This window comes from Pseudomonas sp. P4_D7 (genome assembly GCF_056401755.1).
Window position 1 is genome coordinate 301456 of sequence record NZ_JBFUIR010000002.1, and the last position, 101939, is coordinate 403394.

The 101939-nt window shown below is 59.6% G+C and carries 85 protein-coding genes and 2 tRNA genes (1 of these 87 running past the window's edge); 44 read left to right on the forward strand and 43 right to left on the reverse strand.

What is annotated here, in order from left to right:
• From AC1DVF_RS02680 to AC1DVF_RS02735, 12 genes are all read left to right on the forward strand, one after another.
• Window positions 1–99, forward strand: the end of a protein-coding gene (locus tag AC1DVF_RS02680) for an NAD(P)H-hydrate dehydratase (RefSeq protein ID WP_460089664.1). 1401 nt of this gene lie to the left of the window's left edge; the window shows 99 of its 1500 coding nt (coding positions 1402–1500); its start codon lies off the left edge, out of view; its stop codon occupies window positions 97–99.
• On the forward strand, window positions 87–557 hold the full coding sequence (gene tsaE, locus AC1DVF_RS02685) for a tRNA (adenosine(37)-N6)-threonylcarbamoyltransferase complex ATPase subunit type 1 TsaE (RefSeq protein WP_016985707.1): 471 nt from the start codon (window positions 87–89) through the stop codon (window positions 555–557). Before AC1DVF_RS02680 ends, tsaE begins: the two co-directional genes overlap by 13 nt.
• Window positions 558–614: 57 nt before the next feature.
• Window positions 615–1988, forward strand: a complete 1374-nt coding sequence (locus AC1DVF_RS02690; protein WP_371748301.1) for an N-acetylmuramoyl-L-alanine amidase — start codon at window positions 615–617, stop codon at window positions 1986–1988.
• Between the two features lie 8 nt (window positions 1989–1996).
• The gene (gene mutL / locus AC1DVF_RS02695) at window positions 1997–3898 is read left to right on the forward strand and encodes a DNA mismatch repair endonuclease MutL (protein WP_175559558.1); all 1902 of its coding nucleotides are present in this window, start codon (window positions 1997–1999) and stop codon (window positions 3896–3898) included.
• Window positions 3898–4869 carry a tRNA (adenosine(37)-N6)-dimethylallyltransferase MiaA gene (miaA, locus tag AC1DVF_RS02700; protein WP_477781956.1) on the forward strand — a complete coding sequence of 324 codons (972 nt, stop codon included), beginning with the start codon at window positions 3898–3900 and terminating at the stop codon, window positions 4867–4869. Before mutL ends, miaA begins: the two co-directional genes overlap by 1 nt.
• A gap of 95 nt (window positions 4870–4964) precedes the next feature.
• Window positions 4965–5225 (forward strand): RNA chaperone Hfq, encoded by a 261-nt coding sequence (gene hfq / locus AC1DVF_RS02705; RefSeq protein ID WP_007902656.1) that lies wholly within the window; start codon window positions 4965–4967, stop codon window positions 5223–5225.
• Window positions 5226–5237: 12 nt separating this feature from the next.
• Window positions 5238–6539 carry a ribosome rescue GTPase HflX gene (gene hflX / locus AC1DVF_RS02710; RefSeq protein WP_093430181.1) on the forward strand — a complete coding sequence of 434 codons (1302 nt, stop codon included), beginning with the start codon at window positions 5238–5240 and terminating at the stop codon, window positions 6537–6539.
• A gap of 96 nt (window positions 6540–6635) precedes the next feature.
• Complete coding sequence (gene hflK, locus AC1DVF_RS02715; protein WP_016984785.1) at window positions 6636–7811, forward strand: FtsH protease activity modulator HflK; 1176 nt, start codon at window positions 6636–6638, stop codon at window positions 7809–7811.
• Entirely contained in the window at window positions 7811–8680 is an 870-nt protein-coding gene (gene hflC / locus AC1DVF_RS02720; protein WP_016984784.1) for a protease modulator HflC, read from the forward strand. Before hflK ends, hflC begins: the two co-directional genes overlap by 1 nt.
• 313 nt (window positions 8681–8993) lie before the next feature.
• Window positions 8994–10181, forward strand: a complete 1188-nt coding sequence (locus AC1DVF_RS02725; RefSeq protein ID WP_038360371.1) for an ATP phosphoribosyltransferase regulatory subunit — start codon at window positions 8994–8996, stop codon at window positions 10179–10181.
• A 54-nt stretch (window positions 10182–10235) separates the two neighbouring features.
• On the forward strand, window positions 10236–11525 hold the full coding sequence (locus AC1DVF_RS02730; RefSeq protein ID WP_007915835.1) for an adenylosuccinate synthase: 1290 nt from the start codon (window positions 10236–10238) through the stop codon (window positions 11523–11525).
• Between the two features lie 140 nt (window positions 11526–11665).
• Window positions 11666–13600, forward strand: a complete 1935-nt coding sequence (locus AC1DVF_RS02735) for a methyl-accepting chemotaxis protein (protein ID WP_477781957.1) — start codon at window positions 11666–11668, stop codon at window positions 13598–13600.
• A gap of 109 nt (window positions 13601–13709) precedes the next feature.
• Here AC1DVF_RS02735 and AC1DVF_RS02740 read toward each other — a convergent pair whose 3' ends face one another.
• The 4 genes from AC1DVF_RS02740 to AC1DVF_RS02755 all read right to left on the reverse strand — a co-directional run bounded on the left by AC1DVF_RS02740 (window position 13710) and on the right by AC1DVF_RS02755 (window position 16831).
• On the reverse strand, window positions 13710–15275 hold the full coding sequence (locus tag AC1DVF_RS02740) for an ABC transporter permease (RefSeq protein ID WP_093430182.1): 1566 nt from the start codon (window positions 15273–15275) through the stop codon (window positions 13710–13712).
• Window positions 15275–16285 carry an iron ABC transporter substrate-binding protein gene (locus AC1DVF_RS02745; RefSeq protein ID WP_477781958.1) on the reverse strand — a complete coding sequence of 337 codons (1011 nt, stop codon included), beginning with the start codon at window positions 16283–16285 and terminating at the stop codon, window positions 15275–15277. The genes AC1DVF_RS02740 and AC1DVF_RS02745 overlap by 1 nt, the downstream gene beginning before the upstream one ends.
• A gap of 192 nt (window positions 16286–16477) precedes the next feature.
• Window positions 16478–16564, reverse strand: a tRNA-Leu gene (locus AC1DVF_RS02750).
• Between the two features lie 180 nt (window positions 16565–16744).
• A tRNA-Leu gene (locus AC1DVF_RS02755) sits at window positions 16745–16831 on the reverse strand.
• A 226-nt stretch (window positions 16832–17057) separates the two neighbouring features.
• On the opposite strand from AC1DVF_RS02755, the gene rnr reads away from it, so the two are divergent.
• The 7 genes from rnr to dnaB all read left to right on the forward strand — a co-directional run bounded on the left by rnr (window position 17058) and on the right by dnaB (window position 24356).
• Window positions 17058–19688, forward strand: coding sequence for a ribonuclease R (gene rnr, locus AC1DVF_RS02760; RefSeq protein WP_093430184.1), 2631 nt, complete (start codon window positions 17058–17060; stop codon window positions 19686–19688).
• On the forward strand, window positions 19685–20452 hold the full coding sequence (gene rlmB / locus AC1DVF_RS02765; RefSeq protein ID WP_095047304.1) for a 23S rRNA (guanosine(2251)-2'-O)-methyltransferase RlmB: 768 nt from the start codon (window positions 19685–19687) through the stop codon (window positions 20450–20452). Before rnr ends, rlmB begins: the two co-directional genes overlap by 4 nt.
• 307 nt (window positions 20453–20759) lie before the next feature.
• Window positions 20760–21182, forward strand: a complete 423-nt coding sequence (rpsF, locus tag AC1DVF_RS02770; protein ID WP_016771938.1) for a 30S ribosomal protein S6 — start codon at window positions 20760–20762, stop codon at window positions 21180–21182.
• 29 nt (window positions 21183–21211) lie between these two features.
• Window positions 21212–21442: a 30S ribosomal protein S18 gene (gene rpsR / locus AC1DVF_RS02775; RefSeq protein ID WP_002551829.1), complete on the forward strand. Its 231-nt coding sequence runs from the start codon at window positions 21212–21214 to the stop codon at window positions 21440–21442.
• A 36-nt stretch (window positions 21443–21478) separates the two neighbouring features.
• Window positions 21479–22372, forward strand: a complete 894-nt coding sequence (locus AC1DVF_RS02780; protein WP_477781959.1) for a hypothetical protein — start codon at window positions 21479–21481, stop codon at window positions 22370–22372.
• 19 nt (window positions 22373–22391) lie between these two features.
• Window positions 22392–22838: a 50S ribosomal protein L9 gene (rplI, locus tag AC1DVF_RS02785; RefSeq protein WP_003186385.1), complete on the forward strand. Its 447-nt coding sequence runs from the start codon at window positions 22392–22394 to the stop codon at window positions 22836–22838.
• A 120-nt stretch (window positions 22839–22958) separates the two neighbouring features.
• Window positions 22959–24356 (forward strand): replicative DNA helicase, encoded by a 1398-nt coding sequence (gene dnaB / locus AC1DVF_RS02790; RefSeq protein WP_007915846.1) that lies wholly within the window; start codon window positions 22959–22961, stop codon window positions 24354–24356.
• 42 nt (window positions 24357–24398) lie between these two features.
• Here the strand turns inward: dnaB and AC1DVF_RS02795 are convergent, their stop codons facing one another.
• A complete protein-coding gene (locus AC1DVF_RS02795) occupies window positions 24399–28994 on the reverse strand; it encodes an NEL-type E3 ubiquitin ligase domain-containing protein (RefSeq protein ID WP_477781960.1) in 4596 nt (1531 codons plus the stop codon).
• Window positions 28995–29165: 171 nt separating this feature from the next.
• Window positions 29166–31763, reverse strand: coding sequence for a hypothetical protein (locus tag AC1DVF_RS02800; RefSeq protein ID WP_477781961.1), 2598 nt, complete (start codon window positions 31761–31763; stop codon window positions 29166–29168).
• A 209-nt stretch (window positions 31764–31972) separates the two neighbouring features.
• On the opposite strand from AC1DVF_RS02800, the gene AC1DVF_RS02805 reads away from it, so the two are divergent.
• The 4 genes from AC1DVF_RS02805 (at window position 31973) to AC1DVF_RS02820 (ending at window position 41450) form a co-directional block, all read left to right on the forward strand.
• Window positions 31973–34285 (forward strand): YgiQ family radical SAM protein, encoded by a 2313-nt coding sequence (locus tag AC1DVF_RS02805; protein WP_093430185.1) that lies wholly within the window; start codon window positions 31973–31975, stop codon window positions 34283–34285.
• A 424-nt stretch (window positions 34286–34709) separates the two neighbouring features.
• Window positions 34710–37985 (forward strand): transglutaminase family protein, encoded by a 3276-nt coding sequence (locus tag AC1DVF_RS02810; RefSeq protein ID WP_477781962.1) that lies wholly within the window; start codon window positions 34710–34712, stop codon window positions 37983–37985.
• Between the two features lie 88 nt (window positions 37986–38073).
• Window positions 38074–40560 carry a circularly permuted type 2 ATP-grasp protein gene (locus AC1DVF_RS02815; protein WP_477781963.1) on the forward strand — a complete coding sequence of 829 codons (2487 nt, stop codon included), beginning with the start codon at window positions 38074–38076 and terminating at the stop codon, window positions 40558–40560.
• Entirely contained in the window at window positions 40560–41450 is an 891-nt protein-coding gene (locus AC1DVF_RS02820; RefSeq protein ID WP_099757850.1) for a transglutaminase family protein, read from the forward strand. Before AC1DVF_RS02815 ends, AC1DVF_RS02820 begins: the two co-directional genes overlap by 1 nt.
• A 210-nt stretch (window positions 41451–41660) precedes the next feature.
• On the opposite strand, the gene AC1DVF_RS02825 is transcribed toward AC1DVF_RS02820, so the two are convergent.
• On the reverse strand, window positions 41661–41858 hold the full coding sequence (locus tag AC1DVF_RS02825; RefSeq protein ID WP_095047310.1) for a hypothetical protein: 198 nt from the start codon (window positions 41856–41858) through the stop codon (window positions 41661–41663).
• 68 nt (window positions 41859–41926) lie between these two features.
• Window positions 41927–42514 carry an LOG family protein gene (locus AC1DVF_RS02830; protein WP_093430190.1) on the reverse strand — a complete coding sequence of 196 codons (588 nt, stop codon included), beginning with the start codon at window positions 42512–42514 and terminating at the stop codon, window positions 41927–41929.
• 340 nt (window positions 42515–42854) lie between these two features.
• On the opposite strand from AC1DVF_RS02830, the gene azu reads away from it, so the two are divergent.
• A complete protein-coding gene (azu, locus tag AC1DVF_RS02835; RefSeq protein WP_008078296.1) occupies window positions 42855–43298 on the forward strand; it encodes an azurin in 444 nt (147 codons plus the stop codon).
• Between the two features lie 200 nt (window positions 43299–43498).
• Here the strand turns inward: azu and nadE are convergent, their stop codons facing one another.
• From nadE to AC1DVF_RS02860, 5 genes are all read right to left on the reverse strand, one after another.
• Entirely contained in the window at window positions 43499–44326 is an 828-nt protein-coding gene (gene nadE / locus AC1DVF_RS02840) for an ammonia-dependent NAD(+) synthetase (protein ID WP_093430191.1), read from the reverse strand.
• Between the two features lie 4 nt (window positions 44327–44330).
• Complete coding sequence (gene pncB, locus AC1DVF_RS02845; RefSeq protein ID WP_093430192.1) at window positions 44331–45554, reverse strand: nicotinate phosphoribosyltransferase; 1224 nt, start codon at window positions 45552–45554, stop codon at window positions 44331–44333.
• Window positions 45555–45604: 50 nt separating this feature from the next.
• Window positions 45605–45859, reverse strand: coding sequence for a hypothetical protein (locus AC1DVF_RS02850; RefSeq protein ID WP_476335067.1), 255 nt, complete (start codon window positions 45857–45859; stop codon window positions 45605–45607).
• Entirely contained in the window at window positions 45852–46121 is a 270-nt protein-coding gene (locus tag AC1DVF_RS02855) for a hypothetical protein (RefSeq protein WP_320413829.1), read from the reverse strand. Before AC1DVF_RS02855 ends, AC1DVF_RS02850 begins: the two co-directional genes overlap by 8 nt.
• A 133-nt stretch (window positions 46122–46254) precedes the next feature.
• On the reverse strand, window positions 46255–47721 hold the full coding sequence (locus AC1DVF_RS02860) for an amino acid carrier protein (RefSeq protein ID WP_476335069.1): 1467 nt from the start codon (window positions 47719–47721) through the stop codon (window positions 46255–46257).
• Between the two features lie 173 nt (window positions 47722–47894).
• Between AC1DVF_RS02860 and AC1DVF_RS02865 the strand changes: the two genes are divergently transcribed.
• Window positions 47895–48704, forward strand: a complete 810-nt coding sequence (locus tag AC1DVF_RS02865; protein WP_476335070.1) for a helix-turn-helix domain-containing protein — start codon at window positions 47895–47897, stop codon at window positions 48702–48704.
• Between the two features lie 116 nt (window positions 48705–48820).
• Here the strand turns inward: AC1DVF_RS02865 and AC1DVF_RS02870 are convergent, their stop codons facing one another.
• Complete coding sequence (locus AC1DVF_RS02870; RefSeq protein WP_194935489.1) at window positions 48821–49717, reverse strand: LysR family transcriptional regulator; 897 nt, start codon at window positions 49715–49717, stop codon at window positions 48821–48823.
• A gap of 163 nt (window positions 49718–49880) precedes the next feature.
• Here AC1DVF_RS02870 and amaB point away from each other — a divergent pair, with 163 nt between their 5' ends.
• The 9 genes from amaB to AC1DVF_RS02915 all read left to right on the forward strand — a co-directional run bounded on the left by amaB (window position 49881) and on the right by AC1DVF_RS02915 (window position 61047).
• Window positions 49881–51371 (forward strand): L-piperidine-6-carboxylate dehydrogenase, encoded by a 1491-nt coding sequence (amaB, locus tag AC1DVF_RS02875; RefSeq protein ID WP_477781964.1) that lies wholly within the window; start codon window positions 49881–49883, stop codon window positions 51369–51371.
• 164 nt (window positions 51372–51535) lie between these two features.
• The gene (amaA, locus tag AC1DVF_RS02880) at window positions 51536–52819 is read left to right on the forward strand and encodes an L-pipecolate oxidase (protein ID WP_460089684.1); all 1284 of its coding nucleotides are present in this window, start codon (window positions 51536–51538) and stop codon (window positions 52817–52819) included.
• 368 nt (window positions 52820–53187) lie between these two features.
• Window positions 53188–54321 carry an ABC transporter substrate-binding protein gene (locus AC1DVF_RS02885; RefSeq protein ID WP_007915892.1) on the forward strand — a complete coding sequence of 378 codons (1134 nt, stop codon included), beginning with the start codon at window positions 53188–53190 and terminating at the stop codon, window positions 54319–54321.
• 239 nt (window positions 54322–54560) lie between these two features.
• Window positions 54561–55475: an ABC transporter permease subunit gene (locus tag AC1DVF_RS02890; protein WP_477781965.1), complete on the forward strand. Its 915-nt coding sequence runs from the start codon at window positions 54561–54563 to the stop codon at window positions 55473–55475.
• 3 nt (window positions 55476–55478) lie between these two features.
• Window positions 55479–56780, forward strand: coding sequence for a high-affinity branched-chain amino acid ABC transporter permease LivM (livM, locus tag AC1DVF_RS02895; RefSeq protein ID WP_477781966.1), 1302 nt, complete (start codon window positions 55479–55481; stop codon window positions 56778–56780).
• The gene (locus AC1DVF_RS02900; protein WP_016985385.1) at window positions 56777–57649 is read left to right on the forward strand and encodes an ABC transporter ATP-binding protein; all 873 of its coding nucleotides are present in this window, start codon (window positions 56777–56779) and stop codon (window positions 57647–57649) included. Before livM ends, AC1DVF_RS02900 begins: the two co-directional genes overlap by 4 nt.
• On the forward strand, window positions 57646–58362 hold the full coding sequence (locus AC1DVF_RS02905) for an ABC transporter ATP-binding protein (RefSeq protein ID WP_007915900.1): 717 nt from the start codon (window positions 57646–57648) through the stop codon (window positions 58360–58362). Before AC1DVF_RS02900 ends, AC1DVF_RS02905 begins: the two co-directional genes overlap by 4 nt.
• A gap of 839 nt (window positions 58363–59201) precedes the next feature.
• Window positions 59202–59966, forward strand: a complete 765-nt coding sequence (locus tag AC1DVF_RS02910; protein WP_093430198.1) for an SDR family oxidoreductase — start codon at window positions 59202–59204, stop codon at window positions 59964–59966.
• Window positions 59967–60141: 175 nt separating this feature from the next.
• Window positions 60142–61047: a cation diffusion facilitator family transporter gene (locus tag AC1DVF_RS02915; RefSeq protein WP_460130675.1), complete on the forward strand. Its 906-nt coding sequence runs from the start codon at window positions 60142–60144 to the stop codon at window positions 61045–61047.
• Window positions 61048–61184: 137 nt separating this feature from the next.
• Here the strand turns inward: AC1DVF_RS02915 and AC1DVF_RS02920 are convergent, their stop codons facing one another.
• The 7 genes from AC1DVF_RS02920 to AC1DVF_RS02950 form a co-directional block, all read right to left on the reverse strand.
• Window positions 61185–62318, reverse strand: coding sequence for an AGE family epimerase/isomerase (locus tag AC1DVF_RS02920; protein WP_477781967.1), 1134 nt, complete (start codon window positions 62316–62318; stop codon window positions 61185–61187).
• Between the two features lie 181 nt (window positions 62319–62499).
• Window positions 62500–63072 carry a HupE/UreJ family protein gene (locus AC1DVF_RS02925; protein ID WP_477781968.1) on the reverse strand — a complete coding sequence of 191 codons (573 nt, stop codon included), beginning with the start codon at window positions 63070–63072 and terminating at the stop codon, window positions 62500–62502.
• Window positions 63073–63099: 27 nt separating this feature from the next.
• On the reverse strand, window positions 63100–63714 hold the full coding sequence (gene ureG / locus AC1DVF_RS02930; protein WP_077570691.1) for an urease accessory protein UreG: 615 nt from the start codon (window positions 63712–63714) through the stop codon (window positions 63100–63102).
• Window positions 63715–63725: 11 nt separating this feature from the next.
• A complete protein-coding gene (locus AC1DVF_RS02935) occupies window positions 63726–64400 on the reverse strand; it encodes an urease accessory protein UreF (protein WP_093430202.1) in 675 nt (224 codons plus the stop codon).
• Window positions 64397–64897: an urease accessory protein UreE gene (gene ureE, locus AC1DVF_RS02940; protein WP_008087160.1), complete on the reverse strand. Its 501-nt coding sequence runs from the start codon at window positions 64895–64897 to the stop codon at window positions 64397–64399. Before ureE ends, AC1DVF_RS02935 begins: the two co-directional genes overlap by 4 nt.
• 301 nt (window positions 64898–65198) lie before the next feature.
• Window positions 65199–65831, reverse strand: a complete 633-nt coding sequence (locus tag AC1DVF_RS02945) for a TetR family transcriptional regulator (RefSeq protein WP_007915913.1) — start codon at window positions 65829–65831, stop codon at window positions 65199–65201.
• 154 nt (window positions 65832–65985) lie between these two features.
• Window positions 65986–66453: a hypothetical protein gene (locus AC1DVF_RS02950; RefSeq protein WP_093430203.1), complete on the reverse strand. Its 468-nt coding sequence runs from the start codon at window positions 66451–66453 to the stop codon at window positions 65986–65988.
• A gap of 385 nt (window positions 66454–66838) precedes the next feature.
• Between AC1DVF_RS02950 and AC1DVF_RS02955 the strand changes: the two genes are divergently transcribed.
• Window positions 66839–68914 carry an AsmA family protein gene (locus AC1DVF_RS02955; protein ID WP_093430204.1) on the forward strand — a complete coding sequence of 692 codons (2076 nt, stop codon included), beginning with the start codon at window positions 66839–66841 and terminating at the stop codon, window positions 68912–68914.
• 101 nt (window positions 68915–69015) lie between these two features.
• On the opposite strand, the gene AC1DVF_RS02960 is transcribed toward AC1DVF_RS02955, so the two are convergent.
• Window positions 69016–69549, reverse strand: coding sequence for a ferritin-like domain-containing protein (locus AC1DVF_RS02960; RefSeq protein WP_093430205.1), 534 nt, complete (start codon window positions 69547–69549; stop codon window positions 69016–69018).
• A 98-nt stretch (window positions 69550–69647) separates the two neighbouring features.
• A complete protein-coding gene (locus AC1DVF_RS02965) occupies window positions 69648–70583 on the reverse strand; it encodes a LysR substrate-binding domain-containing protein (protein ID WP_093430206.1) in 936 nt (311 codons plus the stop codon).
• A 121-nt stretch (window positions 70584–70704) separates the two neighbouring features.
• On the opposite strand from AC1DVF_RS02965, the gene AC1DVF_RS02970 reads away from it, so the two are divergent.
• The 3 genes from AC1DVF_RS02970 to AC1DVF_RS02980 all read left to right on the forward strand — a co-directional run bounded on the left by AC1DVF_RS02970 (window position 70705) and on the right by AC1DVF_RS02980 (window position 72619).
• A complete protein-coding gene (locus AC1DVF_RS02970; RefSeq protein WP_460130680.1) occupies window positions 70705–71343 on the forward strand; it encodes an FMN-dependent NADH-azoreductase in 639 nt (212 codons plus the stop codon).
• Window positions 71344–71649, forward strand: a complete 306-nt coding sequence (locus tag AC1DVF_RS02975; RefSeq protein WP_093430208.1) for a DMT family transporter — start codon at window positions 71344–71346, stop codon at window positions 71647–71649. It begins immediately after the preceding gene.
• Window positions 71650–71740: 91 nt separating this feature from the next.
• Window positions 71741–72619 (forward strand): esterase/lipase family protein, encoded by an 879-nt coding sequence (locus tag AC1DVF_RS02980; protein ID WP_093430209.1) that lies wholly within the window; start codon window positions 71741–71743, stop codon window positions 72617–72619.
• Window positions 72620–72714: 95 nt separating this feature from the next.
• Here AC1DVF_RS02980 and AC1DVF_RS02985 read toward each other — a convergent pair whose 3' ends face one another.
• On the reverse strand, window positions 72715–73602 hold the full coding sequence (locus AC1DVF_RS02985) for a DMT family transporter (protein ID WP_477781969.1): 888 nt from the start codon (window positions 73600–73602) through the stop codon (window positions 72715–72717).
• A gap of 96 nt (window positions 73603–73698) precedes the next feature.
• Here AC1DVF_RS02985 and AC1DVF_RS02990 point away from each other — a divergent pair, with 96 nt between their 5' ends.
• The 3 genes from AC1DVF_RS02990 to AC1DVF_RS03000 all read left to right on the forward strand — a co-directional run bounded on the left by AC1DVF_RS02990 (window position 73699) and on the right by AC1DVF_RS03000 (window position 76184).
• A complete protein-coding gene (locus AC1DVF_RS02990; RefSeq protein ID WP_477781970.1) occupies window positions 73699–74493 on the forward strand; it encodes an AraC family transcriptional regulator in 795 nt (264 codons plus the stop codon).
• 63 nt (window positions 74494–74556) lie between these two features.
• Window positions 74557–74862, forward strand: a complete 306-nt coding sequence (locus tag AC1DVF_RS02995; protein ID WP_007950613.1) for a PsiF family protein — start codon at window positions 74557–74559, stop codon at window positions 74860–74862.
• Window positions 74863–75170: 308 nt separating this feature from the next.
• Entirely contained in the window at window positions 75171–76184 is a 1014-nt protein-coding gene (locus AC1DVF_RS03000) for an AI-2E family transporter (RefSeq protein ID WP_093430211.1), read from the forward strand.
• Between the two features lie 135 nt (window positions 76185–76319).
• Here the strand turns inward: AC1DVF_RS03000 and AC1DVF_RS03005 are convergent, their stop codons facing one another.
• Window positions 76320–77594: an Hsp70 family protein gene (locus tag AC1DVF_RS03005; RefSeq protein WP_099757864.1), complete on the reverse strand. Its 1275-nt coding sequence runs from the start codon at window positions 77592–77594 to the stop codon at window positions 76320–76322.
• 292 nt (window positions 77595–77886) lie between these two features.
• Between AC1DVF_RS03005 and AC1DVF_RS03010 the strand changes: the two genes are divergently transcribed.
• Both AC1DVF_RS03010 and AC1DVF_RS03015 read left to right on the forward strand, forming a co-directional pair.
• Window positions 77887–78837: a DnaJ C-terminal domain-containing protein gene (locus tag AC1DVF_RS03010; protein ID WP_093430213.1), complete on the forward strand. Its 951-nt coding sequence runs from the start codon at window positions 77887–77889 to the stop codon at window positions 78835–78837.
• A 22-nt stretch (window positions 78838–78859) separates the two neighbouring features.
• Window positions 78860–79165: a chaperone modulator CbpM gene (locus AC1DVF_RS03015; protein ID WP_277760401.1), complete on the forward strand. Its 306-nt coding sequence runs from the start codon at window positions 78860–78862 to the stop codon at window positions 79163–79165.
• A gap of 123 nt (window positions 79166–79288) precedes the next feature.
• Here AC1DVF_RS03015 and AC1DVF_RS03020 read toward each other — a convergent pair whose 3' ends face one another.
• The 12 genes from AC1DVF_RS03020 to urtA form a co-directional block, all read right to left on the reverse strand.
• On the reverse strand, window positions 79289–80416 hold the full coding sequence (locus AC1DVF_RS03020; protein WP_477781971.1) for a sensor histidine kinase: 1128 nt from the start codon (window positions 80414–80416) through the stop codon (window positions 79289–79291).
• A gap of 157 nt (window positions 80417–80573) precedes the next feature.
• Window positions 80574–82274 (reverse strand): urease subunit alpha, encoded by a 1701-nt coding sequence (gene ureC, locus AC1DVF_RS03025; RefSeq protein WP_093430216.1) that lies wholly within the window; start codon window positions 82272–82274, stop codon window positions 80574–80576.
• A 152-nt stretch (window positions 82275–82426) separates the two neighbouring features.
• Entirely contained in the window at window positions 82427–82732 is a 306-nt protein-coding gene (locus AC1DVF_RS03030; protein WP_093430217.1) for an urease subunit beta, read from the reverse strand.
• Window positions 82732–83265 (reverse strand): GNAT family N-acetyltransferase, encoded by a 534-nt coding sequence (locus AC1DVF_RS03035; protein ID WP_093430218.1) that lies wholly within the window; start codon window positions 83263–83265, stop codon window positions 82732–82734. The genes AC1DVF_RS03030 and AC1DVF_RS03035 overlap by 1 nt, the downstream gene beginning before the upstream one ends.
• A gap of 5 nt (window positions 83266–83270) precedes the next feature.
• The gene (locus AC1DVF_RS03040; RefSeq protein ID WP_093430219.1) at window positions 83271–83804 is read right to left on the reverse strand and encodes a GNAT family N-acetyltransferase; all 534 of its coding nucleotides are present in this window, start codon (window positions 83802–83804) and stop codon (window positions 83271–83273) included.
• 9 nt (window positions 83805–83813) lie between these two features.
• On the reverse strand, window positions 83814–84116 hold the full coding sequence (gene ureA / locus AC1DVF_RS03045; RefSeq protein WP_007915951.1) for an urease subunit gamma: 303 nt from the start codon (window positions 84114–84116) through the stop codon (window positions 83814–83816).
• A gap of 331 nt (window positions 84117–84447) precedes the next feature.
• Window positions 84448–85287 carry an urease accessory protein UreD gene (locus AC1DVF_RS03050; protein ID WP_477781972.1) on the reverse strand — a complete coding sequence of 280 codons (840 nt, stop codon included), beginning with the start codon at window positions 85285–85287 and terminating at the stop codon, window positions 84448–84450.
• Window positions 85288–85330: 43 nt separating this feature from the next.
• Complete coding sequence (urtE, locus tag AC1DVF_RS03055; protein ID WP_095047335.1) at window positions 85331–86029, reverse strand: urea ABC transporter ATP-binding subunit UrtE; 699 nt, start codon at window positions 86027–86029, stop codon at window positions 85331–85333.
• A 140-nt stretch (window positions 86030–86169) separates the two neighbouring features.
• Window positions 86170–87039, reverse strand: a complete 870-nt coding sequence (gene urtD, locus AC1DVF_RS03060; RefSeq protein WP_093430222.1) for an urea ABC transporter ATP-binding protein UrtD — start codon at window positions 87037–87039, stop codon at window positions 86170–86172.
• Window positions 87036–88115 carry an urea ABC transporter permease subunit UrtC gene (urtC, locus tag AC1DVF_RS03065; RefSeq protein ID WP_093430223.1) on the reverse strand — a complete coding sequence of 360 codons (1080 nt, stop codon included), beginning with the start codon at window positions 88113–88115 and terminating at the stop codon, window positions 87036–87038. The genes urtD and urtC overlap by 4 nt, the downstream gene beginning before the upstream one ends.
• On the reverse strand, window positions 88115–89617 hold the full coding sequence (gene urtB, locus AC1DVF_RS03070; RefSeq protein ID WP_116255812.1) for an urea ABC transporter permease subunit UrtB: 1503 nt from the start codon (window positions 89615–89617) through the stop codon (window positions 88115–88117). The genes urtC and urtB overlap by 1 nt, the downstream gene beginning before the upstream one ends.
• Before the next feature lie 216 nt (window positions 89618–89833).
• Window positions 89834–91099 carry an urea ABC transporter substrate-binding protein gene (urtA, locus tag AC1DVF_RS03075; protein ID WP_095047339.1) on the reverse strand — a complete coding sequence of 422 codons (1266 nt, stop codon included), beginning with the start codon at window positions 91097–91099 and terminating at the stop codon, window positions 89834–89836.
• Window positions 91100–91408: 309 nt separating this feature from the next.
• On the opposite strand from urtA, the gene AC1DVF_RS03080 reads away from it, so the two are divergent.
• A complete protein-coding gene (locus AC1DVF_RS03080) occupies window positions 91409–96220 on the forward strand; it encodes a DUF4329 domain-containing protein (protein ID WP_477781973.1) in 4812 nt (1603 codons plus the stop codon).
• Window positions 96221–96287: 67 nt separating this feature from the next.
• Here AC1DVF_RS03080 and AC1DVF_RS03085 read toward each other — a convergent pair whose 3' ends face one another.
• From AC1DVF_RS03085 to AC1DVF_RS03110, 6 genes are all read right to left on the reverse strand, one after another.
• Window positions 96288–97661: a PepSY-associated TM helix domain-containing protein gene (locus AC1DVF_RS03085; protein WP_477781974.1), complete on the reverse strand. Its 1374-nt coding sequence runs from the start codon at window positions 97659–97661 to the stop codon at window positions 96288–96290.
• 110 nt (window positions 97662–97771) lie between these two features.
• A complete protein-coding gene (locus AC1DVF_RS03090; protein ID WP_477781975.1) occupies window positions 97772–99892 on the reverse strand; it encodes a TonB-dependent copper receptor in 2121 nt (706 codons plus the stop codon).
• An 85-nt stretch (window positions 99893–99977) separates the two neighbouring features.
• Window positions 99978–100412 (reverse strand): DUF2946 domain-containing protein, encoded by a 435-nt coding sequence (locus AC1DVF_RS03095; protein ID WP_477781976.1) that lies wholly within the window; start codon window positions 100410–100412, stop codon window positions 99978–99980.
• 21 nt (window positions 100413–100433) lie between these two features.
• Complete coding sequence (locus AC1DVF_RS03100; protein ID WP_477781977.1) at window positions 100434–100913, reverse strand: copper chaperone PCu(A)C; 480 nt, start codon at window positions 100911–100913, stop codon at window positions 100434–100436.
• A 48-nt stretch (window positions 100914–100961) separates the two neighbouring features.
• Window positions 100962–101360 carry a DUF2946 domain-containing protein gene (locus AC1DVF_RS03105; RefSeq protein WP_460097780.1) on the reverse strand — a complete coding sequence of 133 codons (399 nt, stop codon included), beginning with the start codon at window positions 101358–101360 and terminating at the stop codon, window positions 100962–100964.
• A gap of 97 nt (window positions 101361–101457) precedes the next feature.
• Window positions 101458–101748 (reverse strand): addiction module antidote protein, encoded by a 291-nt coding sequence (locus AC1DVF_RS03110; RefSeq protein WP_186620962.1) that lies wholly within the window; start codon window positions 101746–101748, stop codon window positions 101458–101460.
• Between the last annotated feature and the right edge of the window lie 191 nt (window positions 101749–101939).

A 101939-nucleotide genomic window follows, 5' to 3' on the forward strand; every position in this document is an offset into this window, starting at 1 on the left:
GGTCAGCAACAAGGAAAATTCGGCCGTGGGCTGGCGGCCAGTGATCTGATTCCAGCCATTCGTCAGTTGTTGGAGGAGCAAGCACCGTGTCTGAAGTAACCCTGTACCTGGCCGATGAACAGGCCATGAGCGACTTTGGCGCACGGATCGCCCGCGTGACCCAGGGCCATGGCCTGATTTTTCTCGAAGGCAACCTGGGCATGGGCAAAACCACCCTGTCGCGGGGCATCATTCGCGGCTTGGGCCATGTCGGCGCGGTAAAAAGTCCGACCTTCACCTTGGTCGAACCCTACGAGATCGGTGACATCCGCGCCTTCCACTTTGACCTGTATCGCCTGGTCGATCCGGAAGAGCTGGAGTTTCTCGGCATCCGCGACTACTTCGAAGACGATGCCCTGTGCCTGATCGAATGGCCCGATAAAGGTGCAGGCTTTTTGCCAAAGCCTGACCTGACCATTACCATTAGCCCGCAAGACAGCGGGCGTTCGCTGAAAATTTTATCCCAGGGCTCGCGTGGCGAGGCCTGGTGTGCCGCTTTGGCGTTGGAATCCAATTAAATGATGGGGTTAGGTATGCGCTTTCGCGCGTTGGTGGCTGCCGCTGGACTGTTGTTGATGGCAGTGACTGTCAACGCCGTGGCCGATTCAAAGGTCAATAGCGTGCGCCTGTGGCGGGCGCCGGATAACACGCGACTGGTCTTCGACCTGAGCGGCCCGGTGCAGCACAGCGTGTTTACCCTGACCGCGCCGGATCGTCTGGTGATCGACATCAACGGTGCCACCCTCGGTGCACCGCTGAATGTGCAGACCGCAAACACGCCGATCACCGCAATGCGCTCGGCCCAGCGTACGCCGACTGATCTGCGCGTGGTCATCGACCTGAAAAAAGCCGTCACCCCGAAAAGCTTCTCGCTGGCGCCGAACGCGCAGTACGGCAACCGCCTGGTGGTCGACCTGTTCGATAACCCGGCCGACGCCGCACCGCCGCCTGCGCCGACGCCGCAGGTCGCGACTGTGCCAGCGGTGCCGGTAACCCCGACCGAACCGGCAATCAAGTTGCCGCCAGCCCCGGCCGGCAAGCGCGACATTATTGTGGTGATCGACGCCGGCCACGGTGGCGAGGACCCGGGCGCATCCGGTTCGCGCGGTCAGCGTGAGAAAGACGTAGTGCTGCAGATCGCTCGCGAACTGCAGCGTCAGGTCAACGGCATGAAAGGCTTCCGTGCCGAATTGACCCGTACCGGCGACTACTTCATCCCGTTGCGCGGCCGTACCGAAATCGCTCGCAAGAAAGGCGCCGACCTGTTCGTCTCGATTCATGCTGACGCCGCGCCGTCTGCGGCCGCCTTCGGCGCGTCGGTGTTTGCCCTGTCTGATCGCGGCGCAACTTCCGAGACCGCGCGTTGGCTGGCCGACAGCGAAAACCGTTCCGACTTGATCGGTGGTGCCGGCAACGTCAGCCTCGACGACAAGGACCGCATGCTCGCCGGCGTATTGCTCGACCTGTCGATGACCGCCTCGCTGACTTCCAGCCTCAACGTCGGCCAGAAAGTCCTGACCAACATCGGCCGCGTCACGCCGCTGCACAAACAGCGTGTGGAACAGGCCGGGTTCATGGTGTTGAAGTCGCCGGACATCCCGTCGATCCTGGTCGAAACCGGGTTTATCTCCAACGCCAACGAAGCGAACAAACTCTCGGCATCGAGCCACCAGCAAGCGTTGGCCCGCTCGATCAGTAGCGGCGTGCGCCAGTTCTTCCAGCAGAACCCGCCACCGGGCACTTACATCGCCTGGCTGCGTGATTCCGGCAAGATCGCTCAAGGCCCGCGCGATCATCGCGTCGGTCCGGGTGAAACGCTGGCGATGATCGGCGTGCGCTACCAGGTGTCGCCGGCCACGCTGCGCGCTGCCAACAATCTGAAAAGCGATGAGTTGAAAGTCGGTCAGCACTTGACCATTCCTGGCACCGAACTGGCGTCCAAAGAATGAACGAAGTGCTGAACGCTGCTGCCCGTATCGAACTGCTCAGCCCACGGCTGGCGAACCAGATCGCCGCCGGTGAGGTGGTTGAACGTCCGGCCTCGGTGATCAAGGAACTGCTGGAAAACAGCCTCGATTCCGGCGCCAAGCGTATTGATGTCGATGTCGAGCAGGGCGGGGTCAAGTTGCTGCGGGTGCGTGACGATGGCAGCGGCATCTCTGCCGATGACCTGCCGCTGGCCCTGGCCCGTCACGCCACCAGCAAGATTCGCAACCTGGAAGACCTTGAGCAGGTGATGAGCCTCGGTTTCCGGGGTGAGGCGCTGGCCTCGATCAGCTCCGTGGCGCGCCTGACGCTGACCTCGCGTACTCGCGATGCCGATCAAGCGTGGCAAGTCGAAACCGAAGGCCGCGACATGGCGCCTCGGGTGCAACCGGCAGCGCATCCGGTCGGCACTTCCGTGGAAGTTCGCGACCTGTTCTTCAACACCCCGGCGCGACGCAAATTCCTCAAGACCGAAAAAACCGAGTTCGATCACCTGCAAGAAGTGATCAAGCGTCTGGCGCTGGCGCGTTTCGACGTGGCTTTCCATCTGCGGCATAACGGCAAGACCATTCTCAGCCTGCACGAAGCCCACGATGACGCGGCCCGCGCCCGGCGTGTGGCGGCGATCTGCGGTTCGGGTTTCCTCGAGCAGGCGCTGCCGATCGAGATCGAGCGCAACGGCTTGCACCTGTGGGGCTGGGTTGGTTTGCCGACCTTCAACCGCAGTCAGGCGGATCTGCAGTATTTCTTTGTGAATGGCCGGGCGGTGCGCGACAAACTTGTGGCTCACGCCGTGCGTCAGGCCTATCGCGACGTGCTGTTCAACGGCCGTCACCCGACGTTTGCGCTGTTTTTTGAAGTCGATCCGGCGGCGGTCGACGTCAACGTGCACCCGACCAAACACGAAGTGCGCTTCCGTGACGGGCGCATGGTGCATGACTTCCTTTATGGCACGTTGCACCGTGCTTTGGGCGACGTGCGTCCGGAAGATCAGCTTGCCGGTTCCGTGACCACAGCTGTTGTGCGGCCAACGGGCCTCGATGCCGGTGAGTTCGGCCCGCAGGGTGAAATGCGTCTGGCGGCCAATGCGCTGCTGGAGCAACCGCAGGCACAACCGGCGTTCAATACCTCGTCCGGCGCCAGCGCTGGCGGGGCTTACCAGTATCAATACACGCCACGCCCACAATCAGCGGTACCGCCGGCTGCCGAGGCTCAGGCTGCGTATCGCGAGTTTTTCGCGCCGCTGCCTGAGGCTAATGCCAACGCGCTGCCGGCCGGGCAGGAAGATATTCCTCCGCTGGGTTATGCCTTGGCGCAGTTGAAAGGTATCTACATTCTTTCCGAAAACGCCCAAGGGCTGGTGCTGGTGGACATGCACGCTGCTCACGAGCGGATCATGTACGAACGCCTGAAAATCGCCATGGCCAGCGAGGGCCTCAGTGGGCAGCCATTGTTGGTGCCTGAATCCCTGGCCGTTAGCCAGCGCGAGGCCGATTGCGCTGAAGAGCACGCGGCATGGTTCCAGCGTCTGGGGTTCGAGCTGCAGCGTCTGGGCCCGGAAACCCTGGCGATCCGCCAAATCCCGGCGTTGTTGAAACAGGCCGAAGCCAACCGTCTGGTCGGCGATGTCCTGTCGGACTTGATGGAGTACGGCACCAGCGACCGGATTCAGGCACACCTCAACGAGTTGCTCGGCACCATGGCCTGCCACGGCGCGATCCGCGCCAACCGGCGTTTGGCCCTGCCGGAAATGAACGGCCTGCTACGCGACATGGAAAACACCGAGCGCAGCGGTCAATGCAACCATGGCCGACCGACCTGGACCCAATTGGGCCTGGACGATCTGGACAAACTGTTTCTGCGCGGTCGTTGATGAGCCAGCTTCCTCCAGCGATTTTCCTGATGGGCCCGACCGCTGCGGGCAAGACCGATCTGGCCATTGAGCTGACCAAGGTGCTGCCGTGCGAGTTGATCAGTGTCGATTCAGCGCTGGTCTATCGCGGCATGGACATCGGCACCGCCAAGCCTTCGAAAGAACTGCTGGCCGAATATCCGCACCGCTTGATCGATATTCTCGACCCGGCTGAGGCTTATTCGGCTGCGGATTTCCGGCGCGATGCCCTGCAAGCCATGGCCGAGATCACCGCGCGCGGAAAAATTCCGCTGTTGGTCGGCGGTACGATGCTCTATTACAAGGCTTTGGTCGAAGGTCTGGCGGATATGCCAGCGGCCGATGCCGATGTTCGCGCGCAGATCGAAGAAGAGGCTGCACGCCTCGGTTGGCAAGCCTTGCACGATCAATTGGCGAGCATTGACCCGGTGTCAGCGGCGCGCATTCACCCGAACGATCCGCAGCGCTTGAGTCGCGCGCTGGAAGTTTATCGAGTCAGCGGTCAGAGCATGACCGAGCTGCGTCAGCAACAATCTGCGCAAAGTACTGAAGCAGCCGCTTCGGGACTGCAACAATTGCCCTATACTGTCGCGAACTTGGCCATTGCCCCGGCGAATCGTCAGGTATTGCACGAGCGCATTAAACAAAGATTCACAAATATGTTGGAACAGGGGTTCCTCGACGAGGTCGTAGCCCTGCGTAAAAGAAGTGACCTGCATTCGGGGTTGCCGTCTATACGTGCGGTAGGCTACCGCCAAGTCTGGGACTACCTGGATGGCAAGCTGACGTTGGCCGAAATGCATGAGCGCGGCATTATCGCCACGCGCCAATTGGCCAAACGCCAGTTCACCTGGCTGCGCAGCTGGGAAGATATACACTGGCTGGACAGTCTTGATTGCGACAATCTGCCACGCGCCTTGAAATACCTTGGGACCATCTCCATATTGAGCTGAGTCCTTGCAATTGCCGTCTATCCTTGGGGGTGTGGCGGCCAAAGCCATCTGAATTACCTATTTTTTATTATTGAATCCTTAAAGGAGTGCGGCACATGTCAAAAGGGCATTCGCTACAAGACCCTTACTTGAATACTTTACGTAAAGAGAAAGTTGGGGTTTCCATCTACCTGGTCAACGGTATCAAACTGCAAGGCACGATCGAGTCGTTCGACCAATTCGTGATCCTGCTGAAAAACACCGTAAGCCAGATGGTTTACAAACACGCTATCTCGACAGTAGTGCCGGTTCGTCCAATTCGTCTGCCTAGCGCAACCGAATCCGAAGCAGGTGACGCTGAGCCAGGTAACGCCTGATAGGAGTCTCCTTTGTTCTTTGAGCGCCACGGTGGTGGTGAACGAGTGATCCTCGTTCACTTGGATGGACAGGACCCTGAGGCGCGCGAAGATCCGCAGGAGTTTCAGGAATTGGCTAATTCGGCCGGCGCCGAGACCGTTGCGTTTTTTAACGTGCCGCGTCATCGGCCAACCGCCAAATTTCTGATCGGCAGCGGCAAGGTCGAGGAACTGCGCGACCTGGTCAAGGCTGAAGAAGCCGATCTGGTGATTTTCAATCACATCCTCACGCCCAGTCAGGAACGTAACCTCGAACGTGTTTTCGAGTGTCGCGTGATCGACCGTACCGGTCTGATTCTCGATATTTTCGCCCAACGCGCCCGTACCCATGAAGGCAAGCTCCAGGTCGAACTGGCCCAGCTTGACCACATGAGCACGCGGCTGGTTCGCGGCTGGACTCACCTTGAGCGTCAGGGTGGCGGCATCGGCATGCGCGGCCCGGGTGAGACCCAACTGGAAACCGACCGCCGTTTGCTGCGGGTCCGCCTGCGCCAGATCAAGGGGCGGCTGGAGAAGGTGCGCAGCCAGCGCGAGCAATCGCGACGTGGCCGCTCCCGTGCGGATATCCCTACCGTGTCTTTGGTGGGATATACCAACGCCGGCAAATCGACACTCTTCAACAATGTGACGAAATCCGATGTTTACGCGGCCGACCAGTTGTTCGCCACACTGGACCCGACGCTGCGCCGTCTGGATCTGGACGACCTGGGGCCGATTGTTCTGGCGGATACGGTAGGCTTCATTCGTCACCTGCCGCACAAGCTGGTCGAAGCATTTCGGTCTACCCTCGAAGAGTCGGCCAACTCCGACCTGTTGTTGCACGTGATCGATGCGGCCGAACCGGATCGCATGTTGCAGATCGAGCAGGTGATGGTGGTGCTGGGCGAGATTGGTGCCCAGGACTTGCCGATACTCGAGGTCTATAACAAACTCGATTTGCTTGAAGGCGTTGAGCCACAAATCCAGCGCGACGAAAACGGCAAGCCCCAGCGGGTCTGGCTTTCGGCGCGTGATGGCAGTGGTCTGGAATTGCTTGAACAAGCCATTGCCGAATTGCTCGGCAGTGATTTGTTCATCGGTACATTGCGCTTGCCGCAACGATTCGCCCGACTGCGTGCGCAGTTTTTCGAACTCGGTGCGGTGCAGAAAGAAGAGCATGACGAAGAAGGCATCAGCCTGCTGGCCGTTCGTTTGCCCCGGGTCGAGCTGAATCGACTGGTAAGCCGCGAAGGATTGCAGCCGATGGAGTTCATCGAGCAACACACTTTGCAATAAAAGCCTGAAGAAGCGGTTGTGCCGTAACGGCAGGCATTCTGTAGCATTGGTCGGCGCGCCGTGGGTGCGTCTTTGCTTTATCAGATGGAGAGCGCTATGGCTTGGAATGAGCCGGGTGGCAACTCGAATAATCAGGATCCTTGGGGTGGCAAACGCCGCAATAACGGCGACCGCAAGGGGCCACCGGATCTCGACGAGGCCTTCCGAAAGCTGCAGGAAAGCCTGAACGGGTTGTTCGGTGGTGGTAAGAAACGCGGTGGTGATGACGGCGGTGGTTCGGGCAGGAGCGGTGGCGGCTTCGGCGGTCTGCTCGGCATCGGCCTCGTCGTGCTGGCGGCTGTCTGGCTGTACAGCGCGGTCTATGTGGTGGACGAGCAGGAGCAGGCCGTGGTGCTGCGCTTTGGCAAGTACTACGAGACCGTTGGCCCGGGCCTGAATATCTACTTCCCGCCGATCGATAAAAAGTACATGGAAAACGTCACGCGTGAGCGTGCGTACACCAAGCAGGGCCAGATGCTGACCGAAGACGAGAACATCGTCGAAGTGCCGCTGACCGTGCAGTACAAGATCAGCAACCTGCAGGACTTCGTGCTGAACGTCGATCAGCCGGAAATCAGTCTGCAGCATGCGACTGACAGTGCCTTGCGCCACGTGGTGGGTTCCACCGCCATGGACCAGGTGCTGACCGAAGGTCGTGAATTGATGGCCAGCGAAATCAAGGAGCGTCTGCAACGCTTCCTCGATACCTATCGCACCGGTATCACCGTCACTCAGGTCAACGTACAGAGCGCAGCGGCACCGCGTGAAGTGCAGGAAGCCTTCGATGACGTGATCCGCGCCCGTGAAGACGAGCAGCGTTCGCGCAACCAGGCTGAAACCTACGCCAACGGCGTCGTGCCGGAAGCCCGTGGTCAGGCCCAGCGCATCCTCGAGGATGCCAACGGTTATCGCGACGAAACGGTCTCGCGCGCCAAGGGTGAGGCCGATCGCTTTACCAAGCTGGTCGCCGAGTACCGCAAGGCACCTGAGGTTACCCGCCAGCGTCTGTACCTGGACACCATGCAGGAAGTCTTCAGCAATACCAGCAAGGTACTCGTGACCGGCAACAAGAACGGCCAGAGCAACCTGCTTTACCTGCCGTTGGACAAAATGATTCAGAACAGTTCGGGCAGCAATGCACCGGTCACCGGTTCGGCTGCCGCCAGCAACAACACGGACGTCACGCCGCATGTCACTGACCTGCCGCAGTCGCGCACAAGGGAGACCCGCTGATGAGCAATAAATCGCTGATCGCCCTGATCGTTGGCGTTGTTGTGGTACTGGTGGGCTGGAACTGCTTCTACATCGTGGCTCAGACCGAGCGTGCGGTGCTGCTGCAATTCGGTCGCGTGGTTCAGGCCGATGTTCAGCCAGGCCTGCATGTGAAAGTGCCTTACGTTAACCAGGTGCGTAAATTCGACGCACGTCTGATGACGCTGGATGCACCGACACAGCGCTTCCTGACCCTGGAAAAGAAAGCCGTGATGGTCGATGCCTATGCCAAGTGGCGCGTGAAGGATGCCGAGCGCTTCTACACCGCAACTTCCGGCCTCAAGCAAATCGCCGACGAGCGCCTGTCCCGTCGTCTGGAATCCGGTCTGCGTGACCAGTTCGGTAAGCGCACCCTGCACGAGGTGGTGTCGGGTGAGCGTGACGCACTGATGGCTGACATCACTGCTTCGCTGAACAAAATGGCGGAAAAAGAGCTGGGTATCGAAGTTGTCGATGTCCGGGTCAAGGCCATCGATCTGCCGAAAGAAGTAAACCGCAGTGTGTTCGAACGTATGAGCACCGAGCGTGAGCGTGAAGCTCGCGAGCACCGCGCCAAGGGTAACGAGCTGGCTGAAGGCATCCGTGCCGACGCCGATCGTCAACGCCGCGTGCTCCTGGCTGAAGCCTATCGTGAGTCCGAAGAGGTTCGCGGTGATGGTGATGCCCAGGCCGCTGCGATCTACTCCAAGGCCTACGGTCAGGATCAGGAGTTCTACAGTTTCTATCGTAGCCTGCGCGCCTACCGTGAAAGTTTCGCGAACAAATCCGACGTATTGGTCCTCGACCCAAGCAGCGACTTTTTCCACTACCTGGAAAAGGCCAAGCCTTGATACGCCGTTGACCTGAATCATTCCGCCCGGCGGCTAAAACCTCGGGCGGGGTGATCCTTTGGGAAAACGTGTGTATGATGCGGCAGCCGGGAAATTCCCGGCTTTTTTGCGTCTGCACGTTTGATTGCTGTTTTTTGTTGCAGGCATCGGGTTGAATGGCCCGAGAGTATTTCGAGGAAAGTGATGGGCGAAGCCGGTAACAGGCCTTTCGCCGCGTCGTTCATGCGCGTGCGTTTTGAACGGTTCGGTCATTTTCTGCTTCACTCAAGGCTCGCCCGCAGGCTGGCCGCCCGGATCAAAGGGGAATGGCGTAATGGCAACGGTAGACCGCTGGCTGCTGCCAGATGGCATCGAAGAAGTACTGCCACCGGAAGCGGCGCGCATTGAAGTCGCGCGTCGTCAGGTGTTGGATCTGTTCCAGAGCTGGGGTTACGAGTTTGTCGTGACTCCCCATATCGAGTACCTGGAATCCCTGCTGACCGGCGCGGGCCAGGATCTGGATCTGCGTACCTTCAAGGTCATCGACCCGCAATCGGGCCGGCAGATGGGTTTCCGTGCCGACATCACGCCGCAAGTGGCGCGTATCGATGCGCACACCCTGCGTCGCGAAGGTCCGAGCCGTCTGTGCTACGCCGGCAGTGTGCTGCATGCCCAGCCACGTGCACTGTCGTCCTCGCGAAGCCCGATCCAGTTGGGCGCCGAGTTGTACGGCGACGCCAGCCCGAGCAGCGACGTTGAAGTGATCAGCCTGATGCTGGCCATGCTGCAACTGGCCGATGTGCCGGATGTGCACATGGACCTTGGTCATGTCGGCATCTATCGTGGTCTGGCGCGTGCCGCCGGTCTGTCCGGTGAAGTCGAACAGCAGTTGTTCGATGCGCTGCAACGCAAAGCCATCGACGAGGTCATTACCTTGACCGAAGGCTTGCCGGCCGACTTGTCCGGCATGCTGCGTGCGCTGGTTGATCTGTGTGGCGGGCGTGAAGTGTTGAGCGCTGCCCGCGAACGACTGGCCAATGCGCCGGCGCCGGTTCTGGCAGCACTGGAAGATTTGCTGGCGATCGCCGAGCGCCTCTCGGCGCGTTTCCCGGACCTGCCGTTGTACTTCGACCTGGGCGAGCTGCGTGGCTACCACTACCACACCGGTGTGGTGTTCGCGGTGTTCGTGCCGGGCGTTGGCCAGTCCATCGCTCAGGGCGGTCGCTACGACGACATCGGCGCGGATTTTGGCCGCGCCCGTCCAGCGACAGGCTTCTCCACCGATTTGAAAACCCTGGTGACCCTGGGGCGTGCTGAGATCGAGCTACCGTCTGGCGGTATCTGGATGCCTGACAGTACGGATGCGGCACTCTGGCAGCAGGTTTGCCAGTTGCGCAGTGAGGGTCAGCGTGTCGTTCAGGCTTTGCCTGGGCAACCTTTGGCCGCCGCCCGTGATGCGGACTGCGACCGGCAATTGATTCAGCAGAACGGGCTTTGGCAAGTATCGCCACTGGCTTCTTGAGTTTTCCTGCCGGCCATCGCCGGCACCAAGTTTGCGCGAATGAGGACAAGTGTTATGGGTAAGAATGTCGTAGTCCTGGGCACCCAATGGGGTGATGAGGGCAAAGGCAAGATCGTTGATCTGCTGACCGAACATGCTGCCGCCGTAGTGCGCTACCAAGGTGGCCACAACGCTGGCCACACACTGGTGATCGACGGCGAGAAAACCGTCCTGCACCTGATCCCGTCGGGCGTGCTGCGCGAAGGCGTGCAGTGCCTGATCGGCAACGGCGTGGTGGTTGCACCTGACGCCCTGCTGCGCGAGATCACCAAGCTGGAAGAGAAAGGCGTACCGGTGCGTGAGCGTCTGCGTATCAGCCCGTCCTGCCCGCTGATCCTGTCCTTCCATGTGGCGCTGGACCAGGCCCGTGAAAAGGCCCGTGGCGAGCTGAAGATCGGTACCACCGGTCGCGGCATCGGCCCGGCTTACGAAGACAAGGTTGCTCGTCGTGGCCTGCGTGTTGGCGACCTGCTGAACATGCCGCGCTTCGAAGACAAGCTGCGTGAACTGGTGGATTACCACAACTTCATGCTGGTCGGTTACTACAAAGAGCCAGCCATCGAGTTCGAGAAAACCCTGGCCGAGTGCAAGGAGTACGCTGAGCTTCTGAAGCCGCTGATGCTCGACGTCACTGCCGAGTTGCACGACCTGCGTCGCGCCGGCAAAGACATCATGTTCGAAGGCGCTCAGGGTTCGTTGCTCGACATCGACCACGGTACCTACCCGTACGTGACCAGTTCCAACACCACTGCCGGTGGCGTAGCGACTGGTTCCGGCGTTGGCCCGATGTTCCTCGACTACATCCTGGGCATCACCAAGGCTTACACCACTCGTGTCGGTTCGGGTCCATTCCCGACTGAGCTGTTCGACGACGTCGGCGCTCACCTGGCCAAGCAAGGTCACGAGTTCGGTGCGACCACCGGCCGTGCCCGTCGTTGTGGCTGGTTCGACGCCGTTATCCTGCGTCGCGCTATCGATGTGAACAGCATTTCGGGTATCTGCCTGACCAAGCTGGACGTACTCGACGGTCTGGAAACCATCAACATCTGCGTTGGCTATAAAGACGCCGAAGGCAATGCCGTTGCTCCGACCGACGCTGACAGCTACGTAGGCCTGCAGCCTGTGTACGAAGAAGTGCCGGGCTGGACCGAATCGACCGTGGGCGCCAAGACCCTGGAAGAGCTGCCAGCTAACGCTCGCGCCTACATCAAACGCGTTGAAGAGTTGATCGGCGCGCCGATCGACATTATTTCGACGGGCCCGGACCGCAACGAAACCATCGTTCTGCGTCATCCGTTTGCTTGATAAGTCGTTGATGTAAAAACACAAAGGCCCCTTCATCGGGGCCTTTGTCGTTTATGCCTGTTGGACGGCATGACCTTTGCTGTGAATCTGTCTACAAGAGTGCCATCAAATTAATGGCGTCAGAAGTAGAGGTATTCACAGTGTCGGCCGTTCTCTCACTGTTACAAAGCCGTTTGTTGCGCCCCGTGTTCGTTACCCTTGGTATCGCCCTTTTGGTGCAAGTGTTGGTGGCCGTTGCCCTGACGCGGAGCACCGTCACGGCGCTGGAAGCTGACTTGGCGGTGCGCCTCGGCGCCGACAGCCAGAAGCTCTCCGGTGAACTGGAGCAGGCCGGGCGTGAAGTCACCTCGAGCCTCGATGCCTTGTCCGCCAGTACTCGTCAGCGGCTTACCGCCGGCCTGTCTTCGCGCCTGAAAGAAGAGCAGGCGCAACTGCGTGCGACGCTGGAAAAGGATCTGAAAGATTCGGCCAATGACATGGCGCAGTTACTGGCCTCTGTAGCCCCGCGTGCCATGTGGGACAGCGACGTACCGACCCTGTCCGAGTTCGCCCGCCGTGCCCAGCGCAATCCCAATGTGTTGTTCGTGGTCTACGACGACGCCACCGGCCAGCACCTGACCCGCTATCTCAATCGCGAAAACCCGATCAACAAGGCCTTGCTGGAAAAGGGCCAGGGCGAGCGTGCACTGGATAAAGTGCTGGATGCGGCGAAAAACGATCCATCGGTTTACTACCTTGAAGCCTCGATCAATCCCAATGGCGTGGAAATCGGCAAGGTGCTGATGGGCGTTTCCACGGCGTCGGTGGAAACCGATCTGGCGGCACTGGACAAGCGCTTCTCAGCGCTGATCGCGAGCAGTGATCAACTGGTCGGCGACAGCCTCAAGGGCGCTGCAGCGGACAGTGCCAATGCCATGCAGGCGCGCCTGCAATCGGCGCAGTCAACCGCTGTCGAGATGAAAGCCAATACCGCCAATACTGTTCAAGAAGCGGCAGCCACCCTGCGTTGGCGGATCGGCATGGGCCTGGCGTTGGTCGGTTTTGGCGTGCTGCTGTTACTGGCCGTGGTGCTCGGCCATCGCGTGGTCAATCGCCTGAAAATGCTCAACGCTGCGATGGATGACCTGGCGGCGGGCGAGGGCGACCTGACCAAGCGTGTGCAGATCAACAGCAAAGACGAAATCGGCGACATGGCCTCGGCGGTCAACCGCTTTGTGGATAAGTTGCAGCCAATCGTGCGCGAAGCGGGCGATGTCGCGCAGCGTACCGGCGTCGAAATCGGCGCAATGACGCTGCGCAATGCCGGTGCCGATGCGGCGGCGGGCATGCAGCGTGATGAAGTGGCGGAGAGTCTGCGCGCGCTGTCGCAAATGGCTGATGAGGCGCAGTCGGAAAGCTATGCGATGCAAGCGGCTTTGAAACAGGTTGTGGATATTCGCCAGGCCACCGACGAAAACACCCGGACGTCCGCCAAGGTCGGCAGCCTGATCGAGGCGCTGGCGGGGCAAGTCGATACCGGCGCGAAAGTCATCGAGCGGCTGGCTCAGCAGAGTGAGCAGATTGAGGTGGTGCTGACGGTGATTCACGGGATTGCCGAGCAGACCAATCTGCTGGCTCTCAACGCGGCGATTGAAGCGGCACGTGCTGGCGAGACCGGGCGTGGATTCGCCGTTGTTGCCGACGAGGTGCGTGCGTTGGCGAGCAAGACGCAAAGCTCCACCGGCGATATTCAGGCGCACATCGTGGCATTGCAGCAGGGCGCTCGTGAGGCGGTCGAAGCGATCGGCCAGGCCGGGCGTCAGGCCAGCGAAGGTTTACTGGTGTTGCGTGACAGTGCGCGCTTGCAGCAGTCGGTACAGGTCTCGGTCGAGCAGGTGCATGCGGCGATTGGCTTGGCAACGCAGGCTGCTGCGCATCAGGCGCAGGGTGCGCAGGCTGTGCGTGGGCGCGTCGAGACAATTCATGCGCAGGCCGAGAAAGCGGCGCAGGCGGTGGTGGAGACCACTGCGAGTGGCAAGGTGCTGGATGGTTTGGCAGCGCAGCTCAAGGCTAGTCTGGGGCAGTTCAGGGCTTGAGGTTGTCTGGGCGGGCCTCTTCGCGAGCAGGCTCGCTCCCACATTAGATCGCGTTCCTCTGATGGAACTCGGTCAACATGTGGGAGCGAGTCTGCTCGCGAAAGCAGTATCAGCGGCTCAGATACATCCGGGTCGTCAGTAAATAAACCGGCAGCCCCGACACCAAAATCAACAACGCCGCATAAGGCGCCGCCGCCGCAAATTCGACATTTGCAGTATGCGCCCACACTTCCGTTGCCAGCGTATTGAGCCCGGTCGGACTCAGTAGCAACGTCGCCGTCAATTCCTTCATCGCATCCAGAAACACCAGCGCAAACGCCGCGCCCAATGCCGGGAAGATGATCGGCAACGTCACTCGGCAAAACGCCGTGAACGACGAGGCGCCCAGCGTTCGCGCAGCCTCTTCCAGTTGCGGTGCCGCCTTGTTCAGTGCCGTGCGAATCGGCGCCTGCGCCAATGGCAGAAACAGCAGCGCATAAGCGATCAGCAGCAACCCCGAAGTCTGGTACAGCGCCGGCACGTAGTGCAGGGCGAAATACACCAGCGTCAGCGCAATCACCAGGCCCGGCAGCGCATGCAGCAGATACGGCAAGCGCTCGGCCCAGATCGCCAGTTGACCTTTGTAACGCACCACCAACAAGCCGACCGGCACGGCCAGCACCAGACACAGCGCAGCTCCGCCAAGAGAAAGTGCCAGAGAAGAAAGCAGGGCTTCAGTGATCGCTGCTACCGGGAATGCTGCGGATGAACCGACCGCCAGCCAATACGCCAACATCCCCAGCGGAATCCCGCTGCCGACAATTGCCAGCATCAGGCAATACAGCTGACCGACCGTAGCCCATGGTCCTAGCCGAACCTGTTCAGCTTGGCGCGCGGCACCTTGTCCGGTGCGCACATGCCGAGCTTTGCCGCGTACGCGCAGCTCCAGCCACAACAACACCAGGCACAGCGCCAGCAGCACGGCGGAAAGCATCGCCGCGTTGGCGTTACTGAACTCCAGTTCGAATTGCTGATAGATCGCCGTGGTGAAGGTTTGCAGGCCGATGATCGACAGTGCGCCGAACTCCACCAGCATGTGCAAGGCAATCAATAGCGAGCCGGCCAATAGCGAAGGCCAGAGCAGCGGCAGGGTCACGCGGAAAAATACGCCCCAGCGATTCTGCCCAAGGGTGCGCGCCGACTCTTCAAGGGAGGGGTCGAGATTGCGCAGAGTTGCCGCCACCGGCAGGAAGATCAACGGATACTTCGACAGGCTCATCACCAGAATCGCCCCGCCAAGCCCTTCGAACTGCGCGCTCAGCGAAACCCAGGTGAAGCTGCTGACAAACGCCGGCACCGCGAACGGCAGGCACAGGATCACGCCCCATAGGCGACGCCCTGGCAAATTGCTGCGTTCCAGCAGCCAGGCCAGCGACAGACCAATCACGCCGCAGGAGAGGGTTACGCCAACCATCAACGCCAACGTGTTGCGCAACAGGCCGAACACATACGGGCGCCACAACAAGTGCAACGCCTCGGCCCAGCCGGCCTGCCAGGCCTTGAGCCCGACATAGGCCAGCGGCAACAGGCTCAGCACTACCAGTAACAACACCGGCAGCACCAGCCAGATTGATGGCCGCTTGCGCTTTGGTACGTAACCCCCGCGCGCGGCGGGGGCGGATAACGATGCGGTCATCAGTTCAAGCCAACTTCGCGTTCCAGCTCCAGCGCTTCTTCGGCATTGCCCAGATCGGCCGGGGTCACGTTCGGCGCTTCCAGTTCGCTGAACGGCTTGAGCCCGCGATCCGATTCCATACCTTTGTGCAGCGGGTATTCGGCGGTGGTCTGGGTGATCACGCGCTGACCTTCTTCGCTGGCCATATAGGCGAGGAATTGCTGGGCTTCTTTTGGATGTTTGCTGGATTTCAACACGGCAGCGCTCGACACGGTGATCAAGCCACCGACGTCGCCACCGGTGAAGTAATGCAGTTTCGAGTCGAGTTTGCCTTTCTCGCGCTGCAGGGCGAACCAGTAGTAGTTGTTCACCAGCACGGTGGCGACTTCACCGTTTTCCACGGCTTTGAGCGCAACCATGTTGTTGCTGTAGGTCTTGCCGAAGGCGCGCAGGCCGGTCAGCCACTCTTCGGCGGCCTCGCGACCGTGCATTTTGATGATGGCCACGGCTTGTTCCTGAAACGCGCCGCTGGTTGGCACGAAGCCGACTTTGCCTTGCCACTGTGGATCGGCAAAATCCAGGACTGATTTTGGCAGGTCTTTTTCGTCGACCAGTTTCGGGTTGTAAGCGACCACGCGAACGCGTGCCGTCACGCCAATCCAGGTGCCGTTAGCTGCGACGTATTTTTCCGGCAGCACGGCCAAAGTGGCGTCATCGGTCTTGGCCAGCAGGCCTTGTTCGCCGAGATTGTTCAACGGTGGCGATTCTTCGGTGTAGATCACGTCGGCAGGGGAGCGGTCGCCTTCTTCGATGATCTGGCTGGCGAGCTGATTGCTGCTGCCTTTGCGCACGTTGACGTGAATGCCGGTCTTGGCTTCGAAGGCTTTGGCGATCGCGTCGCCGACTTCCTTGTGCTGGCCGTTATAGAGAGTCAGGGAAACCGCATCGGCAGCCTGGGTGAGGGGAGTGGCGAGCGCCAGGCCGAGGAAGGTGAAGGTCAGGCCTCGGCGCAGGGTATTTCGAAACTTCATTCGCGGGGTTCCTCACTGTCGCATTGCAAAAACTTGCAACAATGATAAACGATATTGTTTCTCAAGTGCGCCTTGCGGTGGGGCTGGCGTTTTGATAGGTGCGATGGTGATGGGGTTTCGGGAAGCCAGAAACGCAAAAACCCGCTTTCGCGGGTTTTTGTGAAATCCAAGGTCGTAACCTTGAATTTGAATTGGTGCCCAGAAGAAGACTCGAACTTCCACGACCGTAAGGTCACCAGCACCTGAAGCTGGCGTGTCTACCAATTTCACCATCTGGGCAATCATCGCTAGCGTTGCCGCTGTTGATGTGGCGCACTATACGGAGCGCGTTTTGATCTGTAAACCCCTGATTTAATTTTAATAAATCAGTTTTAAGAAAAGCCGGGCTTAGAATGCAAAAAACCCGCTTTCGCGGGTTTTGTGTGAGCCTTGAAACTGATCTAGTCTCAAACTCGAAATTGGTGCCCAGAAGAAGACTCGAACTTCCACGACCGTAAGGTCACCAGCACCTGAAGCTGGCGTGTCTACCAATTTCACCATCTGGGCAGTATCGTTAACGCTTGTGCGTCGTCGATGGCGCGCACTATACGGAGCGTCTTTTTAACTGTAAACCCCTGTCAGCAAAAAATATGATTTTTTTTACCGGCGGTGTTCAAAACGGCTTTCAAGCGACGATACAGACCCTCATAAGGGCCTTATATAGTCGGAAATTTCCCGTTTCATGGCGCCTATGCCAAACTAACCCGCATATAGACAAGGTGAAAACTCTCTAATGGCCGATTGGCAGTCCCTCGATCCCGAGGCCGCTCGTGAAGCGGAAAAATATGAAAACCCTATTCCTAGCCGCGAACTGATCCTGGCGCATCTCGCCGATCGGGGCTCGCCGGCTGCCCGCGAGCAACTGGTGGAAGAGTTTGGTCTGACCACAGAAGACCAGATCGAAGCCCTGCGCCGCCGCCTTCGCGCCATGGAGCGCGACGCCCAACTGATCTACACCCGCCGCGGCACTTATGCGCCGGTCGACAAACTCGACCTGATCCTCGGTCGCATCAGCGGTCACCGTGACGGTTTCGGCTTCCTGGTGCCGGACGACGGCAGCGACGACCTGTTCATGAGCCCCGCGCAAATGCGTCTGGTGTTCGATGGCGACCGTGCGCTGGCGCGTGTGTCCGGTCTCGACCGTCGCGGTCGCCGCGAAGGCGTGATCGTTGAAGTGGTCTCGCGTGCTCACGAAACCATCGTCGGTCGCTACTTTGAAGAAGGCGGCATCGGCTTCGTCGTCGCGGACAACCCGAAGATCCAGCAGGAAGTGCTGGTCACCCCGGGTCGCAACGCCAACGCGCAGATCGGTCAGTTCGTCGAGGTGAAAATCACCCACTGGCCGACGCCGCGCTTCCAGCCGCAAGGCGACGTGGTTGAAGTGGTCGGCAACTATATGGCGCCGGGCATGGAAATCGATGTCGCTCTGCGCACCTACGACATTCCGCACGTCTGGCCCGAAGCCGTTCTGAAAGAAGCGGCCAAGCTCAAGCCGGAAGTCGAAGAAAAAGACAAAGAGAAGCGCGTCGACCTGCGCCATTTGCCGTTCGTCACCATTGACGGTGAAGATGCCCGCGACTTCGACGATGCTGTTTATTGCGAAGCCAAGCCGGGCAAGCTGCGCCTGTTCTCCGGCGGCTGGAAGTTGTACGTGGCGATTGCTGACGTTTCCAGCTACGTGAAGATCGGCTCGGCCCTGGACAACGAAGCGCAGGTGCGCGGCAACTCGGTGTACTTCCCTGAGCGCGTGGTGCCAATGCTGCCTGAGCAGCTGTCCAACGGCCTGTGCTCGCTGAATCCGCACGTCGATCGTCTGGCCATGGTCTGCGAGATGACCATCTCCAAGTCCGGCGAAATGACCGACTACTGCTTCTATGAAGCGGTGATTCATTCCCACGCGCGTCTGACCTACAACAAAGTCAGCGCGATGCTGGAAACGCCGAAAGTGGCCGAAGCACGCAAACTGCGTGGTGAGTACACCGACGTCGTGCCGCACCTCAAGCAGCTTTATTCGCTGTACAAAGTGTTGCTGGCTGCCCGTCACGTGCGCGGCGCGATCGATTTCGAGACCCAGGAAACCCGGATCATCTTCGGTTCCGAGCGCAAGATTGCCGAAATCCGTCCGACCACCCGTAACGACGCGCACAAGCTGATCGAGGAATGCATGCTGGCGGCCAACGTGGCCACCGCCGAATTCCTCAAGAAGCACGAAATCCCTGCGTTGTACCGTGTCCACGACGGCCCGCCACCGGAGCGTCTGGAAAAACTGCGTGCCTTCCTTGGCGAGCTCGGCCTGTCCCTGCACAAAGGCAAGGACGGCCCGTCGCCGAAGGACTATCAGGCGCTGCTGGCGAGCATCAAGGATCGTCCGGATTTCCATCTGATCCAGACGGTGATGCTGCGTTCGCTGAGTCAAGCGGTGTACAGCGCTGACAACCAGGGCCACTTCGGCCTGAATTATGAAGCCTATACCCACTTCACTTCGCCGATCCGTCGTTACCCGGACCTGCTGACGCACCGCGCGATCCGCAGCGTGATCCATTCGAAGCAGGACACTCCGCACGTTCGCCGTGCCGGGGCAATGACCATTCCGAAGGCGCGCATCTATCCGTACGACGAGGCGGCGCTGGAGCAGCTCGGCGAGCAGTGCTCGATGAGCGAACGCCGTGCCGACGAAGCGACCCGCGACGTGGTCAACTGGCTCAAGTGCGAGTTCATGAAGGATCGCGTGGGCGAGTCGTTCCCGGGTGTGATCACAGCGGTAACCGGTTTTGGCCTGTTCGTTGAGCTGACCGATATCTACGTCGAAGGTCTGGTCCACGTCACGGCGCTGCCGGGCGATTACTACCACTTCGATCCTGTGCATCACCGCCTGGCGGGCGAGCGCACCGGTCGCAGCTTCCGTCTTGGCGATACCGTTGAAGTGCGCGTCATGCGCGTTGACCTCGACGAGCGCAAGATCGACTTCGAGATGGCCGAAAAAACCATCAGCGCACCGATCGGTCGCAAAAAACGTGGCGCTGAAACCGCTGCTCCGGCGGCCAAGGTTGCGGAAGAAAAGGCTCCGGCTAAATCCGCCAGCCGTCGTCCGGCCAAGGAAAAAGCGGCAGAAGCCTATCGCCCAAGCGACGCCGTGGCGAAAAACGCCGAGCTGCGCAAAAGCCGTGAAATGAAGAAGGCTCTGCTTTCCGACGCTAAAAACGGTGGTAAAGCGGCGTCCGGGGGAAAGACCGGACGGTCGGCGCCTGAAAAGGCCTCCGGCGGCAAGCCAGCGAAACCGAGCAAACACCGTAAGGGGCCGCCAAAAGCGGGCTCCGCTCCAGCCAAAAGTGGCGGGGCACGTAAACCGAAGGCGAAGTCATGAGTCAGTTGGAAAAAATCTACGGCGTTCACGCGGTAGAAGCGTTGCTGCGTCACCACCCGAAACGCGTCAAGCAGATCTGGCTGGCGGAAAGCCGCAACGATCCGCGCGTGCAGACCCTGGTTGAGTTGGCCAACGAAAACCGTGTTCAGGTCGGCCAGGCCGAGCGTCGCGAAATGGACGCCTGGGTTGAAGGCGTGCACCAGGGCGTGGTCGCGGAAGTAAGCCCGAGTCAGGTCTGGGGCGAAGCCATGCTCGACGAGCTGCTCGATCGCACTGAAGGTGCGCCGCTGTTGCTGGTGCTTGACGGTGTGACCGACCCGCACAACCTCGGCGCCTGCCTGCGTTCGGCGGATGCGGCCGGTGCGCTGGCGGTGATCGTGCCGAAAGACAAGTCGGCGACCCTGACGCCGGTCGTGCGTAAAGTCGCTTGCGGCGCGGCGGAAGTGATTCCATTGGTTGCCGTGACTAACCTCGCTCGCACCCTGGAAAAACTTCAGCAGCGCGGTCTGTGGATTGTCGGTACTGCGGGGGAGGCTGAGGTCAGCATCTACGACCAGGATCTGACTGGCCCGACCATCCTGATCATGGGCGCTGAAGGCAAAGGCATGCGTCGCCTGACCCGCGAGCACTGCGACTATCTGGTGAAGCTGCCGATGGCCGGTAGCGTCAGCAGCCTCAACGTCTCGGTTGCGACGGGCGTGTGCCTGTTCGAAGCGCAGCGTCAGCGCGGTGCAAAAGCCAAGGCTACTGCCAAGAAATCCTGAGTCGTACACGATTCAAATGTGGGAGCGAGCTTGCTCGCGAAGAGGGCGTGTCAGTCGACGTAAATGTTGCCTGACAAACCGCATTCGCGAGCAAGCTCGCTCCCACAGTGTTTTGTGGTGTGGCATAACTGAGTGATTGTTCAAATAATCACCAATTGCCTTGCGCCTCCTCTGTCCCTTCTCTACAATTGCGCCCCTTGCTGTGACGGCAGGCACGCATGTGCCCCGCGCCAGCAAGTCCATAAGTGTCATTCACTCCTTGTCTGACCGTTTTTGAGCGGCAGGCTACAACCCGTAAGGAGCATTCATGCGTCATTACGAAATCATCTTTTTGGTCCACCCGGATCAAAGCGAGCAAGTCGGCGGCATGGTTGAGCGTTACACCAAGCTGATCGAAGAAGACGGCGGCAAAATCCACCGTCTGGAAGATTGGGGCCGTCGTCAACTGGCCTACGCAATCAACAATGTTCACAAGGCTCACTACGTGATGCTGAACGTTGAGTGCACTGGCAAGGCCCTGGCCGAGCTGGAAGACAACTTCCGCTACAACGATGCAGTGATCCGTAACCTGGTCATCCGTCGCGACGAAGCCGTAACTGGCCAGTCCGAGATGCTCAAGGCTGAAGAAAACCGCAGTGAGCGCCGTGAGCGTCGCGACCGTCCTGAGCACGAAGGCGCCGAAGGCACCGATAGTGATGACAGCGACAACAGCGATAACGCTGACGAGTAATCCACGGACCTTATTAAGGAGCCTATCAAATGGCACGTTTCTTCCGTCGTCGTAAATTCTGCCGCTTCACCGCTGAAGACGTGAAAGAGATCGACTACAAAGATCTCAACACTCTGAAAGCCTACGTATCCGAGACCGGCAAAATCGTTCCAAGCCGCATCACTGGTACCAAAGCTCGTTATCAGCGTCAGCTGGCCACCGCTATCAAGCGCGCCCGCTTCCTGGCCCTGCTGGCCTACACCGACAGCCACGGCCGCTGAGACCGGGCAGTCGACAAGTAGCAAAGGATTGAATGCATGCGTGCCTTAGCTGAGTTCATCATGCGAGGCCGTATGCAGGCCACTCTCGTGGTGGCCGGATGTGCAACATTGCCGTTGTTGTATTGGTTGGGTGCTGCCGCGGGGAGCCTTGTGCTGCTGCGGCGCGGACTGACGGACGCCCTGGGTGTTCTGTCTCTGGGGCTGCTGCCGGCGTTGATCTGGTGGCTGTATGCCGATGACCCACGGGCACTTCTGGTGCTGCTGGGGTCTTCGGGGCTTGCGTTGGTTTTGCGCGCAAGTGAATCCTGGGTCCGCACGCTGCTGGTCAGCGTAGTGATTGGAGTGGTGTTTTCAGTGGTGCTCGGGGCGGCGTTTGCGGCCCAGATCGAAATGCTCGCGCAGGCCTTGATAAAGGTCATGCCGGCGCTTCTCGGTGAAACCTACAAGCAATTGTCGGTCGATGAGCAAGCGCGTTTCGCGTCCCTGATTGCACCGGTCCTGACCGGACTGATTGCGGCGCTGTTGCAGATCGTCAGCGTGCTGAGCCTGATTGTCGGGCGGCATTGGCAGGCGTTGTTGTACAACCCGGGTGGTTTTGGTCGCGAGTTTCGCGCCATCCGGATCCCGCAGGGGCCGGCGATGTTGCTGCTGGCGTTGATGCTTCTGGGCCCGAATCTCGGTGCACAGATGGCCATGTTGACGCCGTTGTGCAGTGTACCGCTGGTGTTCGCCGGACTTGCCCTGATTCACGGGCTGGTCGGGCAGAAGCGACTGGCCGGTTTCTGGCTGGTGGGGTTGTACGTCACGCTGTTGTTGTTCATGCAGCTGATCTATCCGTTGCTCGTGGTCCTGGCCATTGTCGACAGCCTGATTGATTTTCGCGGTCGTCACGTGTCGAAAGACACCGATAACGCGAACGGTGAAGGTTAAAAGTTAAGAGGATTTCCACATGCAACTGATCCTTCTGGAAAAAATCGCCAACCTGGGCAACCTGGGCGACAAAGTAAACGTTAAGGCCGGTTACGGCCGTAACTACCTGCTGCCTTTCGGCAAAGCTACCGCTGCAACTGCTGCCAACCTGGCTGCGTTTGAAGAGCGTCGTGCTGAGCTGGAAAAAGCTGCCGCAGACCGTAAAGCATCGGCTGAAAGCCGTGCTGCCCAACTGGCCGAGCTGGAAGTGACCATCACTGCCACCGCTGGCGACGAAGGCAAGCTGTTCGGTTCGATCGGTACTCACGACATCGCTGACGCACTGACCGCCTCCGGCGTTGAAGTTGCGAAAAGCGAAGTTCGTCTGCCGAACGGCACCATCCGCAACGTGGGTGAATTCGACGTGGCTGTGCACCTGCACGCCGAAGTTGAAGCCACCGTACGCGTTGTCGTGGTAGCAGCTTAAGTAACACCTGATCGGCTGGCGGCTTGTCCGTCAGACGGTTAACATCGGGCACGATCCTGTTTTCAGGTCGTGCCCTTTGTCTTTCTGAACTCCCTGTTTTTCCAAATTACACAAGTGGCCATGAACGATATCTCCGCTCCCGAGCAATACGATCTGCAAACCGCTGCCCTGAAGGTGCCGCCGCATTCCATCGAGGCCGAACAGGCTGTACTCGGTGGTCTGATGTTGGACAACAACGCCTGGGAACGCGTGCTCGATCAAGTCTCCGACGGCGATTTCTATCGACATGACCACCGTCTGATCTTCCGTGCGATCGCCAAACTGGCCGATCAGAACATGCCGATCGACGTGGTGACCCTGTCTGAACAACTGGACAAGGAAGGCCAGACCTCGCAGGTCGGTGGCCTCGGTTACCTCGGTGAACTGGCGAAAAACACGCCGTCCGTCGCCAACATCAAGGCCTATGCGCAGATCGTTCGTGAGCGAGCGACGTTGCGCCAGTTGATTGGCATCAGCACCGAAATCGCCGACAGCGCCTTCAACCCGGAAGGCCGCACCGCCGCCGAGATTCTCGACGAAGCCGAACGCCAGATCTTCCAGATTGCCGAGGCCCGGCCAAAAACCGGCGGCCCGGTAGGTGTGAATGACTTGCTGACCAAGGCCATTGATCGCATCGACACTCTGTTCAACACCGACAACGCCATTACCGGCCTGTCCACCGGCTACACCGACCTCGACGAGAAGACCAGCGGCCTGCAGCCGTCCGACTTGATCATCGTCGCCGGCCGTCCGTCGATGGGTAAAACCACCTTCGCAATGAACCTGGTGGAAAACGCCGTGTTGCGCAGCGAGAAGGCGGTTCTGGTGTACTCCCTCGAGATGCCAGGCGAATCGCTGATCATGCGTATGCTCTCCTCGCTGGGCCGCATCGACCAGACCAAGGTGCGTTCTGGCCAACTGGAAGACGATGACTGGCCGCGCCTGACTTCGGCGGTCAACCTGCTCAACGACCGCAAGCTGTTCATCGATGACACTGCCGGCATCAGTCCGTCGGAAATGCGTGCGCGGACCCGACGTCTGGTGCGTGAACACGGTGACGTCGGCCTGATCATGATCGACTACCTGCAATTGATGCAGATCCCCGGTTCCAGCGGTGACAACCGCACCAACGAAATTTCCGAAATCTCGCGATCCCTGAAAGCGCTGGCCAAGGAATTCAACTGCCCGGTGGTGGCGCTGTCGCAGCTCAACCGTTCCCTCGAACAGCGTCCCAACAAGCGCCCGGTGAACTCCGACTTGCGCGAATCCGGAGCGATCGAGCAGGACGCCGACGTGATCATGTTCGTGTACCGCGACGAGGTCTATCACCCGGAAACCGAGCACAAAGGCATCGCCGAAATCATCATCGGCAAGCAGCGTAACGGCCCGATCGGTTTTATCCGTCTGGCCTTTATTGGCAAATACACGCGCTTCGAAAACCTCGCGCCGGGCAGTTACAACTTCGACGACGACGAGTGACAGCAGGCCGAAGTTCATCGGCCTGCTGCGACGCTGTATCGATTACAACGTCGCGCCACTCGATCCCGGAGTTTCCTGCGCAGGCGTGACGTTGGCAGGAGGCGCCTCGATTGTTGTTCGAGGCTGCAATTCCTGCCGCGTCAGCGTCTGGATCAATGTCGCTTCGACAATCGCCAATTGCGCCGTTACGTCATCGGTTTGCGATTTATATTGAGCTTCGCTCAGCAGTCTTTGTGATGACTGGCTGTCGAGAATTTCCTGGCGATCCTGGAACGGCTGGCGACTCGCATCGAATTGCGCCTGGTATTTGTGAATGATGAAGTCCTGCCAGAAATTCATCGACACCAATGCCTGAAACTCTTCAGGCGAACCATTCAGCGTCGAGACTTTGCGATATGCCGCATCCAGCATTGCCGGGGTAACGCCGGCCATGCCGATAAACGAGAGTGTCTGTGGCTGAAACGGCAATTGCAGCCGATCCCTGAGACCAAAGCGGTAGGCCATGGTCATTTCATGGGGATCGCGTATGCGCAGGTTGTGGCTGTTTCGCAGCTCCCGGGAGGTTGCCGGATCGTCAATGATTGCCCTGCTTGAAGCGATCTCTGCCGCCGCGATGTCGTCGACCTGTTTTAGCCGGAACAATCCTTTGGACAGCGCCACCAAGGGGGCGCCGTTCATATCCAGCCTGGCCTGTATGCGCGCCTTGTGAGTCATGGCCAGGACCTGCAGATCGGTGAAGGTGGCTGCGGCAAGGTCAGTGCAGCCGGCTTCGCACGCGCGATCGAACAGTTCTCGACGCAAGGTTCGCGACTGTGGATTGTCCTGGCTGATGACATCGATCACGTCCCAGACCTGGCGCCGGAAGTCGGCATGGTGCGCACGGCTCGCGAGGATGTTGAAGAAGCCGTCCGAGCCTTGCTGCTCGCGCAACGTGCGCCATTGAGTGTTTCTGGCGATCGCTTGATCAGCGGGTAGTCCGGTGGTCCAGATCGGGGCAGGGTCCGCGGCTGCCCTTGCACTGGGGCGTTGTGCCAAGGGGAATGACGTTGTGAACAGGTTGGATCTGTTGTGAAGCCCGGTTTGGGCTTCGTCCAGTTGCCTGCGATAGACGCCCATTTGTATCCGCGTCTCATCGGTAATCGGATTATTCGTCAGTAACGTGCCACTGTTCACCTGGACCGAATGCGCCAAGCGCTCCGGGGGCGGAGCAGTGACAAAGTCAGGAATCGTGGTGATCTGATTGTTGCTCAGATCGATCCGGGTCAGCAGGGGTTGATCAAACAGCCCGGTTGGCCACTGCGTGATGCCGGTGTTCGCCAAGGTGACCTCGCGCATATCGGTGATCAGGCTGAAATCCGGGATCACACCGAGCTGGGGATTGTTGTCGATCCAGAGTGCTCTGAGCGTTGTGCGTCCGGCCAGTATCCGCGCCGTTTCTGCATTGAGTTCAAGTTGGTTGTGCTGCAGGAACAGGCGCGTCATCCCGTGCATTTCTCCTACTGCCGGGGGCAAGTCCCTGAGGCGATTGTTCGACATGTCCAGCCAGCGCACATGACGAAAACGGGTGAGGAAGCCTTCCGGTGACTCCGTCAGGTTCATGCCGCTCAATCTGAGTGAACCCACATGGCTGAAGTCGATGCTCAGATCCGGCAGGGTCGGCAAGGTCAGGCCGCTCAAGTCCAGTTCCAGACCGATCGGTGTGCCGTCGAAAGCATGTTTTTGCGCCGTCTCGCGGCGCCAGCAACTGATGATCCGATCCCGCGCTGCAGTGCGGTCATTACGGGTGGTGGCGTTGATTTGCAGCTGATTGGCACGCACGTAACGCAGGCGGTTGCCGCCCCCGGAAAAGACCCAGTCGTCGAGCTGGGTTTTCAGAAGATCGAATTCTTGTTCCAGTGCGAGCAAGCGTGGTGCCACGGTGCCTTTGTCATGATTCCAGATGAACTCCCTGCACTCCTTGATGGTTTTGCTCGGGAACAGGTTTCGATAACGCTGCGCCCTGGAGTCTTCGCTATCGAATACGGCGGGATGGGCCGGCTCCATCAGCTCGGGGTGAGACTGTTTAAGGCGTCGCCAGTAGCCGTCGAATTTTCGCCAGTACGCGGAGGGGAAGTCGTTGCCTTCAAGGCGCGTGACATTGTTGATCCGCGCGACGACAGCCAGCGTCTCGGGTGTCGGGTTGAGGTTGGCCTGGGGAACCTCGCTCAAGCGATTGTCGCGCAGGTCCAGGTGGTTCAAAGCGGTTTTGTCGACCAGCCCGGCAGGCCACTGACTGAGGCCCGTGTTTTTCAGGTTCAATGCCTGCAACCCGGACATGGCGCTGAAGTCGGGCACTGCTCGCAGTTGATTGTTGGACAGATCGATCTGTTTCAACTGGTGCAATGCACCGAGTGCCAAAGCGCTTTGTTCATCCAGTTTTATCTGGTTTGAACTCAGATCCAGATAGTTGAGTTTGTCCATCTCGGCGATTTTTTGCGGCAGTTTATCGATGCCGGAGTTAACGATGGTCAGGCTTTCCAGATTGGGGCAATTGGACAGAAGCGTATTGGCGGTGTCCGACCAGATTACCGAGTCGAGACTGAGGGATTTGATGTGACTGAAATCCACGGTCAGCAGGGGTAATGGACCGTACAGCGCTGGCAGTTTCAGTTCGCCGTCCGAATCGCCCAGCCAGCAGCCTCTGATGATTCTTGCCAGGCGGGTAGCGTTGACTCTTTCAGGGCCCACGGCGTGGGCCGGTCCGGGTTGACTGTCGGCGATGTAGGCCTGCAGTTGCGTTTCCAGTAGCTCGAAGCCGGCAATGCGTCGCGCGATCTGTTCTTCGGCACCATCCCCCAGGACGAGCAAATATTCCCTGGCGGCTTGCGGATTCTTGTCTGGATACATACGCCGCACCATCGCCACTTCGGGAATGTCGCCATCCAGTCTGAACGCGTCTGCGCGGGAGCCCGTGCGCATCGCCGGATAGTCGGCCACTACGCGGCGCCAATAAACCTCAAGCGTTCGCCAGTAACCGGTCGGGAAGGGGTTGCCTTCAATCAGGGTGACCGAGTTGATACGGGCAATCGCCAGCAGTTCATTGTTTGACGGGTCAAGGATCGGCTGTGGAATTTCGCGCAGTTGGTTATGGCGCAAGTCGACCACGTCCAGTGCCACCTGATCGCGTAAACCGCTGGGCCAGTGATCCAGTCCGGTGTTGCTCAGGTTCAATGACCGAAGTTGCGACATGCCGCGAAAGTCCGGGATTCTGCCAAGCGGGTTGCTCGACAGGTCGAGGTGTTCAAGCTGCTTGAGTGCGCCCAGTTTTACTGCTGCCTGCTCATTGAGCTGGATTCGGTTCGAGCTCAGCTCCAGAGCCTTGAGAACGGTCATCGGCGCGATATCGGGCGGCAACTTATCCAGGGTGGAGTGAGTCACCGACAGTTTCTCGAGGTTGGGAAAACTGCCAAGGAAGGTATCGGCGGTGTCCGACCAGGCGACCGCTTTCAGCTCCAGAGTTCTTACATGGCTGAAATCAGCCGTCAGCGGCGCAAGGATTGCCTCTCCCAAATCAAGTTTCAGCGTCGTTCCCGTCTGCCGTTTCCAGCAACGTTTTATTTCTTCGACAGCACGCTCCACTGCGGGATGCGCAGCTTCGTTGGGGACCTGCGAGGATGTCTTCCTGATCCAGGAAGCGAGATCCGCCTTGAGCGCCCTGTAACTGGCCTCGCGTTGGGTCAGATAGCCGCGGACGTCATCCCCGTGCGAATGCAGAAGCCGGGTGATCTCCTCGCTGTCGAGGGCCGGGAAGAGCTTTCGAGCGCGGGACTCTGGCGTGCGCAAATGATTGATCGCGCTGGCAAACCGTTGCAGCAGGCCAGGATGCGCGGGGCTGCCTGGCTCGTTGCGGAGCATCCCGCCGACACCGCCGACCGCCGTTCCCAGCCAGCCTTCGCGAGCATCGTAAATGATCGGCTCCGAGCGCCCGGGGCGTGTAGCGATGTACGTATTGGTGCTGTCGCTGGCCACCGGATCTTGCGCACGGACGATACGCATCACCGTTGTCGACGGGGTCGAGGCGTCGGTGTCGTGCAGAACCTGATAACTGTGGTTGTCGATCACCGCATAGAGTTTACCGTTGAGCCGGTGAAGGCCATCGCTGCCCCTTTGAATGCCGCTGAAATCCAGTGGCGTGCGGAAAGCTTCCAGGCGGCTGCTCGACAATGGCACACCGATCGGCTCGAAGTGTTCCAGCTCATGCCAGAGTCCCGCGCTGGAATCACGCAGCAACACGGGTCCCGAGGGACTGGATTCGCTGGGCAGTCTGGCCCGATACAGTCCTGTTTGCGCATCTTTGCCGACCAGCACGATGCCGCCAGGTACATCGGCATATTGGCGGCCTTTGTGGGTTCTCAAACCGTCAGCGTTGCGATCCGACAAACCGCTGGCCGCAGGCACCCAGTAATGTTCCAGGGACTGGCTAGCCGCACGCGGATTTTCAATCGGCAACGCGGGTCGATGAATGGTGATGCTCGGAGCCGGCTCGATCGCGTCGATATCGGCTGGCGTTGGTAAGCGGCCCGGTCGTGGTGGTTGCCCACCGGGTATCGAGACCTCTAAATGTGTGCGCGGTGGCAGGTCGAGGCGCGGGGTGTCCACGTCTGGCACAGTGTTTTGGCGAACCGGGGGATTGCCGGAATTGTTGCCTCTGGGGGGCGATTTAACGGGCATGTCTTTCTATCCTTGCGGGTTTGCGCATCAGTTCGCCTGAACGGGAGCTGATGGCAGGGGCGGCGTCATTGCCTGATTGATCGTATGGCCCTGAGTCCTTTACTCAGGCCTGGAAGGCACGCCAGCCTCGCTGGCCAGTGCAAAAATCTTGCTCGCGGTCTTGCCATCGAAGGTCTGGCGCCAGATGGCCACGTGCGGCAAGCCAGCCTGTTCATCGCGGCGCTGAGACTCGATACCGCGTCGGCTCTGTTCGAGGGTTTTGAGGTGGCCGCCTCTTGTGGTGAAACTCAGTGGCGCGGCGTTGTGCTGGTCATAGTGGAAGTGTGCCTCCCATAACGGTGCGTCATCGGCGCGATCAGTGATCGAATAAACGTCGAGAAACGACTTGCCCTTGCCTTTGCCCGATGGCTTGCGATCAACGGTTTTGCTCACGCTGACTTCGTCGGCATCCATCAGATAGTTCAAGCGCATGATGTCGAGCACCTCCCTGTTCTTGTACATGCGCACCAGAACACTTTGGCCATGCGCGTCCAGTGACCCGCCAGCGCTTCGCAAACGCGCAGCCAGGTCGAGGATTTCGGTGTCCGCGTCTTCATGGCTTTCCAGGCGCCTTGCCTGCTCGTTCAGTCGTTCAGTCTCTTTACTCAGGTCTTCGACAATATCGGTCGGATTGGTTTTTCTCGCCTCGTCCACCCTGGCCTTGGCAACGTGTTGTTCGACGTCGGCCAGTAACCGGTTAGCCTCGGCGACCAGCTGTGGTCTGGGTGTACTGGTGATGGGCGGGCGCACTGGCAGCCATTCACCTTGTCTTTTTTCGTAGCGGGATGGCGAATCGGGACGCAACGGGTCCTGGACCTTGACGATGATGTTGCCATCCTGGGTCGTTTCCATGTCCCCGACCATTACCCGATAAGTTCCGTGTTGACGGATCCGGAAAATTTTTCTGGGCGGCACGGGGCGTGCATTTTCGGAGGTGTCTGGTTGCGGCGGAAGGAAATCGAAATCGATATCGTGGTCAATGTTTGGCAGTTCGCGGTCGCGACCAATCGATTCCAGAATGTCGCTCAGTCTGTTTTCGATTCGCTGTTCGAGTGGGTCGATCAAGGTGAGGGCTTCCCTCAGGTACTCGGCCCTGGCAGTGTCGATATCAGTGGTCAGTAGCGCTTCAAATCGAGACTTGTCCGACCTTATCTGATCAAGGCTCAAGAGCAGTGCCATCGGCTGGTGGTGCTGCGGAATCTTGTTCAGGTCGCTGGTGACCAGATCAACCGAGGAAAGCGAGGGCATCGTGGCGTTGGGCGAATGGTCGGGCGCGCCCGCAAACAGGTGTATATAGAGCGTCAGTTTGTTGAAGTCGATACGCTCGGCCGACGGCACTTGCTGTCTGATTTTTTCAAGTATCGGTTCCGCTCCTGGATCGGCTTTTTTGATTTCTGCCAACACCACTTCCCGCTCTTGGATAAACCTCAGCTTCTTGTTCAGGTGGGGGATCATCTTCCTGCAACTGTCGGCGTCGACTTTGGCGCTCGTAGGCTTGAACCTCAGATCCATGGTCGCCATGAGTCGATTCAGAAACTCCGCACGTTCTATCCGGAAGGTGCGCAATTCTTGTTTGAACAGCCCTTTTGCTTTTGCGCGGATCAGCCAGTTCTTGTTGAGAAGAAGTGACTCCACGAAATCTGCTTGCTTGTGAACATGCTTGAGCAGATTCACCTCAAGGTTGAGCAGTTTCAGGTTTTTCTCTGCACTGCCCTCCGGCAATTTTTTGATATCAGCCCAGAGCTCGTTATGAAGCGCAGTCGAGTTCTCCAACTCTGCGTGTGCCTTCTGAAAAGGCAGATACATCAGCCTCAAAGTGTCGATGCTTAACCCGGCCGCCTCTGCATCCGTGATGCCGCTCTTCAGCTCTGGCAAATGATAAACCCAGCGATTGCCCTCATCGCGCCGCACAGTCCGCGTTTCGCCGCTGCGGCTGGCGCGGTAGATATTGGCGATATCGGTTGCCACGGGGTCTTTCGGGTTGACGATACGCCACGCTTTTTGTGTCGCCGTGGAGGCACTCACATCGTGCATGACCTGATAAACGTGGGTGTGCAGGGACAGGTACAATCGGCCCTCGTGGCGCAATAACCCGTCGCTGTCGGCCTTGGCGCGTGTGATTTCGAGATCCGTGCGCAACGTCTGCAGGTGAGTGTCAATCAAGGTCACGGCGTCACCGTCCTTGAGCGAATGCCACAGACCACTGTCGGCGTCGCGCAGCAGTAGCGGACCACTGGCAACCCGCTCGGCTGCGAGTTGGGCGCGGTAGAGGCCGGTCTGCGGATCGACCCCGACCATCACGATGCTGCCGTGCGCGACATCGACGTATTCGCGGCCCTTGTACAGCCTCAAGCCCTCGGTATTGGCCTGGGGCAAACGGTCAGGTGCGGGGATACGGTAACTCTCCAGCGATTTTGCTCCCGTTGCGCCCGTTTTCACCGAGGCGGTTGCTGTGTGCGTGATGACGACGGGAGACGGTCTTGTTACCTCAGGGCTGGCAGTGCCGTGAGTGCCGCCCGGACGCGTTGCAGAGGGGCCAGGCAGGGACGGTTCAGGCCCCGTCCGTGGCGCTCGCCCGGTATTGCCTTGCTGCGGCGCATCCGGGCTGGTGGGGGGCTTGACTTTGATGCTGCCCTTGGCGGGCTGTTTGGGTGACATTGCTTCATCCTTGAAGGGTTGCCACATCAGTCGGCGCAGGCACCGGACTGATGAACGTTAAGTTTGAACGATGATTTTTTTGCCTGTTACGGGGTATCGGGCAGGCTCGACGCGGGTTGTAAGAGAAACCGACCATTGCCGTCGGAATTGGTTATTTTTTGTGCTATATTCCGCGCCCGCGAATTTTCACTTCAACACCGGTCGTCGACATGCAAGCAGCCAAGCCGTTATTTGACTATCCAAAATATTGGGCCGAATGTTTCGGGCCAGCGCCATTCCTGCCGATGAGCAGGGAGGAGATGGATCAGCTTGGCTGGGATTCGTGCGACATCATCATTGTTACCGGTGATGCCTACGTCGATCACCCGTCGTTTGGCATGGCGATCATTGGCCGGCTGCTGGAGTCCCAGGGCTTCCGTGTCGGGATCATTGCCCAGCCGAACTGGCAGTCCAAAGACGACTTCATGAAGCTCGGCGAGCCGAACCTGTTCTTCGGGGTTGCGGCGGGCAACATGGACTCGATGATCAATCGCTACACCGCGGACAAGAAAATCCGTTCCGACGACGCCTATACGCCCGGCGGCATGGCCGGCAAGCGTCCGGACCGCGCGAGCCTGGTCTACAGCCAGCGCTGCAAAGAAGCCTACAAGCACGTGCCGATCGTGCTCGGCGGCATCGAAGCGTCCCTGCGCCGCATTGCCCACTACGACTACTGGCAGGATCGCGTGCGTAACTCGATCCTGATCGACGCCAGCGCCGACATTCTGCTGTACGGCAACGCCGAGCGCGCGATCGTCGAAGTCGCCCAGCGCCTGTCCTACGGGCACAAGATCGAAGACATCACTGACGTGCGCGGCACCGCGTTCATCCGTCGCGATACGCCGAAAGACTGGTACGAAGTCGACTCGACGCGTATCGACCGTCCGGGCAAGGTCGACAAGATCATCAACCCGTACGTGAACACCCAGGACACCCAAGCCTGCGCCATCGAGCAGGAAAAAGGTCCGGTCGACGATCCGCAGGAAGCCAAGGTCGTACAGATCCTGGCCAGCCCGCGCATGACCCGTGACAAGACCGTGATTCGCCTGCCATCGGTAGAAAAGGTGCGCGGCGACGCCGTTCTGTATGCCCACGCCAACCGCGTGCTGCACCTCGAAACCAACCCGGGCAACGCCCGTGCGCTGGTGCAGAAGCACGGTGAAGTCGACGTCTGGTTCAACCCGCCGCCGATTCCGATGACCACTGAAGAAATGGACTACGTGTTCGGCATGCCTTACGCCCGTGTCCCGCACCCGGCGTACGGCAAGGAGAAGATCCCGGCCTACGACATGATCCGTTTCTCGGTGAACATCATGCGTGGCTGCTTCGGTGGCTGCACCTTCTGCTCGATCACCGAACACGAAGGCCGGATCATCCAGAACCGTTCCGAAGAGTCGATCATTCGCGAAATCGAAGAAATCCGCGACAAGGTGCCAGGTTTCACCGGGGTCATTTCCGACCTCGGCGGCCCGACCGCGAACATGTACCGCATCGCCTGCAAGACACCGGAAATCGAATCCGCGTGCCGCAAGCCGTCCTGCGTGTTCCCGGGCATCTGCCCGAACCTGAATACCGACCACTCGTCGCTGATTCAGCTGTACCGCAGCGCTCGTGCCTTGCCGGGTGTGAAGAAAATCCTGATCGCCTCCGGCCTGCGCTACGACCTCGCGGTCGAGTCACCGGAGTACGTCAAAGAGCTGGTGACCCACCACGTCGGTGGTTACCTGAAGATCGCCCCGGAACACACCGAGGAAGGTCCGCTCAACCAGATGATGAAACCGGGCATCGGCAGCTATGACAAGTTCAAGCGCATGTTCGAGAAGTACACCAAGGAAGCGGGCAAAGAGCAGTACCTGATTCCGTACTTCATCGCCGCCCACCCGGGCACCACCGACGAAGACATGATGAACCTGGCTCTGTGGCTCAAGGGCAACGGCTTCCGCGCCGACCAGGTGCAGGCGTTCTACCCGTCGCCGATGGCCACCGCCACCGCGATGTACCACTCGGGCAAGAACCCGCTGCGCAAGGTCACCTACAAGAGCGACGGCGTGACCATCGTCAAGAGCGAAGAGCAACGTCGTCTGCACAAGGCGTTCTTGCGTTATCACGACCCGAAAGGCTGGCCGATGCTGCGTGAAGCGCTGATCCGCATGGGCCGCGCTGATCTGATCGGTTCGGGCAAGGATCAGTTGATCCCGACTCATCAACCGGCGACCGACAGCTACCAGAGCGCCCGTCGCAAGAACTCGACACCGGCCGGCAGCCATAAAGTGGCGAAGGACGGTAAAGAGAAGACCACCAAGATTCTCACCCAGCACACTGGCTTGCCGCCGCGTGCCAGTGATGGTGGTAACCCTTGGGACAAGCGGGAGCAGGCCAAGGCGGCGGCGTTTGCCCGTAACCAGCAGGCTGCGAAAGAGCGCAAAGACGCCGCGAAAGGCAAAGGGCCGAAGCCGACCCGCAAGCCGGTCGTACCGCGCTAAACATCACTTGAGCTGAACAGAACGCCAACCGTCGGGTTGGCGTTCTGCATTTCCGGGGATGGATATTGGGTTGTCCGGGAGATCCATCCCCCTCACCCCAGCCCTCTCTCCCATGAGGGGCGAGGGGGAAGGGAGCAGATCTCCATGCTTTTCAAGATTTGAGTTCGACTCAAGACCTTCAGGTCGGTGTAGCTCGCTTAGTCAACTCGGTCAGTCCCCTCTCCCTACGGGCGGTCCGACGTTTCGGGAGGGTTAGGGTGAGGGGCTCTTCGCAACATTTACGTGCAATCAGCCCAAACCATTTCCCCGCATCGCCCGATTTTGGTGCTGTACTGCCCTAAGCATTCCGGGAAAGCGCCCAAGCCTCTGCATGGCATAAGTCTTGCGCGCTTTCGAATACGCTTAGGCTCGCAGGAGGCACGCCGTGTCGATTCATGTCGCATTGCATCACGTCACGCATTACCGCTATGACCGCGCTGTCGAACTCGGCCCGCAGATCGTACGTCTGCGCCCGGCTGCCCACAGCCGCACGCGGATTCTGTCGTATGCCCTGAAAGTCTCGCCCGAGCAGCATTTCATCAACTGGCAGCAAGACCCGCAGGGCAACTACCTCGCGCGATTGGTGTTTCCCGAGAAAACCAATGAGTTGCGCATCGAGGTCGATCTGCTCGCCGAAATGGCGGTGTTCAACCCGTTCGACTTCTTCCTCGAACCCTACGCCGAGAAAATCCCTTTCTCCTACGCCGCCGATGAGCGCAAGGAACTGGCGCCGTACCTCGAAACCCTGCCGCTGACGCCGAAATTCAAAGCCTATCTGGACGCCATCGACCGCACGCCGCTGCCGGCGGTGGACTTCCTTGTGGCGCTCAACCAGCGCTTGAGCGAAGACATCGGCTACCTGATTCGCATGGAACCGGGCGTGCAGACCCCGGAACACACCCTTGAGCACGCCTGCGGTTCATGCCGCGATTCGGCGTGGTTGCTGGTGCAACTGCTGCGCAACCTCGGGTTGGCCGCGCGGTTTGTCTCCGGTTATCTGATTCAACTGACCGCCGACGTGAAAAGCCTCGATGGCCCGTCCGGCACTGAAGTCGATTTCACTGACCTGCACGCCTGGTGCGAGGTGTATTTGCCTGGCGCTGGCTGGATCGGCCTGGACGCCACTTCCGGGCTGTTCGCCGGCGAAGGGCATATCCCGTTGGCGTGTAGTCCCGATCCGTCCTCGGCGGCACCGATCAGTGGCTTGGTCGAGCCATGCGAATGTGAGTTCAGCCATGAAATGTCAGTGGAACGGATCTGGGAGGCGCCGCGCGTCACCAAGCCCTACACCGACGAGCAGTGGCTGGCGATTCAGGCGCTGGGCCGGCAGATCGATGCCGATCTGCTGGCGGATGACGTGCGCCTGACCATGGGCGGCGAGCCGACCTTCGTTTCCATCGATGACCCGGATGGCGCCGAGTGGAACACCGCCGCGCTGGGGCCGGCCAAGCGGCGACTTTCCGCTGAACTGTTCCAGCGCATGCGCACGCATTACGCGCCGCAAGGTCTGGTGCATTTCGGCCAGGGCAAGTGGTATCCCGGCGAGCAACTGCCGCGCTGGTCGCTCAATTGCTATTGGCGTCGCGACGGTGTGCCGATCTGGCACAACAACGCACTGATTGCCGATGAGCAGCAGGACTACGGAGCGGATGGCGAGCTGGCCGGACGCTTCCTCGCCAGTGTCGCCGAGCGCCTGAAATTGCCTACACGTTTTGTCTTCCCGGCCTACGAAGACAATTTCTACTACCTCTGGCGCGAGGGCACGTTGCCGAGCAATGTCAGCGCCGAAGACTCACGTCTTGAGGAACCGCTGGAGCGCGCACGCCTGCGCAAGGTCTTCAGTCAGGGCCTGAACAAGGTAATCGGTCAGGTGTTGCCGCTGGCGCGCACCGCCAAAGGCGATCAATGGCAGAGCGGGCGCTGGTATCTGCGTGACGAACATTGCCGACTGGTGCCGGGGGATTCGCCGCTGGGCTATCGCCTGCCGTTGGGGGCGCAGCCGTGGGTGAAGGCCGCCGAGTATCCGTTCATTCATCCTCAGGATCCGAATCAGGACTTCCCTGAGCTGCCGGAAACCGCGCAGCTCAACAGTCATGGCGAACCTGCCGCGACTGACGAACGCGTGCCAAAAATCGACGAATCTGCCGACTGGCTGACCCGCACTGCATTCTGCGCCGAAGCCCGCGAGGGGCGTTTGTACCTGTTCATGCCGCCGCTGGAGCGGGTTGAGGATTATCTGGAACTGGTGGCCGCCATCGAAGCCACCGCCGAAGAGCTGCATTGCCCGGTGCTGCTGGAAGGCTATGAGCCGCCGAGCGATCCGCGTCTGAGCAATTTCCGCATCACCCCGGACCCGGGTGTGATCGAGGTCAATGTGCAGCCGTCGGCGACTTGGGACGAGTTGGTCGAACGCACCGAATTTCTCTATGAAGAGGCGCGCCAGACCCGCCTGACCACCGAGAAATTCATGATCGACGGTCGTCACACCGGCACCGGCGGCGGCAACCATTTCGTTCTCGGTGGGGCGACGCCGGCGGATTCACCGTTTCTGCGCCGCCCGGATCTGCTGCGCAGCCTGATCAGTTACTGGCACAACCATCCATCGTTGTCGTATCTGTTTTCCGGCTTGTTCATTGGCCCGACATCGCAGGCGCCGCGTGTCGATGAGGCGCGTAATGATGCCTTATATGAACTGGAAATCGCTTTTGCGCAGATGCCCGAGCCGGGCGAGGAATGCGCGCCGTGGCTGGTTGATCGACTGCTGCGCAACCTGCTGATCGACGTCACCGGCAACACGCACCGTGCCGAGTTCTGCATCGACAAACTGTATTCACCGGACGGCGCCACCGGGCGTCTCGGCTTGCTTGAGCTGCGTGCTTTTGAAATGCCGCCCCATGCGCGCATGAGCCTGGCCCAGCAGTTGTTGCTGCGGGCACTGGTCGCGCGTTTCTGGCGCGAACCTTATGCGCCGCCGAAACTGGCGCGCTGGGGCACTGAACTGCACGACCGCTTCCTGCTGCCGCACTTTATCGAACAGGATTTCGCCGATGTCATCGTCGAACTGAATAACGCCGGTTATCCGCTGCGCGCGGAATGGTTTGCCGCTCACCTGGAGTTTCGTTTTCCCAAGGTCGGCGATTACGCCGTCAACGGCATCGAACTGGAGCTGCGTCAGGCGCTGGAACCGTGGCATGTCCTGGGCGAGGAGGGCGCGGCTGGCGGCACGGTGCGTTACGTCGACTCATCGCTGGAGCGTTTGCAGGTCAAGCTCAAAGGCCTGCCGCCGCAGCGCTATCTGCTGACCTGTAACGGCATCGCCGTGCCGTTGCATCCGACCGGACGGGTTGGCGAGTTTGTCGCGGGTGTGCGTTACCGTGCGTGGCAACCGGCCAACTGTCTGCAACCGACAATACCCGTGCACGCACCGCTGGTATTCGACCTGCTCGATACCTGGATGGGGCGTTCGCTGGGCGGTTGCCAGTACCACGTCGCGCATCCGGGCGGGCGTAATTACGAGACGTTGCCGGTCAATGCCAACGAAGCGGAGAGCCGGCGCATGGCGCGATTCTTCCGCGTCGGACACACGCCGGGGAAACTTCCTATACCCAACGTGGAAATCAGTGACGAGCTACCGATGACAATCGATTTGCGACGTTTCTAGATCGCACGCGACATGCGGATTTTTCGTATATCCGCATGTCATGTGCCTGCGTTAGTCTGACCGTTCCTTGCTGTCTGCCGAGCTTTCCATGCCTGACCTGCTAGACCGCTACCCGCTGACGGCGGGCACTTATCACGAACTGCTCGACGGCAGTGGCGCGGTGCGCCCGCACTGGCGGCGGTTGTTCGATCAGTTGCAGCGCAGCACGCCGGCGCAACTGGTGCAGCGTCAGGCACTGCTGGCGCGGCAGATTCAGGAAAACGGCGTCACTTATAACGTCTATGCCGACCCGAAAGGCGCGGATCGGCCATGGGAGCTGGATCTGTTGCCGCATGTGATTGCGGCGGATGAATGGCAGCAATTGTCGGCAGGCATCGCTCAGCGCGCGCGACTGCTCAACGCTGTGTTGGCAGATTTGTACGGGCCGCAGCGGTTGATCAGTGAAGGTTTGCTGCCGGCAGAGCTGGTCTTTGGTCACAACAACTTTCTCTGGCCGTGTCAGCATATCGCGCCGCCGGAAGAGATATTTCTGCACCTGTACGCCGTGGATCTGGCACGTACGCCGGACGGGCGCTGGTGGGTGACTGCCGATCGCACACAAGCGCCATCGGGCGCAGGGTATGCCCTGGAAAACCGCACCATCGTGTCGCGGGCCTTTCCCGAGTTGTACCGGGATCTGAAGGTGCAGCATCTGGCGGGATTCTTCCGCACATTGCAGGAAACCCTCGCGCGACAGGCGCCCAGTGACGATGACGCACCGCTGGTGGTACTGCTCACGCCGGGGCGCTTCAATGAAAGCTATTTCGAACATTTGTATCTGGCTCGTCAGCTCGGTTACCCACTGGTCGAGGGCGGTGACCTGACGGTGCGCGACGCCACGGTCTACCTGAAAACCCTCAGTGGTTTGCGTCGGGTGCATGCGATCATGCGCCGGCTCGATGATGATTTCTGCGATCCGCTGGAGTTGCGCACGGACTCGGCACTCGGCGTTCCCGGGTTGCTTGAGGCAGTACGCCAAGGGCGAGTTCTGGTCGCCAATGCGCTGGGTAGCGGCGTGCTGGAGTCGCCGGGATTGCTGGGCTTTCTGCCGAAGATCAACCAATACCTGTTTGGCGAAGAACTGATTTTGCCGTCGATCGCGACGTGGTGGTGCGGTGAGGCGCCGGTGTTGGCCCAAGCCCTGGAAAAACTGCCCGAACTGCTGATCAAACCAGCATTTCCTTCGCAGAGCTTCGCGCCGGTCTTTGGCCGTGATCTGAGTGAAAAACAGCGTCAGGCGCTTGCCGAACGCATGCAGGCGCGTCCTTATGCCTATGTGGCGCAAGAATTGGCTCAACTGTCCCAGGCACCGATCTGGCAGGCGGAAAATGGTCAACTGCAACCACGGGCGATCGGCATGCGCATGTACGCCGTGGCGGGTGCTGACGGTTATCGCGTGCTGCCCGGTGGTCTGACCCGGGTGGCCGCCGAGGCTGATGCCGAAGTAGTGTCGATGCAGCGCGGTGGGGCGAGCAAAGACACTTGGATACTCGGTGATCGTCCGCCCAGTGGCGAGCAGTGGAAGAGTCAGCGCAGCGTTGGGGTCCATGATCTGGTACGACGCGACCCGTATCTGCCCTCACGGGTGGTGGAGAACCTGTTCTGGTTCGGCCGATACTGCGAGCGCTGTGATGACAGTGCGCGGTTGCTGCGCATCATGCTCGCGCGGTATGTCGACGGCGACGACCCGCAAGCGTTGCAGGCGGCGGTCGAACTCGGTGAACGGCTGACGCTGTTGCCGGACGAAGGCGAGTTGCCGGAGCGCTTGCTCGCTGCATTGCTCGGTGAAGACTGGTCGTTCAGCCTGCGCGCCAACCTGCAGCGTTTGCAGTGGGCGGCCTCGCAGGTGCGTGGCAAGCTTTCGCGGGAGAACTGGCAGGCGCTGGTGGAGTTGCAGCGCGAAGCGATGGAACTGGATACCGACGAACCCGACTTTGGCGAACTGCTGGACTTCCTCAACCGGCTGGTGATGTCGCTGGCGGCGCTGTCCGGGTTTGCCCTCGACGACATGACCCGCGACGAAGGCTGGCGCTTTCTGATGATTGGCCGGCGCATCGAGCGACTGCAGTTTCTCAGCAGCAGCCTTGCGGCGTTTCTGCGTGGCGCCGGTGCTTTCGATCAGGCAGGCCTGGAGTGGTTGCTGGAGTTGGGCAACAGCAGCATCACCTACCGCTCACGTTATCTGGCCGTGGCGCAATTGATTCCGGTGCTCGACCTGTTGCTGCTCGACGAGCAGAACCCGCACGCGGTGTTGTTCCAGTTGAAACTGGTGACCCGCACCTTGAAACGTTTGAACGATGATTTCGCGGCGCCACGGGAGGCGGGATTGCCGCAACTGGTCGAGCGTCTGGCGCGGTTTGATCTGGGATGTCTGGAGAATCCGCTGTTCGGGGAATCCAGCGTACGAGCCGCTCTGAATGGTCTGGCGGATCTGCTGCAGGACATTGCCGAGGCCAGCGGGCAGGTGTCGGATCGTCTGGCCCTGCGCCATTTCGCCCATGTCGATGATGTCAGCCAGCGCACGGTGTCCGTTTGATGAATGCTCGCTACCAGATCCTCCACGACACCTGTTACCACTACGACAGCCCGGTTTCCCTGGCGCAGCAACTGGCGCACTTGTGGCCGCGAAAATGCGATTGGCAGCGTTGCACCGAACAGCAATTGCTGATCAGTCCGGACCCGACAGCACGGCGCGATGAGCTGGATGTGTTTGGTAATCCGTTGACCCGACTGGCCTTCGAACGCCCGCATGACGAGTTGCAGGTCAATGCGCAACTCACGGTGGAAGTGCTGGCGCGGCCTGTGCTGGATTTCAATCAGTCGCCCGCCTGGGAGCTGACCCGCGATGCGCTGACCTACAGCAGCCAGCCGTTGTCCGCTGAGTTGCTCGAAGCTTGTCGCTACCGCTTCCAGTCACCGTACGTACATTTGAAGCGCAGTTTCGTCGAGTTTTCACAAAGCTGTTTTCCGCCGGGGCAGCCATTGCTTCTCGGTGTTCAGGACTTGATGCAGAAGATCTTCAGCGAATTCACCTTCGACGCCGAGGCGACCCAAGTGGCGACGCCCTTGGTGGAAGTACTGGAGCGACGACGCGGGGTCTGTCAGGACTTCGCTCACCTGATGCTGGCGTGCGTGCGCTCGCGAGGGCTGGCAGCGCGTTATATCAGCGGCTATCTGCTGACCCAGCCACCGCCGGGGCAACCACGCCTGATCGGCGCTGATGCGTCGCATGCCTGGGTGTCGGTGTTTTGTCCGGTGCTGGGCTGGGTGGATTTCGATCCGACCAACAATGTGCAGCCGGCGCTGGAGCACATCACGCTGGCGTGGGGGCGGGATTTTTCCGATGTGTCACCGTTGCGCGGGGTGATTCTGGGCGGCGGCAATCATGACCCGGAAGTGCGCGTCACCGTAATGCCCCTGGATTAACGCCGATCAAACTGTAGGAGTGAGCCTGCTCGCGATAGCGGTGTGTCAGCAGCAAATATTTACACTGATACACCGCTTTCGCGAGCAGGCTCGCTCCCACAGGGGATTTTGGTGTATTGGGGAGGGGAAGGGCTGTGAGGGCCGGCAGTGGAACCGCCAGCCCCGTCACAAATCCGCAGGGTCTGATTCGATGATCAAACCCGGTGGGGTTCAGGCGTCGGGCGCCTGATCTTTCGGTGTTTCAGTCGCTTCGGTTGCATCAACATCATCTTGCGTCGCCACTTCACCGTCAGGGTTCAGTGCCGCTTCCTCAGCGGTTTGTTTCTTGCGCTGAAGCTTTTCCTCTTTCTTCTGTTCCTTTGCCAGGTCTCGTTGACGTTTGGCGAAGGAGTAATTGGGTTTGGCCATGGGCGATCCTCTTGGGTCGAAGGTGAGGTTGAGCGGCGCATATTCTGCCTTGTATCGGTGCCTCGTGGTTAGCCGGGTTTTTGGTCGACCCATTTTGGCGTGACGGTCGGCTTCCAGTTATCCAGGGCATCGAGCAGGGTTTGCGCTGATTCGCTCACTTGCAGCATGTCACGGTGTGGCGCGCGAACGAAGCCTTCGCCGACGATATGGTCAAGAAATGCGGTGAGTTTGCTGTAGAAACCGTTCACTTCCAGCAAACCCAACGGCTTGCCGTGGTAGCCGAGCTGGCCCCAGGTCCAGACTTCGAACAGCTCTTCCAGCGTGCCGAGGCCGCCGGGCAGGGCGATGAAGGCGTCGCTCAGCTCGGCCATGCGTGCCTTGCGCGCGTGCATGCCATCGACCACTTCCAGGCGCGTCAGGCTTTTGTGGCCGATTTCCTTGTCCATCAGGCTTTGCGGGATGATCCCGATGACTTCGCCGCCGGCAGCCAGCGCCGCGTCAGCAACAATGCCCATCAAACCCACGGCGCCACCGCCGTAGACCAGGGTCAATTTACGTTCGGCCAAGGCCCGGCCAAGGGCGACGGCGGCTTCGGTGTAGGCCGGAACAGTGCCGGCGTTGGCACCGCAAAATACACACACAGATTTCAGAGACATGCCTTCCTCCTGGGTCAATCCGTCACAGGGTAATGGCTGGCAAGCCTCGATCCAAGGCCTAAACTTCGCGTTCAGGCGATTCAAAGGTACCGCTGGCGCCACAGGCGTAGGCGGCGAGCAAACTGCACAACAGACCGTTAAAGAACATGACAGGCACTCCGTCTCAGTAGATGCGCCGATCATAGGGCGGGCCGGGAATTCTGGCCGTTAGATTGTTTCGATGAATGTCATAGCCTGAAAGTTGTATACAATTTTTGACTCAAGTCATAGGAACTTGCGAAGATTTCAGGCAGTCTTTCCATCATTCGTGTTTTTGTTAACCCTGCCTTGGAGATTCACCATGTTTTCCAAAGTTGTTGCGGTATCCCTGCTGGCGCTGGCCAGCAGCCAATTGATGGCTGCCGAGTGCAAAACCACCGTTGACTCCACCGATCAGATGTCCTTCAACACAAAGGAAATCGTGATCGACAAGAGCTGCAAGACCTTCACCGTCGAACTGACCCACTCCGGCAGCCTGCCGAAGAACGTCATGGGCCATAACCTGGTGATCAGCAAAGAAGCTGACATGCAGCCGATCGCTACCGCTGGCCTGGCCGCCGGTATCGACAAGAACTACCTGCCGGAAGGTGATGCACGCATCATCGCTCATACCAAGATCATCGGCGCCAAGGAAACCGATTCGCTGACCTTTGACGTAGCGAAGATTGCTGATGGCGGCTACGGCTTCTTCTGCTCGTTCCCTGGCCACATCTCGATGATGAAAGGCACGATTACTGTCAAGTAATCAGGACCACCGCGTCATCGTTCTTCGCGAGCAGGCTCGCTCCCACAGGGTTCTGTGTCGGTCACACATTTTGTGAACAACAGATAAACCTGTGGGAGCGAGCTTGCTCGCGAAGGGGCCATCCGCATCAATGAATGTAATGGCCAAAGAAAAGCCCGCTGAGGATCACTCCTCAGCGGGCTTTTTCATTTCATCAGCGTTTACGGCGCAAACGGCATCACACGCTTGTGATGGGTCTTGTTGTAGGTCGCAACGATGATGTCGAACGCTTCCTGACGCACCGGTTCACCGTGCAGGAACGCATCGATCTCGGCATACGTCACGCCATGCGAAGCCTCATCAGGTTTGCCCGGCGACAAATCCTCAAGGTCCGCCGTGGGCACTTTCTCGACCAGCGACTCCGGCGCGCCAAAGCTGCGCGCAATCGCCCGCACCTGATTCTTCACCAAGCCACTGAGCGGTGCCAGATCACAAGCGCCGTCACCGAACTTGGTGAAGAAACCCATCACCGCTTCCGCCGCGTGATCGGTGCCGATCACCAGACCGTGCGCCGCGCCGGCGATGGTGTACTGCGCCACCATGCGCATCCGCGCCTTGGTGTTGCCCAGTACGAAGTCCACCGACACCGCGTGCTTGCCTTCAAACGCCGCGACTTCACTGGCCAGCGACTTCACCGCCGGGCCGATATTTACGGTATGGCGCTCGTCCGGCGCGATGAAATCCACCGAGGCCTGGGCGTCGTGTTCGTCAAACTGGGTTTCGTAAGGCAGACGCACGGCGATGAATTTGTAGCTGTTGTCGCCGGTCTGGTCACGCAACTCGCGCATCGCCCGCTGGGCCAGCAGGCCGGCGGTCAGTGAGTCGACGCCGCCACTGATGCCCAGCACCAGCGTCTTGAGCCCGGAATTGACCAGGCAATCCTGAATAAAGGTGATGCGCCGGGCGACTTCGGCCTGCAGGGCCTTGTGGTCGGCGAACGGCGGTTGCACCTTGAGCTGTTCAGCAATCTCACGCTGTACGGCTTGCATGAATTCACTCCTTGCTAGATAGACTGGAATCGGCAGGAACCTGGAAAACGTGCCGCAAATAGGCGACAAAATTCGGGTCTTTACAGTGGGTCTTGCCTGGCTCGTCGGAGATCTTCGCCACCGGTTGGCCGTTGCAGGCGGTCATTTTAAGCACGATGCTCATCGGTTCGACACCCGGAATGTCACAGGTGAGGTTGGTACCGATGCCGAAGCTGACGTTGATCCGCCCGTGCAGCGCACGGAAGATCTCCAGCGACTTGGGCAGGGTCAGGCTGTCGGAGAACACCAGGGTCTTGCTCATCGGATCGATGCCGAGTTTGTGATAGTGCGCGATGCATTTTTCGCCCCACGCCACAGGATCGCCGGAGTCATGGCGCAGGCCGTCAAACAGTTTGGCGAAGAACAGGTCGAAGTCGCCGAGGAACGCATCGGTGGTGATGCAATCGGTGAGCGCGATCCCGAGCAGGCCACGGTATTCGCGAACCCAGCAATCAAGCGCGGCGATCTGGCTGTCGATCAGCCGTGGACCGAGTTGCTGGTGCGCCATGATCCACTCGTGGGCCATGGTGCCCAGCGGTTTCATGTCCAGCTCGCGGGACAGGTGCACGTTGCTGGTGCCGACGAAACGCCCGGGGAAGTCGTGTTTGAGTACATTCACCACTTCAGCCTGTACGCCATACGAAAAGCGGCGGCGGGTGCCGAAATCGGCGACCTGCAGTTGCGACAACTCGTCGGCCGAGGCGTTGGCGGTCAGCCAGTCGAACTTGCGATAGAGCTGTTCGCGCGCTTGTTCCAGCACGGTTTCGCGGTAGCGATAGCGGTTGCGCACTTCGCTGACGATCGCCAGCAGCGGTACTTCGTAGAGAATCACATGCAGCCACGGCCCGCGCAGACGGATGAACAATTCGCCGTTCTCGATGCCGGTGTGCAGATAGCGCAGGTTAAAGCGGAACAGCCCGAGAAAGCGCAGGAAGTCCGGCTTGAGGAAGCTGATGCGCTCGAGAAAGCTCAGTTGATCGGCGCTCAGGCTCAGTTCGGCCAGACGCTCGATCTGAAAACGGATCTCGGCCAGATACGGGCGCAGATCCTCGCTATTACGGCAACGGAACTCCCATTCGACTTCGACGTTGGGGTAGTTGTGCAGCACCGCCTGCATCATCGTCAATTTGTAGAAGTCGGTGTCGAGCAGGTTCTGCACGATGCGATCGGCAAACACGCTCTCGCTCATAACGGGGTCTCCAAGTGCGCCGCGCCTGTGCGCGGTCTCAATCGATGGCGCTAGTGGCGCATATCAGCGGTGGGGATTGCCAGTGCTTTTTTACTTTCAGGTGAAAGATCCGCTGAGGCCATACACCTTAGCCCGCAAAAATTGTTCATTTTCGGTTGTACCTCAAGTGCGGCGTGAATCACTTGCTCAAGACAGTCCCAGCTCTTTAAATACTCGGCGAGCAGTGAGTGTCTTGGTATTAGCCTGGTTTCAACTGCTTTAATCATGGCTGCTCTTATCATTTCGTTGGTTGCAATTTTATACATGGATGAAATTTCCTTTGAAGGAGATCTGTTCCAGCGTATCAACACCATCCTGAAGTAATACGTAAGCAGGCAGTATTAGTCGATAGAAGTCAGAGTCATTGGTGCCTTTAATAGTGACTGATGTGAAAGTCTCCAAGAGACTGGCGGCGGCGCGGATTCTGAAGCAGGCGTCTTCAAATAACTGATCAGGTGCGGCGTGCGAGTCTATAAAAAAGGTGGGGATATTGGTTGCGTTAGCTTTGAGGGGGTAAAATCGTTGCATGGTGTAAAATCCTTCAGGTCGTTTTAGGCGCGACAGATCGAAGAGCCTATTGCTCTTTTAGTTTGCTAGTAAGGTTATTGGTTGGCTTTCTGCAGAGCCATCGCTTGCTTTAATGACTCTGCATTTATTTTATCTATGCCGGAGTTGTCTGTTTGTCGACTTCCAGAGGTCGAGCGGGCTCGCTACGATTCGTTGTGCATGAGTGGCCAGCCAGCGGCGGCCACGCCCCAGGATCAAGGTCCAGATCAAGAAACAACTTTGAATCGAAAAGAGGTGTCTTGATCCCGGCGCGACGTTGTTCTTCATAGTCGCGCAAGATGCGCATGCATATTTTGAAAAGCAAAGCCATCGCTATTAGGTTGACGAGTGCCAGTAACGTCATGGTGATATCTGCAAAGGCCAGAACAGTGGAGAGATCTTCGATGGATCCCCAGAACACTAAAATCAACACTAACGCACGATAGAGAATTAGCATTTTACGAGGTTCGTCAAACATGAACCGCAAACTGTTTTCTCCTAGGTAATAGTTGTATAGCATCGCCGTGAATACAAACAACGCAAGCACCACGCTTATAAACATCCTCCCCCAGTCTCCGACAACGGCGGCTAGAGAATTTTGTGCCAGAGCAATCCCGTCACCTTCGAGGCCCTGAGTGTAGAACCCGGATAGCAAAATCATGAGTGCAGTGCATGTGCAGAGCACGAACGTATCGATGAAAACACTCAGTGCTTGTACGACTCCCTGCGCAACCGGATGACCGACCTTCGCTACTGACGCAACGTTGGGAGCACTACCCAGTCCTGCTTCGTTGGAAAATACTCCGCGTCTGACTCCCATAATGATTGCGCTGCCAACCAGACCGCCAAACGCCTGATCCAGACCGAATGCGCTTTTGATAATGGTCACCAGCACTATCGGAACTTGATCGATCTGCAGAATCAACACGTAGCCCGTCACGCCGATGTAGGCGAGAACCTTAAGGGGAACCAAAAGGTCAGCGACTGCTGCTATGCGCTTTATCCCGCCGACGAGGACGACTCCCAGAATCAAGGAAAGTGCTAGTCCTGACCACATGGGCGGCAGACTAAACGCGTCCTTTAACGAGTGCGATACTGCATGGGACTCGAGGCCATTGATTGCAAATCCGAAGGTCACCAGCATTAATACAGCCGCTATTATCCCGAGCCAGCGTTTGCCCAGACCGTGTTGGATGTACCAACACGGGCCCCCTCGATAGAGACCGTTTTCGTCGCTGCGCTTATAGAGTTGACCGAGCATACATTCGAAGAAGCTACTCGACATGCCCAACAGAGCGGTCATCCACATCCAGAATACTGCGCCGGGCCCACCCATACTCACCGCAATACCGACCCCAACGATATTGCCGGTGCCGACACGACCCGCAAGGCTGAGTGTCAACGCCTGAAATGAACTCAATTGATGGCTGCCGGTGTGCCAACTGCCGCGTAAAACACCGAACATGTGGGGGAAGTATCTAATTTGGACAAAATTCGACCGGATTGTGAAGTAGCTTCCCAATCCAAGAACCAAAGGTATTAATACCTTGCCCGACAGAAAATCGTTGATAACGTCTAGCATTCAAAGCTCCTTGCTATTTAGAGTGCTGGCAAATTGATGGTGTGGTCAGTCCTGACGACTTTCAGGGGCGTAATATCCAGCCATATTTCATTCGATGCAATTTCGCAAGTTGCTTAAAAGTGATGCGAGTTGCTGCTATGGTTGCGCCTTCTTTATTTATGTTGAGTCATTGTATGTGTGAGTTTCTTCCGGCGAATTTGAGGCTGCTGTGTAGTCATTACAGATCTGTCGCGGAGGTTTGTAGGAAAGTTCGTATTAATCGTGGGCAATTCAATAAGTACCTTTGTGGGAAAAGTGTTCCTACACCTTTTAATCTCAAGCGGATCTGCGATTTTTTTGGTGTGGAAGAGTTTGAGATAGGACTGCCGGCGGAGCAATTCATAGCCCTGATTAGCATTAAGGACAGTAAAAGTCCGGCTCCGAGAAAAACGACTGCACCACAGATAATGCATGAACATCTTCGCCAGAATTCTTCGGCGGAACTGAAAGCCCATATCGGTTATTACTACGAGTATTATCATGCAATGACTGACCCCGGCTCTATTCTGTGTTCGCTTGTGCAAGTGCGGGAGGAGGGCGATGACATCATCTACGAGCGAAACGAGCGCTTACAAATAGCCGGTGCGGGGGAGGGCTTTGAAAGGTATCAATATTTGGGTGTTGCTTATTACCTGCGGGATCGTTTGTTTTTCATCGATTATGAATCGCTTACCTCCAACGAAATAAGTCAGACTATTCTCATCCCCAGTTTTAAAAGCTGTATTACACGGCTCAATGGTTTGAAGATGGGGGTGTCTGCTGCGGACTGTCGTGCCCCCGCGTGCTCGAGGGTTGTCTGGGAGTATCTGGGGCAGGAAATCGATCGGGTAGATGCCTATCGACGTGTTCGGTTGTACAAGACTGATGATTGCGCTATCGACGATGATCTGCGCGCGCGTCTAGCTCAGGCTCAAGTTGTTGAGGGCCTATTTGTTATCGCCTGAAAAATTCCCGTATTAGCAGCTGTCGAGGGAGTCGATGTGCGATCTTTTGATGTTGGTTTTTTAAGATCAAAAGATCGCAGCCTCGTTACACTCGACAGCTCGTATAGGGTGATCGGTCAGGGATTGTCGATCTGCTCCAGCATCCACTTCACGAAATCCCGTACCTTCGGCACTTCCGCCGCATGCTCCGGGTATGCCAGGTAATAGGCATCGGTGCTGGGCATGGCATGCTCAAAAGGAATGACCAGTTTGCCGTCGGCCAATTCCTCTTCCACCAGAAATCGCGGCAACAACGCCACACCGCAGCCAACCTGCGCGGCACGGATGCACATATAAAAGGTTTCGAAACGCGGCCCGTGATAGCTGTGCTCGGTCTGATAACCCTGACTGTCGAACCAGTCGTGCCAGGCCTGCGGGCGCGAGGCATTTTGCAGCAGGACCAGATCGGTGAGTTGCGTCGGATCAGTAAACGGCTTATCAGGCAGGCTGCCCGGCGCGCACACCGGCACCAACTCTTCGCCGAACAACTTCAGGCATTCAGTGCCGGGCCGTGAACCCTGGCCGAAATAAAACGCCAGATCGCTGCGCCCTTGCAGCAGATCATCCGCTTCCTGCTCGTTGCACAAGTCCAGATGAATCGACGGATGGCGCAGCCGCCAGCCTTTCAGGCGCGGCACCAGCCAGCGCGCACCGAAGGTCGAGGGCGTCGAGACGCGCAGGACTTCGGTCTCGCCGCCGTAGGAACGCAGGTAATGCGTCGACATCTCCACTTGTGTGAGGATTTTTCGTACTTCAACCAGGTACAAATCCCCTGCCGGGGTCATCTGCAAACGTCGACGCACGCGGCGAAACAATAAATGCTGCAACAGCTCTTCAAGCTGCGCGACCTGTTTGCTCACCGCACTCTGGGTCAGATTCAGTTCCTCGGCGGCGCGCGTGAAACTGAGGTGCCGGGTCACGGCCTCGAAACACTGCAGGGCGGTGATCGAGGGCAAGTGGCGTTTGTTGAGCATGGCCGATCCTTTTCTTGTCTTTCTGTGCGCAGCATGAATAAACGGAATGATATCTCGCGTAAAGGTCGTTTGTTGCCTCGCCATTGTGACGCTACAACTAAAGGCCTGCCCGGTCGCGAAAAAGCGTCCGCACACATTCAGTTTTTTGCTTGAGGAGTGACCCATGGTTGCCGCATTGCTTGATCGTCTTGGTGTGAACCCGGCCCTTTATCAGAACGGCAAAGTGCCGGTGCATTCGCCGATCGACGGCAGCCGCATCGCCGCCGTGAACTGGGAAGGCCCGGCCGAAGTCGAGCAGCACATCAGTCGCGCAGATCATGCGTTCGAGCAGTGGCGCAAGGTGCCGGCTCCGCGTCGTGGCGAGCTGGTGCGTCAATTCGGTGAAGTACTGCGCGAATACAAGGCTGATCTCGGCGAACTGGTTTCCTGGGAGGCGGGCAAGATCACTCAGGAAGGCTTGGGTGAAGTGCAGGAAATGATCGACATCTGCGATTTTGCCGTCGGCCTGTCCCGCCAGCTGTACGGTTTGACCATTGCCTCCGAGCGTCCGGGCCACCATATGCGTGAAACCTGGCATCCGCTGGGCGTGGTCGGGGTGATCAGCGCGTTCAACTTCCCGGTTGCGGTGTGGGCATGGAACACCACGCTGGCGCTGGTTTGCGGCAACCCGGTGGTGTGGAAACCGTCAGAGAAAACCCCGTTGACCGCGTTGGCCTGCCAAGCGCTGTTTGATCGCGTGGTGAAGAATTTCAGCGATGCGCCGGCGAACCTGTGCCAGGTGATCATCGGCGGTCGCGATGCCGGCGAAGCGCTGGTCGATGATCCGCGTGTCGCACTGATAAGCGCCACCGGTAGCACGCGCATGGGCCGCGAAGTGGCGCCGAAAGTCGCCGCGCGTTTCGCTCGCAGCATTCTGGAACTGGGCGGTAACAACGCGATGATCCTCGGCCCGAGCGCCGATCTGGACATGGCGGTACGGGCGATTCTGTTCAGCGCCGTCGGTACTGCCGGGCAGCGTTGCACCACCCTGCGTCGATTGATTGCCCACGAGTCGGTGAAAGAAGAAATCGTCACTCGTCTCAAGGCTGCTTACTCGAAAGTGCGCATCGGCAACCCGCTGGAAGGCAGTCTGGTTGGCCCGCTGATCGACAAGCACAGCTTCGAAAACATGCAGGACGCCTTGGAGCAGGCATTGAGCGAAGGCGGTCGAGTGTTCGGCGGCAAGCGTCAGCTCGAAGATCAATTCCCCAACGCCTATTACGTTTCGCCGGCCATCGTTGAAATGCCCGAGCAGAGCGACGTGGTCTGCAGCGAAACCTTCGCGCCGATTCTCTACGTGGTCGGTTACAGCGATTTCCAGGAAGCGCTGCGCCTGAACAACGCCGTGCCACAAGGTTTGTCGTCGTGCATCTTCACCACCGATGTGCGCGAGGCCGAGCAGTTCATGTCGGCAGTCGGCAGCGACTGCGGCATCGCCAACGTCAACATCGGCCCGAGCGGTGCCGAAATTGGCGGCGCGTTTGGTGGCGAGAAAGAGACCGGTGGCGGGCGTGAGTCCGGCTCGGACGCGTGGCGCGCCTATATGCGCCGGCAGACCAACACCGTGAACTACTCGCTGGAGTTGCCGCTGGCGCAGGGCATCACATTCGACTGACAGGTGGAGATCCCTCCTTGTGGGAGCGAGCCTGCTCGCGAATACGGTGGGTCAGTCGACATTGATGTTGGCTGATACGCCCCTTTCGTCGGAACGCCGCCCGGAGCAAGCTCGCTCCCACAGGATCAGCACTGTGTTTGGCAGGTTTCTGTTGGAGTCTGGCAATGCCGTTACGCGAAGAATGTCTGTGGGAAAAGCTCACGCCGCAAAGGCCGGATAACACCGCGCTGCGGGGCGAAGTAAAGGTCGATGTCTGCGTGATCGGCGCCGGGTTCACCGGATTGTCGGCGGCGCTGCATCTGTTGGAAAAAGGCAAAAGCGTCTGCGTGCTGGAAGCGCATCGCGCCGGTCATGGCGGTTCCGGGCGCAACGTCGGGCTGGTCAACGCCGGCCTGTGGATACCGCCGGACGAGATCGAGGCCGGGTTTGGCGAAGCGGTCGGCAGCCAGCTCAACCGCATGCTCGGAGCGGCGCCGGCGCTGGTGTTCAGCCTTGTGGATAAGTACAACATCGATTGCCAGTTGCGCCGCGAAGGCACCCTGCACATGGCGCACAACGCCAAGGGCGAGGCGGATCTGCGCAGTCGCGAGCAGCAATGGAAGCGCCGTGGTGCGCCAGTCGAACTGCTGACCGGCAAGGCCTGCGAGCAAGCCACCGGCACGCAAAAAATCGCTGCTGCGTTGCTCGATCGTCGCGCCGGTACGCTCAACCCAATGGCTTATGTCACCGGGTTGGCCAACGCAGTGAGCGGACTCGGCGGGCAAATGTTCGATCATTCCCCAGTCTCTCGCCTTGAGCGTCAGGGCGCGAAATGGTCGGTGCAGACCGAACACGGTTCGGTATTGGCCGAGCAAGTGGTCATCGCTTCCAACGCCTACACCGAAGGCGACTGGACCGAACTCAAACGCAACTTCTTCCCCGGTTATTACTACCAGGTCGCCTCGGTACCGCTGAGCGAAGACGCCGCGCAGGAAATTCTCCCGGGCGGGCAGGGCTCGTGGGATACGCGTCAGGTGTTGAGCAGCATCCGCCGTGACAAAGAAGGGCGGTTATTGCTCGGCAGCCTGGGCAACGGCAATCAAAAACCGACCTGGTTTCTCAAGGCCTGGGCCGATCGCGTGCAGCAGCACTATTTCCCCAATCTGAAACCGGTCGAGTGGGAATGCACCTGGACCGGGCGTATAGCTTTTACGCCCGATCACCTCATGCGCCTGTTCGAGCCAGCGCCGGGGCTGGTGGCCGTCACCGGTTACAACGGCCGTGGCGTCACCACCGGCACCGTGGTCGGCAAGGCTTTCGCTGATTACCTGTGTGACGGAAATCCTCAAGCCCTGCCGATTCCCTTCGCACCGATGCAGCCCCTGACCGGTGTGGGCTTGCGCAGTTGCCTGTACGAGGCCGGGTTCTCGCTGTATCACGCGGGCCAGTGCCTGCGCATTGTGATTTGAGTGTTGAAATATGTTGCCGGACGCGGCGCTTTTTCACGTAGCGACTAGCCTGTAATGGTGCGGGTTGTAGCAGTCCCGCACCAGCAGTGTGCAGTTCGGTGACGCGGGCTGTTACAGGCTGGTTGCACGTCGTTTGGCGCCGCGGTTGCAATGATGGCGCGTGCGGGTTGCGCCTGACAAAATAAATGGTTTCACCTTCCGCGGTTTAGACGGTTGCACGCCCAATGAAAATGGGAACGAAACAGTCGAAATAACAAGAAAGCAGCGACTTTTTGAAGAATAAAAAACCGATGGCACGGCCCTTGCTCAGAGCAATCAGTGAAGTGAAGTCGCAGTGCCAACTAAAAAAAACCTTGGAGCACCACCTCATGTCCCAGACGTTTTACAAGAAAGGCTTTCTGGCCCTCGCAGTGGCTACTGCGTTGGGTGTTTCTGCGTTTGCTCAAGCTGATGTGAAAATCGGTGTAGCGGGTCCAATGACGGGCGCCAACGCGGCATTTGGCGAGCAGTACATGAAGGGTGCACAGGCAGCGGCGGACGCGGTCAACGCGGCAGGCGGCGTCAACGGGGAAAAAATCGTACTGGTCAAAGGCGATGACGCCTGCGAACCGAAGCAGGCCGTGACGGTCGCCAAGGACCTCACCAACCAGAAAGTCGCCGGCGTGGTCGGTCATTTCTGCTCCTCTTCGACCATTCCAGCGTCGGAAATCTACGACGAAGCCGGGATCATCGCGATCACCCCGGGTTCGACCAACCCACAAGTCACCGAGCGTGGCCTCAGCGCCATGTTCCGTATGTGCGGGCGTGACGACCAGCAAGGCATTGTGGCCGGCGACTACATCGTCGACGTGCTCAAGGGCAAGAAAGTCGTCGTTCTGCACGACAAAGACACCTACGGCCAAGGCCTGGCGGATGCCACCAAAGCCCAACTGGTCAAGCGCGGCGTGACGCCTGTGTTGTACGAAGGCCTGACCCGTGGCGAAAAAGACTTCAGCACCATCGTTACCAAGATCCGTGGCGCTGGCGCCGACGTCGTCTACTTCGGCGGTCTGCACCCGGAAGCCGGCCCGCTGGTTCGCCAACTGCGTGAACAAGGCCTGAAAGACGTCAAGTTCATGTCCGATGACGGCATCGTGACTGACGAACTGGTGACCACCGCCGGTGGCCCGCAATTCGTCGACGGCGTGCTGATGACCTTCGGCGCCGACCCACGCCTGCTGCCAGACAGCAAGACCGTGGTAGATGCTTTCCGCAAGGCCGGTACCGAGCCTGAAGGCTACACCTTGTACGCCTACGCTTCGGTGCAAACCCTGGCTGCCGCGTTCAACGGCGCGAAGTCCAACAAGGGCGAAGAGGCTGCGGCCTGGCTGAAGAAAAACCCGGTTAAAACCGTCATGGGTGAAAAAACCTGGGACTCTAAGGGCGACCTGAAAGTCTCCGACTACGTGGTTTACCAGTGGGACAAGGACGGCAAATATCACCAGCTGGAAAAACAGAAGTAAGGGCTGACGCGATCAGCTGATCCCACCAATCCAATGTGGGAGCGAGCCTGCTCGCGAAGACGGAATGACTGCCAACACATGTGTTGAATGATCGACCGCTTTCGCGAGCAGGCTCACTCCCACAGGGACGGTGTGGGATGGGTTGATCGTGGCTGACATTGCTCCGACGTAAATCTGTATTTTTCCTAGAAGAACCGCACATCACTGGTGTGCAGGTTCTCACTGCGTGAGATTGCGTTATGGATGGTATTTTCCTGCAGCAACTGGTCAACGGCCTGACCCTCGGGTCGGTCTATGGCCTGATCGCCATCGGCTACACAATGGTCTACGGCATCATCGGCATGATCAACTTCGCCCACGGCGAGGTTTACATGATTTCTGCTTACCTGGCGGCAATCAGTCTGGCTCTGCTGGCTTACTTCGGTATTGAATCCTTCCCGCTGCTGATGCTCGGCACCCTGATTTTCACCATCGTGATCACGGCGGTGTATGGCTGGGTCATCGAGCGTGTCGCTTACAAACCCCTGCGCAACTCCACCCGACTGRCACCGTTGATCAGCGCCATCGGTATCTCGCTGATCCTGCAAAACTACGCACAGATCGCCCAGGGCGCCAAACAACAGGGCGTACCTACCCTGCTGACCGGGGCGTGGCGTGTTGAAGTCGGTACCGGCTTCGTGCAACTGACCTACACCAAAGTCTTCATTCTGGTGGCCGCATTCGTCGGCATGGGCCTGCTGACCTACGTCATCAAGTACACCAAGCTCGGACGCATGTGTCGTGCGACCCAGCAAGACCGCAAGATGGCTTCGATCCTCGGCATCAATACCGATCGGGTCATTTCCTATGTGTTCATCATCGGTGCAGCCATGGCGGCGCTGGCCGGCGTGCTGATCACCATGAACTACGGCACCTTCGACTTCTATGCCGGCTTCATTATCGGCATCAAGGCGTTTACCGCAGCGGTACTCGGCGGGATCGGTTCATTGCCCGGGGCAATGCTCGGCGGGATCATCCTCGGCATCTCCGAGTCGCTGTTCTCCGGCCTGGTCAACTCCGACTACAAAGACGTGTTCAGCTTCTCGCTGCTCGTACTTGTTCTGGTCTTCCGGCCGCAGGGCCTGTTGGGCCGTCCTCTTGTGTCGAAGGTGTAAGCGATGTCTTCAACCACTCAAAAATCCATCGATATCAAAAAAAGCCTGGTTGAGGCGATTCTTGCCGGCCTGATTGCCCTGATCGTTTTCGGCCCGATTGTCGGCGTCGTGCTCGAGGGTTACAGCTTTAACCTCGAACCGACCCGCGTGGCCTGGATCATCGGCATTGTCATGCTTGGCCGCTTTGCCCTCAGCCTGTTCCTGCAAACGCCCAAGGGCCTGAAAATTCTCGACGGATTCGAGAGCACCGGCTCTGGTGTGCACGTGCTGCCTGCCGATCACAAATCCTCGCTGCGCTGGATCATTCCGTTGCTGATTGTGCTGGCGGTCATCGTGCCGTTTGTCTCCAACTCCTATCTGCTCGGCGTGGTCATCCTCGGGCTGATTTACGTGCTGCTGGGGCTGGGGTTGAACATCGTGGTCGGTCTGGCCGGTCTGCTCGATCTGGGTTACGTGGCGTTCTACGCCATCGGTGCCTACGGTCTGGCCTTGGGTTATCAATACCTGGGGCTGGGGTTCTGGACGGTGTTGCCGCTGGCGGCGATCACTGCCGGGCTGGCCGGTTGCATCCTCGGTTTCCCGGTGCTGCGTCTGCATGGCGACTACCTGGCGATCGTGACCCTGGGCTTCGGTGAAATCATTCGTCTGATCCTCAACAACTGGTTGTCGCTGACTGGCGGCCCGAACGGCATGCCGGCGCCATTGCCGACGTTCTTCGGTCTGGAGTTCGRCAAGCGGGCGAAGGATGGCGGGGTGCCGTTTCATGAGTTCTTCGGCATCGCCTACAACCCGGATGTGAAGTACTACTTCATCTACGCAGTGTTGTTTCTCGTGGTGTTGGCCGTGCTGTACATCAAGCATCGTCTGGTGAAAATGCCGGTCGGCCGCGCCTGGGAAGCCTTGCGTGAAGATGAAATCGCCTGCCGCTCGATGGGCCTCAATCACGTGCTGGTCAAGCTCTCGGCGTTCACCATCGGTGCATCGACCGCCGGTCTTGCCGGGGTGTTCTTCGCCACCTACCAAGGCTTCGTCAACCCGACCTCGTTCACCTTCTTTGAATCGGCGTTGATCCTCGCCATCGTCGTGCTCGGCGGTATGGGCTCGACCATCGGCGTGGTGATTGCGGCATTCGTACTCACCGTCGCTCCGGAATTGCTGCGCGGCTTCGCCGAATATCGCGTGCTGCTGTTCGGCATCCTGATGGTGTTGATGATGATCTGGCGACCACGCGGGCTGATTCGCATCAGCCGGACCGGGGTCACTCCACGCAAAGGTGCCATTCACTATGAGAGGACTGCGCCATGAGTGAAGTCGTACTCTCTGTTGAAAAACTGATGATGCATTTCGGTGGCATCAAGGCTTTGAGCGATGTCAGCCTGAAGGTCAAACGCAACTCGATCTTCGCCCTGATCGGCCCCAACGGTGCAGGCAAGACCACGGTGTTCAACTGCCTGACCGGGTTCTACAAGGCCTCGGGCGGCAAGATCGAACTCAATGTGCGCGGCCAGCAGACCAACGTCATCCAGTTGCTCGGCGAGTCGTTCAAACCGACCGACTTTGTTTCGCCGAAATCTTTCCTCAGCCGCATGTACTACAAAATGTTCGGCGGTACGCACTTGGTGAACCGGGCAGGCCTGGCGCGGACGTTCCAGAACATTCGCCTGTTCAAGGAAATGTCGGTGCTGGAAAACCTGTTGGTGGCCCAGCACATGTGGGTCAACCGCAACATGCTTGCCGGCATCCTCAACACCAAGGGCTACCGCAAGGCCGAAAGTGATGCGCTGGATTGCGCGTTCTACTGGCTGGAGGTGGTCGATCTGGTGGACTGCGCCAACCGGCTCGCCGGTGAGCTTTCCTACGGCCAACAGCGTCGTCTGGAAATTGCCCGGGCCATGTGCACGCGGCCACAGATCATCTGCCTCGACGAACCGGCCGCCGGCCTCAACCCTCAGGAAACCGAAGCGCTCAGCGCGATGATCCGGCTGCTGCGCGACGAGCACGATCTGACCGTGGTGCTGATCGAACACGACATGGGCATGGTTATGAGCATTTCCGACCACATCGTGGTGCTGGACCACGGCATCGTCATCGCCGAAGGCGGGCCTGAAGCGATCCGCAACGATCCGAAAGTGATCGCAGCCTATCTGGGCGCCGACGAAGAGGAGCTGGTATGACGCAACCGATCCTCGAACTCAAAGACCTCGACGTCTTCTATGGTCCGATCCAGGCCCTCAAAGGTGTTTCGCTGCAGATCAACGAAGGGGAAACCGTCAGCCTGATCGGCTCCAACGGTGCCGGCAAATCGACGTTGCTGATGTCGATCTTCGGCCAGCCACGGGCGGCAGGCGGACAGATTCTTTATCAAGGCGTCGACATCACCCACAAGTCCTCGCACTACATCGCTTCCAACGGCATTGCGCAGTCGCCGGAAGGGCGGCGAGTGTTCCCCGACATGACCGTCGAGGAAAACCTGCTGATGGGCACCATCCCGATTGGCGACAAGTACGCCAAAGAGGACATGCAGCGCATGTTTACGCTGTTCCCACGGCTTGAAGAGCGACGTAACCAGCGGGCGATGACCATGTCTGGCGGTGAACAGCAAATGCTCGCCATTGCCCGCGCCTTGATGAGCCGACCAAAGTTGTTGCTGCTCGATGAGCCTAGCCTGGGCCTGGCGCCGATTGTGGTGAAGCAGATTTTCGCGACCCTGCGGGAATTGGCGAAAACCGGCATGACCATTTTCCTCGTCGAGCAGAACGCTAACCATGCGCTGAAGCTGTCGGACCGCGCGTATGTGATGGTTAACGGCGAGATTCGTCTGACGGGCACGGGTAAAGAGTTGCTGGTGAATGAGGAGGTGCGTAACGCCTATCTGGGCGGGCACTGATTCTTCGACGTTATGCACAACCCCGGCGACGAAAGTCCCGGGGTTTTTTCATTCCGCAAATCCACCGCAACCCCCTGTAGGAGTAAGCCTGCTCGCGATCGCGGTTTCCCATTCGCCATCACCGGTGGCTGATACACCGCTATCGCGAGCAGGCTCACTCCTACAGTTGATCTGCGCCAGAATCCAGAATTGTGGAAAACAAATTCCCCAAGCTGCCAAAGCGCGACATATAGACGCTGCAAATGGCTGTTTTTCCACAGTTTTGACTTGTCCCCGTTTGCTGTGGAGCTGGCTGTGAATAACGTGGGTGTATCTGGCTGCGCGCCATGTAAACCGTGGCCTGCAAGTGTGTGGTTGTTTTTTGATCAGGCGTTTTTGCGGGGCTTGAAGTCTTTGTTGTCAACCTTTTTATAGTGTCGCGGATAGCAGCGATTCCGGGTGAACAAGCCTGTGGATAAGTCTGTGATTAAACTCTGGAAAGACTGCGCTGAGGGCCGTAATTACTGGCCTCGCGCAATCACTGCGCTGACTGCTCGGTCGTGCAAAATGCCATCTCCCGCACATCTGCCGCTTCAGGGTCAAGCAAAAAACTTTCTATTTCGCCCGCAAAGCCTTGTGTGGCGCGGCTTTGCGCGTTTCCAGTTGCCCCCGGAAACTGTGGAAGGGACTGTGGATAACATGCGTGCACATGGCTACAGGCCACGGTCGCTATGGCGTTGGCATGTCTGGTTGTTTTTTGTACAGCTTGTGGGTGTTGCCCGTGAATGCGCGGGCGGGCATGCTGCCTGCTGATTTTCTATTCCAAGGGCTGCCCCGGCGGCCGAAGCAAGGAGAACACGATGTCCAACACCCTGTTTATCACCGGCGCGACGTCCGGATTTGGTGAAGCCTGCGCCCGCCGTTTTGCCGAGGCTGGCTGGAAACTGGTGCTGACCGGCCGTCGTGAAGAACGCCTCAATGCGTTGTGCGCCGAATTGTCGAAACAGACCGAAGTGCACGGTCTGGTGCTTGATGTGCGCGATCGCAAGGCGATGGAAGCGGCGATTGCCAACCTGCCGCCGTCGTTCGCCAAGCTGCGTGGCCTGATTAACAACGCCGGTCTGGCATTGGGCGTGGACCCGGCGCCGAAGTGCGATCTGGACGATTGGGACACCATGGTCGACACCAACGTCAAAGGCCTGATGTACGCAACCCGCCTGCTGCTGCCGCGCCTGATCGCCCATGGTCGTGGCGCTGGCATCGTCAACCTTGGTTCCATCGCTGGCAACTATCCGTATCCGGGCAGTCATGTGTACGGCGCGACCAAGGCGTTCGTTAAACAGTTCTCGCTGAACCTGCGCTGCGACTTGCAGGGCACCGGCGTGCGCGTCAGCAACATTGAGCCGGGGCTGTGCGAGAGCGAGTTTTCGCTGGTGCGTTTTGCCGGCGATCAGGAACGCTACAACGCGACCTACGCTGGTGCCGAGCCGATCCAGCCGCAGGACATTGCCGAGACGATTTTCTGGGTGATGAACGCGCCGGCGCACATCAACATCAACAGTCTGGAATTGATGCCGGTGAGCCAGACCTGGGCGGGTTTTGCCATCGAGCGGAATAAGGCCTAAGACCGCGTTGAAGCCCTTCGCGAGCAAGCTCGCTCCCACATTTGATCGCGGTCTCATGTGGGAGCGAGCTTGCTCGCGAAGGGGCCGTCACAGGCAATAAATCCCGATAAGGTAAACTCCCTTCGCAACAACCCAACCGCACCCCGCGGTTTTCAGGGTTTTTCGAGGAGTCAAAGTGAGTAACCGAGGTGAGCAGGCACTGCTCAAACAATCGACCATTCTGATGTTGGCGGTGGCGATTGCCGGGATCGTCACCGGTTTTGTTTCAGGTTCGCAATCCATCCTGTTCGATGGTTTTTTCTCGCTGATCGCAACCTTCATCAAAGTCCTGATGCTGATCACTGCCAAGCTGATCGCCAAGCAAAGCAACCACCGTTTCCAGTTCGGGTTCTGGCATCTGGAGCCGATGGTGCTGCTGATCGAAGGCAGTTTCCTGATGTTGATCGCGATCTATGCGTTTCTCAACGGCGTGTTCGGCATCATCAACGGTGGCCGCGACATCGAGTTGGGGCTGGTGATCATTTATGCCGCGGTGTTTACCGTGGTCGAATTCGCCTACTTCTTCTACGTACGGCAGCGCAATCGCAAGCTCAAATCCAGCCTGATCCAGTTCGACAACATCAGTTGGCTGGTGGACGCGATGCTGTCCGTGGGCCTGTTGGTGAGCTTCCTTGCGGCGCTGCTGCTCAAGTCGCAGGGCTATGGGCAGTGGGCGGTGTATGTCGACCCGCTGATCCTGATCGTGCTGGCCCTGACCATGTTGCCGCCGGCGTTCAAGATTCTTGGCCCGGCCTTACGCGATGTGCTGGGGATCGCGCCGGACACGCTGGATGATCAGGTGCGCCAGGTGATGGACGCGGCGAAGATCGAGCATGGTTTCGACGATTACGTGTCGTACGTGCAGAAGCACGGGCGGGCGCGGTTTATCGAGATTCATGTGGTGTTGTCGGCGGATTATGCGCTGAGCAATGTCGGACAGCTGGATGCGTTGCGCGAAGAGATCTCGGCGAAGCTGGGCAAGCCGGATGCAGCGCGCTGGCTGACCATCAGCTTTACCGGGGACAAGAAGTGGATCGCCTAGAGACCGCATAACGGCTAATCGTCGGATCGCCGCCCGGAGCAGGCTCGCTCCCACATTGGAATTGCGCCGAACACACTATTTGTGAGCAGCACAAATCAACTGTGGGAGCGAGCTTGCTCGCGAAAGCGATCTATAAGTCAGCGAAGATATTCAGCCAGGCCGCTATAGCAAGTCGCCAAGTGATACGGCGTAGTCGAAGGCATGTCCTTGCGACTCACCTCGCCCAACTCATCCCGGCACTCATGCCAGCCATCAGCATGCAAAAACCGCTGCTGCAATGCCTGCAACTGGCGCAGCACCACCGCTTCACTACCCTGACGCAAGGTCAGCGCCCGCAGATATTCCGCCTGAGCCCAGATCCGTTGAGTCGAGTCTCGCGGGCGTCCGTCCGTTTCCAGATCGAGCATCGCCCGCACCGCGCCGGATGACTGCACCACACCGTATTGCTCGGTGAACGCAAATGCCCGATCCAGCGCCGCATGCAGTTTCGAACCACGTAATAACGGCGACGATTCGAGCAGGAAATACCATTCGAACTGATGCCCCGGCTCATACCAGTTATCCACAGCCCCGAGCGGCTTCTCCATCAACACGCCATATTGCGGATCGACGAACTGCTTGTGCATGGCTGTGCATAACGCCAGCAACGCTGTCTGCGTTTGGGCATCTTCGCGCACGGCAAGGGTGGCGAGGAACGCTTCGGCCAGGTGCATCAGCGGGTTTTGCAGTGGACCGGTTTGCAGGGTGATCCAGTCCCGTTCCAGGCAGGCTTCGTACAAGCCATCGCCGGTAGCGAAACGCCGGCCGATGATTTCCAGCGCCGCATTCAACGTCGACTCGACCAGCGGATCGCCGGATTTTGCCGAGTAATGCGCGCAGGCAAACAGGATAAAAGCGTGGGTGTAGAGATCCTTGCGCTGATCCAGCGGTTTGCCCTGGGCATCGACGCTGTAGAACCAGCCGCCATGCTCCGCATCATGAAAGTGCCGTTGCAAGGAGCGGAACAGCGCCGCCGCACGCACTTCAGCGTTATCCACAACCCCGATCAGACTGGAAAACAGATACAGCTGCCGCGCACAGGCCATCGCCCGATAGCGCTGCGGCGGCAGTGGTTGATGCGTGGCGTCCAGCGCCTCATAGGGCAGCGCCATGTCGGCGTTCCAGCCCGGGCCTTGCCAGAGCGGCACGATCACGTTGACGAAGTGCTGTTGCACAGCGCCGAACAGGGCGGTCAATTCGGGCAGGGAGGTGGAGCGAGAAGCGTGGGGCATGGGCGGACGTCGTCACGGCTGGGGCGATTGCGCGACATGGTAGCAGAGAGACTGACATCAGCGATGCGGCGTCTGATCGGCCGCCTTCGCGAGCAAGCTCGCTCCCACAGGTTTTGTGTTCGCCACCAATCCAATGTGGGAGCGAGCTTGCTCGCGAAAAGGCCAGTTCAGACAATAAAAACTAGCCTGCTAGCAACCAAGCCCCAGTCACCGCCGAAGCCGCACCCGCCAACCGCACCAGCGGCGCCGCTGCCTGCGGCAACACGCGAACCACGCCATAACCGACGGCATGCAAAGCGGCGGTCGCCACAACGAAACCTGCCGCATACGGCCAAGGACTGCTCATGTCTGGCAGTTCCAGACCATGCGCCACGCCATGGAACAACGCAAACAGTGCCGTCGCCGCTACTGCCATGACCAACGGTGGCCGCACCGCCAAGGCCACTGCCAGACCCAGCGCGAGCACCGATGCGGCAATTCCGCTTTCCAGCGCTGGCAATTCCAGCCCTTCAAAACCGAGCATGCCGCCGATCAGCATGGTGCCGACAAACGTGCACGGCAGCGCCCAGCGCGCGGCGCCCTGCTGCTGCGCGGCCCACAAACCGACAGCCAGCATCGCCAGCAAATGGTCGAGGCCGCCAATCGGGTGGCTGATACCGGCGACCAGGCCGCTGTCGCCATGCCCCGGGTGAGCGAAGGCCAGCGCTGGCGTCAGCAGCAGCGCCGCAGCGCCAAGAATACGTTTGAGTGTCATGGATAAGCTTCCTTGTTGAGCAGTGAATCAGGCTGCGGTCAGCAGGCCCTGACGTTCGATGAAGGCGATGATTTGCTCAAGGCCCTGACCGGTTTTCTGGTTGCTGAAGACGAACGGCTTGCCGTTGCGCATGCGTTGGGTGTCGCTGTCCATCATCTCCAGCGAGGCGCCCACCAGCGGCGCGAGGTCGATCTTGTTGATCACCAGCAGATCGGATTTGCAGATCCCCGGGCCGCCCTTGCGCGGCAATTTGTCGCCCGCTGAGACGTCGATCACGTAGATGGTCAGGTCGGACAGCTCCGGGCTGAAAGTCGCCGATAGGTTGTCGCCGCCGGATTCCACCAGAATCAGATCCAGCCCCGGAAAACGGCGGTTCAGTTGATCGACCGCTTCCAGGTTGATCGAGGCGTCTTCGCGGATCGCGGTGTGCGGACAGCCACCGGTTTCCACGCCGATGATCCGTTCCGGCGCGAGGGCTTCGTTGCGCACGAGAAAATCGGCGTCTTCGCGGGTGTAGATATCGTTGGTGACCACGGCGAGGTTGTAGCGCTCGCGCAGGGCCAGGCACAGGGCCAGGGTCAACGCGGTTTTACCGGAACCGACCGGGCCGCCGATGCCGACGCGCAGAGGTTGTGTGTTCATGGTTGTTTCTCCTAAGAGCGGAAGAGGCGGCTGTACTGGCGCTCGTGGGCCATGCACGCCAAGGACAGGCCGAACGCGGCGCTGCCCATGTGGTCGGGGTTGATTCGGCTCGCGTCCTGCTGCGCCTGTTGTAACAACGGCAGCAGTTCGCTGGTCAGGCGCTGGGCGGCTTGCTGGCCCAGCGGCAAGGTTTTCATCAGGACGGCGAGCTGGTTTTCCAGCCAGCTCCATAACCACGCGGCGAGGGCGTCTTGCGGGCTGATGCCCCAAGCGCGCGCGGCCAGCGCCCAGCACAGGGCCAGATGCGGTTCGGGGCATTGATCAAGAAAATCGCGGGCGGCTGCGTCGAGTTCCGGCAAACCATTGAGCAGTTGTTGCAACGAATAACCCATCTGCCGACTTTCCAGATGCAACTCGCGCGTCTCGCGGCTGGCGCGATGGCTTTCGCAGAGGCTCAGCAGCTCGGCCCATCGGCCATCCGCCGCTGCCTGGCAATGCGCGAGCAGCAGCGGCGCTTCGAAGCGGGCGAGGTTGAGCAGTAACTGATCGCTGATCCAGCGCCGGGCACTGTCCGGGTTGTTCACGCGGCCGTTATCCACCGCCATTTCCAGGCCTTGCGAATAGCTGTAGCCGCCAATCGGCAATTGCGGACTGGCCAGGCGCAGCAGCGCCCAGGCCGGATTCACAGGCGTACGCCGAACTGATGGAGTTTCGGCGCGTAGTTGAAGTCTTCGTCGCCGTGGCGTGAATGGTGATGGCCGCCGCCATAGGCACCGTGCTCGGGCTGGAATGGCGCTTCGATCGCTTCTACCTGCGCACCAAGCTGTTCGAGCATCGCCTTGAGTACGTAATCGTCGAGCAGGCGCAGCCAGCCATCGCCAACCTGCAAGGCGACGTGGCGGTTACCCAAGTGATAGGCAGCGCGGGTCAGTTCGAAGGCGTTGGCGCAGGTGACGTGCAGCAATTGCTCGGGGCGGGCGCAGACGCGGACGATGCGGCCGTCTTCAGCTTGTAGGCATTCGCCGTCATACAGCGGCGGCTGACCGCGCTCCAAAAACAACCCGACGTCTTCGCCCTCGGCACTGAAACAGCGCAAACGGCTTTTGCTCCGCGCTTCGAAGGTCAGGTGCAACTCGGCGGCCCAGACGGGTTGAGGGTCGATTCTGCGGTGAATCACCAGCATCGGAAAGCTTCCAGCTATGGACAATACTCTGGCTAGAGCAAGGGCCTTGCCAATCGGACGGGATGTAGGAAATCCCTGTCGGAGCGTAGTGGATGTTTCGAGATGTTGCGGGAATATGGACGGTTTTGGTGCGTGAAGATTTTTTAATGCACCAAATGGAGGCCGATGCGCCAAACCAAATGTGGGAGCGAGCTTGCTCGCGAAAGCGGTGGGTCAGTGATTTAGAAGTTGGCTGACACGACGCCTTCGCGAGCAAGCTCGCTCCCACAGGGGATTTGGTCTGGGCTGAAATAAAGGAAGGTTATTCGGTACTGCCCAGCCCCTGCCAGTGCTTGAGCCCAATAAAGATAAAGCGCAGTTGCTGGGTGATCTTCGCCTGCGGCGTCAGATGTTCCGGCAAGGCTTCGGCCGGCGGATCGATGATGTCGGGGAGGGTAGCGAAGACCGATTTGACGATCAGGTCAGCCATCACGCTCAAACCGGCGGCATCCAGGTGCTGAAGCTTGGGCATCATCGTCAGGTCGGCCGCCAGGTCGGAGCTGATGTTCTCGCGCAACCGGCCGATTGCCTGACGCACCGGCAGCGAGCCACCGTACTGCTCACGGGCGAGAAACAGGAATTGCGAGCGATTGGCGCTGACCACGTCGAGGAAGATCCGCACCGAGGCATCGATGATGCCGCCCATGACGAATTCGTTGTGGCGCACCAAGCGGATGGTTTCACGGAAGGTCTGGCCGACTTCACTGACCAGCACCAGGCCGAGCTCATCCATATCGGCAAAATGCCGGTAGAAACCGGTGGGCACAATCCCGGCGGTTTTGGTCACTTCGCGCAGGCTCAGGCTGCCGAATCCTCGGCCGCTTTCCATGAGGTGGCGGGCAGCGTCCATCAAGGCGTTGCGGGTCTGTTGTTTCTGTTCGGCGCGGGGCAGCATCGCAGGGTGTGTTCTTTGGCAGGACAAGCGCCGCACTCTAGCAAATCGGCTTTGTCGGCGTCGAACGAGAGGACATGGAGCAGAAGATTTCACCGGCCAGAAAAGTCAAAAGCCCAATCCGGTGATTGGGCTTTTTTTCGCGGCCGCCATGGGCTTAGCTCAAGGCACTGTTGCGTTCGATCACACGGTCACCACCACCTTCGGCAAGGGTTTGACCTTGTGGAGTGCGGTCGCCGCCATCGGAAGCCAGGGTCTGGCCTTGTGGAGTACGGTCGCTACCATCGGAAGCCAGAGTCTGGCCTTGTGGAGTGCGGTCGCTACCGTCGGAAGCCAGAGTCTGGCCTTGTGGGGTGCGGTCGCTGCCGTCGGAAGCCAGGGTCTGACCTTGTGGGGTCTTGTCGTAGCCGTCCTGAACCAGGCCTTTCTCTTCCAGGCGATCACGGCCGCCTTCAGCCAGGGTCTGGCCTTGTGGGGTACGGTCCGAACCATCAGCTGCTACGGTCTGGCTGAATACCGAGTGGCTGGATTTCACTTGCGGGGTAGCCTGGTCGGCAGCGGGCAGGGCGAAAGCAGTGCTGGCTAGCATCGACAGGGTAAGGCTGAGCAGTAATTGGCGTTTCATGATGGGTTGCTCCTTGGGAGGGCGATAAAGTGGGTACGAGGGCAATGCTACTCTCGATAAGTCGATATAAAAGTTCATAAACGCAATGGTAATAATCAACAGAATTGATTGTTCTGCCGGGAGGCTCTAGATCGCGGCTTTCCGGGCGACGGTTTTGCACCGGGGTGGGTATTTCCGACTCACTCGCGCCTCGCAAAAGTGCGGGTCGCGGTAACACTGTTCGACTGACTGGTCAGATTTCGCGCAACTTTTTGCGCGGTAATCGGCCTTTCGATTAAACCTGCGGCTGGTTTGCCAGTCGTAGATTTCATGAGGGCCGCTTTGGCCCGCCGTTTCAGCCGTACGCCGCAGTCTTTGCGTGCGGTCGTGATCAGGAGCTTTGTGCATGACGCGCACTGGAAAAATCTTCAGCTGGACCTTCGCCATCCTCGTGCTGCTACTGGCCGTGCTGGTGTTGATCATCGTGTTCTTCGACTGGAACCGGATCAAACCGCCGCTCAACGCCAAAGTCTCGGAAGAACTGCACCGACCGTTTGCCATCAATGGCAACCTCGCGGTGATCTGGCAGCGCGAGCCGGACGAGGGTGGCTGGCGCGCCTGGGTGCCGTGGCCGCACGTGGTCGCTGAGGATTTGAGCCTGGGCAACCCGGACTGGTCGAAAAAGCAGCAGATGGTCACGCTCAAACGCGTTGAGCTGCGTATCTCGCCGCTGGCATTGCTGGCGCAACGCGTGGTGATTCCGCGCATCGACCTGACCGAACCCAATGCCGAGTTGCAGCGTCTGGCCGATGGCCGCGCCAACTGGACATTCAAGTTCGACCCGAAAGATCCGAACGCTGAACCCTCGAGCTGGGTGGTCGACATCGGCGCCATCGGTTTTGACAAGGGCCATGTCACCCTCGACGATCAAACGCTCAAAACCAATCTGGATGTGCTGATCGATCCGCTGGGCAAACCCATCCCCTACAGCGATATCGTCGGTGACAAAGCAGCCAAGACTGCGCAGGACAAGGGCGGTGCGCCGCAGGATTATGCATTTGCCTTGAAGGTCAAAGGCCAATACCACGGTCAGAACCTCACCGGCCAAGGCAAGATCGGTGGGCTGCTCGCCTTGCAGGATGCGCGCAAGCCATTCCCGCTGCAGGCCCAGGCGAAGATCGGCGACACTCGCATCGAACTGGCCGGCACGCTGACGGATCCGCTCAACCTCGGCGCCCTCGATCTGCGCCTGAAACTGGCCGGCGCCAGCCTCGGCAATCTTTATCCGCTGACTGGCGTGACCCTGCCGGACACCCCTCCGTATTCCACTGACGGTCACTTGATCGCCAAACTGCACGATGAGGCCGGGGCGAAATTTACCTACGAGCAGTTCAACGGCAAGATCGGCAGCAGCGACATCCATGGCGACCTTACCTACGTCGCCAGCCAGCCACGGCCGAAACTCAGCGGCGCGTTGCTTTCCAATCAACTGTTGTTCGCTGACCTCGCACCGCTGATCGGCGCTGACTCCAATGACAAGCAGAAGGCGCGCGGCGGCGAAAGCAAACAGCCGGCCGATAAAGTGCTGCCGGTGGAAGAGTTCAAGACTGATCGCTGGCGCGCGATGGATGCCGATGTCGAGTTCACCGGCAAGCGCATCGTCCACAGCGAGAAACTGCCATTCAACGACCTCTATACCCACCTGAAACTTAACGATGGCGAGCTCAGCCTGGAGCCACTGCGCTTTGGCGTGGCGGGCGGCAATCTTGATGCACAGATCCGCCTCAACGGTCGTACCGAACCGCTTGAGGGCCGCGCGAAATTGACCGCGCGCAAGTTCAAGCTCAAGGAGCTGTTCCCGACGTTCGAGCCGATGAAGACCAGTTTCGGTGAACTCAACGGCGACGCCGATATCACTGGTCGCGGCAACTCGGTGGCCAAACTGCTGGGCGGCGCCAACGGCAAGTTGAAGATGTTGATCAACGACGGCGCGATCAGCCGCGAACTGATGGAACTGGCCGGGCTCAACGTCGGCAACTATGTGGTCGGCAAGATCTTTGGCGACAAGGAAGTGAAGATCAACTGCGCGGCGGCGGACTTCGACATCAAGACCGGTCTGGCGACCACGCAGCTGTTTGTTTTCGATACCGAGAACGCGATCATCTATATCGACGGCACGGCGAACATGGCCACCGAGCAACTCGACCTGACGGTGACCCCGGAGTCCAAGGGCTGGCGGTTGATTTCCCTGCGTTCGCCGCTGTATGTACGCGGCAAATTCATCAAGCCGGATGCCGGCGTGAAGGCCGTGCCGCTGATGTTGCGCGGGGCGGGGATGGTTGCGCTGGGTGTGATCGCCGCGCCGGCGGCGGGGCTGTTGGCGCTGGTGGCACCGAGTGGCGGTGAGCCGAATCAGTGTGCGCCGTTGCTGGAGCAGATGAAGGCGGGCAAGGCGCCCGTTACCGTCAAACCCACTAAATAGTCGGTGCCCAAAATGGCCCCTTCGCGAGCTGGCTCGCTCCCCCATTTGAAAATGCATTCCAATGTGGGAGCGAGCCTGCTCGCGAAGGCGGTTTTGAAGGGTTAGAGGTCGTTCAGGATGTCAGCCATGTCATCGGCATGCTCTTCTTCCTGCGCCAGGATATCTTCGAAGATACGTCGCGTAGTCGGGTCTTTCTCGCCGATGTACTGGATGATTTCGCGATAGCTGTCGATGGCGATCCGCTCGGCAACGAGGTCTTCGTAGACCATCTCTTTGAGGGTGTTGCCGGCCACGTATTGCGCGTGGGACATCTTCGACAGCATGTCGGGGTTGAACTCGGGCTCGCCACCCAATTGCACAATGCGCTCGGCCAGACGGTCAGCGTGCTGGGCTTCCTGGGTGGCGTGTTCGAGAAACTCTTCGGCGGCCACATGGGCTTTCACGCCATTGGCCATGAAGTAGTGGCGCTTGTAGCGCAGCACGCAGACCAGTTCAGTGGCCAGCGATTCATTGAGCAAGCGCAGCACCTCTTCACGGTCGGCGCTGTAGCCCTCGGTGACGGCGCCGTTCTCGACGTGTTGGCGCGCACGTTCGCGCAAGGTTTGAACATCTGACAGATGCAGGTCGTCGCTCATTTCGATCTCCTGGAGGCTAATCCGATTGTCGCCACGTTCTGCGGACGCGGTCGCTACCTAAGCTGTGAGTCGTGAGCGTTGCAAAAAGTTTTATCGGTTTACGCAACCCCTGTAGGAGCTGCCGAAAGCTGCGATCTTGGCGCCAGCCCGGACAAAACTGCCTCCTCGCGCAGCCAGGCAAAAAAAGCCCGCACCGGCGGATGCCGCTCGCGCCCCGGCACGCACAACGCGCTGTACCCGGCGCCATCGACCTGAACCTGGCCCATGAACGGCACCAGCAAACCGCTGGCGACACTCTCCGACACCAGAATATTGCTCGCCAGCACCAGCCCTTGCCCGGCGATCGCCGCTTGCAGGGCGTAATGCTCTTCATCGTATTCGCGGATGGCCGGTTGCGCGTGTAACCAGTTTTCGCCTGCCTTGGCGCACCACGCTTCCCAGCCATGGGCATACAGCTTGGAATTGTGCCAGCGCACGCTGATCAACGTTGGCGTGCGCCGCGCGGCCAGCGCCACTTGCTCGGGCGAGCCGTAAACGCCGAACGACTCATCGAACAGGCACAGGCCATACAGGTTCGGGTAATCGTCGAGGCTGTAGCGCAGGACCAGATCGACACTGGCGTCCTGATGCAGATCGATGACTTCGCAGTGCGTATCGAGGCGCACGTTGATGTTCGGATGCTGCGCGTAAAAGCGCCCGAGACGCGGCACCAGCCACAGCGCCGCGAATGCGGCGGTGGTCGATAGCGTCAGCGTGCTGGCGTTGCGTTGCGGGCGCAGGGTGTCGACGCTTTGCGCCACCTCCAGCAATGCGCCGTGCAGGCTGCGAAACAGGCGTTCGCCGCCCTCGGTCAGGCGCACCTGGCGTGGCAGACGTTCAAACAACGCGACACCGAGCCAGTCTTCCAGCGAACGGATCTGATGAGAAATCGCGGTCGGCGTGACCGAAAGCTCTTCGGCGGCAGCCTTGAAGCTCAGCAATCGTGATGCCGATTCAAAGGCGCGCAGGGCGGTCAGCGGTAACGAGGCAAACATTGGAAAACTCCATGGATGAAATCAATTCATCCCGACTGATTTTTGCTCATTTGAGGCAACGGTCTGCTGCCTGCAATCTGCAGCGACACAGCAATCAAAGTCTAGCCTCAAGGAGTTTCAGATGAGCAAGATTCTTGCGATACATGCCAGCCCACGTGGTGACCGTTCGCACTCGCGGCGGTTGGCGGAAGCTTTTCTCAGCGCCTGGCAGGTGCGTCATCCACAGGCGCAGGTGACCCGGCGTGAAGTCGGCCGAGCGTTGATTCCGGCGGTCAACGAGGCCTTTGTCGCTGCCGCGTTTTATCCGGAGCCTGAAGCGCGCCCATTGTCGATGCAGGCTGATCTGGCATTGAGCGATCAACTGGTTGGCGAGTTGTTCGACCACGACCTGCTGCTGATTTCCACGCCGATGTACAACTTCAGCGTACCCAGCGGCCTTAAGGCCTGGGTCGATCAGATCGTGCGGCTGGGCCTGACCTTCGATCACACGCTGGACAACGGCGTCGCCCAGTACACGCCGCTGTTGCAGGGCAAGAAGGCGCTGATCGTCACCAGTCGCGGTGGTTTTGGCTTCGGCCCGGGCGGCGAGCTGGAAGCCTTGAACCACGCCGATCCGTGGTTGCGCGCGGCGCTGGGGTTCATCGGCATCAACGACGTCAGCGTGGTCGCTGCCGAGGGCGAAGAGTCCGCCGAACGCACCTTCGCGGTGTCGTTGGCCGAGGCCGAGCAGCGTTTGCTCAGCCTTGCCCGGGAGTTCTAGGTGGCCTGGCTGTTCCTGCTGATCGCCGCCGGATTTGAAGTGACGTTCGCCATGGGCATGAAATACGCCGAAGGCTTCACCCGGCTCTGGCCGTCGTTGATCACGGTGATTGCGGCGATCGGCGGGATCTACTTCCTGACACTGGCAATGCGCGAGTTGCCGGTGAGCATCGCCTACCCGATCTGGACCGCGATTGGCTCACTCGGCACGGTGTTCCTCGGTTTCGCCCTGTTGGGCGAGAGCCTGACGCTGGTCAAACTGCTGTCAGTCGGGCTGATTGTGGCGGGGGTGGTGGGCCTGAAGTAGGCTGGTCGTCGAGTTGTCATCATCACGGAGGATGCTTGGCGGGCGTTTTGCACGCCTGGCATCCACTCACCGACCACAAGGATGTTTGCCCATGTCAACGCGTTATCCACTGGTGCTGGTGCCCGGCATGCTCGGGTTTATCCGGCTAGTTCTCTATCCGTACTGGTACGGCATCATCAAGGCGCTGCGCCGTGGTGGGGCGACGGTGATTGCTGTACAGGTGTCGCCGCTGCATTCGACGGAGGTGCGCGGCGAGCAGTTGCTGGCGCGGATTGATGAGATTTTGCGCGAGACCGGGGCGCACAAGGTCAACCTGTTCGGCCATAGTCAGGGTTCGCTGACGGCGCGCTATGCGGCGGCGAAACGGCCGGATCTGGTGGCCTCGGTGACGTCGGTCGCCGGGCCGAATCATGGCTCGGAACTGGCCGACTATCTGCAAAAACACTACCCGGCGGACAGCGCCAAGGGCCGTCTGCTTGAAGCATTGCTGCGTTTTGTCGGCTGGCTGATGGCACTGCTGGAGACCGGTTACCACGGGCCGAAACTGCCGGTGGATATTCACGCCTCGCACCAATCGCTGACGACTGAGGGTGTGGCGCTGTTCAATCAGCGTTATCCACAGGGGTTGCCTGAAACCTGGGGTGGGCACGGGCCGGAGGAGGTTAACGGCGTACGTTATTACTCATGGTCAGGGACGTTGCAGCCGGGCAAGACTGATCGTGGCGGTAATCTGTTCGACGGCACCAATCGCAGTTGTCGCTTGTTTGCGAAAACCTTCGTGCGTGAGCCGGGGCAGTGCGACGGCATGGTCGGGCGGTACAGCTCGCATCTGGGCACGGTGATTGGCGATGACTATCCGCTGGATCACTTCGACATTGTTAACCAGTCGCTGGGGCTGGTCGGCAAGGGCGCGGATCCGGTGCGGCTGTTTGTCGAGCATGCGGCGCGGCTAAAGGCTGCCGGCGTTTAACCGCAAGACCTAGTCATCGTTCTTCGCGAGCAAGCTCGCTCCCACATTCGAATGCATTTCCCTGTGGGAGCGAGCTTGCTCGCGAAGAGGCCGGGTCAGGCAACGCTGGCCCGGCGGCCCAACACGGTGGTCCAGCGCTCGGACAAAATCACCCCGCCCAAGGTCAACAAACCACCCACCAGGTGATACATCGCCAACTGCTCCTTCAACACCACTGCTGCAATCAGCGCGGTAATCAACGGCAGCAAGTTAAAGAACAACGTCGTGCGACTCGGCCCCAACCGCTGCACCGCCTGCATCCACGCCAGTGGCGCAAGCATCGACGCCAGCAGGCATGCATACAACACCAGCGGAATGTTCTGCAGGGTCAAACCGGTTTTCGGCGAGGCGGCATACAAAGGAAACAACACGACAATCGCCACCAGCACCTGCAAATACAGCAACACCAGCGGCGGCAGGCGCAGCTGCCATTTTTTCAGCAATGTGCTGTAGATCGCATAGGCCAGGGTCGCGATCAGCATCATCGCATCACCCATGTTCACGCCGTGCTGCAGCAACGCGCCGAGGCTGCCGGACGAGACCACGACCAATACGCCGGCAAACGACAGAACCGCACCGACCAGTGCACCGGCGGTCAGGCGTTGGCCGAGACTGATGATCGCCATGGCCAGCGACATCAACGGCATCAGCGAGAGGATGATGCCCATGTTGGTCGCGGTGGTCAGCGTCGCGGCGAAGTAGGCGAGGCTTTGATACACCGCCATGCCGAGCACGCCAAGGACGAAAATCTTGCCCAGATTGGGACGGATCTGCGGCCAGTGCGCGATCACCGCTTTGAGCATGAACGGGGTGAACAGCAAACCGGCGAGCAGCCAGCGGTAGAAACCGATCTCGGCGGGGAAAATCGCCCCGACCGCCAGTTTGTTGATCACGGTATTGCCGGCCCAGATAAAAATCGCCAGCAGCGGAAACGCGTATTGCATGAGTCGAAACCAGTACGTTGATGAAGGGCAATTATCCCTTGTCTGGATGCAGGCCTATACTGCGAACCGGACAACCTGCCTCTGAAACCGGACAGCATGAACAGCAAACACATCGATCTGCTGGATTTCAGCGAACTGCCGTCAGCGGTGTACTTCCGCTACGCCGACTTCAATGCCCACGAATTCGCCGCGCCGCATCGGCATCCGTGGGGCACGCTGGAGTACGCCGCTCATGGCGTGCTGCACATGGACGTCGACGGCAGCCGTTTCATGTCGCCGCCGCAGTACGCGGTGTGGGTGCCGCCGCAGGTCGAGCACAGTTTCTACAGCCATCAACCGGTCAACTATCGCGCGGTGTGCCTTGACCCCAAGGTCTGCGCCGAACTGCCCAAGCGCGCCTGTACCCTGGCGATCAGCGACATTCTCAAGGCGATTCTCAAAGACTTCGCCGCCCGCGACGTGAAGATTCCTGAACTCGATGCCGATCAGCGTCTGGCTCAGGTTCTCGTCGATCAACTGCAACAGGCGCCAGTGCACGAATGCTATCTGCCGTACGCGAGCAGTCCGGGGTTGCTGGCGATTCTCGAAACCTTGCAGGCCGAGCCGGGCAACAATCAGCCGCTGGCGCATTGGGCGCTGCAGGTGCACGTCAGCGAACGCACGCTGGCCCGGCATTTCGTTCGGGAGCTGGGGATGAGGTTCGGCGAGTGGCGCCAGCGTCTGCGCTATCTCGCGGCAATCGAGGCGCTGGAAACTTCGCGCAGCGTGCAGGAAATCGCCTTCGATCTCGGCTACAGCAGTGGCTCGGCGTTTATCGCCATGTTCGCGCGGCAGGCCGGGTGTACGCCAGAGCAGTATCGCCGTAGCCATCTGGAAGGCAGGAAGGTGTAACAAGATTTGGCTACACTCCAGCAGAGGCCGTTCCCATCGGTGCGGCGACAAGGAGAAAACTCCATGAAGATGTTGCGTGTCCCTTTGTTGATGATTGGTTTGCTCCTGTGTTCCCAAGGTTTTGCCGCCACGGCGCAACAGAACAAGATGACCACCTGCAATGCTGATGCGACCGCCAAGAGTCTGAAAGGCGATGAGCGCAAAACCTTCATGAGCACCTGCCTCAAGGCAGCGCCAGCGGCCAACGATGCCAAGGCCCTGACCCCGCAGCAGGAGAAAATGAAAACCTGTAACGCCGACGCGAAAACCAAAGCCCTGACCGGCGATGCGCGCAAGACGTTCATGAGTGATTGCCTGAAGAAAAAATAATCCGGTTCTGTGGAGTGCCAGGGTCGACGCGTCCGCTTGAAATTTGCCCTCACCCTAACCCTCTCCCGGAGGGAGAGGGGACTGACCGCGGTGTCTCAAGAAACTCGTCGACCTGAAAAAAACCGGTCGATTATGGATTCCATGGCGCTGTCTCAGGTCACTGGATATCCAGAGCATCCCCCAATCGGTTCCCTCTCCCCCTGGGAGAGGGCTAGGGTGAGGGGACCTGAAGCTCCGCATATTTCTAGTGCTCACCCCGGAACGCTGGCAGACTGCCAATCCTTTTACGCCGTTCGTTTTGAGGCTGTATGCCAACGTTTTCTGAGCGTCATGTAGTGTTCTGGGTCAGCTGCATCATCATTTTCGGCGGTTTGCTGCTGGTGCTGCCGCTGCGCTTGTTGCCGAGCCTGCTGGCCGGGCTGCTGGTATTTGAACTGGTCAACATGCTCACCCCGCAACTGCAACGGCTGATTGAAGGTCGCCGCGCGCGTTGGCTGGCGGTGGCTTTGCTGGGCACGTTAGTGGTGAGTGTGCTGGCGTTGATCTTCGCCGGCGCCATCAGCTTCTTATTGCATGAAGCGGAAAATCCCGGCGCCTCACTGGACAAGTTCATGGGCGTGGTCGACCGCGCGCGGGGGCAATTGCCGCCGTTCATCGACGCCTATCTGCCGGCCAGTGCTGCGGAATTTCGCGTAGCGATTGGCGAGTGGATGGGCAAGCACCTGTCCGACCTGCAACTGGTCGGCAAAGACGCGGCACATATGTTTGTGACGCTGCTGATCGGCATGGTGCTCGGTGCGATCATCGCCTTGCAGCGCATCCCCGACGTCACCAAGCGCAAACCGCTGGCGGCGGCCCTGTTTGATCGCTTGCACTTGCTGGTGCAGGCCTTCCGCAACATCGTCTTCGCGCAAATCAAGATTTCCCTGCTCAACACTTTCTTCACCGGGATCTTCCTCGCGGTGATCCTGCCGATGTTCGGCATCAAGTTGCCGCTGACCAAAACCCTGATCGTGCTGACCTTCCTGCTCGGCCTGCTGCCGGTGATCGGCAACCTGATGTCGAACACGCTGATCACCATCGTCGGCCTGTCGCTATCGATCTGGGTGGCGATTGCCGCGCTGGGCTATCTGATTTTTATCCACAAGCTCGAGTACTTCCTCAACGCGCGCATTGTCGGCGGGCAGATCAGTGCCAAGTCGTGGGAGTTGCTGCTGGCGATGCTGGTGTTCGAGGCCGCGTTCGGCCTGCCGGGGGTGGTGGCGGGGCCGATTTATTATGCGTACCTGAAGAGTGAGTTGAAGCTGGGCGGGATGGTCTAACCGATGAATCTGTGTCGCCTGATCTGGCGCCTTCGCGAGCAAGCTCGCTCCCACACTGAATTGCATTTCAACTGAAGAAATGCGGTCAAATGTGGGAGCGAGCTTGCTCGCGAAAGGCGCGACGCCGATTTCAGGTCAGTTCATGGCGCCATAGCGTTTCATCGCGTCAATCGCCAAACCGCTACCAATGCTGCCAAAGATATTCCCTTCGACATGCCGCGCATTCGGCAGCATCGCCGAGACGCTGTTGCGCAGTGCCGGAATGCCGCTCGAACCACCGGTGAAGAACACCGTGTCGACCTGTTCCACCGCCACACCGGCATCGTTCAACAACTGTGTGACACTGCCGCGCACGCGCTCCAGCAGCGCATCGATCGCCGATTCAAACAGCGCGCGGCTTAGTTCCACACTCAGCCCGGCTTCGATCCGGTCCAGCGGCACATGGCGGCTGTCGCTGTGGGTCAGCTGGATCTTGGTTTCTTCGACTTCCATCGCCAGCCAGTGCCCGGCGCGCTGTTCGATCAGCTTGAACAAGCGATCGATGCCGCCAGTGTCTTCGATGTCGTAGCGCATGCTGCCCAGCGCCAGGCTGGATTTCTGCGAGTACACCGAGTTGATGGTGTGCCAGGTCGCCAGGTTCATGTGGTGGCTGGTCGGCATGTAGGCGCCGCTCTTCATGCGGCTGCCGTAGCCGAACAGCGGCATCAGACCTTGCAGGCTCAGCTGTTTGTCGAAATCGGTCCCGCCGATGTGCACACCGCCGGTGGCGAGGATGTCATCGTGACGGTTATCGAGGCCACGACGCTCGGGCGACAGGCGCACCAGCGAGAAGTCAGAGGTACCACCGCCGATGTCGACAATCAGCACCAGCTCTTCTTTCTCGATGGTCGACTCGTAGTCGAAGGCCGCCGCAATCGGTTCGTACTGGAACGAGACCTCTTTGAAGCCGATCTTGCGCGCCACTTCGACCAGGGTGTCTTCGGCTTCCTGGTCAGCCAGTGGATCGTCATCGACGAAGAACACCGGACGGCCGAGCACCACCTGCTCGAATTCCCGACCGGCGGCGGTTTCGGCGCGGTTCTTCAACTGGCCGATGAACAGGCCGAGCAAGTCCTTGAACGGCATCGCCGTGCCGAGCACGCTGGTGTCGTGCTTGATCAGCTTGGAACCGAGCAGGCTTTTCAGCGAGCGCATCAGCCGGCCTTCGTAGCCTTCCAGGTACTCGTGCAGCGCCAGACGACCGTACACCGGACGACGTTCCTCGATGTTGAAGAAGACCACCGACGGCAGGGTGATCTTGTCGTCTTCCAGCGCGATCATCGTTTCCATGCCGGGGCGCAGCCAGCCGACGGTGGAGTTGGACGTGCCGAAGTCGATGCCGCAGGCACGGGCTGGAGAGGCGTCTTTCATGTCTTTCGGTTCCGGTCAAAAAAACGGCCGCGCAGTGTATGTCAGTGCGCGCCAGATTCGAAGGCCGGTCATCTGCTATTTCACGACTAAACTGCCTTGAAACCTCAAGCTTTGCCCCAAACTTGCTGGCATGGGCCGGCAGAACCACCGGCGGTCGCAAGAACCGCCGTCCACTGCCGATAAACTTCTGCTGCGCCACCCGGTCACAACTTTGAGATCGGTCAACCTGGCACGCGCGAATCGGCGCATGCTGGCATCGGCGCGAAATCGATAACGGACGGTGACTCCTTCGATGGACTTCAAAGACTATTACAAGATACTCGGCGTGGAGCCGACAGCAGACGACAAGGCAATCAAGGCTGCCTATCGCAAGCTGGCGCGCAAATACCACCCCGATGTCAGCAAGGAAAAAGACGCCGAGGCCAAGTTCAAAGACGCCTCGGAAGCCTATGAAGCGCTGAAAAGCGCCGACAAGCGCGCTGAATACGACGAGCTGCGCCGTTATGGTCAGCACGGTCAGCCGTTCCAGGGACCACCGGGCTGGCAGAGCCGTGGCGGCTTTGGCGGCGGCGGTGGCGACACCGGTGACTTCTCGGACTTCTTCAGTTCGATCTTCGGCAATCGCGGCCCCGGTTTCGGTGGCGGCGAAGGTCGACAACAACGCAGTGCCGGGCGCCGAGGGCAAGACGTGGAAATGGAACTGCCGATCTTCCTCGAGGAGACGCTGTCGAACGAGTCGAAGAAAGTCACCTTCCAGGTGCCGCAGTACAACGCCAACGGCCAGCACGTCAGTAACACCAGCAAGAGCCTGAACGTGAAGATCCCGGCGGGCGTGACCGACGGCGAGCGCATCCGCCTCAAGGGCCAGGGCGCACCGGGCGTTGGTGGCGGGGCGAATGGCGACCTGTACCTGACCATTCGTTTTGCGCCACACCCGAAATTCGATGTTGAAGGCGAAAACCTCATCATCACCTTGCCGCTGGCCCCGTGGGAGCTGGCGCTGGGCACCGAAGTGGCCGTGCCGACCCTGACCGGCAAGATCAACCTCAAGGTGCCCGCCGGCAGCCAGAACGGCCAACGCATGCGCGCCAAGGGTCATGGTCTGAAAAACAAGGCAGGCGAACGCGGTTACCTGTTCGTCCAGCTCAAAGCCGTGATGCCGAAAGCTGCTGACGACGAGGTCAAGGCACTGTGGCAGGAACTGGCGAAGAAAGCCGCCTTCAACCCGCGCGAGAACTTCTGAACCCGACGACGGAGTAGCCATCATGAGCAGCCCCCTGATCGTTCAACTGGACCTGGCAGAATTCTGTGAGGCGGCCGATCTGTCGGACGTCTACGTGATCGAAATCGTCGAACACGGCATCCTCGAACCTCAGGGTGCGCAGCCCCGGGAGTGGCGTTTCACCGATTACGAATTGGCTTTGGCCAAGCGTGCGGCGAAGTTGCGCCGTGATCTGGAGCTGGAGTGGGAAGGGGTTGCGCTGGCGCTGAATCTGCTGGAAGAGGTGCGCGAATTGCGTGCCGAGAATCGCATGTTGCGCCAGCGTTTGGGGCGGTTGGTGGTCGAGTAGTTTGCCTGATGTTTATCAGTTGCTTGATTGCGCCTCTTCGCGAGCAATCCCGCTCCCACATGTGAGCACTGTCTCCTGTGGGAGCGAGCTTGCTCGCGAAGAACGATAACGCGGTGATCCTGCTTAAACCGTTCTGGGCAACACCACGTTGAACCGCGTCCCGTCAGTCTCGTTCGAGCTGACTTCGATGGTGCCGCCATGGGCACTCACCACTTCCTTGACGATAAACAGGCCCAACCCGAGGCTGGTTGACGGCTGTCCGAGTTCTTCGTCGGCGCTGCGCACCAGCGGGTCGAAAATCGTGCCGAGCGCCTCTTCGGGAATCGGTGTGCCGTAGTTGTGCACCGACAGGCAGACGTTTTCGCCCGCGCCATCGATATCGAGAGTGACATCGCGCTTTTTGGCTCCGTGCTGCAAGGCATTGCCAATCAGGTTCTGCAGTAACTGGTCGATTCGGCCGGCATCCCAGGTACCGCGCGGGTCGCCGTTAACATTGAGCTTCGGATCGCACTCCGGATTGCCGGCGCACGCCTCGGCAATCGCCGCCCGTGCGGCATCGGCCAGGTCCATTGGCGTCGGTTCGATCGGCAGGCTTCTGCCCAGTCGACTGCGCACCAGTTCCAGCAAGTCGCTGACCATCGCCGCCATGTGCCGTGCGCCACGCTTGATGTGCAGGGCGCAGGCCAGCGCATCGCCCTCGAGGCTGGATTTGCGCAGCAGCAACTCGATGGACATGCTCACCGCTTGCAGCGGCGCACGCAGGTCATGGCCGAGAATGGCGAGGAAGATGTCTCGCGAGCGATTGACCTGTTCGGCGTAGGCCGCAGTCGATTCGGCCAGTGCTTCGTCGATGGCTTCGTTGAAGCGGATCATGTCCTGAAAACAGGCCATGTCCGGGGCTTTGAGGTTGTCGACCCACAGGCGGATCACGCAAGCGCGCAGATGACGGAACTCGGAGGTCATCTGCACCAGGTCAAAACCCACGGTGTGGCGCAACTCGCCATGACTGGCGCCGGCCTCGTCCAGACTCGGGGTTTTTTCCGGGCCTTCGCCCTTGGCTTTGGCGGCCTGTTCGGCAGGGCTCTGCGGCTTGCTCATGTCGCGGGCCGCGGCCCGCAGAATGGCGCTGGCGTGATCGCGCAGAGCCGCGGAATCCAGGTAGTCGGCGGCTGGCGTGATCGTTGCGGCGAACTGTTCCCACTCATCGACGATAGGCTCGATATTCGCCAGGATGAACTCGGATAGACGCATGGGCAGTTCCTGAAAAGAGGTGGAGCGAATCGAATAGTAGTTCCTTTGGCGAGAATTACACGACTGTTTGCTTGGTGGTTTCATACCGGCACGAAAAAGGCCCCGAGACTGTGCGCAAGGCGCGGTCCCGAGGCCTTTCTACAGCGTGGCGGCTGCGTCAGAACAGGAAATACCGCTGGGCCATTGGCAGGGTTTCTGCCGGTTCACACCACAGCAGAACGCCATCCGCCTTGACCTGATAGGTCTGTGGATCGACATCGATATTCGGCAGATAGTCGTTGTGGATCAGGTCGGTTTTCTGCACATCACGGCAGCCTTTGACCACGCCGATTTTCTTCTTCAAACCCAATGTTTCAGGCAGCCCGGCTTCCTGCGCCGCCTGACTGATAAAGGTCAGGCTGGTGGCATGCAGCGAGCCGCCGTAGCTGGCGAACATCGGGCGGTAGTGCACCGGTTGCGGCGTCGGGATCGAGGCGTTGGCATCGCCCATCAGGCTCGCGGCAATCGCACCGCCCTTGAGGATCAACGTCGGTTTCACGCCGAAGAATGCCGGACGCCACAGCACCAGATCGGCCCACTTGCCGACTTCGATCGAGCCGACTTCATGGCTGATGCCATGGGTGATCGCCGGGTTGATCGTGTACTTGGCGATGTAACGCTTGGCGCGGAAGTTGTCGTTGCCTGCGCCGTCCTGCGGCAGCGGGCCGCGCTGCTTTTTCATCTTGTCGGCGGTCTGCCAGGTGCGCGTGATGACTTCGCCGACACGGCCCATGGCCTGGCTGTCGGAGCTGATCATCGAGAACGCGCCGAGGTCGTGAAGGATGTCTTCGGCGGCAATCGTTTCGCGGCGGATCCGGCTTTCGGCGAAGGCGACGTCTTCGGCAATGCTCGGGTCGAGATGGTGGCAGACCATCAGCATGTCGAGATGTTCGTCGATGGTGTTGCGGGTGAACGGTCGGGTCGGGTTGGTCGAGCTCGGCAGCACGTTAGGGAAGCCGCAAGCCTTGATGATGTCCGGTGCGTGACCGCCACCGGCACCTTCGGTGTGATAGGTGTGAATGGTGCGGCCCTTGAACGCGCCGAGGGTGGTTTCGACGAAACCGGATTCGTTGAGGGTGTCGGTGTGGATCGCCACCTGCACGTCGAACTGATCGGCGACGCTCAGGCAGTTATCGATGCTTGCTGGCGTGGTGCCCCAGTCTTCGTGCAACTTGAGGCCGATGGCGCCGGCCTTGACCTGCTCGATCAGCGGTTCCGGCAGGCTGGCGTTGCCTTTGCCGGTGAGGCCGATGTTCATCGGGAACGCGTCAGCGGCCTGAAGCATGCGCGCCAAGTGCCACGGGCCGGAGGTGCAAGTGGTGGCGTTGGTGCCAGTGGCTGGGCCGGTGCCGCCGCCGATCATGGTGGTGACGCCGCTCATCAGTGCTTCTTCGATCTGCTGCGGGCAGATGAAATGGATGTGTGTGTCGATGCCACCCGCGGTGAGGATCATGCCTTCGCCGGCGATTACTTCGGTGCCGGCGCCAATGGCGATGGTCACGTTGGGCTGCACGTCGGGGTTGCCGGCCTTGCCGATCGCGGCGATGCGCCCGTCCTTGAGGCCGACGTCGGCTTTGACGATGCCCCAGTGGTCGATGATCAGCGCGTTGGTGATCAGCGTGTCGACCACTTCGGCAGCCAGCAACTGGCTTTGGCCCTGGCCGTCGCGGATGACTTTGCCGCCACCGAATTTCACTTCTTCGCCGTAGGTGGTGAAGTCTTGTTCGACTTCGATCCACAGCTCGGTGTCGGCCAGGCGCACCTTGTCGCCGACGGTGGGGCCGAACATGTCGGCGTAGGCTTGACGGGAAATTTTCATGCAGCGTCCTTCAGGAAAATAGTGGTGAGCCATCGACCCTCACCCTAGCCCTCTCCCAAAGGGAGAGGGGACTGTACGCGGTGGGCCGGCTATCGGTGATCGGCGCCGCAGAGGGGACTGGTCGCGGTGAGGGGCAGCGGTGCATGCAGATGTCAGAGGTCACCCATTATTCGTCCGGCAAACCCGAACACCCGCCGATGCCCGGCATAATCGACCAACTCAACCTCGCGGCTCTGCCCTGGTTCAAAGCGCACGGCGGTGCCCGCCGGAATATTCAGGCGCATGCCACGGCTGGCGGCGCGATCGAAGGTCAGCGCGTCGTTGGTTTCAAAAAAGTGATAGTGCGAACCGACCTGAATTGGCCGGTCGCCGCTGTTGGCGACTTTCAGGCTGATAGTGCGGCGGCCGACGTTGAGTTCGATGTCACCGGGCTGGATCTGGTACTCGCCAGGAATCATCACTGGGCTCCTTGCAGAATCTTGTAATAGAGGGCGGTCGGCCGATAGGTGCCGTTCGGATCGCAGGCGTAATCAGGGATTTCGCCTGCGCGGCTGTAGCCCAACGCCTTGTAGAAATCTTCGGCGGGCGAGCCGGCCTCGGTGTCGAGGTAAAGCATGCCGCGCTTGTGTTTCGGCGCTTCGAGTTCCAGCGCACTCATCAGTTGCTGGCCGAGGCCGCGACGTCGTGCGTGTTCCCGCACTAGCAGTTTCTGCACCTCGGCACGATTGAGGCCGTTGGCCTTCTGGCACAGGCCCAGTTGCACACTGGCCAGTACCTGCTCGTCCTTGACCACCACCCAAAGCAGCACGCTGCCCTTGTTGACGTTGTCCTGCACCTCATCGAAATACGCGCGCGCCTGCGCCGCATCGAGGTCGGCCATGAAGCCGACGCTGGCGCCGTAACCCACGGCATCGAGCAGCAGATCAATCAGGCCCTGACGGTAATGCGCAAAACTTTCAGCATTGACGCGGCGCAGTTGGGCGGCGTTCATCGGTGTCACTCCTTGATGGCGTCAGGCGGCTCCGCGCCAGGGTTGAGGGTCAGTTGCATGAAGGTCAGGTCGAGCCAGCGGCCGAATTTGGTGCCGACTTGCGGCATCTGCCCGGTAATGTTGAAACCGGCGCGCTCGTGCAGACGAATCGAGGCAGCGTTGCCGCTTTCTATGGCGGCGACCATCACGTGTTTGCCGCAGGTTCTGGCGCGCTCGATCAGCGCTGCCATCAATTGCGGGCCGAGGCCATTGCCACGCTGGTCGCTGCGCACATAAACCGAGTGCTCGACGGTGTGGCGAAAGCCGTCGAACGGTCGCCAGTCACCGAAGGAAGCGTAGCCGAGCACGCTGTTGTCGGCGTCGACGATCAGCAGAATCGGATAAGCCTGGGCCTGACGCGCGCTGAACCACGCCTGGCGGTTGCCGAGATCGACGGCTTGTTCATTCCAGATCGCCGTGGTGTTGAGCACGGCGTCGTTGTAGATGTCACGGATCGCCGGCAGGTCGGCGTGCAGCGCATCGCGAATGGTGTAAGTCATGGCGCGGCCTCAGACGATCGGCTGGTGGACGGTGACCAGTTTGGTGCCGTCGGGAAACGTCGCTTCAACCTGGATCTCCGGGATCATTTCCGGGATGCCTTCCATCACTTGTTCGCGGCTGAGCAGGGTGGTGCCGAAGTGCATCAGCTCGGCCACGGTCTGGCCGTCACGCGCGCCTTCGAGCAGCGCGGCGGAGATGTAGGCCATGGCTTCCGGGTAATTGAGTTTTACGCCGCGGGCCAGACGCCGCTCGGCGACGAGGCCGGCGGTGAAGATCAGCAGCTTGTCTTTTTCGCGTGGAGTCAGGTCCATTGTGGGGTTCCATCAGGGCAGATTTGTGAGGTTCTTGCGGGCGCGGGGTGCCCGTTGGAGCAACCCCTCACCCTAGCCCTCTCCCGAGGGAGAGGGGACTGATCTCGGTTGTTTTCAGTGGCCGGTTCAGTCAGCAGTATTCGTTCAGGCAGTTAAATTCATTTCAAACGACTCGGTCAGGTTCTCTCCTTCGAGGGAGAGGGGACTGATCTCGGTTGTTTTCAGTGGCCGGTTCAGTCAGCAGTATTCGCTCAGGCAGTTACATTCATTTCAAACGACTCGGTCAGGCTCCCTCTCCCTCCGGGAGAGGGCGGGGGGTGAGGGTCGCTTTTCAGGTGCTCCATATTCTTGGGGATACCGCGTCGCGACCCAGCAGGGCGGGTCTGAGCAAACGCCATAAATCGATTAGCCAGGCGCGGGCGAGCAGCGCCTCACTGGCCAGACAACGAGCCACCAAAAGCCCCGGCAACTGCGTCAGATCCCCACGCACTTCGTGGCCCAGCGAGCGGCAGCGCTCCAGCAACTCAGCATCAATCTCACCAGTGACCAACAACGTCGCAAACACCGGATGACCATCCAGCCCGATCGGCGAATCAAGCAAACCGTCGTCACCGACAATGCGCTGGCGTTCATGCCAGAGCAATCGGCCATCGCGGCGAATATCCAGATGCGCCTGAAAATGCCCACGGTCAAAACGCTCGCCACTGGCCGGGCGACCCAACGCCACCACGTCCCAATAAAACAGCCGCGCATCGCCTTCAAGATCAATCGAAGTACTCAGCTCAGCCTGCGCGGCGCTGTAGACGATGGTCTCCTGCGGCAGCCATTCCAGCGTCGCCCCGGCCGCCACTTTCAAGTCGAGCTTTTGATACGCCGGCCCACCCGCGCGGTACCACTTGGCCGCGCCGGGGCTGGTGATCTGCGCCCAGGCGTGTTGCTCGAGACGTGCGCTGATATCGAGGCGATCACCGCCGGCAATCCCGCCTGGCGGGTGGACGATGATGTGCTGGCAGACCTCGGGGCCTTCGGCGTACAGGTGCTTTTGCACCCGCAGCGGACCGAGGTGCCGGCGCATGACCGGACGCGTGCAGTCACCGAAACGGGCGTAAGCGAGTTCCAGCTCGGCGTGCCAGCTCGGGGTAAACAGGGCAGGTGAAACAGTCGAATTCATGGTTTGTAATTATCGTTAGGAAGCTACAGATTAGTTCGTTGTACTAGATCGTTACCAGCCCGCGTACACCTTCGGCCTCCATATTTTCACCGCGACCTTGCTGGACGATCTCGCCCCGGGACATCACCAGGTACTGATCGGCCAGTTCTGCGGCGAAATCGTAGAACTGCTCCACCAGCAAAATCGCCATGTCACCGCGCGCCGCAAGTTTCTTGATGACCGCGCCGATCTCTTTGATCACCGAGGGTTGAATGCCTTCGGTGGGTTCGTCGAGGATCAGTAAACGTGGGCGGCTGGCCAATGCTCGCCCGATCGCTAACTGCTGTTGCTGACCGCCAGAGAGGTCACCGCCGCGACGCTGCTTCATTTGTAGCAGCACCGGAAACAGTTCGTAGATGAAACCTGGGACTTCTTTGGCTTCACTGCCGGGAAACCGCGACAAACCCATCAACAGGTTTTCTTCCACGGTCAGCCGTCCGAAGATTTCCCGGCCTTGCGGCACATAAGCGATGCCGGCGTGGACACGCTGGTGCGGCTTGAACGCGGTGATCGGTTTGCCTTCCCAGTTCACCGCACCTTCCTTGGCCGGCAGCAAGCCCATCAGGCATTTGAGCAGGGTGGTCTTGCCCACGCCGTTACGGCCAAGCAGGCAGGTGACTTCGCCGACCTTCACGTCGAAAGACAGGCCCCGGAGGATGTGGCTACCGCCGTAGTACTGGTGCAGCTTGTCGACTTGCAGCATGTTCAAATTCCTTCTGTTACACACAGAACCCTGTGGGAGCGAGCCTGCTCGCGAATGCGGACTGACATTCAACATCTTCATCGCCTGATGCACCGCTTTCGCGAGCAGGCTCGCTCCCACAGGTTTTGTATTCGCAAACCTTAGCGGCCGAGGTAGACCTCGATCACGCGCTCGTTTTCCTGCACCTGTTCCAGCGAACCTTCCGCCAACACGCTGCCCTGATGCAGCACGGTGACGTGATCGGCAATCGAGCCGACAAAGCCCATGTCATGCTCCACCACCATCAGCGAATGCTTGCCCGCCAGCGACTTGAACAGTTCAGCGGTGAACTCGGTTTCTGCATCGGTCATGCCCGCCACCGGCTCATCGAGCAGGAGCAATTGCGGGTCCTGCATCAGCAACATGCCGATCTCGAGAAACTGCTTCTGACCATGAGAGAGCAATCCGGCCGGGCGATTGACCGAGGTGGTCAGGCGAATCGTCTCCAGCACTTCGCTGATCCGGTCCTTCTGCTCGCCACTGAGGCGCGCACGCAGACTGGCCCACACCGACTTGTCGGTCTTCTGCGCCAGTTCCAGGTTTTCAAATACGCTCAGCGCCTCGAAAACGGTCGGCTTCTGGAACTTGCGGCCGATGCCGGCCTGAGCGATTTGCACTTCGCTCATCTGCGTCAGGTCGAGGGTTTCACCGAACCAGGCCTTGCCGTGACTGGGGCGAGTCTTGCCGGTGATCACGTCCATCAGCGTGGTCTTGCCCGCGCCGTTGGGGCCGATGATGCAGCGCAACTCACCGACGCCGATGTACAGGTTGAGATTGTTCAGTGCGCGAAAGCCATCGAAGCTGACGCTGATGTCTTCCAGAGTGAGGATCGTGCCGTGGCGGGTATCCAGACCCGGGCCGACGCGCTGGCCGAGGCCGATCGAGTCGCGACTGGTGCCCTCGTCCTTGTTCGGTTCGACGGGAAAAAAGGCCGGTTCCAACATGAATTCAGCGCTCGCCGTGACTCTCATTGTTCACCTCGTTTCTTCAGCAGACCGATCACGCCTTTGGGCAAGTACAGCGTCACGACGATGAACAGCGCGCCGAGGAAGAACAGCCAGTATTCCGGGAACGCTACGGTGAACCAGCTCTTCATGCCGTTGACCACACCGGCGCCGAGCAGCGGGCCGATCAGCGTGCCGCGACCGCCGAGAGCCACCCACACGGCCGCTTCGATGGAGTTGGTCGGCGACATTTCGCTCGGATTGATGATCCCGACTTGCGGCACATACAACGCCCCGGCCAGGCCACACAACACCGCACTCAACACCCACACGAACAACTTGAAACCGCGCGGATCGTAGCCGCAGAACATCAAGCGGTTTTCTGCATCGCGCAATGCGGTCAGCACCCGGCCGAATTTGCTCTGCGCCAGGCGCCAGCCGATGAACAGGCTCGCCACCAGCAGCAACACCGTGGCCAGAAACAACACTGCACGGGTGCCCGGTTCGGTGATGCCGAAACCGAGAATCGTGCGGAAATTGGTGAAGCCGTTGTTACCGCCAAACCCGGTCTCGTTGCGGAAAAACAGGAGCATGCCGGCGAAGGTCAGGGCCTGGGTCATGATCGAGAAATACACGCCCTTGATTCGCGAACGGAAGGCGAAGAAACCGAACACCAGCGCCAGCAATCCCGGCGCCAGCACCACCAGACACATCGCCCAGAGGAAGTTGCTGGTGCCGGTCCAGTACCACGGCAGTTCGCTCCACGACAGAAAGGTCATGAACGCCGGCAGACCATCACCGGCGGCCTGACGCATCAGGTACATGCCCATCGCATAACCGCCGAGGGCGAAGAACAGACCGTGACCCAGTGACAGCAACCCGGCGTAACCCCAAACCAGATCCAGCGCTAACGCGACGATGGCGTAGCAGAGGATTTTGCCGACCAGCGTCAGTGTGTATGCCGAGACCGACAAAGCATTTTCCGGCGGCAACAACGACAGCAGCGGCAAGGCAATCAGCAGCGCGAGGATCACCGCGCCGACCGCGAGGGTGACTTTCGGTCCGGCCTTTTGTGTGGCCGTGACTAACAGAGGCTGGTTCATCAGTCGATCACCCGTCCTTTCAGTGCGAAGAGGCCTTGCGGACGTTTCTGGATAAACAGAATGATCAGCGCGAGGATCAGGATCTTGCCAAGCACCGCACCGATCTGCGGTTCGAGAATCTTGTTGGCGATACCGAGGCCGAAGGCCGCCAGCACGCTACCGGCCAATTGGCCGACGCCGCCGAGCACCACCACCAGGAACGAGTCGATGATGTAGCTCTGGCCGAGATCCGGGCCGACGTTGCCGATCTGGCTCAGCGCCACGCCGCCGAGGCCGGCGATGCCCGAACCGAGGCCGAAGGCGAGCATATCGACGCGCCCGGTCGGCACGCCGCAGCAGGCGGCCATATTGCGGTTTTGAGTGACGGCGCGAACGTTGAGGCCGAGGCGGGTCTTGTTCAGCAGCAGCCAGGTCAGCACGACGACGAACAGTGCGAACGCAATGATGACGATGCGGTTGTACGGCAGCACCAGATTCGGCAGCACTTGAATGCCACCGGACAGCCACGCCGGGTTGGCGACTTCAACGTTCTGCGCGCCGAACAACAAACGCACAAGCTGAATCAGCATCAGGCTGATGCCCCAGGTGGCGAGCAGGGTTTCCAGTGGCCGGCCGTAGAGGTGGCGAATTACCGTGCGCTCCAGGGCCATGCCGATTGCCGCCGTGACAAAAAACGCCACCGGCAGGGCGATCAGCGGGTAGAACTCGATGGCTTGCGGTGCGTAGCGCTGGAACATCAACTGCACCACGTACGTCGAGTAGGCGCCGAGCATCAGCATTTCGCCGTGGGCCATGTTGATCACGCCGAGCAGGCCGAACGTGATCGCCAGACCGAGCGCGGCCAACAGCAGGATCGAGCCGAGCGACATGCCGCTGAACGCCTGGCCGAGGATCTCGCCGATCAGCAGTTTGCGTTTGACTTGCGCGAGGCTGGTTTCGGCGGCGGTGCGTACGCCGGCATCGCTCTCGACGCCGGGTTCAAGCAAACCTTCAAGGCGTGTTCGCGCCAGTGGGTCGCCGGTTTCGCCGAGCAGGCGTACGGCGGCGAGGCGCACCGCCGGGTCGCTATCGACCAGTTGCAGATTGGCCAGCGCCAGGCTCAGAGCGGCATGGACGCTTTCGTCTTTTTCGCCAGCGAGTTGCTGGTCGAGGAATTTCAGCTGCGCGGGTTTCGCGCTTTTCTGCAATTGCTGCGCGGCAGTCAGACGGATTTTGGCGTCGGCGGCGAGCAATTGGTGGCTGGCCATGGCGGTGTCGATCAGACCCCGCAGGCGATTGTTCAGGCGCAGGGTTTTTGGCTGGCCATCGATGGTCAGTTCGCCTTGTTGCAGGGCGTTGATCAATTCGATACGGGCCGGATCGGGCTGCGCGGCCCAGGTTTCCAACAGTTTGGCTTGTTGCACGGGATTGGCCGCGACGAAGTCTTCGGCATCGCCAGCAAAGGCAGTCATCGGCAACAGCAGTGCGATGGCCAGAAACAAGCGGAATATGGCAGTGGGCATTAGTGGTGTCCTGTTCAACCGCCCCCTCACCCTAACCCTCTCCCGGAGGGAGAGGGGACTGACCGAGGTGTTTGGACGATGTGCTGCGACCTGCGAATTCGAGTCGAACTCAGGCTTTGAAAAGCATGAAGATCGGCTCCCTTTCCCCCTCTCCCTGAGGGAGAGGGCTGGGGTGAGGGGGGAAATCTAAAGCCCACCTCAAAAACTGAATCCGCCTCAGTTGCTCTTCACCGCATAATCCGGCTTCTTGTCGTTGCCCTGAATGAACGGGCTCCACGGTTGCGCGCGGATCGGCCCTTCGGTCTGCCACACGACGTTGAACTGACCGTCGCTCTGGATCTCGCCGATCATCACCGGTTTGTGCAGGTGGTGGTTGGTCTTGTCCATGGTCAGCGTGTAGCCGGACGGCGCGGCGAAGGTCTGGCCGGCGAGGGCTTCGCGGACTTTGTCGACGTCAGTGGATTTGGCTTTCTCGACCGCCTGCGCCCACATGTGGATGCCGACGTAAGTGGCTTCCATCGGGTCGTTGGTCACGGCTTTGTCGGCACCCGGCAGGTTGTGTTTCTTCGCGTAAGCCTTCCAGTCATCGACGAACTTCTTGTTCACCGGATTCTCTACGGACTCGAAGTAGTTCCACGCCGCGAGGTTGCCCACCAGTGGTTTGGTGTCGATGCCGCGCAGTTCTTCTTCACCGACCGAGAACGCTACAACCGGCACGTCAGTAGCTTTCAGACCCTGGTTGGCCAGTTCTTTATAGAACGGCACGTTGGAGTCGCCGTTGACCGTCGAGATGACCGCAGTCTTGCCACCGGCGGAGAATTTTTTGATGTTGGCGACGATGGTTTGATAGTCGCTGTGACCGAACGGCGTGTAGACCTCTTCGATGTCCTTGTCGGCCACGCCTTTGGAGTGCAGGAACGAGCGCAGGATCTTGTTGGTGGTGCGCGGGTAGACGTAGTCGGTGCCGAGCAGGAAGTAGCGCTTGGCGCTGCCGCCTTCTTCGCTCATCAAATATTCAACCGCCGGGATCGCTTGCTGGTTCGGCGCGGCGCCGGTGTAGAAGACGTTCGGCGACATCTCTTCGCCTTCGTATTGCACCGGGTAGAACAGCAGGCCGTTGAGCTCTTCGAACACCGGCAACACCGATTTACGCGACACCGAAGTCCAGCAGCCGAACACCACGGCGACCTTGTCCTGGGTCAGCAACTGTCGGCCCTTTTCGGCGAACAGCGGCCAGTTGGATGCAGGGTCAACCACCACTGGCTCAAGCATCTTGCCGTTCACACCGCCCTTGGCGTTGATTTCGTCGATGGTCATCAGCGCCATGTCTTTGAGCGACGTTTCGGAGATCGCCATGGTGCCGGACAACGAATGCAGAATCCCGACCTTGATGGTCTCCGCAGCCTGGACAGTCCAGGTCATGCCCATCGCGGCAATGGATGCCGTGAGTGTGAAAGCCTTGATCAAACTGCGACGCTTCATTGTGCGATCTCCATGAACATTTAATTTTTCTGGTTGGCAGATGCGGACGACTGAAGGTGTGTTTTGCAAGGGCTGTGCCCGGTCGGGATCGGGCAGGAAAATGTCGTGTCAGAGCGGTTGTAAGGTGGGGGCGCGCACCAGTAGAGGACATCTGACGGGCGCTGGTGCGTCCGGGCGCGCCAGATTGGGGCGCACTACTGAGCGGGAAGATGAAGATACATAAACGATAAACATGTACCTCGGCTCACGGCGCGTGCAGCAACACACTCATTTGATCGTTATCCCGATTGTTCTTCGCAGGTTTCTATCATGAGTAATAGTTCAGTCCGATCCAGACGTGCCGCAACCGAGTCCCGAAAATCCAGGCTACCTCCCCTGAGTCCGCCGTTTCTGTCAGAGGAGGATGCTGCGTATTGGGTTCATACGCGCATACCGCCCAAGGCGGAAATGGAATATGGCAGCGTGATTTTGCTGCGGCCGGATGGGAAATTCGTGGCCACTTCACCGATACCCGGAGAGGCCACCACCTTTGATTTGAGCACCATCATCGACTTCGATGTGCTGGGAGAGCTGGAGCCGCCCAAGGGGTATCGGTTTGCTGCAAACATTCACAGCCATGCCGCTCTTCACGATGTCGTAGGTGAGGCCTATCCAGAACTGGATGAAATGAACCTGCGACTCTTCATCAACTTCTTCTCCAGTAGCGATTTCATGGGGGATGTGGATGGGCGCGCCTATTTTCGTAGTTCATACCTCTCCGGCCCCGATGGAACATTGCTCAAGTATTCGCCCAGTGGTTCGAAAGCGGAACTCGATTACTACCGTTGGCACGAGGCAGGTGCACGACCAGGGCGTGAGCCGTGGACTCGTGACGTGATGAGCATCATCAATAAGCTTGCATCTGTCGGTGAACTGAAAGTCCTCGTTTCAAGTGCAGACTGGGGGCATTCGGTGGGTGTCGTACCGCCGGACTGGCAACCAGGCCAGGGTTTTTCAACGGGCAGGGTGACCGAATTACCTTTGATGACCCGCATTTGCTCCACTGTCGAGCGGGCGGTACTCGCTGCACTGAAATCAAGAGGTGCACAGGACTCGGGGTTACTGCTGAAGAAGACTGCTGGCAATGAGTATGTCGCGACCCATGCACGCCCGTTCGGGCTCGCGTCATGGGATCCAGCGAAGATCTTTGCGGCGGGTGATGACGGTCAATTACGGTTGCCTGAAGGCTATAGGCTGGAAGGTTTTTACTACGCCTCCCGTCCTGACCCTTCGCGGCTCACTCCTGCTCAGCCGTGGCTCTACGAGAATTTCTTCACGCCACAGGACATTGCTCTGGCCATTTCGTGTCACAAGAGGAGTCAGCAATTGGCTGTGGCCGGTCGACCTTTGTCGCTGTACATGCAGGCCAACGATGCGTCCATGTTGAAGTACAGCTTCAGTGGCAGCGAGATAGAAGCGGCACTGAGCGTCGAGCATTCCGACGGGTCGATCACCGACGCCGGGGTGCAATCCAGGTTGCTGACTGGAGCATTGTCGCCACGGGAATTTGTCTCGATGCTGATACTGGCGGGCCGGCTTGAGGTGTTGCGGGGCAGCGCGCTCTGGGCACGTTTGGGGAGGGTGGGCCTGGAATGGATACCCTTCGCGAACTTCCCTTGGCCGCCATTGAGTCAGGCGTTTTTATCCGCCGATGACGCCGTTCGGTATGCCCACGAACAAGTCGGCATTCGCCGTGACCGCCAGTACGCAGGCTATGTATTTCAGCGCAGCGACACACGCTTTGTGGTCACCGAGCCGTTGGAAGGGGATATCGATGTGCTGGACCAGGGGCGACTTTATCCTCGGGATAATCGAGGGCGTCCGGTTTTCCCTGACGACCACGTGGTGCATGCCCGATATGTCTCTCACGTCGCGCTCACGCAGCTTGAGCCGGTCAATATCAGTTCCCGGCAGTGGACGCTCCAGGAGGCGTTACTAAGCCTGCAAATGTTGAGTGTAGAAGAGGTCCGGCAGGTATTGCTCGATAACACCGTTCTGTATTGCTCTGCTGCCATGAACAGTCTGGTCAGGTTTGCACCTTACGCAACCCCGGCTTCGAAGGATCTGGCGCGACGCCTGGGAACACGCGTGCATCCCGGTCCATTGGCTCTAGGTCTGGACAAGGGCAGCAAGCGACCGCAAGACTTCATCAGGGAGCAGGCCGCCGCCGGCTGGCTGTTCAACCTGACGGACAACGAGTTGTGGGGCCATCGCGGCCAAATATTACCGGGCTGGAGCATGTCAGAATCCGCCGGGTCAACCTCCGCAGAACCGACGTCACCCATACCTGCACTCCCTACGCCGTCCCTGCCTCAGCCGTCGCTGCCCCCGTATCCTTCGTCGTCTTCGCCCCGGCCATCTTCTCCTCGGCCTTTGCCATGGAAGCGGCCTGAGTTCGTCATGTACGGTCCTGTCTGTTCTTCGGCGGACGATGCGGCACAGTATCTGTTTGCTGGCGACAGGCGTTTGCACGATGAGAACCGTGCCTGGTTCGGATTCATCCTCAAGCACAAGGATCGGGAGGAATACATCGGCACGGAACTGTTTCCAGTCAGCGGTCAAGACAGCAATCTTTTTCGGCAGGCGTTGGTGTTCGCCTCTCGACGGTCGGCGCCGTGGCATCAATACCCGGAAGGCTTCGACATGTATGGGAGCTTTTATGCGCATCAGAAAGTAGAAGCATCTTCGAGCAGCCCTGAAGACTGGCTGGCGCAGTATTTTGTTTCGCCAGACATCCTGACAACAGCCATGTACTACGGTCGCCGTCGGCCTGTAATCGCTTCAAGCCCCGCCGCGTTTTATCTTGCCACTCGGGACGGTGCTCTGCTCAAGTATGCGAGGAGTCAGGCAAGCAAGTTGTTCCATGACGACACGTCTGAGACAACACTCGACTCGATCAAGCGAGGGCTCGCGTCCGGCGAGTGGCTGCCGACGGATTTCGTCCATACGGTCGCTGAAAGCGGCGAACTCTCGGTGTTGCGAACAAGCGCGTGCTGGGATCGGTCAGGAATGGTCAGGCCAACGTGGCAGCCCTACGCGAATCTGCAGCGGCGCTGGCTCGGCCCGGTTTTTCAGAGTGCTGACGATGCCGCAGCGTTTGCCAGATCGAGCTTGCCGCTGGTCACGGACAAACCTTTTGGCGGCGTCATTCTGAAACGCCCCGACGGCCTTTACGTAGCCTCTGCGCCCATCAAGGTGTCGCGGGAGGATTTCGACATCACCGAGATTTTTCCGGATGAAAGCAAGGGCGCCGGGGTATTTCCTGATGGCTGTATTATCACGGCGCGTTATCGATCCAGAGTGGCCAGGGAGCTGTCGGTCATTTTTTCTCGTATTGAGAAGCAGATCTATCTGAACATGCTGTCCGTCGACACCGTGTACTCATCCTTCAAGCGGCTACCAAGAGTGGCATGGGATGAATACCTGTTCGGCCCCGACGGTTCGTTGATCCGCTATCAGCCAGGAATATGGGATCGTCTGCGCGCAGATCTCTTGGCAGCTCTGACGGATTACAAAACGCTTCCTGCGTCCCTTGATGGCGATGCGATAAAACAGAACATACGTAGCGCCAAGCTGAAACCGAGTGAATGGGTCGACGCCTTGGCAAAGGCCGGTTACTTGCAAATTGTCATCGGCAGTGAAATCTGGGGTTTGCCCCGCCAGATCAGTCGCTGGGTTCCTTTCTTTGCTGATCTGCAGCCTCTAATGGATTACACCAGAGCCGCGAGCGCACCACTTTGCAGCCCAGTGTTCGTTCAAGCCGATGCTGTTGCCCGGTATGTTCATGAAGCCTCGGTGAGCAGGGACACCCAGACGTTCGGATTCATACTGCGCTCTCGGGATGGCTTGTTCCTCGCCAGCCTGCCCGTTGATGTGCAACGCTCTGGCCTGGCTGTGGATCGAGTATTCGAACAGGCAAGACTGCCTTCAGGGTTTGAACAGGATTCGATTTATCTGCGCGCAGCGCTGCCTCCGCTCGGCGCACGGCCTGACGATATGCGAAATGTCTTTGTACTTCCCAACGATGTTCAGCAAGCCTGCCGACAGGCCAGTACGCCGCGGGGGTACAGACCGATCTATATCTCCTGTGCCGATAACGCGTTGTTGAAGCTGCAATTGCATGCGTTTGAACCCGGCGTGTTCTACGACGCTTTCGGGCAGGTTGAGTTGCGCCCCAATGCGTTTGTATCGCGTGAACAGGCAGCGATCGATGAACGTGACATTGCCAGTGGCCGATTCAGATTTACAGACTACGTGCACCGGATGGCCAAGGCCGGCCGGCTCGACGTGATAGAAACCAGCGACTACTGGTCGCGGCAGGGTCAAGTGGATGAGCATTGGCAACCGCGTATGGCCGATACTTCCAACGAGCAGCGATGGCGAGATAACCCGGTGCCGGCGCTGGGACCGATTTTTCATCACCCTGACGATGCCGCCCGCTATGCGCAACAACGCACGGACGATTCCGGTCACAGTGAAACCGGCTACGAAGGCGCGATCCTGGCGCGGTCGGCCAGCAGTCGATTTGTCCCGCTCGAGCCAATAGTCTGGTCTGCCCATGCCGAGGACCCTGTCCTGCGGATATTTCGCTCGTCGAGTGATCCGACGATCAGTTGGCGCAATCCGGCGGCGCGTTACCCCAATGGCTACACACTCGTGGCCAGCCACCAGTTCCATCTGTCGGGCAATACCACGCTCGCACCGGACACTGATGATGTCAGAGCAAATTTCGCTTCGCCTGCGCGGGTGCATGCGCACACGCATGAACTGAAGAACCAGGGTTTCGACATTGAGGATTATTACTACTCAACGCCGAACCACGTGTTGATCAGGTACACACCCGTTTACTCGCAGGCCGAGAGGGATTTGCTGCTGGCCCGGCCTGTGGATTTCGAAGCGGGGCGCTGGGTCAGCCGGCTGAGTCCGGGGGAGTTTGTTTCACAACTCATGGAACTGGGTGAATTCAAGGTGCTGCTCGCCGGGCATTACTGGCGTCAGACCGGACGAATGGGCGCCGGCTGGAGAGTGCGTCGCCAGCAGCCTGTAACGGAGGGTGGTGCGCGAGTCAGGGACGAGTTGTAACGTTCGATCCAGCGGCTATACGGCAGGAGTGTGCCGCCGTCGGCGGCCACTCCACATTGAGTCGGATTTACGTCGAGGCAGACTCAGGTTGCCGGTCAATGCGCGATAGCAGCAATCGATCCAGCAACCAGACGACCACCAGCGAAGCCCCCACCAACGGGAACACCACCGCCAGCGCCAACATGATTACCACGCCGGTTTTCCATTTCGGCAAGTCATGACGCAGCGGCGGTACGCCGAATTTGCCCTGTGGCCTACGCTTCCACCAGATCACCACACCACTGACGGCACTGAGCAGAATCATCAGGCAGATCAGCAGCACGACGATCTGGTTGAAGGTGCCGAACATCTTGCCTTCGTGGAGCATCACGCCGATTTCCGTGGCCCGTGCCACAGTGCCGTAATGTTCGAAACGCACATCGGCGAGGACCTTGCCGGTGTACTGATCGACATGCAGGGTCGCATCGTTGCGCGGGTCATCGGCGAACACAGCGATGGTGAACACACCGGTGGCGGTGGTCGGCAGGGTGATGCTGTAGCCGGGCTCGACCTTGCGTTGGGTTGCAATGTTTTGCACGTCTTGCAGGCGGATGGCGGGTGCTGCGGGGCCGGCGTTGCTGGCGCCGTGGTTCATGTGTTCGGCGTGGTCGCCGGACATTGGCATCGGCGTGTTTTCCATCGCCCATGGCACAGTCTGGCGGGTGGCGGTGTTAAGGATTCGGGCCTCGATGTCGGAGGTCGGCACGTTGTCCCACATCGCCGCCGGGAACACGTTCCACACATGGGCGTATTGCTTGCCCCAGAAACCGGTCCAGGTCATGCCACTGAGCAACATCACCAGCAACAGTGTTGCACCCCAGAACCCGGTGACCGCGTGCAGATCACGCCACAATACTCGACCGCGACTGTTCAGCCGTGGCCACAAAATCCCCGCGGCCTGACCGCGTGGCCACCACAGAAAAAGTCCCGACACCACTAGCACCACGCCCCAGCCGGCGGCCATTTCGATGAGGCGGTCACCGACGGTGCCGATCATCAACTCACCGTGGATGGCGCGGGCGATGGCTTGCAGATTCTGCTTGGCATCCTGCTCGCCAAGGATGTCACCGTGGTATGGATCGACGAATACGTTGAGTTCGTGGCCGGCGTTCTTCACCACAAACTGTGCGCTGCGCTCGGCGTTGACCGGTGGCAGGTATTGGGTGACCTGGCCTTGTGGATAAGCGCTTTTCACCCGCTGCAGCAGGTCATCGGCCGGGACAGTGTGATGGCCGGCGGGGACATTGAGCAGGCTGCTGTACATCAACGAATCGAGCTGCGGTTTGAACAGATAAATGATGCCGGTCAGGGCCAGCATCACCATGAACGGGGCGACGAAGAGACCGGCGTAAAAATGCCAACGCCAGGCCAGGTTGTAGAAATTCGGTTTGGGCTGTTTCATCACGTGTGCTCCGCTTGGCTTGGATCTTCTAGTTGTCATTGGCGGTTGCTGCGCAACCGATCGCGAGCAGGCTCACTCCTACAGTGGGAGCCAGCCTGCTGGCGATGCTGTTAGAAACTCATGTCGACCTTGGTCCAGAGCGTGCGCCCCGGCTCATTGATCGCTTGCGGGTCATTGGCCGGGTAGCCGAATCCGGCGTTGCCCGCCAGGTTCAGGTGTTCGGCGTAAGCCTTGCCGAACAGGTTGTCGACGCCGCTGCTGACCTTCCAGTGCTTGTTGATCCGGTAGGCACCGTTGAGTGAGAACACGCCGAAGCCCGAACTCTTGTCGTAATCCTTGCCGACCACGTTGCCCTTGTTCTGATCGATACGATTTTGCGCGGCAACCACCCTCCACAGTGCACCGGCGCTCCAGTTGTCTTCGCTATAGGTCAGGCCGAAACGCGCATCCAGCGGCGGCATCTGCGGCAGTGCTTTGCCATCGCTGCTGTTCTTGCCCCAGGCGTAGGCCAGGGTCGCATCGGCTTTCCAGTGGTCGGTGAGTCTGTACGCGGCACCGAGTTCACCGCCCATGATTCGCGCGTCAATGTTCTCGGCGCGCGAGGTGCTCATGCCCATCATTCCCGGGGTGTAATCAAAGAGGATGTAATCGCGCACCACGCCGATATAACCCGAGGCCCAGGCTTCAAGTTCGGCGCTCTTGTAGTTCACGCCAAAGTCGAACTGAGTGGTCTTTTCCGGTTTGATCGAATCGAACGCGTTGACCGATCCTGCCGGGCCGGATTTGGGCGAAAACAGCTCCCAGTAATCCGGGAAGCGTTGCGCGTGACCGAGACCCGCATAGAGCGTGGTCGGACTGTCGGCGAGGTCATGCTCGTAGCGGATGAACCCGCTGGGCAGGGTGTCGGCGCGGGTATCGTCGGCGGTCGGGTTGGGGCGGGACATCATTCCCGAGCCGGTGGTTTGCCGGTAATCCTTGGCTGAAGCGCGGTCGACGCGGGCGCCGCTGATCAGCCGATCACGGTCGGCGGCGTACCAGGTCATTTCGCTGAACACGCCATAGTTATGGAAATCGGCGTCCTTGCTGTACGGCTGATCCTTGTAGGTATCGATGCCCATGCCGCTGCGCTGGCGGTGTTCGTTGGTCTGCGCGTCGAGGCCGGTGATCAGCTGAATATCAGCCCAGCGCCAGGTGGCTTTGATCCGCGCGCCGAGGGTGCGGCGGTCGACATTGGACGCCATTGGGCCCGCCATCATCCCGGTGCCGGACGGCGTGCGCAGGGTGTAGTTGTCCATCACGTGGTCGGCGTAGTTGTAGTAGACCTGCGCTTCGAGTTTCTCCAGCACGTCAGTGATGTTGGATTTTTCGAAACGCAGGCCGAGGCTTTCGCGTAGGAATTGCGAGCCGTCCATGCCGCGTCCGGCGTAGCGCGCTTCGCCATCGCCCTTGCCGGCGGTGAGTTCGATCAGGGTGTCGGCGTCCGGGGTCCAGCCCACTGCGATGTCGCCGTTCCACTTGTCGTAGCGTGAGGCGACGATGTCGTTGTTGCCATCGCGGTAATCGTCGGAATGCGCGGTGTTGCCGATCACGCGCACGTAGCCCAACGGCCCGCCGGCAGCGGCGTCGACAACCTTGTCAAAACGTCCGTGGGAGCCGGCCAGAATGCTTGCGTTCACGCGGGTGCCGAGTTCGCCGAAGCTCTCTGGCTCACGATCGAACAGCACCGTACCCGCCGACGCGCCGGGGCCGTAAAGCACCGTTTGCGGGCCTTTGATCACGGTGAGTTTGTCGTAGGTTTCCGGCGAGATATACGAAGTCGGCGCGTCCATTCGGCCGGGGCAGGCGCCGAGCATCATGCTGCCGTTGGTGAGGATGTTCAGGCGCGAACCGAACATGCCGCGCAGCACCGGATCGCCGTTGGTGCCGCCATTGCGCACCAGCGCAAAGCCCGGAATGGTCTTCAGATAATCGCCGCCATCACTGGCCGGCACCGGTTGGCGCGGGTCTTTGGGGTTGGTGACGATGGTCAGCGGTGAGCTCGGGGCGATCGCGGTAATCACCGTAGGGCTCAGTTCTTCCTGGTGGCCGGCGTGATCATCGGCCAGTACCAGCGGTGACAGCAGGACGCCGCAAAGGACGGCGGTAGCGTGCCTGAAACGAATCCGCGATTCGTTCAGAGCGAAGGACGCCGGGGCAACGCCCGAGCGTGGAACAACAGAAAACCTGGACATGACAATTTCCATCAAACAGTCGTAAACGACACGGCCGGCAGCCTGAAGCTGTCTTCTCAATCGTGTGCAATCAGAGGTGCGGTATTTACGCTGTGACGGGCGGGGCGCGGGTGCGGGCGCCGGGGAAGAAGGTCTGCCGGGCGTGGCCCAGGCGCGGGGAGGGCGGGGTGAAGGTGTTCAGCGGCGCGATGTTGAAGGCGACGAAATCACCGCCCCCAGTCAGTGCCGGGCAGTTGAACAGCAGGCTGCAATAGCCGCACTTTTCCCACAACACGTGGTGCGAGGATTGCGGCGGACAGTGTTCGGCGCTCGGTTTTGCATCATGGCCCGCGTGATCCATGCCCGGCATGTCCATGCTCATCGGCATCGATGTCGAGGCGTGCTGATCCATCGGCATCGACTGAGAAATCAGTGGGCCGATGAAGATCATCAACATGGCGAACAGGGCGATCCAGCTGCCGCGAGTCAGGTGTTGAGTCTGACGGCGTTGCCGGGAGGGCCTGGCGCTCAGCGGGCGCATGGGCGGAGTCTGCCGGAAGGCTTACTGGGCGTGCGCGTGGGCCTGCGTAGTTTCCGGCGGCTTCTTCTGCACCGAGACTTCGACGGTGACGTCACCGGCCTTGTCGAAATGCAGCGTCAGCGGGAAGCGCTTGCCGTCGCTGAGCAGGCTGCGGTCTTTCGGGTTGAGCAGCATCACGTGATAGGCCATTGGCGCAAACGTCACGTTGCCGCCGGCCGGAATGGCCACGCTCTTCACTTGCTGCATTTTCATCAGATCGCCCTGCATGACGTGTTCGTGCAGTTGCGCTTCCGGAGCGATGGGCGAATCGACGCTGAGCAAACGATCGTCAGTCTTGCCAGCGTTGTGAATGATGAAATAGGCGGCGACCGTCGGTGCATTCGGCGGCAGTTCCTGCGACCACGGGTGGGCGATCTCAAGTTCGCCCGCCTTGTATTCGTGGGCATGGGCAAAGCACGCCGGCAACAGCAGCGCAGCGACGACGATGAGTTTGTTCAACATGGCAGTTCTCCAGAACGATTTGAAACGCAGGTCAATTGCGCGAACAAATCAAACCAGAGGGGAAGCGCGGGGATTGAGACTCGGCCATTGCTGGCGCGGCGTGGGTGTTTGCAGCAAGGCGGGCGCCACACTGCGATTGCTTTCGTAGCGGGCGAAATACAGCTGCGGCGAATGCCCCGGCAACGCCACCAGTGGCGCCGAGCCTGAGCAACACCAGCAATGCTGCATGTTCGAATGATTGTCGTTGCTCGGGGCCTTTTGATCGGTGGTGCCGATGTTGATCGCCACCATCTTCGTCCCGCTGCCGGTGCAGAAACTGCTCCAGAGCAACTGTTCGGCCGGTGAATTGGCCGCCTGCGCCATCGCTCCCGTCATCGGCATGGCGAGCATGTTGAACAGCACTGCAAAGCAGGCGATCCAGGCAATTGCTAGCCGGTGTCGGTTCATGGGACAGATCCATTGGGTGGGCGATCAGGCGCGGCTATTTAGCCTGATCAGGGCCGATAAGTAAAAAAGCGTCGTGCGGTTTGGTGTCGCAGCGCCTTCACAGTGTTACGGCATGCAATCGCAAACCCAGAGCCTTCATGACTTTCATGATAGTTGCGAATTCGGGATTGCCAGTGCTACTGAGCGCTTTATAAAGACTTTCGCGGCCCAAACCTGCATCCCGCGCCACTTGTGTCATGCCTTGAGCTCGGGCGATGTCATTGAGTGCTGCACGAATCAGAACGCCATCGCCTTCATCGTCGTCAAAACAGGCATCCAGATATGCCGCCATATCCTCGGGAGTCTTGAGGTACTCGACGGCGTCAAAACGGGCGAATTCTTCTGACATTGGATGTGTGCGCCCTTGGAGTCAAAGACGTTGAGCGTAGAGGTGGACGCTGACTGCCGATAGTCAGTGATTCGTTAAGTTGTTGTGGGCAGTGTCCGTTGCGTTTGTAGGATTCAGGTCAGATATCCGGCCGAGCCCGTGACATTGTGGGAGCGAGCCTGCTCGCGAAAGCGGTGGGTCAGGCAATGATG

What these genes read in the sequence shown, in the direction of transcription:
- AC1DVF_RS02690 (WP_371748301.1), top strand. Translation starts at nt 615, where the DNA reads ATGGCAGTGACTGTCAACGCCGTGGCCGATTCAAAGGTCAATAGCGTG.
- miaA (WP_477781956.1), top strand. Translation starts at nt 3,898, where the DNA reads ATGAGCCAGCTTCCTCCAGCGATTTTCCTGATGGGCCCGACCGCTGCG.
- hfq (WP_007902656.1), top strand. Translation starts at nt 4,965, where the DNA reads ATGTCAAAAGGGCATTCGCTACAAGACCCTTACTTGAATACTTTACGT.
- hflK (WP_016984785.1), top strand. Translation starts at nt 6,636, where the DNA reads ATGGCTTGGAATGAGCCGGGTGGCAACTCGAATAATCAGGATCCTTGG.
- hflC (WP_016984784.1), top strand. Translation starts at nt 7,811, where the DNA reads ATGAGCAATAAATCGCTGATCGCCCTGATCGTTGGCGTTGTTGTGGTA.
- AC1DVF_RS02725 (WP_038360371.1), top strand. Translation starts at nt 8,994, where the DNA reads ATGGCAACGGTAGACCGCTGGCTGCTGCCAGATGGCATCGAAGAAGTA.
- AC1DVF_RS02730 (WP_007915835.1), top strand. Translation starts at nt 10,236, where the DNA reads ATGGGTAAGAATGTCGTAGTCCTGGGCACCCAATGGGGTGATGAGGGC.
- AC1DVF_RS02740 (WP_093430182.1), bottom strand. Translation starts at nt 15,275, where the DNA reads ATGACCGCATCGTTATCCGCCCCCGCCGCGCGCGGGGGTTACGTACCA.
- AC1DVF_RS02745 (WP_477781958.1), bottom strand. Translation starts at nt 16,285, where the DNA reads ATGAAGTTTCGAAATACCCTGCGCCGAGGCCTGACCTTCACCTTCCTC.
- rnr (WP_093430184.1), top strand. Translation starts at nt 17,058, where the DNA reads ATGGCCGATTGGCAGTCCCTCGATCCCGAGGCCGCTCGTGAAGCGGAA.
- rlmB (WP_095047304.1), top strand. Translation starts at nt 19,685, where the DNA reads ATGAGTCAGTTGGAAAAAATCTACGGCGTTCACGCGGTAGAAGCGTTG.
- rpsF (WP_016771938.1), top strand. Translation starts at nt 20,760, where the DNA reads ATGCGTCATTACGAAATCATCTTTTTGGTCCACCCGGATCAAAGCGAG.
- rpsR (WP_002551829.1), top strand. Translation starts at nt 21,212, where the DNA reads ATGGCACGTTTCTTCCGTCGTCGTAAATTCTGCCGCTTCACCGCTGAA.
- AC1DVF_RS02780 (WP_477781959.1), top strand. Translation starts at nt 21,479, where the DNA reads ATGCGTGCCTTAGCTGAGTTCATCATGCGAGGCCGTATGCAGGCCACT.
- rplI (WP_003186385.1), top strand. Translation starts at nt 22,392, where the DNA reads ATGCAACTGATCCTTCTGGAAAAAATCGCCAACCTGGGCAACCTGGGC.
- dnaB (WP_007915846.1), top strand. Translation starts at nt 22,959, where the DNA reads ATGAACGATATCTCCGCTCCCGAGCAATACGATCTGCAAACCGCTGCC.
- AC1DVF_RS02800 (WP_477781961.1), bottom strand. Translation starts at nt 31,763, where the DNA reads ATGTCACCCAAACAGCCCGCCAAGGGCAGCATCAAAGTCAAGCCCCCC.
- AC1DVF_RS02805 (WP_093430185.1), top strand. Translation starts at nt 31,973, where the DNA reads ATGCAAGCAGCCAAGCCGTTATTTGACTATCCAAAATATTGGGCCGAA.
- AC1DVF_RS02815 (WP_477781963.1), top strand. Translation starts at nt 38,074, where the DNA reads ATGCCTGACCTGCTAGACCGCTACCCGCTGACGGCGGGCACTTATCAC.
- AC1DVF_RS02820 (WP_099757850.1), top strand. Translation starts at nt 40,560, where the DNA reads ATGAATGCTCGCTACCAGATCCTCCACGACACCTGTTACCACTACGAC.
- AC1DVF_RS02825 (WP_095047310.1), bottom strand. Translation starts at nt 41,858, where the DNA reads ATGGCCAAACCCAATTACTCCTTCGCCAAACGTCAACGAGACCTGGCA.
- AC1DVF_RS02830 (WP_093430190.1), bottom strand. Translation starts at nt 42,514, where the DNA reads ATGTCTCTGAAATCTGTGTGTGTATTTTGCGGTGCCAACGCCGGCACT.
- azu (WP_008078296.1), top strand. Translation starts at nt 42,855, where the DNA reads ATGTTTTCCAAAGTTGTTGCGGTATCCCTGCTGGCGCTGGCCAGCAGC.
- nadE (WP_093430191.1), bottom strand. Translation starts at nt 44,326, where the DNA reads ATGCAAGCCGTACAGCGTGAGATTGCTGAACAGCTCAAGGTGCAACCG.
- pncB (WP_093430192.1), bottom strand. Translation starts at nt 45,554, where the DNA reads ATGAGCGAGAGCGTGTTTGCCGATCGCATCGTGCAGAACCTGCTCGAC.
- AC1DVF_RS02850 (WP_476335067.1), bottom strand. Translation starts at nt 45,859, where the DNA reads ATGTATAAAATTGCAACCAACGAAATGATAAGAGCAGCCATGATTAAA.
- AC1DVF_RS02855 (WP_320413829.1), bottom strand. Translation starts at nt 46,121, where the DNA reads ATGCAACGATTTTACCCCCTCAAAGCTAACGCAACCAATATCCCCACC.
- AC1DVF_RS02860 (WP_476335069.1), bottom strand. Translation starts at nt 47,721, where the DNA reads ATGCTAGACGTTATCAACGATTTTCTGTCGGGCAAGGTATTAATACCT.
- AC1DVF_RS02865 (WP_476335070.1), top strand. Translation starts at nt 47,895, where the DNA reads ATGTGTGAGTTTCTTCCGGCGAATTTGAGGCTGCTGTGTAGTCATTAC.
- AC1DVF_RS02870 (WP_194935489.1), bottom strand. Translation starts at nt 49,717, where the DNA reads ATGCTCAACAAACGCCACTTGCCCTCGATCACCGCCCTGCAGTGTTTC.
- amaB (WP_477781964.1), top strand. Translation starts at nt 49,881, where the DNA reads ATGGTTGCCGCATTGCTTGATCGTCTTGGTGTGAACCCGGCCCTTTAT.
- amaA (WP_460089684.1), top strand. Translation starts at nt 51,536, where the DNA reads ATGCCGTTACGCGAAGAATGTCTGTGGGAAAAGCTCACGCCGCAAAGG.
- AC1DVF_RS02885 (WP_007915892.1), top strand. Translation starts at nt 53,188, where the DNA reads ATGTCCCAGACGTTTTACAAGAAAGGCTTTCTGGCCCTCGCAGTGGCT.
- AC1DVF_RS02900 (WP_016985385.1), top strand. Translation starts at nt 56,777, where the DNA reads ATGAGTGAAGTCGTACTCTCTGTTGAAAAACTGATGATGCATTTCGGT.
- AC1DVF_RS02905 (WP_007915900.1), top strand. Translation starts at nt 57,646, where the DNA reads ATGACGCAACCGATCCTCGAACTCAAAGACCTCGACGTCTTCTATGGT.
- AC1DVF_RS02910 (WP_093430198.1), top strand. Translation starts at nt 59,202, where the DNA reads ATGTCCAACACCCTGTTTATCACCGGCGCGACGTCCGGATTTGGTGAA.
- AC1DVF_RS02920 (WP_477781967.1), bottom strand. Translation starts at nt 62,318, where the DNA reads ATGCCCCACGCTTCTCGCTCCACCTCCCTGCCCGAATTGACCGCCCTG.
- AC1DVF_RS02925 (WP_477781968.1), bottom strand. Translation starts at nt 63,072, where the DNA reads ATGACACTCAAACGTATTCTTGGCGCTGCGGCGCTGCTGCTGACGCCA.
- ureG (WP_077570691.1), bottom strand. Translation starts at nt 63,714, where the DNA reads ATGAACACACAACCTCTGCGCGTCGGCATCGGCGGCCCGGTCGGTTCC.
- ureE (WP_008087160.1), bottom strand. Translation starts at nt 64,897, where the DNA reads ATGCTGGTGATTCACCGCAGAATCGACCCTCAACCCGTCTGGGCCGCC.
- AC1DVF_RS02945 (WP_007915913.1), bottom strand. Translation starts at nt 65,831, where the DNA reads ATGCTGCCCCGCGCCGAACAGAAACAACAGACCCGCAACGCCTTGATG.
- AC1DVF_RS02950 (WP_093430203.1), bottom strand. Translation starts at nt 66,453, where the DNA reads ATGAAACGCCAATTACTGCTCAGCCTTACCCTGTCGATGCTAGCCAGC.
- AC1DVF_RS02955 (WP_093430204.1), top strand. Translation starts at nt 66,839, where the DNA reads ATGACGCGCACTGGAAAAATCTTCAGCTGGACCTTCGCCATCCTCGTG.
- AC1DVF_RS02960 (WP_093430205.1), bottom strand. Translation starts at nt 69,549, where the DNA reads ATGAGCGACGACCTGCATCTGTCAGATGTTCAAACCTTGCGCGAACGT.
- AC1DVF_RS02965 (WP_093430206.1), bottom strand. Translation starts at nt 70,583, where the DNA reads ATGTTTGCCTCGTTACCGCTGACCGCCCTGCGCGCCTTTGAATCGGCA.
- AC1DVF_RS02970 (WP_460130680.1), top strand. Translation starts at nt 70,705, where the DNA reads ATGAGCAAGATTCTTGCGATACATGCCAGCCCACGTGGTGACCGTTCG.
- AC1DVF_RS02980 (WP_093430209.1), top strand. Translation starts at nt 71,741, where the DNA reads ATGTCAACGCGTTATCCACTGGTGCTGGTGCCCGGCATGCTCGGGTTT.
- AC1DVF_RS02985 (WP_477781969.1), bottom strand. Translation starts at nt 73,602, where the DNA reads ATGCAATACGCGTTTCCGCTGCTGGCGATTTTTATCTGGGCCGGCAAT.
- AC1DVF_RS02990 (WP_477781970.1), top strand. Translation starts at nt 73,699, where the DNA reads ATGAACAGCAAACACATCGATCTGCTGGATTTCAGCGAACTGCCGTCA.
- AC1DVF_RS02995 (WP_007950613.1), top strand. Translation starts at nt 74,557, where the DNA reads ATGAAGATGTTGCGTGTCCCTTTGTTGATGATTGGTTTGCTCCTGTGT.
- AC1DVF_RS03000 (WP_093430211.1), top strand. Translation starts at nt 75,171, where the DNA reads ATGCCAACGTTTTCTGAGCGTCATGTAGTGTTCTGGGTCAGCTGCATC.
- AC1DVF_RS03005 (WP_099757864.1), bottom strand. Translation starts at nt 77,594, where the DNA reads ATGAAAGACGCCTCTCCAGCCCGTGCCTGCGGCATCGACTTCGGCACG.
- AC1DVF_RS03010 (WP_093430213.1), top strand. Translation starts at nt 77,887, where the DNA reads ATGGACTTCAAAGACTATTACAAGATACTCGGCGTGGAGCCGACAGCA.
- AC1DVF_RS03015 (WP_277760401.1), top strand. Translation starts at nt 78,860, where the DNA reads ATGAGCAGCCCCCTGATCGTTCAACTGGACCTGGCAGAATTCTGTGAG.
- AC1DVF_RS03020 (WP_477781971.1), bottom strand. Translation starts at nt 80,416, where the DNA reads ATGCGTCTATCCGAGTTCATCCTGGCGAATATCGAGCCTATCGTCGAT.
- ureC (WP_093430216.1), bottom strand. Translation starts at nt 82,274, where the DNA reads ATGAAAATTTCCCGTCAAGCCTACGCCGACATGTTCGGCCCCACCGTC.
- AC1DVF_RS03030 (WP_093430217.1), bottom strand. Translation starts at nt 82,732, where the DNA reads ATGATTCCTGGCGAGTACCAGATCCAGCCCGGTGACATCGAACTCAAC.
- AC1DVF_RS03035 (WP_093430218.1), bottom strand. Translation starts at nt 83,265, where the DNA reads ATGAACGCCGCCCAACTGCGCCGCGTCAATGCTGAAAGTTTTGCGCAT.
- AC1DVF_RS03040 (WP_093430219.1), bottom strand. Translation starts at nt 83,804, where the DNA reads ATGACTTACACCATTCGCGATGCGCTGCACGCCGACCTGCCGGCGATC.
- ureA (WP_007915951.1), bottom strand. Translation starts at nt 84,116, where the DNA reads ATGGACCTGACTCCACGCGAAAAAGACAAGCTGCTGATCTTCACCGCC.
- AC1DVF_RS03050 (WP_477781972.1), bottom strand. Translation starts at nt 85,287, where the DNA reads ATGAATTCGACTGTTTCACCTGCCCTGTTTACCCCGAGCTGGCACGCC.
- urtE (WP_095047335.1), bottom strand. Translation starts at nt 86,029, where the DNA reads ATGCTGCAAGTCGACAAGCTGCACCAGTACTACGGCGGTAGCCACATC.
- urtD (WP_093430222.1), bottom strand. Translation starts at nt 87,039, where the DNA reads ATGAGAGTCACGGCGAGCGCTGAATTCATGTTGGAACCGGCCTTTTTT.
- urtC (WP_093430223.1), bottom strand. Translation starts at nt 88,115, where the DNA reads ATGAACCAGCCTCTGTTAGTCACGGCCACACAAAAGGCCGGACCGAAA.
- urtB (WP_116255812.1), bottom strand. Translation starts at nt 89,617, where the DNA reads ATGCCCACTGCCATATTCCGCTTGTTTCTGGCCATCGCACTGCTGTTG.
- urtA (WP_095047339.1), bottom strand. Translation starts at nt 91,099, where the DNA reads ATGAAGCGTCGCAGTTTGATCAAGGCTTTCACACTCACGGCATCCATT.
- AC1DVF_RS03080 (WP_477781973.1), top strand. Translation starts at nt 91,409, where the DNA reads ATGAGTAATAGTTCAGTCCGATCCAGACGTGCCGCAACCGAGTCCCGA.
- AC1DVF_RS03085 (WP_477781974.1), bottom strand. Translation starts at nt 97,661, where the DNA reads ATGAAACAGCCCAAACCGAATTTCTACAACCTGGCCTGGCGTTGGCAT.
- AC1DVF_RS03090 (WP_477781975.1), bottom strand. Translation starts at nt 99,892, where the DNA reads ATGTCCAGGTTTTCTGTTGTTCCACGCTCGGGCGTTGCCCCGGCGTCC.
- AC1DVF_RS03095 (WP_477781976.1), bottom strand. Translation starts at nt 100,412, where the DNA reads ATGCGCCCGCTGAGCGCCAGGCCCTCCCGGCAACGCCGTCAGACTCAA.
- AC1DVF_RS03100 (WP_477781977.1), bottom strand. Translation starts at nt 100,913, where the DNA reads ATGTTGAACAAACTCATCGTCGTCGCTGCGCTGCTGTTGCCGGCGTGC.
- AC1DVF_RS03105 (WP_460097780.1), bottom strand. Translation starts at nt 101,360, where the DNA reads ATGAACCGACACCGGCTAGCAATTGCCTGGATCGCCTGCTTTGCAGTG.
- AC1DVF_RS03110 (WP_186620962.1), bottom strand. Translation starts at nt 101,748, where the DNA reads ATGTCAGAAGAATTCGCCCGTTTTGACGCCGTCGAGTACCTCAAGACT.